This is a genomic window from Kluyvera sp. CHPC 1.251 (assembly GCF_036759945.1).
Lineage (GTDB): Bacteria > Pseudomonadota > Gammaproteobacteria > Enterobacterales > Enterobacteriaceae > Kluyvera > Kluyvera sichuanensis.
Genome location: NZ_JAPKIC010000004.1, coordinates 57,372 through 170,903, shown reverse-complemented (window position 1 = coordinate 170,903; position 113,532 = coordinate 57,372). Strand labels below are relative to the sequence as shown.

111 protein-coding genes and 2 tRNA genes (2 of these 113 running past the window's edge) are annotated in these 113,532 nt (G+C 56.1%); 62 read left to right on the top strand and 51 right to left on the bottom strand.

Annotated elements, in window-relative coordinates; genetic code table 11:
- Positions 1–1,143, bottom strand: the 5' portion of a protein-coding gene (locus V6940_RS09975; RefSeq protein ID WP_333495730.1) for an ABC transporter substrate-binding protein. It extends 480 nt beyond the left edge of the window; only the first 1,143 of its 1,623 coding nucleotides appear in the window; it begins with the start codon at positions 1,141–1,143; its stop codon lies beyond the left edge, outside the window.
- Between the two features lie 234 nt (positions 1,144–1,377).
- Here V6940_RS09975 and V6940_RS09970 point away from each other — a divergent pair, with 234 nt between their 5' ends.
- Entirely contained in the window at positions 1,378–2,736 is a 1,359-nt protein-coding gene (locus V6940_RS09970; protein WP_333495729.1) for an LLM class flavin-dependent oxidoreductase, read from the top strand.
- A gap of 13 nt (positions 2,737–2,749) precedes the next feature.
- On the opposite strand, the gene V6940_RS09965 is transcribed toward V6940_RS09970, so the two are convergent.
- The 14 genes from V6940_RS09965 to V6940_RS09900 all read right to left on the bottom strand — a co-directional run bounded on the left by V6940_RS09965 (position 2,750) and on the right by V6940_RS09900 (position 15,475).
- Positions 2,750–4,345 (bottom strand): EAL domain-containing protein, encoded by a 1,596-nt coding sequence (locus V6940_RS09965; RefSeq protein WP_333495728.1) that lies wholly within the window; start codon positions 4,343–4,345, stop codon positions 2,750–2,752.
- Between the two features lie 223 nt (positions 4,346–4,568).
- Positions 4,569–4,898 carry a DMT family transporter gene (locus V6940_RS09960; RefSeq protein ID WP_333495727.1) on the bottom strand — a complete coding sequence of 110 codons (330 nt, stop codon included), beginning with the start codon at positions 4,896–4,898 and terminating at the stop codon, positions 4,569–4,571.
- Between the two features lie 17 nt (positions 4,899–4,915).
- Positions 4,916–5,329 (bottom strand): DMT family transporter, encoded by a 414-nt coding sequence (locus tag V6940_RS09955; protein ID WP_220439849.1) that lies wholly within the window; start codon positions 5,327–5,329, stop codon positions 4,916–4,918.
- 34 nt (positions 5,330–5,363) lie between these two features.
- Positions 5,364–6,026: a hypothetical protein gene (locus tag V6940_RS09950; protein ID WP_333495726.1), complete on the bottom strand. Its 663-nt coding sequence runs from the start codon at positions 6,024–6,026 to the stop codon at positions 5,364–5,366.
- Between the two features lie 11 nt (positions 6,027–6,037).
- Positions 6,038–6,658: a phosphate propanoyltransferase gene (locus V6940_RS09945; protein WP_333495725.1), complete on the bottom strand. Its 621-nt coding sequence runs from the start codon at positions 6,656–6,658 to the stop codon at positions 6,038–6,040.
- On the bottom strand, positions 6,655–7,071 hold the full coding sequence (locus tag V6940_RS09940; protein WP_333495724.1) for a BMC domain-containing protein: 417 nt from the start codon (positions 7,069–7,071) through the stop codon (positions 6,655–6,657). The genes V6940_RS09945 and V6940_RS09940 overlap by 4 nt, the downstream gene beginning before the upstream one ends.
- Before the next feature lie 11 nt (positions 7,072–7,082).
- The gene (gene cutD / locus V6940_RS09935; RefSeq protein ID WP_333495914.1) at positions 7,083–8,030 is read right to left on the bottom strand and encodes a choline TMA-lyase-activating enzyme; all 948 of its coding nucleotides are present in this window, start codon (positions 8,028–8,030) and stop codon (positions 7,083–7,085) included.
- 54 nt (positions 8,031–8,084) lie between these two features.
- Positions 8,085–11,471 carry a choline trimethylamine-lyase gene (cutC, locus tag V6940_RS09930; protein WP_333495723.1) on the bottom strand — a complete coding sequence of 1,129 codons (3,387 nt, stop codon included), beginning with the start codon at positions 11,469–11,471 and terminating at the stop codon, positions 8,085–8,087.
- 22 nt (positions 11,472–11,493) lie between these two features.
- Complete coding sequence (locus tag V6940_RS09925; protein WP_333495722.1) at positions 11,494–12,651, bottom strand: 1-propanol dehydrogenase PduQ; 1,158 nt, start codon at positions 12,649–12,651, stop codon at positions 11,494–11,496.
- Positions 12,652–12,666: 15 nt separating this feature from the next.
- A complete protein-coding gene (locus V6940_RS09920) occupies positions 12,667–12,924 on the bottom strand; it encodes a EutN/CcmL family microcompartment protein (RefSeq protein WP_185666480.1) in 258 nt (85 codons plus the stop codon).
- Positions 12,925–12,950: 26 nt separating this feature from the next.
- Positions 12,951–14,549: an acetaldehyde dehydrogenase (acetylating) gene (locus V6940_RS09915; RefSeq protein ID WP_333495721.1), complete on the bottom strand. Its 1,599-nt coding sequence runs from the start codon at positions 14,547–14,549 to the stop codon at positions 12,951–12,953.
- Positions 14,550–14,602: 53 nt separating this feature from the next.
- Positions 14,603–14,881: a BMC domain-containing protein gene (locus tag V6940_RS09910; protein WP_015585230.1), complete on the bottom strand. Its 279-nt coding sequence runs from the start codon at positions 14,879–14,881 to the stop codon at positions 14,603–14,605.
- Positions 14,882–14,895: 14 nt separating this feature from the next.
- Entirely contained in the window at positions 14,896–15,180 is a 285-nt protein-coding gene (locus V6940_RS09905) for a BMC domain-containing protein (RefSeq protein WP_115074640.1), read from the bottom strand.
- 16 nt (positions 15,181–15,196) lie between these two features.
- Entirely contained in the window at positions 15,197–15,475 is a 279-nt protein-coding gene (locus V6940_RS09900; protein ID WP_001540796.1) for a BMC domain-containing protein, read from the bottom strand.
- Between the two features lie 464 nt (positions 15,476–15,939).
- Here V6940_RS09900 and V6940_RS09895 point away from each other — a divergent pair, with 464 nt between their 5' ends.
- A complete protein-coding gene (locus V6940_RS09895) occupies positions 15,940–16,368 on the top strand; it encodes a FosA family fosfomycin resistance glutathione transferase (protein WP_333495913.1) in 429 nt (142 codons plus the stop codon).
- On the opposite strand, the gene V6940_RS09890 is transcribed toward V6940_RS09895, so the two are convergent.
- The 5 genes from V6940_RS09890 to V6940_RS09870 all read right to left on the bottom strand — a co-directional run bounded on the left by V6940_RS09890 (position 16,365) and on the right by V6940_RS09870 (position 19,140).
- Positions 16,365–16,883: a FidL-like protein gene (locus V6940_RS09890; RefSeq protein ID WP_333495720.1), complete on the bottom strand. Its 519-nt coding sequence runs from the start codon at positions 16,881–16,883 to the stop codon at positions 16,365–16,367. The genes V6940_RS09895 and V6940_RS09890 overlap by 4 nt on opposite strands.
- On the bottom strand, positions 16,883–17,683 hold the full coding sequence (locus tag V6940_RS09885; protein WP_333495719.1) for a winged helix-turn-helix domain-containing protein: 801 nt from the start codon (positions 17,681–17,683) through the stop codon (positions 16,883–16,885). The genes V6940_RS09890 and V6940_RS09885 overlap by 1 nt, the downstream gene beginning before the upstream one ends.
- Before the next feature lie 21 nt (positions 17,684–17,704).
- The gene (locus V6940_RS09880) at positions 17,705–18,283 is read right to left on the bottom strand and encodes a TetR/AcrR family transcriptional regulator (RefSeq protein WP_333495718.1); all 579 of its coding nucleotides are present in this window, start codon (positions 18,281–18,283) and stop codon (positions 17,705–17,707) included.
- Positions 18,284–18,472: 189 nt separating this feature from the next.
- Positions 18,473–18,724, bottom strand: coding sequence for a late histone H1 (locus V6940_RS09875; protein ID WP_333495717.1), 252 nt, complete (start codon positions 18,722–18,724; stop codon positions 18,473–18,475).
- 5 nt (positions 18,725–18,729) lie between these two features.
- Positions 18,730–19,140, bottom strand: a complete 411-nt coding sequence (locus V6940_RS09870; protein WP_185666471.1) for a Spy/CpxP family protein refolding chaperone — start codon at positions 19,138–19,140, stop codon at positions 18,730–18,732.
- Positions 19,141–19,565: 425 nt separating this feature from the next.
- Here V6940_RS09870 and V6940_RS09865 point away from each other — a divergent pair, with 425 nt between their 5' ends.
- The 4 genes from V6940_RS09865 to V6940_RS09850 are packed head-to-tail and all read left to right on the top strand — an operon-like array spanning position 19,566 to position 22,671.
- Positions 19,566–20,393 (top strand): ABC transporter substrate-binding protein, encoded by an 828-nt coding sequence (locus V6940_RS09865; protein WP_333495716.1) that lies wholly within the window; start codon positions 19,566–19,568, stop codon positions 20,391–20,393.
- A 1-nt stretch (position 20,394) separates the two neighbouring features.
- Positions 20,395–21,213: an amino acid ABC transporter ATP-binding protein gene (locus V6940_RS09860; protein WP_333495715.1), complete on the top strand. Its 819-nt coding sequence runs from the start codon at positions 20,395–20,397 to the stop codon at positions 21,211–21,213.
- Complete coding sequence (locus tag V6940_RS09855; RefSeq protein WP_333495912.1) at positions 21,213–21,998, top strand: amino acid ABC transporter permease; 786 nt, start codon at positions 21,213–21,215, stop codon at positions 21,996–21,998. The genes V6940_RS09860 and V6940_RS09855 overlap by 1 nt, the downstream gene beginning before the upstream one ends.
- The gene (locus V6940_RS09850; protein WP_333495714.1) at positions 21,988–22,671 is read left to right on the top strand and encodes an amino acid ABC transporter permease; all 684 of its coding nucleotides are present in this window, start codon (positions 21,988–21,990) and stop codon (positions 22,669–22,671) included. Before V6940_RS09855 ends, V6940_RS09850 begins: the two co-directional genes overlap by 11 nt.
- A gap of 95 nt (positions 22,672–22,766) precedes the next feature.
- Here V6940_RS09850 and V6940_RS09845 read toward each other — a convergent pair whose 3' ends face one another.
- The gene (locus V6940_RS09845; RefSeq protein ID WP_185666467.1) at positions 22,767–22,994 is read right to left on the bottom strand and encodes a YccJ family protein; all 228 of its coding nucleotides are present in this window, start codon (positions 22,992–22,994) and stop codon (positions 22,767–22,769) included.
- A gap of 20 nt (positions 22,995–23,014) precedes the next feature.
- Positions 23,015–23,620, bottom strand: coding sequence for an NAD(P)H:quinone oxidoreductase (gene wrbA, locus V6940_RS09840; RefSeq protein ID WP_333495713.1), 606 nt, complete (start codon positions 23,618–23,620; stop codon positions 23,015–23,017).
- 370 nt (positions 23,621–23,990) lie between these two features.
- On the opposite strand from wrbA, the gene V6940_RS09835 reads away from it, so the two are divergent.
- Complete coding sequence (locus V6940_RS09835; RefSeq protein WP_185666466.1) at positions 23,991–24,167, top strand: general stress protein; 177 nt, start codon at positions 23,991–23,993, stop codon at positions 24,165–24,167.
- Positions 24,168–24,280: 113 nt separating this feature from the next.
- Positions 24,281–24,919, top strand: a complete 639-nt coding sequence (gene rutR / locus V6940_RS09830; protein WP_185666465.1) for an HTH-type transcriptional regulator RutR — start codon at positions 24,281–24,283, stop codon at positions 24,917–24,919.
- Here rutR and V6940_RS09825 read toward each other — a convergent pair.
- Positions 24,916–25,311 carry a lysozyme inhibitor LprI family protein gene (locus V6940_RS09825; protein WP_333495712.1) on the bottom strand — a complete coding sequence of 132 codons (396 nt, stop codon included), beginning with the start codon at positions 25,309–25,311 and terminating at the stop codon, positions 24,916–24,918. The genes rutR and V6940_RS09825 overlap by 4 nt on opposite strands.
- Positions 25,312–25,491: 180 nt before the next feature.
- Between V6940_RS09825 and V6940_RS09820 the strand changes: the two genes are divergently transcribed.
- Positions 25,492–26,841, top strand: coding sequence for an MATE family efflux transporter (locus tag V6940_RS09820; protein ID WP_333495711.1), 1,350 nt, complete (start codon positions 25,492–25,494; stop codon positions 26,839–26,841).
- 81 nt (positions 26,842–26,922) lie between these two features.
- Here the strand turns inward: V6940_RS09820 and putA are convergent, their stop codons facing one another.
- Entirely contained in the window at positions 26,923–30,885 is a 3,963-nt protein-coding gene (gene putA / locus V6940_RS09815; protein WP_333495710.1) for a trifunctional transcriptional regulator/proline dehydrogenase/L-glutamate gamma-semialdehyde dehydrogenase, read from the bottom strand.
- 409 nt (positions 30,886–31,294) lie between these two features.
- On the opposite strand from putA, the gene putP reads away from it, so the two are divergent.
- The 9 genes from putP to V6940_RS09770 all read left to right on the top strand — a co-directional run bounded on the left by putP (position 31,295) and on the right by V6940_RS09770 (position 41,840).
- On the top strand, positions 31,295–32,815 hold the full coding sequence (gene putP, locus V6940_RS09810) for a sodium/proline symporter PutP (protein WP_333495709.1): 1,521 nt from the start codon (positions 31,295–31,297) through the stop codon (positions 32,813–32,815).
- 287 nt (positions 32,816–33,102) lie between these two features.
- Positions 33,103–33,936 carry an iron uptake transporter permease EfeU gene (gene efeU / locus V6940_RS09805; protein ID WP_185666461.1) on the top strand — a complete coding sequence of 278 codons (834 nt, stop codon included), beginning with the start codon at positions 33,103–33,105 and terminating at the stop codon, positions 33,934–33,936.
- 49 nt (positions 33,937–33,985) lie between these two features.
- On the top strand, positions 33,986–35,113 hold the full coding sequence (gene efeO / locus V6940_RS09800; RefSeq protein WP_333495708.1) for an iron uptake system protein EfeO: 1,128 nt from the start codon (positions 33,986–33,988) through the stop codon (positions 35,111–35,113).
- 5 nt (positions 35,114–35,118) lie between these two features.
- The gene (gene efeB, locus V6940_RS09795) at positions 35,119–36,393 is read left to right on the top strand and encodes an iron uptake transporter deferrochelatase/peroxidase subunit (protein WP_333495707.1); all 1,275 of its coding nucleotides are present in this window, start codon (positions 35,119–35,121) and stop codon (positions 36,391–36,393) included.
- 669 nt (positions 36,394–37,062) lie between these two features.
- Positions 37,063–37,854, top strand: coding sequence for a phosphate starvation-inducible protein PhoH (gene phoH / locus V6940_RS09790; RefSeq protein ID WP_185666458.1), 792 nt, complete (start codon positions 37,063–37,065; stop codon positions 37,852–37,854).
- Between the two features lie 285 nt (positions 37,855–38,139).
- Positions 38,140–39,363: an SfnB family sulfur acquisition oxidoreductase gene (locus tag V6940_RS09785; protein ID WP_333495706.1), complete on the top strand. Its 1,224-nt coding sequence runs from the start codon at positions 38,140–38,142 to the stop codon at positions 39,361–39,363.
- Between the two features lie 9 nt (positions 39,364–39,372).
- Entirely contained in the window at positions 39,373–40,038 is a 666-nt protein-coding gene (locus V6940_RS09780; RefSeq protein WP_185666456.1) for a methionine ABC transporter permease, read from the top strand.
- 21 nt (positions 40,039–40,059) lie between these two features.
- Entirely contained in the window at positions 40,060–40,833 is a 774-nt protein-coding gene (locus V6940_RS09775; RefSeq protein WP_333495911.1) for a MetQ/NlpA family ABC transporter substrate-binding protein, read from the top strand.
- An 11-nt stretch (positions 40,834–40,844) separates the two neighbouring features.
- Positions 40,845–41,840, top strand: coding sequence for a methionine ABC transporter ATP-binding protein (locus V6940_RS09770; RefSeq protein ID WP_333495705.1), 996 nt, complete (start codon positions 40,845–40,847; stop codon positions 41,838–41,840).
- A 190-nt stretch (positions 41,841–42,030) separates the two neighbouring features.
- Here the strand turns inward: V6940_RS09770 and V6940_RS09765 are convergent.
- The 3 genes from V6940_RS09765 to V6940_RS09755 all read right to left on the bottom strand — a co-directional run bounded on the left by V6940_RS09765 (position 42,031) and on the right by V6940_RS09755 (position 43,821).
- Positions 42,031–42,118: transfer RNA gene (locus V6940_RS09765), tRNA-Ser, on the bottom strand.
- Between the two features lie 145 nt (positions 42,119–42,263).
- Positions 42,264–42,941: an isochorismatase family protein gene (locus V6940_RS09760; protein WP_333495704.1), complete on the bottom strand. Its 678-nt coding sequence runs from the start codon at positions 42,939–42,941 to the stop codon at positions 42,264–42,266.
- A gap of 19 nt (positions 42,942–42,960) precedes the next feature.
- Positions 42,961–43,821: a pirin family protein gene (locus V6940_RS09755; protein ID WP_333495703.1), complete on the bottom strand. Its 861-nt coding sequence runs from the start codon at positions 43,819–43,821 to the stop codon at positions 42,961–42,963.
- A 108-nt stretch (positions 43,822–43,929) separates the two neighbouring features.
- Here V6940_RS09755 and V6940_RS09750 point away from each other — a divergent pair, with 108 nt between their 5' ends.
- The 3 genes from V6940_RS09750 (at position 43,930) to V6940_RS09740 (ending at position 47,427) form a co-directional block, all read left to right on the top strand.
- Positions 43,930–44,841, top strand: a complete 912-nt coding sequence (locus V6940_RS09750; RefSeq protein ID WP_333495702.1) for a LysR family transcriptional regulator — start codon at positions 43,930–43,932, stop codon at positions 44,839–44,841.
- Between the two features lie 90 nt (positions 44,842–44,931).
- Positions 44,932–45,762 (top strand): arylamine N-acetyltransferase family protein, encoded by an 831-nt coding sequence (locus V6940_RS09745; RefSeq protein ID WP_333495701.1) that lies wholly within the window; start codon positions 44,932–44,934, stop codon positions 45,760–45,762.
- Positions 45,763–45,999: 237 nt separating this feature from the next.
- Positions 46,000–47,427 carry a glycosyltransferase family 39 protein gene (locus tag V6940_RS09740; protein WP_333495700.1) on the top strand — a complete coding sequence of 476 codons (1,428 nt, stop codon included), beginning with the start codon at positions 46,000–46,002 and terminating at the stop codon, positions 47,425–47,427.
- Positions 47,428–47,610: 183 nt separating this feature from the next.
- Here V6940_RS09740 and V6940_RS09735 read toward each other — a convergent pair.
- Positions 47,611–47,698: transfer RNA gene (locus V6940_RS09735), tRNA-Ser, on the bottom strand.
- A 259-nt stretch (positions 47,699–47,957) separates the two neighbouring features.
- On the opposite strand from V6940_RS09735, the gene ghrA reads away from it, so the two are divergent.
- The 4 genes from ghrA (at position 47,958) to V6940_RS09715 (ending at position 50,853) form a co-directional block, all read left to right on the top strand.
- Positions 47,958–48,896 carry a glyoxylate/hydroxypyruvate reductase GhrA gene (gene ghrA, locus V6940_RS09730; RefSeq protein WP_333495699.1) on the top strand — a complete coding sequence of 313 codons (939 nt, stop codon included), beginning with the start codon at positions 47,958–47,960 and terminating at the stop codon, positions 48,894–48,896.
- A gap of 66 nt (positions 48,897–48,962) precedes the next feature.
- Positions 48,963–49,700 carry a phosphatase gene (locus V6940_RS09725; protein WP_333495698.1) on the top strand — a complete coding sequence of 246 codons (738 nt, stop codon included), beginning with the start codon at positions 48,963–48,965 and terminating at the stop codon, positions 49,698–49,700.
- Between the two features lie 19 nt (positions 49,701–49,719).
- Positions 49,720–50,274, top strand: coding sequence for a TorD/DmsD family molecular chaperone (locus V6940_RS09720; protein ID WP_333012625.1), 555 nt, complete (start codon positions 49,720–49,722; stop codon positions 50,272–50,274).
- Between the two features lie 96 nt (positions 50,275–50,370).
- The gene (locus V6940_RS09715) at positions 50,371–50,853 is read left to right on the top strand and encodes a DUF1097 domain-containing protein (protein WP_333495910.1); all 483 of its coding nucleotides are present in this window, start codon (positions 50,371–50,373) and stop codon (positions 50,851–50,853) included.
- A 73-nt stretch (positions 50,854–50,926) separates the two neighbouring features.
- On the opposite strand, the gene csgD is transcribed toward V6940_RS09715, so the two are convergent.
- Both csgD and V6940_RS09705 read right to left on the bottom strand, forming a co-directional pair.
- Positions 50,927–51,577 (bottom strand): biofilm master transcriptional regulator CsgD, encoded by a 651-nt coding sequence (gene csgD / locus V6940_RS09710; protein WP_442910806.1) that lies wholly within the window; start codon positions 51,575–51,577, stop codon positions 50,927–50,929.
- Between the two features lie 1,015 nt (positions 51,578–52,592).
- Positions 52,593–53,873, bottom strand: a complete 1,281-nt coding sequence (locus V6940_RS09705; protein ID WP_333495696.1) for a hypothetical protein — start codon at positions 53,871–53,873, stop codon at positions 52,593–52,595.
- A 509-nt stretch (positions 53,874–54,382) separates the two neighbouring features.
- Here V6940_RS09705 and V6940_RS09700 point away from each other — a divergent pair.
- Together V6940_RS09700 and ymdB are read left to right on the top strand one after the other, a co-directional pair.
- Entirely contained in the window at positions 54,383–54,694 is a 312-nt protein-coding gene (locus V6940_RS09700) for a hypothetical protein (protein WP_333495695.1), read from the top strand.
- Between the two features lie 71 nt (positions 54,695–54,765).
- Entirely contained in the window at positions 54,766–55,323 is a 558-nt protein-coding gene (gene ymdB, locus V6940_RS09695) for an O-acetyl-ADP-ribose deacetylase (RefSeq protein ID WP_333495694.1), read from the top strand.
- On the opposite strand, the gene mdoC is transcribed toward ymdB, so the two are convergent.
- Positions 55,320–56,480, bottom strand: coding sequence for a glucans biosynthesis protein MdoC (mdoC, locus tag V6940_RS09690; protein WP_333495693.1), 1,161 nt, complete (start codon positions 56,478–56,480; stop codon positions 55,320–55,322). The two genes, ymdB and mdoC, sit on opposite strands and share 4 nt — an antisense overlap.
- A gap of 254 nt (positions 56,481–56,734) precedes the next feature.
- On the opposite strand from mdoC, the gene mdoG reads away from it, so the two are divergent.
- The 3 genes from mdoG to V6940_RS09675 all read left to right on the top strand — a co-directional run bounded on the left by mdoG (position 56,735) and on the right by V6940_RS09675 (position 61,205).
- Positions 56,735–58,288: a glucans biosynthesis protein MdoG gene (mdoG, locus tag V6940_RS09685; RefSeq protein WP_333495692.1), complete on the top strand. Its 1,554-nt coding sequence runs from the start codon at positions 56,735–56,737 to the stop codon at positions 58,286–58,288.
- Positions 58,281–60,809, top strand: coding sequence for a glucans biosynthesis glucosyltransferase MdoH (mdoH, locus tag V6940_RS09680; RefSeq protein ID WP_333495691.1), 2,529 nt, complete (start codon positions 58,281–58,283; stop codon positions 60,807–60,809). The genes mdoG and mdoH overlap by 8 nt, the downstream gene beginning before the upstream one ends.
- Before the next feature lie 174 nt (positions 60,810–60,983).
- Positions 60,984–61,205 carry a YceK/YidQ family lipoprotein gene (locus tag V6940_RS09675; RefSeq protein WP_191091979.1) on the top strand — a complete coding sequence of 74 codons (222 nt, stop codon included), beginning with the start codon at positions 60,984–60,986 and terminating at the stop codon, positions 61,203–61,205.
- Here the strand turns inward: V6940_RS09675 and V6940_RS09670 are convergent, their stop codons facing one another.
- From V6940_RS09670 to V6940_RS09660, 3 genes are all read right to left on the bottom strand, one after another.
- Positions 61,206–61,580, bottom strand: a complete 375-nt coding sequence (locus V6940_RS09670; protein WP_185666439.1) for a MysB family protein — start codon at positions 61,578–61,580, stop codon at positions 61,206–61,208.
- Positions 61,581–61,685: 105 nt separating this feature from the next.
- On the bottom strand, positions 61,686–62,903 hold the full coding sequence (mdtG, locus tag V6940_RS09665) for a multidrug efflux MFS transporter MdtG (protein WP_333495690.1): 1,218 nt from the start codon (positions 62,901–62,903) through the stop codon (positions 61,686–61,688).
- Between the two features lie 140 nt (positions 62,904–63,043).
- Positions 63,044–63,964, bottom strand: coding sequence for a Kdo(2)-lipid IV(A) acyltransferase (locus V6940_RS09660; RefSeq protein ID WP_333495689.1), 921 nt, complete (start codon positions 63,962–63,964; stop codon positions 63,044–63,046).
- 223 nt (positions 63,965–64,187) lie between these two features.
- On the opposite strand from V6940_RS09660, the gene trhO reads away from it, so the two are divergent.
- Positions 64,188–65,249 carry an oxygen-dependent tRNA uridine(34) hydroxylase TrhO gene (gene trhO / locus V6940_RS09655; RefSeq protein ID WP_333495688.1) on the top strand — a complete coding sequence of 354 codons (1,062 nt, stop codon included), beginning with the start codon at positions 64,188–64,190 and terminating at the stop codon, positions 65,247–65,249.
- Here the strand turns inward: trhO and V6940_RS09650 are convergent.
- The 7 genes from V6940_RS09650 to tatA all read right to left on the bottom strand — a co-directional run bounded on the left by V6940_RS09650 (position 65,246) and on the right by tatA (position 69,700).
- A complete protein-coding gene (locus tag V6940_RS09650) occupies positions 65,246–65,359 on the bottom strand; it encodes a DUF2770 family protein (RefSeq protein WP_185666435.1) in 114 nt (37 codons plus the stop codon). The genes trhO and V6940_RS09650 overlap by 4 nt on opposite strands.
- 55 nt (positions 65,360–65,414) lie before the next feature.
- Positions 65,415–66,533, bottom strand: a complete 1,119-nt coding sequence (gene solA / locus V6940_RS09645) for an N-methyl-L-tryptophan oxidase (protein ID WP_333495687.1) — start codon at positions 66,531–66,533, stop codon at positions 65,415–65,417.
- Between the two features lie 137 nt (positions 66,534–66,670).
- The gene (gene bssS, locus V6940_RS09640) at positions 66,671–66,925 is read right to left on the bottom strand and encodes a biofilm formation regulator BssS (protein WP_035896892.1); all 255 of its coding nucleotides are present in this window, start codon (positions 66,923–66,925) and stop codon (positions 66,671–66,673) included.
- A gap of 281 nt (positions 66,926–67,206) precedes the next feature.
- Entirely contained in the window at positions 67,207–67,452 is a 246-nt protein-coding gene (gene dinI / locus V6940_RS09635) for a DNA damage-inducible protein I (RefSeq protein WP_270501927.1), read from the bottom strand.
- 71 nt (positions 67,453–67,523) lie between these two features.
- Complete coding sequence (gene pyrC, locus V6940_RS09630) at positions 67,524–68,570, bottom strand: dihydroorotase (protein WP_333495686.1); 1,047 nt, start codon at positions 68,568–68,570, stop codon at positions 67,524–67,526.
- Between the two features lie 156 nt (positions 68,571–68,726).
- Positions 68,727–69,287, bottom strand: coding sequence for a lipoprotein (locus V6940_RS09625; protein WP_035896888.1), 561 nt, complete (start codon positions 69,285–69,287; stop codon positions 68,727–68,729).
- Positions 69,288–69,472: 185 nt separating this feature from the next.
- A complete protein-coding gene (gene tatA, locus V6940_RS09620) occupies positions 69,473–69,700 on the bottom strand; it encodes a Sec-independent protein translocase subunit TatA (RefSeq protein ID WP_333495685.1) in 228 nt (75 codons plus the stop codon).
- Positions 69,701–70,053: 353 nt separating this feature from the next.
- Between tatA and rimJ the strand changes: the two genes are divergently transcribed.
- The 4 genes from rimJ to murJ all read left to right on the top strand — a co-directional run bounded on the left by rimJ (position 70,054) and on the right by murJ (position 73,932).
- Positions 70,054–70,638 carry a ribosomal protein S5-alanine N-acetyltransferase gene (gene rimJ, locus V6940_RS09615; RefSeq protein WP_035896479.1) on the top strand — a complete coding sequence of 195 codons (585 nt, stop codon included), beginning with the start codon at positions 70,054–70,056 and terminating at the stop codon, positions 70,636–70,638.
- A gap of 10 nt (positions 70,639–70,648) precedes the next feature.
- Positions 70,649–71,299, top strand: a complete 651-nt coding sequence (locus V6940_RS09610; protein ID WP_333495684.1) for a YceH family protein — start codon at positions 70,649–70,651, stop codon at positions 71,297–71,299.
- Positions 71,300–71,313: 14 nt separating this feature from the next.
- Positions 71,314–72,228: a Gfo/Idh/MocA family protein gene (locus V6940_RS09605; RefSeq protein WP_333495909.1), complete on the top strand. Its 915-nt coding sequence runs from the start codon at positions 71,314–71,316 to the stop codon at positions 72,226–72,228.
- Between the two features lie 168 nt (positions 72,229–72,396).
- Positions 72,397–73,932 (top strand): murein biosynthesis integral membrane protein MurJ, encoded by a 1,536-nt coding sequence (murJ, locus tag V6940_RS09600; protein ID WP_333495683.1) that lies wholly within the window; start codon positions 72,397–72,399, stop codon positions 73,930–73,932.
- A 44-nt stretch (positions 73,933–73,976) separates the two neighbouring features.
- Here murJ and flgN read toward each other — a convergent pair whose 3' ends face one another.
- The 3 genes from flgN to flgA all read right to left on the bottom strand — a co-directional run bounded on the left by flgN (position 73,977) and on the right by flgA (position 75,457).
- Positions 73,977–74,405: a flagella biosynthesis chaperone FlgN gene (gene flgN / locus V6940_RS09595; RefSeq protein ID WP_333495682.1), complete on the bottom strand. Its 429-nt coding sequence runs from the start codon at positions 74,403–74,405 to the stop codon at positions 73,977–73,979.
- 3 nt (positions 74,406–74,408) lie between these two features.
- Positions 74,409–74,702, bottom strand: a complete 294-nt coding sequence (gene flgM / locus V6940_RS09590) for a flagellar biosynthesis anti-sigma factor FlgM (protein ID WP_035896484.1) — start codon at positions 74,700–74,702, stop codon at positions 74,409–74,411.
- Positions 74,703–74,797: 95 nt separating this feature from the next.
- The gene (gene flgA, locus V6940_RS09585; protein ID WP_185666429.1) at positions 74,798–75,457 is read right to left on the bottom strand and encodes a flagellar basal body P-ring formation chaperone FlgA; all 660 of its coding nucleotides are present in this window, start codon (positions 75,455–75,457) and stop codon (positions 74,798–74,800) included.
- A 156-nt stretch (positions 75,458–75,613) separates the two neighbouring features.
- On the opposite strand from flgA, the gene flgB reads away from it, so the two are divergent.
- The 11 genes from flgB to flgL all read left to right on the top strand — a co-directional run bounded on the left by flgB (position 75,614) and on the right by flgL (position 85,535).
- Positions 75,614–76,027, top strand: coding sequence for a flagellar basal body rod protein FlgB (gene flgB / locus V6940_RS09580; RefSeq protein WP_185666428.1), 414 nt, complete (start codon positions 75,614–75,616; stop codon positions 76,025–76,027).
- Between the two features lie 3 nt (positions 76,028–76,030).
- Positions 76,031–76,435 carry a flagellar basal body rod protein FlgC gene (gene flgC, locus V6940_RS09575; protein WP_163448115.1) on the top strand — a complete coding sequence of 135 codons (405 nt, stop codon included), beginning with the start codon at positions 76,031–76,033 and terminating at the stop codon, positions 76,433–76,435.
- 12 nt (positions 76,436–76,447) lie between these two features.
- Complete coding sequence (gene flgD / locus V6940_RS09570) at positions 76,448–77,146, top strand: flagellar hook assembly protein FlgD (protein ID WP_185666427.1); 699 nt, start codon at positions 76,448–76,450, stop codon at positions 77,144–77,146.
- 27 nt (positions 77,147–77,173) lie between these two features.
- A complete protein-coding gene (flgE, locus tag V6940_RS09565; RefSeq protein ID WP_333495681.1) occupies positions 77,174–78,451 on the top strand; it encodes a flagellar hook protein FlgE in 1,278 nt (425 codons plus the stop codon).
- A 20-nt stretch (positions 78,452–78,471) separates the two neighbouring features.
- Positions 78,472–79,227, top strand: a complete 756-nt coding sequence (locus tag V6940_RS09560; RefSeq protein WP_185666425.1) for a flagellar basal body rod protein FlgF — start codon at positions 78,472–78,474, stop codon at positions 79,225–79,227.
- A gap of 8 nt (positions 79,228–79,235) precedes the next feature.
- Positions 79,236–80,018 carry a flagellar basal-body rod protein FlgG gene (gene flgG, locus V6940_RS09555; RefSeq protein WP_185666424.1) on the top strand — a complete coding sequence of 261 codons (783 nt, stop codon included), beginning with the start codon at positions 79,236–79,238 and terminating at the stop codon, positions 80,016–80,018.
- Between the two features lie 90 nt (positions 80,019–80,108).
- The gene (gene flgH, locus V6940_RS09550; RefSeq protein ID WP_333495680.1) at positions 80,109–80,807 is read left to right on the top strand and encodes a flagellar basal body L-ring protein FlgH; all 699 of its coding nucleotides are present in this window, start codon (positions 80,109–80,111) and stop codon (positions 80,805–80,807) included.
- Positions 80,808–80,818: 11 nt separating this feature from the next.
- Positions 80,819–81,916: a flagellar basal body P-ring protein FlgI gene (locus tag V6940_RS09545; protein WP_333495679.1), complete on the top strand. Its 1,098-nt coding sequence runs from the start codon at positions 80,819–80,821 to the stop codon at positions 81,914–81,916.
- Positions 81,916–82,866: a flagellar assembly peptidoglycan hydrolase FlgJ gene (gene flgJ / locus V6940_RS09540; protein WP_185666421.1), complete on the top strand. Its 951-nt coding sequence runs from the start codon at positions 81,916–81,918 to the stop codon at positions 82,864–82,866. The genes V6940_RS09545 and flgJ overlap by 1 nt, the downstream gene beginning before the upstream one ends.
- A gap of 63 nt (positions 82,867–82,929) precedes the next feature.
- Positions 82,930–84,585, top strand: coding sequence for a flagellar hook-associated protein FlgK (gene flgK, locus V6940_RS09535; protein WP_333495678.1), 1,656 nt, complete (start codon positions 82,930–82,932; stop codon positions 84,583–84,585).
- Positions 84,586–84,599: 14 nt separating this feature from the next.
- Positions 84,600–85,535: a flagellar hook-associated protein FlgL gene (flgL, locus tag V6940_RS09530; protein WP_333495677.1), complete on the top strand. Its 936-nt coding sequence runs from the start codon at positions 84,600–84,602 to the stop codon at positions 85,533–85,535.
- 84 nt (positions 85,536–85,619) lie between these two features.
- Here flgL and V6940_RS09525 read toward each other — a convergent pair whose 3' ends face one another.
- On the bottom strand, positions 85,620–87,002 hold the full coding sequence (locus V6940_RS09525) for an MFS transporter (protein WP_442910792.1): 1,383 nt from the start codon (positions 87,000–87,002) through the stop codon (positions 85,620–85,622).
- Here V6940_RS09525 and V6940_RS09520 point away from each other — a divergent pair.
- Entirely contained in the window at positions 86,947–87,882 is a 936-nt protein-coding gene (locus V6940_RS09520; RefSeq protein WP_333495675.1) for a LysR family transcriptional regulator, read from the top strand. The genes V6940_RS09525 and V6940_RS09520 overlap by 56 nt on opposite strands.
- A gap of 45 nt (positions 87,883–87,927) precedes the next feature.
- Here the strand turns inward: V6940_RS09520 and rne are convergent, their stop codons facing one another.
- Positions 87,928–91,194: a ribonuclease E gene (gene rne, locus V6940_RS09515; protein WP_333495674.1), complete on the bottom strand. Its 3,267-nt coding sequence runs from the start codon at positions 91,192–91,194 to the stop codon at positions 87,928–87,930.
- A 656-nt stretch (positions 91,195–91,850) separates the two neighbouring features.
- Here rne and rluC point away from each other — a divergent pair.
- On the top strand, positions 91,851–92,813 hold the full coding sequence (gene rluC / locus V6940_RS09510) for a 23S rRNA pseudouridine(955/2504/2580) synthase RluC (protein ID WP_333495673.1): 963 nt from the start codon (positions 91,851–91,853) through the stop codon (positions 92,811–92,813).
- 45 nt (positions 92,814–92,858) lie between these two features.
- On the opposite strand, the gene V6940_RS09505 is transcribed toward rluC, so the two are convergent.
- From V6940_RS09505 to V6940_RS09495, 3 genes are all read right to left on the bottom strand, one after another.
- On the bottom strand, positions 92,859–94,094 hold the full coding sequence (locus V6940_RS09505; protein ID WP_333495672.1) for an MFS transporter: 1,236 nt from the start codon (positions 94,092–94,094) through the stop codon (positions 92,859–92,861).
- Positions 94,095–94,199: 105 nt separating this feature from the next.
- The gene (locus tag V6940_RS09500) at positions 94,200–95,324 is read right to left on the bottom strand and encodes a dienelactone hydrolase family protein (RefSeq protein ID WP_442910805.1); all 1,125 of its coding nucleotides are present in this window, start codon (positions 95,322–95,324) and stop codon (positions 94,200–94,202) included.
- 147 nt (positions 95,325–95,471) lie between these two features.
- On the bottom strand, positions 95,472–96,056 hold the full coding sequence (locus tag V6940_RS09495) for a Maf family protein (RefSeq protein ID WP_333495671.1): 585 nt from the start codon (positions 96,054–96,056) through the stop codon (positions 95,472–95,474).
- A 142-nt stretch (positions 96,057–96,198) separates the two neighbouring features.
- Here V6940_RS09495 and yceD point away from each other — a divergent pair, with 142 nt between their 5' ends.
- From yceD to ptsG, 14 genes are all read left to right on the top strand, one after another.
- The gene (yceD, locus tag V6940_RS09490; RefSeq protein ID WP_333495670.1) at positions 96,199–96,720 is read left to right on the top strand and encodes a 23S rRNA accumulation protein YceD; all 522 of its coding nucleotides are present in this window, start codon (positions 96,199–96,201) and stop codon (positions 96,718–96,720) included.
- Positions 96,721–96,736: 16 nt separating this feature from the next.
- The gene (gene rpmF / locus V6940_RS09485) at positions 96,737–96,910 is read left to right on the top strand and encodes a 50S ribosomal protein L32 (RefSeq protein ID WP_003036242.1); all 174 of its coding nucleotides are present in this window, start codon (positions 96,737–96,739) and stop codon (positions 96,908–96,910) included.
- A gap of 79 nt (positions 96,911–96,989) precedes the next feature.
- The gene (gene plsX, locus V6940_RS09480) at positions 96,990–98,048 is read left to right on the top strand and encodes a phosphate acyltransferase PlsX (RefSeq protein ID WP_333495669.1); all 1,059 of its coding nucleotides are present in this window, start codon (positions 96,990–96,992) and stop codon (positions 98,046–98,048) included.
- Positions 98,049–98,107: 59 nt separating this feature from the next.
- Positions 98,108–99,061, top strand: a complete 954-nt coding sequence (locus V6940_RS09475) for a beta-ketoacyl-ACP synthase III (protein WP_185666411.1) — start codon at positions 98,108–98,110, stop codon at positions 99,059–99,061.
- A 17-nt stretch (positions 99,062–99,078) separates the two neighbouring features.
- On the top strand, positions 99,079–100,008 hold the full coding sequence (gene fabD, locus V6940_RS09470; RefSeq protein ID WP_333495668.1) for an ACP S-malonyltransferase: 930 nt from the start codon (positions 99,079–99,081) through the stop codon (positions 100,006–100,008).
- A gap of 10 nt (positions 100,009–100,018) precedes the next feature.
- On the top strand, positions 100,019–100,753 hold the full coding sequence (gene fabG / locus V6940_RS09465; protein WP_035894171.1) for a 3-oxoacyl-ACP reductase FabG: 735 nt from the start codon (positions 100,019–100,021) through the stop codon (positions 100,751–100,753).
- A 209-nt stretch (positions 100,754–100,962) separates the two neighbouring features.
- Positions 100,963–101,199 carry an acyl carrier protein gene (gene acpP / locus V6940_RS09460; protein WP_000103754.1) on the top strand — a complete coding sequence of 79 codons (237 nt, stop codon included), beginning with the start codon at positions 100,963–100,965 and terminating at the stop codon, positions 101,197–101,199.
- 88 nt (positions 101,200–101,287) lie between these two features.
- Positions 101,288–102,529 carry a beta-ketoacyl-ACP synthase II gene (fabF, locus tag V6940_RS09455; protein WP_035894170.1) on the top strand — a complete coding sequence of 414 codons (1,242 nt, stop codon included), beginning with the start codon at positions 101,288–101,290 and terminating at the stop codon, positions 102,527–102,529.
- Positions 102,530–102,670: 141 nt separating this feature from the next.
- Entirely contained in the window at positions 102,671–103,480 is an 810-nt protein-coding gene (gene pabC / locus V6940_RS09450; protein WP_333495667.1) for an aminodeoxychorismate lyase, read from the top strand.
- Position 103,481: 1 nt separating this feature from the next.
- The gene (yceG, locus tag V6940_RS09445) at positions 103,482–104,504 is read left to right on the top strand and encodes a cell division protein YceG (protein WP_333495666.1); all 1,023 of its coding nucleotides are present in this window, start codon (positions 103,482–103,484) and stop codon (positions 104,502–104,504) included.
- Entirely contained in the window at positions 104,494–105,135 is a 642-nt protein-coding gene (gene tmk / locus V6940_RS09440) for a dTMP kinase (protein WP_333495665.1), read from the top strand. The genes yceG and tmk overlap by 11 nt, the downstream gene beginning before the upstream one ends.
- Positions 105,132–106,136, top strand: a complete 1,005-nt coding sequence (holB, locus tag V6940_RS09435) for a DNA polymerase III subunit delta' (RefSeq protein WP_333495664.1) — start codon at positions 105,132–105,134, stop codon at positions 106,134–106,136. The genes tmk and holB overlap by 4 nt, the downstream gene beginning before the upstream one ends.
- A 10-nt stretch (positions 106,137–106,146) precedes the next feature.
- Entirely contained in the window at positions 106,147–106,941 is a 795-nt protein-coding gene (locus V6940_RS09430; RefSeq protein ID WP_185666404.1) for a metal-dependent hydrolase, read from the top strand.
- Positions 106,942–107,260: 319 nt separating this feature from the next.
- Entirely contained in the window at positions 107,261–108,694 is a 1,434-nt protein-coding gene (gene ptsG, locus V6940_RS09425) for a PTS glucose transporter subunit IIBC (RefSeq protein ID WP_220440298.1), read from the top strand.
- A gap of 167 nt (positions 108,695–108,861) precedes the next feature.
- Here ptsG and fhuE read toward each other — a convergent pair whose 3' ends face one another.
- Together fhuE and mfd are read right to left on the bottom strand one after the other, a co-directional pair.
- Entirely contained in the window at positions 108,862–111,033 is a 2,172-nt protein-coding gene (gene fhuE, locus V6940_RS09420; protein WP_333495663.1) for a ferric-rhodotorulic acid/ferric-coprogen receptor FhuE, read from the bottom strand.
- Positions 111,034–111,286: 253 nt separating this feature from the next.
- Positions 111,287–113,532: the 3' portion of a transcription-repair coupling factor gene (mfd, locus tag V6940_RS09415; RefSeq protein ID WP_333495662.1), read on the bottom strand. The gene runs 1,201 nt beyond the window's last position; 2,246 of the gene's 3,447 nt are visible here — the last part of the coding sequence; the start codon falls outside the window, past its right edge; it ends in the stop codon at positions 111,287–111,289.

The following is a 113,532-nucleotide window of genomic DNA, read 5'->3' as shown; positions in this document are numbered from 1 at the left end:
GAACCCCGCATCGGCCAGCAGCTTTCTGGCCCCTTCCGGGTCGTAAGCGTAGTCTTGTTGCGATGCCAGGAACGCTTCGTTGGAGCGGTTGAGAATGCTGTAGCTCGCTACCGCGTGGCCGTTCAACAGCGATTTCACGAGTTCCTCACGGTTGATGGCTTTAATCACCGCCTGACGCACTGCCAGCTGGCTAGTGTACTTATTGGCGAAGTTCCAGCCGAGGAATAGCTGGTTGGCTTCGGTACTGTCATGCACCGTGTAGCCGCTTTGCGACAGCAGATCGACGGCGTCGGTTGGCGTGCGGGAGAGAATATCGACCTGGCCCGATTGCAGGGCGCTCACGCCGGTGCTGCCGTCGAGGATAGGGCGGAAAATCAGCCGTTCCATATAGGGTTTTTTGCCCCACCAGTCGTCATTGCGCACCAGTTCGGTACGGTCGTTACGCACCCGCAACACAAAGCGGTAAGGCCCGGTACCGGTAGGGTGATCTGCCAGTCCGTCCTGTCCCCATTTTTGGAGGGCCGTGGGGCTGAAGATGCCGGACACCCAGTTGCCCTGCGGCAGTAAACGCAGGAAATCCGGGAACGGTTGGTTAAAGGTGTAGCGCACGGTGAGCGGGTCAACGACCTCAATGGCCTTCAGGTCGTGATAAACCTGCGCCATGGTGGCCTGCGAACGGGCGTCGAAGTACTCAAACTGCGGATCGGTAAAACGACGGACGTTAAAACGTACCGCTTCGGCGTCAAACGCGGTGCCGTCGTGGAATTTCACCCCTTCGCGTAAACGGAAGGTAAAGACCGTCGCATCGTCATTAATTTCCCAGCGAGTGGCCAGACCGGGAATAATCGGCGGTGTGCCTTTTGCCGCCGGGACGGATAAATCTTCCGCGACCAGCGATTCATAAATATGTTTATCCACCCGATAGGTTTCGTAAGAATACTGGCGGTTGGGATCGTAAATAGTGGGTTCCAGTGCCTGGCCAATAATTAACGTCTTGCCATAGCGTGACTTTTCATCCGCCTCATCCGCAAATGACAACACAGGAATACCTAATCCCATCACTAACGTGGTAGAAACGGCCGTGAGCTGTAATAACTTACGGCGGGATAGCGATATCCCGGCGATAATTTCGTTTTTTTTCATAGCAATGTCCGATGTGCAAAGCAGGTGTTTTTTATATTTAGCCAGTCATTTTTTATGTTGGTATCAAGACTGAAGGGCGATACTAGCATCGGTTAAAAAAGAGAATAAATGCGCATTTCTTATTTTGTTTTCTCTTTTTTTGATTTGCGTTTTTTAACTTTGATATGCCGGATTTAATCATTGTCGATGCACCGGGTTTTATTTATGGTCAGTTTTTTTATTTCGGTAAATAAAATGCGTAAGAATATTATTCTCAGTGGATTTACCATGGCGGCGGTCTCGCATATTAACTATGGGATGTGGCGCGACCCGCAGGACAACAGCCATCGCTATACCGATATCGCGTATTGGGTGGAGCTGGCAAAACTGCTGGAAGAGCAGGGGTTTGACTGCCTGTTTATCGCTGATGCGCTGGGGCTGATTGATAGCTGGCAGGGAAGTCCGGCGGCGTCGCTGACCCAGGGGATCCAGTCTCCGCTTATCGACCCGCTGTTGCTGGTCTCGGCAATGGCGGCGCAAACCTCACGGCTAGGTTTTGGCGTGACGGTATCCACCACCTACGAACAGCCCTACCTGCTGGCACGAAAATTTACCACGCTCGACCACCTGACGAAGGGGCGTATTGCCTGGAACGTGGTGACCTCGCAGCTGGAAAGCGCCGCGCGTAACCTTGGGCTGGAAAAGCAGATAGATCATGACGAACGCTATGAGCGCGCCGATGAGTTTCTCAACGTCAGCTATAAGCTATGGCAGCATTCGTGGGAACGGGCGGCGCTGAAGCGCGATAAGGCGGCCGGGGTCTATACGGACCCGCAGCGCGTTCATCCGGTGGCCCACAAAGGACGCTGGTTTACGGTGCCCGATGCCCATCTTTCCGAACCCAGCCCGCAGCGCACGCCGGTGATTTTTCAGGCCGGAGGGTCGCCGAGCGGTATTGATTTTGCCGCGCGACATGCAGAGGTGGTGTTTGTCGCCGGGCTGGATGCCAGCGGCGTAAAAAAACAGGTCGCGGCGGTTAAAGCGCGGGCGGCGGAACACGGACGGGCGCCGGGGGCGATAAAGTTTATCAGCGCGGTGACGGTGATAACCGGCGCAACGGAAGAAGGGGCACAGGCGAGCTTTGCCAGACGCCGCGCGCGCTACGATCTGCAGGGAGCGTTGATTCACTACGGTGCCAGCACCGGGGTCGATCTCTCCGGTCATTCGCTGGATGCGCCGCTGGAATGGCAGCAGACCAACTCTAATCGCTCCATGCTCAAAATGGTGACCGGTGAAGATGGGCAGCCGCGCAAAACGCTGCGAGAAGTGTTTCATCCCGAGGAGGGGTTGGGGCGGCAAAAGACGTTTGTTGGCAGCGGCGAAAGCGTGGCGGCGCAGCTTGAAGCCTGGCTCGACGCTAGCGATACCGACGGTATTAATCTGGCGCAATGGCTGTCGCCGGGATGCTTTGAAGATTTTTCCCGCTGGGTGATACCGGCGCTGAAACAGCGCGGCCTGTTGAGCGAGAAACCCGCGGGTCCGACGCTGCGCCAGCGGCTATTTCCGTTGGGCATCGCTGAACCGGCAAGCGATCATCCTGCTCAGCAAAAATAGGGATGTAGAGCGCTTAAGAATGTGGGCGCGGCGGGGTAAGACTTGCCTCTCTGCTTTCCAGTGGGCCCTTCTCCAGCGCCCACTGGATAAACGCTTTTTTCGGCAGTGCTTTGCTGTAAAGCCAGCCCTGTCCGGCTGGGACGCCGTGGGTGTACAGCCAATCTCGCTGATGTTCGGTCTCAATCCCTTCCGCAATCATGCTCAGGTTCAGCGATTTAGCGATTTCAATGATATGACCGGTAACCACTTTGTGCTCGAGCGCATCGACAAAGGCTTTGTCGATTTTCAGCGTATCGACCTCCAGCTCCTGGAGATAGCTGAGGCTGGAATAGCCGACGCCAAAATCATCGATGTAGACTTTGTGGCCCATTTCCCGGTAGGCCTGTAGCACCGGGCGCGCGGTTTGCGGCGCGATCAGGTCACGCTCGGTCAGCTCCAGCGCAATCTGCGTCGGTGCCACGTTCCACTGCTGGATTTGCTGACGCAGTAGGTCGGGCAGGGTGGGGGAACTGAGATCGGCGGCGGTGATATTAATCGACATCGTGACCTCAGGATGCTGCGAGAGCCAGTGGCCCAGATCGTTAAAGACGCAGCGCACAATATGCTCGGTCAACTGGCAAATCACTCCGGTTTGCTCCGCCACAGCAATAAAAAGATCCGGCGGCAGCCAGCGACCATCGGCCTGCTGCCAGCGGGCCAACGCTTCGGCACCGATCAGCCGTCCGTCCTCGAGCGACACCACCGGCTGATAGTGCACGGTGATCTCTTTGGCTTTGATTGCCGCCAGTACGCGGAAGTGGGAGGACTGCAGGCGGCGCAAAATGCGCAGGATTAAGAAAGAGGCCAGCCCGCTAATCAGCAGCCCCAGCGGCAGCCAGAGCATCAGTTGGCGATGCCAGTTGGTCGATAGCGGTTTCACCGAGGACCAGGTCAGCAGGATCGCCCCAACGTCCGGCAGCACGCGCTGACGGTACACCGTCTGGTCATACTCCATGACCGGCTGATAGGCCTGCAGATGATGCTCCCAGATATTCGGATCGAGGGGATGATTGCTGGCGACGATGCGGTGGCTTTGGGTGTTGATAAGCGCGGCGTGAATCGGATAGGTCGGGTTCGGCAGCACGTCAATCAATGAGTCAGGGTCAACCATCACCATATATTTACCGTGGCTAACCGCCAGCATTGGGGCATCGGTCTGCAGGTCATGGCGTGAGGTGAGAAAGACCGTATAGCCCGCAGGGGTGGTGAATTCGGTGCCGGGGACCTTTTCCGACAGCGTGTTGCTCAGTAGATCGCACGCGCCGTTATGGTGCTCAAGGTAGAACACGCTCTGAATGTACTGATGGATATAGGAGATTTTCTGTATCTCGCGCAGGTGAGCCAGTGTACAGGGCTTACCCTGAAAACGGTTCACTTCCTCAAGCGCGGTTTTGGCCTGCAGCTTCACGCGTTGGGTACGTGCCAGTACGCGCTCGGTGTAGCTGCTCATCTCCTGATTAAACAGTTCGTTGGCCTGACGGTTTGCCAGCCACAGGCTAAGGGCAATGGGCAGGAAAATAGCGATAATCAGCACGCCTGTGATCAGGCTCACCAGACGTTGCGTGGTCATTATTTTTCCTTTGTTGAGGTCAGAGGGTGTAATAGATTCGCGCGCTAATGATATCGCTGCTGAAGCGGTTCAGGCTAGCACAAAGGTCGGATAATACCGATTATCAGGAATTATGCGTATGGTTACGTGGAAAAATACCACATCAGTAGTAGGGGAAACGCGCGGGTGAACCGCTCGCCCAACCCTCTCCCGGAAAGGGAGAGGGAGATGACCATTTTTGCCGTTACATGTTAGAGAAGACATTCATGATCACGCCGCCGGAGATGATCAGCACCATCGCCAGAATAGCGGGCAGATCCGGCTTTTGCTTATAGAGGATCATCGAGAAGATGGTCACGCCGACGATACCAAAACCGCACCACAGCGAATAGGCGACGCCAACCGGGATGGTGCTCATAGCGCGGGTCAGCGCGAAGTAGCACAGGCTGTAGGCACATACTACCAGTATCGAAGGTGCCAGCTTGCTGAAGCCGTTGGTCTTTTTGATCATTGAGGTGCCGGTGATTTCGGAGCCGATAGACAGCGCCAGCCATAAAAATCCGAGATTAAACATAGTGAATTCCTTTTGCGTTAGTTGGCGACGTTTTTGTCCAGGGTAGAAGCAGCAGGCTTGGCGGGCGTCTCTTCGCTCTCCTCACTGCCCATTTTGGAAAACAGGTTCATGATGACGATGCCGCTAGCGATGATCACCATACCGATGATGGCGGCGGTGTCCGGGTGCTGGCCGTAGAAGGCCATACCCAGCGTGGATACCACCAGGATGCCGGTGCCGGACCAGGTCGCATAGGCCAGGCCCACCGGGATATCTTTTACCGCACGGGAGAGCGAGTAGTAGCAGGTGCAATAGAGTACCACCAGCAGGGCGAGCAGCAGCATTTTGGTGGTGCCTTCGCTGCTACCGAACATTTTCAGGGTTGAGGTGGCCGAGGTTTCTGACACGATAACCAGCAGCATCCATAGCCAGCATTTTGTTTTTGACGACATCTTCTACACTCCAGGTTTTATTATCGAGGTAAGGTTATTTTTTCTTCGTTTTGACATAGTCGACGGCGGCATCGGTCAGCACGACGTCAGGTCTTCCGGCCAACGACGGATTATTGACGATATCTGTGACAGTCAGATAACGACGGCTTGTCGCCAACGGTGTGGGCGCAGGTGCTGTGACGCCTGTCGCCAGTTGCTCCAGCAGTTCGTTCATGGTGCACAGCGTCACCCCGCACGTTGCCAGACGGGCGAGAGTCGCGTCGATATGCGCAGTATAGGCGCTGTCGACGACCGCGCCGCGCAGCTGGTTTAGCTCGCTGTGCGGACAGCAGTGGTAGCGCAGCGCCAGCACCGGAATGCCCGCCAGCAGCGCATCGTGCAGCCGACGCGCCACCGGGCTTTGCAGCGTGCCGTTGACCAGATCTGCCGCCTGGGGATAGTCGAGAAACGGTAGCAGCAGCGCCTTATAGCCTACCGGCGGCTCGCCTGACAGCGGCAGAACCTCCCCAAGCTGATGCCACGCCGCGGCATCCTCAAGGGTTTCGTCCATCGCCAGCACCAGCCGCTGCCCACAGGCTGCCAGCCGTTGGCGGATAGCCTGACGATAGCCGTCGGCGGCGGTGACCATCACCAGCACCGGCGGTTGTAAACGCTGGAGGATCTGCGCCACCAGACGGTCGATCTGTTGCTCGCTCATCAGTCGCTCCTTTAGCCTATTAGCGTGACCGGCGCGCCGTTCTTCAGCCCGGCGGCGTTGGCCTCTTCGGTATCGATATGGAACTCAAGGGCGAAATCGTCACGCACGCGCACCACCACTTCATCGAAGGTGAGCTGTCGTTCGCCGTGGCTGCGAACGCTAACCTTCTGGCCGTTGCGAACGTTAAGCGCACGGGCATCCTGCGGCGACATATGAATATGCCGCCAGGCGCAGATCACCTGTGAGTGCAGCTCGACGTGACCTTTCGGCCCCACCAGCAGCGCATCACCCGCGTTCTCCAACTGGCCGGATTCTCGCACCGGGGCTTTGATACCCAGTGCGAAGCAGTCGGCGCGGGAGACTTCCAGCTGCGTGGTCGGGCGGGTAGGGCCAAGTACGCGAACCTGAGTCAGCGAGCCTTTTGGCCCGACCACGGTGACGCACTCTTCGGCGGCGAACTGCCCTGGCTGACGCAGTGGTTTGAACGGCGTTAGGGCATAGCCTTTGCCGAACAGCGCTTCGACGTCCTGCTGCGACAGATGAACGTGGCGGTTAGAGATGCCTACCGGGATGGCGGGCGTAGCCTCGTGCAGTCGGGCGCTGATTTTTTCCTGTAGCAGGGTGTCAATCATGCCTTTTTCCCTTTCTTATGCGCGGCGTTTTTCTCTTCCACGAGGGGGGCCTGCGGCACAGCGGGTTCAATCGGTGCGACAGCCTCTTCGTGGGCGGGCTCAACCGGTGCGGCAGGTTGTGCTTTGGCCCGTGGTGGATGCCCCTTGAGGGTGCTTAGCGCTTCAACAATGCAGCGTTCCGGGCGGGCAATCACCAGCGAATTGACCGGCAGATTAATTGCTTTAACCACCGCCACACCACGTTCGATAGCGGTGTGAATGGCGCTGATCTCCCCTTCAAAGCAGACGCTCACCAGCCCCGAACCCACCTTGCGATAGCCGATACAGGTGACGCCTGCGGCTTTACAGGCGGCGTCGACGGCCTGGATTGCGGCGACCCATCCTCGTGTTTCAATGACGCCTAAACTTTTCATTCTCGGCTCCTTTAGTGACGTACTAAGCGAATATCAAAATCAAATCCGGCGAAAAAGGCTTCCAGCTGGTTCAGCTCTTCCACGCTGTACGACGGGTCCTGAAGAATCGGGTAGGGCATCTCCAGACGTTCGTATTTTTTGCGTCCCAGCTGGTGGTACGGCAGCATGTCGATGCGACGGATGTTGCCGCGCTTCGCCAGTTTCTGTACGTAATCGATAGCACCGGTGATCGCTTCCCACGAATCGTTGTAGCCGCGCACCAGCGGCATGCGAATAATCACGTTAGCGCCGGAATCGACCAGCCATTCCAGATTGCGGCGTACCCCTTCGTTACCGATGCCGAACAGCGTTTTGTGGTGATCGCTGTCGATCTGCTTGATATCGAATAAGAAGGTGTCGGTGACCGGCGCCAGCTTCTGGTAGTTCGTCAGCGGGGTAGTGCCCTGGGTTTCGACGGCGGTGTTGAGCATCATCTTTTTGCATTCGCTAAACAGGGCGACGGCAAAATCGGTCTGCAGGCTCATCTCGCCGCCGCCGATGGTCACGCCGCCGCCGGAGGAGATATAGAAGTCGTAGTCCTGCATGATGACCTCCATCAGCTCGCTGACGGTGACATCTTTGCCCATGATATCCAGCGCGTTCTGGGTGCAAATTTCTTCGCATTTACGGCAACCGATACAGTCTTTATTGCGGTTGACGAAGTGCTTCATTTCGCCGTTTTCTTCCGCGCGGTAGTGGATGCCCGCCGGGCAGACGTTCACGCAGTCGCCGCAGTTAATGCACTTGTCCTGAGAGAACATCACCTGAAACTGGCTGCTTAGCCCTTCCGGGTTGGCGCACCACGGGCAGCGAATGTTGCAACCCTTAAAAAACACCAGCGTGCGAATGCCGTCTCCGTCGTAGATCGAATACTTCTGAATATTAAAAATTCGACCCGTTAATTCCTGCGTATTGCCCATCACGCTTGCCTCCTGAAAATTCTGGACGTCCTTGTCCTCATGCGTTCCGTCAGATCAGAACTTCTCAATCACCGTACGGCTGATGATCTCGTCCTGTACCTCTTTGCACAGCTCAACGAAGTAGGCGCTGTAGCCTGCCACGCGCACGATCAGGTCGCGGTATTTTTCCGGCTCCAGCTGGGCTTTCTTCAGCACTTCGTTATCGACGTAGCTGAACTGCATCTGGCCGTTGCCGAGAATCGACGCGGTGCGCAGCAGAGTGATAAGCCCGTGGCGGCCTTCCGGGGTATCGAGCAGCCCTTTGAGGAACTTGAAGTTGTGCACCATGCCGATATTCATGGTTTCCACGTTCATCTTGCTGACTGACTTGATGATGGCGGTGGGGCCATGCTTGTCCGCGCCCTGGGTCGGGCTGATGCCGTCGGAGAGCGGCATCCACGCCAGACGCCCGTTCGGCGTGGCGTTGGTCAGCTCGCCGATTGGCGTGTTGTTAGAGATAGAGAGTGTGCCGTGGCTCAGGGTGGAGTAGAGCATTTTGTACTTGCGGCACTCGCGCTCGGTCCACTCGGTGATGTCCAGCGCATACTGGTCAACGTAGTTATCGTCGTTGCCGTACTTCGGTGCGTTCAGACAGTCGCGGCGCAGCCCTTCAAAGCCTTCAAAGTTAGCCAGCATCGCATCGCGCATCTGCTCGAGGGTGTATTTCTTATCTTCGAACACCAGCTTGCGAATAGCGGCCATCGAGTCGACGTAGGTTGCCAGACCGGAGAAAATCAGCCCCGGTCCGTGGTTGACCATTGCGCCACCAGCGGCCACGTCTTTACCTTTTTCCATGCAGCCTTCCACCAGCAGCGACATCAGCGGCTTCGGCGCTACGTCGCGGTGCACGCGCTGGCTGATCACCGTACCAATCGCCGACAGGCGCACGATGTGGGCAATCTGCTGTTTTACCGCCGCGTCGAACGCCTCGAAGGTGTGCAGGTCGCGCAGATCGCCGGTATCCAGCCCCTGATAGCTGTCGAACAGCACCATGCGGCCACGGTTTAAGACGAACTCGATGGCGATCGGCCACTGGGTGTAGCCGGTGGAGGTCCACTGGTAGATGCGGCCGGATTTCTGCGGCTCGACGCAGCCCATCAGGCAGTAGTCGCGGGCGTCTTCAAAGTCGAAGCCTTTACGCAGCATCATCTTGATGTGGGAGTCATCAAAGTGACAGGCCGGGAAGCCCATGCCCGCTTTCACCACGTCGACGATTTTTTCCATGTACTTCTGCGGCGACTGGTTGTGAATACGGCAGGCCAGCGATGGCTGGTAAACCTTCACAAAGCGCACGGCGTCCATGATCAGATAGGTCAGGTCGTTACAGGCATCGCCGCCGGAACGCTTCTGGCCGCCAACGGTCAGGTTGATGAACGGCTGGTAGCCCGCGAAGTACTTCGCCCCCAGTTCGCTGGACATCCACATCAGTTCGGCGCATTTGATGATAAATGCCTGCAGCAATTCCAACGCGGCGTCATGGGTCAGACGGCCTTCGCGGATATCGGCTTCGAACATCGGGTAGCAGTACTGGTCAACGCGGCCCAGCGACAGCCCGGTCTGGTTCTCTTCGATTTCAAACAGCGATTCGACGGTCCAGATACTTTGCAGTGCTTCCTGCAGGGTTTTCGGCGGGTTTGCCGGCACGTTCTGGTTTACTTCAGCGATGGTCAGCAGTTCAGCGCGACGCTGGGCGTTCTGCTCAACGGCGGCCAGTTCGCGGGCGCGAGCAGCGATACGGTGGGCGTAGCTCACCACCCCTTCGCAGGTTTCAATTGCCGCTTTGTAGTAGTAAATACGGTCGATGTCTTCCGGGTTCTCCATGCTCAGCGTCGCCAGGTTTGCCTCGGCGTCGGCTTTGATGCCGTTCATCCCTTTGGTGAACAGCAACACGTCGTAGCCCGGACAGGTGTCGCCGCCACCGTTGATCTGGTGGTAGGAGAGGTCGCTGACGAAGGTTTCGCCGCTGAAGGACCAGACGCCCGCCTCGCGGTACTGTGCTTCGCAGATCTCATCAAGAGAACGGCCTTCCCAGAACGGCACGATCTCTTCGCGGATGGTCTTTTTATCTGCTTCGCTGATCTCGAACGGATCCTGCGGGCGGGTGCTCATGGTGTCGAGCTCGTCGCGCACCCAGCGCCAGGCGATGTCCGGCGAGAAGGCACCAGCGCGCGGTTTGCCGCACGGGTGACCGACGATCAGTTCATCGTCCTGAATCAGAATCGGCGCGGTTTCGCAGGCGTGGCGGAACGCTTTGGCGCGCAGCAGAATGGTCGGCATCCCAGGGTTGGCTTTCACCACTTCGGTAAAGGCCAGCGCGCGGTAGATGGAAACGCTTGGGCGCACGGTCAGGTAGTGGTTGCGCAGGCGCTGCATGCGCGGGGTCAGCCCTTCTGCCGTCGTGGTTTCACTGCAGTTGGCGAACGGTGCAGCTGAAATGGACTGCTTGCCGCTGAACAGACGCACCGGCAGATGCAGCGCGCTGAGGTTGTGCTGGGCACTCAGGAACATCTCAGACAGGGCGTTGATGTTCGCGTTTTCAAGGCTCGCGCCGTGCAGCAGAGCATCGAACATCGGATAGCCGTCAATCGCGCTGGCGGCGCGGACTTCGCTTAATTCCGCGAGCTTAAACCACAGTGACTCAACGATTTCGTAAGCCTGAGCTTCGGTCAGTGTGCCGTTGGCAATATCGTGCTGGTAGTACGGCAGCAGCGCTTTGTCGGCGCCTTCCGGGTTCACCGCGTAGCTGCCGTTATCGAGCTGCAGCGCCAGCTGGAACAGATAAAACGCCTGGCAGGCCTCTTTAAAACTGCGCGCCGGATGGGCCGGAACGTGGTGCAGAATCGCGACGCTGTCTAACAGCTCGGCTTTGCGGTACGCGTTGGTTTCAGCGGCGGCCAACTGCTCGGCGCTGCGGGCGAGATTTTGCGCCAGCGCCATTAACCCATCGCAGGCGTAAATCGCGGCGCGGCAGCCGTTCACTTCGTCCATGCCGCTGCGGCTGACGGCGCTGCCGAGCGTACGGGTTTTCTCTTCCAACTGGTGTTTAATTGCCAGCACGCCTTTCTCAACCACCAGCTTGTAGTCTGGGGAGTCGAGGTTGCTGTTCAGATTAAGGAACTGGAACGCCGAAGGGCGGCGTGCGGCGGCTTCATCATGGAAGATCGCGCCGTGCGGCTTGCGGGTCTGGTTGCCGACGATAAGCTCATCGGCGCTGATGGTGAGCGGCAGCTGGCGCATCAGTTCATAGAAGCGGCGCGCCGGTTTGACGGCGGCGGGAACGCCAGCGATATCGCCGTCCAGCCCGCTCAGTACGGTCGCGTGTTCGGTGCACAGGGTGCTGGCGTTGGCCAGTAAACGTTCAGCCAGCACTTTGACGCGCGGCGTTAAGCTGTAGTGTGCCATAGGTAAGATCCTCTCGTTCTTGTTATCCGTGGCGCTGAACGGCGCTGCCGCTCCATGCCTGGCGATAAAGTTCGGTTAATGCCTGCGCGTCCGGCGTGCGCGGGTTGGTGGGGGTGCAGCTGTCACGCAGCGCCTGACCGACCATTTCCGCTAAGCGATGCTCAAACGCCTCGCCGTCCACGCCGGTGCCGTGAATGCCGGTGGGCAGGGTCATTTCATCTTTCAGTGCTTCAATGGCGACCAGCAGGCTGGTGACGCCTTCGCGGGCGGTATTCGCAGGCAGGTCCAGCAGGTGGGCCAGACGCGCATATTTGTGCGCGGCCTCGCTATCGCACTGCCCCTGATAGTCAGCGTTCCATGCCACTACGTGCGCCATCAGCAGGGCGTTGGCGCGGCCATGCGGGACGCGAAAGACGCCGCCGAGCGCGTGGGCCAGACTGTGGGTGATGCCGAGCGAAGCGTTGGTAAAGGCCATGCCCGCCATGCACGAGGCGTTGTGCATCTTCTCTCGAGCCTGCAAATCCTGGCCGTTGCGCCAGCAGGTTGGCAGATAGCGGAAGACCTGCTGCACCACCTTCTCGGCCAGCGCATCGGAAAAGTCGCTGGCGGCGCGAGAGACGTAAGCCTCCAGCGCGTGGCACAACACGTCCATCCCGGTATCCGCGGTGATGGATGGCGGCACCGACGCCACCAGCGTAGGGTCGAGAATGGCGATATCCGGCAGCAGCGACGGGTCGACCAGCACCAGCTTTTCGGCATGAGCTTTCACCACCGAAAAGCTGGTGACTTCCGAGCCGGTACCGCTGGTGGTGGGGATGGCCACGAAGCAAGGGCGCTGGCGACCGGCGTCCGGGCGGGTTTGCGCCAGGGCGAAAATAACCGCTTTGGCGGCGTCAATCACCGAACCGCCGCCCAGGGCGACCACCAGATCCGGATAGCGGCTGTCCATCAACTTCATGCCGCGTACCACGGTGGTAATGTCCGGGTCAGCCACCACGTCATCCCAGATCTGCAGCGCGATACCGCGCTCGCCGAGGATCTCCGTCACCCTTGCGGCGAGGCCAAACTTGACCATCGCCTGGTCGGTGACCAGTAGCGCCTGGTGGGCACTGACGTCACGCAGGGCTGACAGCGCGTCCTGGCCGAAGCAGATCCGGGGTTTCAGCAAAAATTCACTCATTGGGTTATTCACTCCTTAAGCGTCCCGAAACACGTTCTCGACAATGGCTACCACCGCCATCGCTTTATAGCGGTCTTTGTTGAGCGCGAAGTACTCCTCGGCCAACACGATGTCGTGCATCCCCGCGCCGACGCTATCGACGGCGACCCAGGAGCGGTCTTTCATCGGCTGCTGGTTGTCATCCAGTTGAGTGATCAGCAGCAGGTTGCTGCCCCGTAGCTCATCGCTCTTTTGTGTGGCCACGACATGTCCGGTAACCTTTGCGAGAATCATTGTTTTTATCGCCTTATATCAATGCGTTACTTGCCTAAACGCTCAAGCACCTGACGGATCACACGCTCCACGTTCTGCTCGCTGATTTCACCTTCTGCCTCTGCGGTGGCAGCCGTCGCGAAACGGTTATCGCCGTGGGTACTGAGGGTGGCGGCTGGAGCTGGGGAGGTGAAGCGCGCGTCATCAACGATGCTGCGGCGCGGGTCAACCGGCTGGCTGGTGATGGTCGGCTGTGGTTCCACGCGGCTGCTCGGTGCGCGTAGCTCGTCGATAGAACGCACGCCGTAGCCCACTTTGCGGATATTGAGCAGGTTCATCGGGCCGACGTTATCGGAGCTGGAACCACCGCCCACCGCACCGCAGCCTAAGGTCAGCGCCGGGGTGATGTTAGTGGTCGCGCCGATGCCGCCTAGCGCCGCGGGCGTGTTAATCAGAATGCGGTTAACCGGTTTTTCAAGGCAGAACTGACGGATAACGTCCTGGTTACGGGTGTGGATCACCAGCGTATGACCAAGGCCTTCGTTGGTCAGCAGTTCCACCACGCGATGGCAGGCGGCTTTCCAGTCCTCTTCCACGTACAGGCCAAGTACCGGGCACAGTTTTTCGCGTGAGTAAGGGTTTTTTGATGAGACGGTGGTCTGTTCGGCAATGAGTACGCGGGTGCTGGCCGGTACGCAGAAGCCCGCCATCTGGCTCAAATAGAGCGCCGTTTTGCCCACCACTTTCGGGTTGATGGTGCCGTTCGGACGCAGCAGCAGGGCCGCCATTTTCGCCGCTTCGCCTTCGTTCATAAAGTACGCGCCCTGGGCTTCCAGCTCGCGATGTACCTCATCGTAAATACAGCCTTCGACGATGATTGACTGCTCAGAAGCGCAGATAACGCCGTTATCGAAGGTTTTGCTGGTGATGATGTCTTTCACCGCGTGAGGAATATCGGCGCTGCGCTCGATAAACGCCGGGCCGTTACCCGGGCCACCGCTGATGGTTGGCGTACCGGAAGCGTAGGCTGCGCGTACCATGCCTTCGCCGCCGGTCGCCAGGATCAACGACACGTCTTTGCTGTGCATCAGCTCAGAGGTGGCTTCCAGCGTCAGTTCGGTCACGCCGTCAACGATGCCGGCCGGTGCGCCCGCTGCTTCTGCCGCGCGTTTGACAATCTCAATCGCTTTCCAGCTGCACTGCCGTGCGCCCGGATGCGGCGAGAAAATAATCGCGTTACCGGCTTTGAGAGCAATCAGCGTTTTGTAGATGACCGTTGAGGTCGGGTTGGTGGAAGGAACCAGCGCGCAGATAACGCCCAGCGGCACGCCCACGTCCATCACTTTTTTCTGTTGATCGTCATGAATGATGCCGACGGTCTTCATATCTTTGATGGCGTCGTAAACGCGCAGCGAGGCAAAACGGTTCTTCAGGACTTTATCCTGCCAGTTGCCGAAGCCGGTCTCTTCCGCGGCCATTTTCGCGAGCGCTTCGGCATGGTGCGCCGCTTCCTGGGCCACGTTTTTCACGATGGCGTCGATTTGCTGCTGCGAAAAGGTGGCCATTACCGCTTGCGCTTTTTTGGCGTTGCGCACCAGTTCTCGCGCGTTCTGGCGAGAGAGCAAATCGGTATCCAGTTCAATCATGAGTCTATCCTTCATCAGACGAAAAGAGTGCAGACGGGGCGTGCCCGGTCAGGTCATGCTTTATGCTGCGATGCGATTTTTTCGATGTCGTTATGCGGGCGGGCAATGACGCGGGAGGTCACCACTTCGCCGATGCGTTTTGCCGCTTCCACGCCGGAGTCCACCGCCGCGTTAACCGCGCCGACGTCGCCTTTCACCATCGCGGTGACGAGGCCGGAGCCGACGTTTTCATAGCCGATAAGCTCGACGTTGGCGGCTTTGCACATCGCATCTGCCGCTTCGATACAGGCCACCAGACCTTTGGTTTCAATCAGACCAAGCGCTTCTTTCATCATTTTCTCTCCGGTTATTCGCTAATTTTGTAGTGCGAGACAATCTTGTTGATGTCGTTATGTGGACGCGCGATAACCAGCGAGGTCACCACTTCACCAATGCGCTGCGCCGACTCCACGCCGGAATCCACCGCCGCTTTCACCGCACCGACGTCGCCTTTCACCATCGCGGTGACCAGGCCGGAGCCGACGTTTTCGTAGCCGATAAGCTCGACGTTGGCGGCTTTACACATGGCATCTGCCGCTTCGATACAGGCCACCAGACCTTTGGTTTCAATCAGACCTAATGCATCACCCATTTGCGTTCTCCCGGCCTTAAGCCTTGTGTTTAATGACAATTTTGTTGATGTCGTTATGTGGACGCGCAATCACCAGCGACGTCACCACCTCCCCAATGCGCTGCGCCGATTCCACGCCGGAATCCACCGCCGCTTTCACCGCGCCGACATCGCCTTTCACCATCGCGGTGACGAGGCCGGAGCCGACGTTTTCATAGCCAATCAGTTCAACGTTGGCGGCTTTACACATCGCATCCGCGGCTTCAATGCAGGCCACCAGACCTTTGGTTTCGATAAGCCCTAATGCATCACCCATTGCTTCACTCCTCAAAACAGGTTGTGTGATTTCAGGAAAACCGTCCGTGTCACGGCGTTAACCCACGGCAGCGGCGTTCGGGATTCACTATAGGGGCTAGCGGTTGTGGTGGAATTTAAATCTGGTAGTGAGTCTGATTTAGATAAAAACTCTGAAATTTAGCCTTTTATGGCCGCTGATTTATCTCTTTATTCTGTAGGGCGGGGCGGGATTTTGACGAAAGTAAGGTGCTTTTTTCAGCGCTCATGTCGTCAGCCATAAATGTTATGAAATTGCTAAATTTATACAGAAGTCGGGTAACATAGCGCAGGGGCAACTGTGGTGAGGTTCAAATTCTGGCGGTGAGGCTAAACGCAAAAGATGCGCTTTTTCGTGAGAGGTAAGCGGCAGGCGAAAGCGCGTGCGCGATGGATCACAGTTTGCCGCCGGTGCGCCTGAACATCGTTCATTTTTCAGAGGGGATTATGCTGAGTGGATTTAACCATCTGACCCTGGCGGTCAGCGACCTGACGCCAAGCGTCGCTTTTTATCACCAGTTGCTGGGGATGCGCCTGCACGCCCGCTGGGATGGCGGGGCATATTTGTCGTGTGGAGATTTGTGGCTTTGCCTGTCGCTGGACCACCAGTGTCGCAAAACGCCGCCCGAGGAGAGTGATTATACCCACTATGCCTTTAGCGTGGCGGAAGCTGATTTTGCAACGTTGGCCGAACGGTTGTCGCAGGCCGGAACGGTGGTGTGGAAGGATAACCGTAGCGAAGGGGCGTCTTACTATTTTCTCGACCCGGACGGGCATAAACTGGAACTGCACGTGGGGAGTCTTGCCCAGCGGCTGGCCGCCTGCCGCGAGCGTCCCTATCAAGGCATGGTCTTTTATGAGGACGGTGAGGTTTAGTTCAGCGCGCTACCGGATTTCAGCGTACAGATCCACAGCGGTGAGTTGATGGAGCTCAGCAGGATCGCCTTGTCGTTAAGCTTCTGGGCGTTGAGAAATAGCCCGTCGTGGCTGTCGGACATCTCGCGCATAAAGTAGGCGAAAATCACGTCCGGCGACTCATCAATTGACGAGGCGCTCGACTCCCACTGGTTAATACGGTAGTGGCGTTCCGTCGCTGAAATGCGTTTGCTGCTGTAGCTGAATTTAACGTAGCGCTGCAGATAGAGCCAGCCGGCGGCCGAATCGGTATAGCCCTCGACCACCATTGAGCCCTTGCCGTGGCTGCCAAAGTTGAAGTGAATGTTACCGTTCACGTTCTCTTTTTCCATATTTTCAAAACGCATGATCCCTTTTGTGGAGCAGCTCATCACCCCGGCGTTTTCATCGGGCAGCAGGCGCCAGGCGCTAAACCCGGCGACCACGATAAACATGAGCAGAGAAAGGGCAAAGAACGTACGCGGCGCGAGTTTCATCACGGCTTCCAGGAGTAGTAAAAGTAATTGTCGCAGTAGCTAAACGGGTTATCTTCATGCATGGCACAGTGGGCGAGGAACACACGCCCCAGACCGTTGGTCTCCAGCCTGTCGCCGTAGAAGAAGAGGAAGCGTTCGCCGGGTTTGCACTCGACTTTCAGTCGCTCACGCACCTCATCGAAATTTTTCACGTAGGCGTCGGCGCTGACCGAACGCAGCATCTCATCGCTGGCCAGCAGTTCGCACTGGCTATGGGTGATTTGACTCAGGGTGATGAGGCGCGACTCTCGCACCCCTACCAGGCTAAGAATAAGTAGCAGCAGCGCAATGGTTAGCAGGCAGGCACCCGCGATATACCAGCAGGTACCGCGCGCATGCGCCCTGGCGGGTGGGGTTTCCAGCGGTGTCTCTGGCGCGATTTCGTCGACGATGACCGGAGGTTCTGGCGTGGGGGCGGGCGGCGGGGTGTCATCCAGCGCCTCAATGACCACGTCCGGGTTGAGCTGCAAGTAGCCGCGCGACACGGTGACGATAATGTTATCGATTCCGTAATGGCGGAAGGTTTTGCGCAGCATGCTCAGATATTGATTCAGGTTGCTGTTCGACGAGGTTAAGCCGTTGTCATCCCAGACTTTTTTCAGCACCTCTTCCCGGCTGACGATGCCGGTGTGATGCAAAAAGAAGAACAGCAGGGCGCTGGCGGTGATAGACAGCTGGCTGTCCGGCTCATCGCTTTGCGGCAGCGTTATCGTGCCATCCGTTGCGTCATAAATAAAACGGGCATTGATGTTGTAGCGCATCGCGGCCTCAGCCTGTGTGCTTCACGCGGGAAGCGTCATCTTATTAAGAGATTCGACCAACGTTCGTCGGTGCTCGGCGCACATGGTGATCCCTTCCGTGAGTTCAGATAACCAGATGCCGTCCGCCGCGTAGCGCACCAGCGTACCGGTGGGGCTATTATCCAGCGCGTCGCCATGCGCAAGGTGATCCAGCATCCAGTCGCGCCAGCATTTTCGCAGCACCGGTTCATCCGGCATGGCCAGCGACAGCACCATCAACTGGCGGCTTTCGTGCGTATCCGTCAGGTCGGCAAGGTAGTTCAGATAGGCGCGGGTAAAGCGGCCATAGCTGACGCCATCCTGTTGCATCAACGCGACAATCGCCTCTTCCATAATCGCCAGCAGCCGGGTAAACAGCGCGTAAATCAGCGCCTGTTTATTGGGAAAATGGTGGATTAACCCGCCTTTACTGACGCCAGCTTCCCGGGCGACAGCGTTCAGCGACAGCGCGGCGATGCCGTCTCGTCCGGCAATCATCGCCGCCGACTCCAGCAGCAGCTGATATAAACGGACCGGATCTTTCTTGCGGTGTTGGGCTTCCATATTCATGGCCCGAATCATACCGACCAGACGGTATGATTATTTTTGACAGCGATCAAAGCGAAGGGAATGTCCGCATAGGGATTGTGGGTAATGCGTGAGAGGTCACAATTCGTGGTAGAAATCAGCCTTTTACCATGGGCTTTACCTGTTAGGTATGTAAAAACGCGGAGAGTAGTCCCTCCGCGTTATTTATTTCACTACCTTCGCTTACTTCTGCACAGCGCTTTTGGCTTTCGCTTTAGCGTTATCGCAGGCCGTCTGGTTTTTCGCACAGGCGTCTTTTGCGGCTTTAGCTTCTTTCTGCGCATTCGCTTTCGCCGTGCTTTTTGCCTGAGCGCACTGAGTTGGATTGTTCTGGCAGGCGGTTTTTGCGTTGGCGACGGCCTGACCGTTGGCCGCATTCGCCGCACCCATTGCCAGCAGTGCGCAGGCGCCTAACATCATTGCGATTTTTTTCATGTTGCTTACTCCGCTGCTGCCTGAGCCAGATCGTTTTGGACCTGCTTGCGCTGTTCAGCGGTCAGCACCTGGCTTAAGTCAAAGTAGTATTTCACTTTGTAGTAGCGAACCTGCTGGTCAACCTTGCTGAACGCCGCCAGCTGTTTGTTCACGCCCGCTTCATCCCATTTGCCGGACTGGATCATGTCGATGATCATGCCGTCTTTAACATCCTTCATGGAGATAGCCTGAACGTTTTTCTCCAGCTGCTGGTGCAGGGTTTTCATTTTGGACACCTGAGCATCGGTTAGCTTCAGATGCTGAACGATAGGGTCCTGAGCTGGCGCTGGGGCAGCGGTGGTATCAGCAGCCTGAGCGGCGAAGGTCGCGCCAGCAAGGGTGGCAACCAGTAAAGCGGTGCGGGTAAATTTTTTCATTGTAGTCATCCATAAAGCATTCAAATTGACGCCGAAGCGCCAGGCAACGGAGGAGAAACCCCCTGATTTTTGTCGGGGTAATGATAGGTTGCCAGTCAGCCTTGATGCTCGCGGATTGTTGTGTCTGTTGGTAACGATGGGAAACAATGACTCTATGAAATCATAACTGTTTACGTATTAAGACCTTCTTAATGTTGCGGTTTTTTTTCCGACCATTTCAGCAGTGAAACCACGCCAATGGAAAGATGAAATTATGCAAAGCATTTGCGATATCTGGCGTTACTCATCAAATTTTACCTTTAGATAACAATTACTTTCGCCAAATGATATTTGGTTATAAAGCATAGCGAATCGTTATTTGTTCCGCTGAGGGCAGTGTGGGAGCGTAAAAAGACAATACAAAAACAGGGGTATCCAGAAAGATTATGGCAAAGACAAAACAGACAGTTGCACAGCTCGCACTTATCACTGGCCTGGTGGCTACCGGCTTGACCACTTTCACCGCGCAGGCCGATCAGTTGGCGGATATCAAAGCGAAAGGCGTGGTCAAAGTGGCGACCTTTGATGCCAACCCGCCGTTTGGTTCCGTGGATGCAAAAACGCACGAACTGGTGGGCTACGATGTGGATTTCGCCAAAGCGCTGGCCAAATCGCTGGGCGTAAAGCTGGAACTGGTGGCGACCAACCCGGCTAACCGAATTCCACTTCTGCAATCCGGCAAGGCGGATTTGATTGTCGCTGACATCACCATTACTCCAGAACGCGCACAGGTTATCGACTTCTCTACCCCATACTTCGTTACCGGCCAGCAGTTCCTGGTGCCAGCGACCGGCGGCGATAAGCTCGACGATTACAGCAAAGCGCGCATCGGCGCGGTGAAAGGCACTACCGGCGAGCAGACGCTGCATCAGCGCTTCCCGCAGGCGCGCGTGCTCTCCTATGATGATATTCCGCTGGCGCTGACCGCATTGCGTAACGGCAACGTGCAGGCGATTACCCAGGACAGCACCATTCTGGCAGGCCTGCTAGGTGAAGCGCCGGATAAAGCCAAATTCAAAATCCTGCCGGACTTGCTCAGTAAAGAAGAGATCGGCGTGGGTGTGAAAAAAGGTGAACCGGCGCTGCTGAAAGCGGTGAACGATGAGCTGGTGGCGCTGGAGAAATCGGGCGATGCGGCAAAAATCTACGATGTCTGGTTTGGCCCTTCCACCAAAGCGCCGCAGCCGCGTTCCTTCACCATAGAAGCAAAATAATATGTTGTCGGCTTTACTTTCTCGTTCCGCGGCGAAGTCCGCGGATTTTTCACATCTGCAGAATGCCAGCGTGACGTTCCGACAGGCAGTGAAAGAATATGGCAGTCATCGGGTGCTGAACGGCATCGATTTGACGATTAATCCCGGCGAAGTGGTGGCGATTCTTGGGCCTTCGGGTTCGGGGAAATCAACGCTGATTCGCCTGATAAACCAGCTGGAAAGTCTCAGCGGCGGTGAAATCCTGATTGACGATAAGCCAACCAGCCAGCTAAGCGGCCGGGCGCTGCGCCAGCTGCGCAGCCGAATCGGCTTCGTCTTCCAGCAGTTCAATCTTTATGCCCATCTGACGGCGGCGCAAAACATTATGCTAGCGCTGGAGTCGGTTCACGGCTGGAAGCGTAACGAGGCCCAGCAGCGCGCGCTGGAGTTGCTGCAAAAGGTTGGGCTTGCGGAAAAGGCAGATGCAATGCCTTCACAGCTCTCCGGCGGCCAACAGCAACGCGTGGCGATTGCCCGTGCGCTGGCCTCCTCGCCGCAAATCATCCTGTTTGACGAACCGACCTCGGCGCTGGATCCGGAGATGATCGGCGAAGTGCTGCACGTCATGCAGTCGCTGGCGCACAGCGGGATCACCATGATTGTGGTGACCCACGAAATGCAGTTTGCCCGCGAAATTGCTGACCGGGTGGTGTTTATCGACGGCGGTGATGTGCTGGAGGTGGCGCCTCCGGCGGCGTTCTTTGGTCGCCCACAGCATCCGCGTGCACGACGTTTTCTGCAGAAGGTGCTGGACCCGCTGCATCAGGAGCAGACGGCGTGATGGTGAATTTTGACTGGCAGGGGGTGCTCAGCGGGCAGCCTCTGCAATGGATTATCTCGGGCTTTCTCACCACGCTGTGGGTATCGCTTGCCGGAATTGTGCTGGCAAGCGCGCTGGCGGCGCTGTTCTTATTGCTGCGCCTCGCCGGAGGGCGTCTGGGGCAGGGGATCACCGCCTGCTGGGTGTCGCTGTTTCGCAATACGCCGCTGCTGGTGCAGTTGCTGTTCTGGTACTTTGCGGCGTGGAACTTTCTGCCGCAGGGGCTGCGGGATTTTGTCAACGACCCGCACGACTGGTCGATTCTCCCCGGTAACGTCTGGTGGCTGACGCCGGAGTTTCTGTGCTCGGCCTGGGGTCTTGGCGTCTTTACTTCGGCATTTTTAATTGAGGAAGTGGCGGCGGGGCTGCAAAGCGTGCCGAACGGTCAGCGTGAAGCGGCGCTGGCTCAGGGGTTTTCCACCGCTGGATTGCTGCGACATATTTTGCTGCCGCAGGGGCTGGCTAACGCCTGGCAGCCGGTGGTGGGGCAGTATCTGAACCTGATGAAGCTCTCGTCGCTGGCGAGCGGCATTGGTTTTGCCGAGCTGACTTACCAGGTGCGGCAAATCGAAAGCTATAACGCCCATGCGCTGGAAGCTTTTGCGGTGGGCACCGTGCTCTATCTGCTGACCGGCGTGGCGCTGGGGCTAGCGTTGAGCCGTCTGGGACCCAAACCGGTAGGGCAGCCTAAGCGCGTGCGGAAAACGGCGGCGGGCGTCACGGGAGGGGTAGCAAATGAACGCTAATCTGGCGGTAATTTACGACAACCTCGACTATCTATTGTGGGGGCGGCTGGCCGACGGTGAACCCGGTGGCGTAGCGCTGACGCTGATGATGGCGATAGGCGCCGGCGCGCTGGCGTTGCCAGGCGGTATTCTGCTGGCCTGCGCGGCGTGGCGATTCTCCGGCATGACCCGGCGTTTGCTTTACCTGTGGGCGGAGGTGATACGTGGTATTCCGCTGATCTTCGTTATCTTCTGGCTGTGGTATCTGCTGCCCATGCTGACCGGGAGCGACCTGCCGGGCGCGGTGACGGTGACCCTGGCGCTGGCGTGGTTTACCGCCGCTTCGGTCATGCATTCGGTGCTGGCCGGGCTGCGCGCGCTGCCTGGCGGGCAGTATGAAGCGGCGCTGACCCAGGGCTTTAGCGCCGGACAGAGCCTGCGGTTGATTCTGCTGCCGCAGACGCTGCGTAACGTGCTGCCTTCTCTGGTGGGGATCTTTATCAGCCTGCTCAAGGACACCTCGCTGGCGTTTATCGTTAACGTGCCTGAGCTAACCACGGTGGCGGGTCAGGTAAATAACCGCGTACAGATCTACCCGACGGCGATATTTGTCTTTATCGGCGTGGTCTATTATCTGCTGTGCTTTGGACTGGAAAGGGTGGCGAAACGCTGGCAGCGGCGGGTGGCGATATAAAAAACAAACCCGGCGTCGCGATGCTCGGCCGGGCTACGAATGACAGGGTGTGGTAGCCCGGCCGAGGCATTTATGCCAACGCCGGGTTTAGCACATCACACGTTTTTACGTTCGATGGTTTGTTCGCCCCAGAAGAGCGCGTCTTTGTCCGTTTTGCTGAAGGCCAGTTCGAGAACGGCATCGCTGCCTTCTTCCCAGATTTTTTCTGCCGTCTTTTCATCATATTTCGCCAGCTCAAAAATCGCTTCGGCGATTTCGGGCGACGTGTTGCGCAGACTGGCCCATTCACCAATATGATGAGCCTTGCCTTCTTGTGTCGGCATATCGCTTCTCCCTTAAATCATTAGCCTTTCATTTTGACGGCCAGGCCTGCCACGTATTCACCCTGATAACGGGCGATGGACAGCTCTTCCTGGCTTGGCTGGCGTGAACCGTCTCCGCCAGCGATAGTGGTCGCACCGTATGGCGTGCCGCCGCGAACCTGAGAAACATCAAACAGCTCCTGGGCTGCGTAGCCAATCGGCACAATTAACATACCGTGGTGGGCGAGGGTCGTCCAGGTTGAGGTAATGGTCTGTTCCTGACCGCCGCCGGTGCCGGTTGAGCTAAAGACGCTGGCCAGTTTGCCGTACAGCGCGCCGGACGCCCATAGGCCGCCGGTCTGGTCGAGGAAGGTGCGCATTTGCCCGGCCATATTGCCGAATCGGGTAGGGGTACCGAAGATAATGGCGTCGTAATCAGCCAGTTCTTGTGGGGTGGCGACAGGAACCGCCTGCGCTTTGCCGCCTGCTTTGGCAAAGGCTTCTGCTTGCATTGTTTCTGGTACGCGCTTGATGGTGACGTCAACGCCGTCGACCTTATTGGCGCCTTCGGCTACCGCTTTAGCCATTGTTTCGATGTGTCCGTACATAGAATAATAGAGCACCAGAACACTTGCATTTCCACTCATCTTAACTCTCCTGTGTCAAATTCGTCGGTTACCTAACAAGCATGTTTAAGCATAGTCGCTAATGACGGATTCGCTGCAACGATTCGGCAATTTATCCGCGCCTTTGTGGCATGATTTTTTGCCGCCTCTGCGCGCTTTGACGTACGCTGACACACTTTTATCTGACCGGCTTTCCTCCACCATAAGAGTCAATTACGCAACCGTAAGACGTCCGCCCGGCAAAAACGGCAGGCAGATATGACAAAATGTGACCAATTCGCCTGCGCTGCCGCTGCGACGGCTAACCTTATTACTACCCGTGCAGTACGGCGGGTGAACGCGCTTTGAATTACGTAATGCACTATGTCGTTCTCTCAACCGGAGGTCAGTAATGGCAAACCATCGTGGCGGTTCCGGCAATTTTGCCGAAGACCGTGAAAGAGCATCAGAAGCAGGTCGTAAGGGCGGCCAACACAGCGGCGGGAACTTCAAGAACGATCCCCAACGCGCCTCGGAAGCGGGCAAAAAAGGCGGGAAAAACAGCCATGGCAGCCACCGCAACAGCTAGCGGTGCGTGAAATGTCTGCCTCTCTCCTAACCGCCGGATAATCCGGCGGTTTCTTTTTCTGGCCGTAACCCGCAAAATAGGCATTGATGCCGTAAATAACAAGGAGAGGGCGCATGGCTCAGGATGCAGTAAAGAAAGGTGGCAAACGTTCGCAGGCCGTGAGTGCGAAAAAGCAGGCCATCCTTACCGCCGCGCTAAATACCTTTTCACAATACGGGATCCACGGCACGCGCCTTGAACAGGTTGCGGAGCTGGCCGGGGTGTCGAAAACCAATCTGCTTTACTACTTCCCATCAAAAGAGGCGCTTTACGTGGCCGTGATGCAGCAGATCCTCGATATCTGGCTGGCGCCGCTGAAGGCATTTCGTGAAGATCTGGCGCCGCTGGTGGCGATTAAAGAGTATATCCGCCTCAAGCTGGAAGTCTCGCGCGACTACCCGCAGGCCTCTAAGCTGTTTTGTCTGGAGATGCTGCAAGGTGCGCCGCTGGTGATGGATGAGCTGACCGGTGACCTGAAAGCGCTGGTCGCGGATAAATCGGCGATTATTGCTGCCTGGGTTCAGGCTGGGAAGCTCGCGCCTATCGACCCGCATCATCTGATCTTTATGATCTGGGCGACGACCCAACACTACGCCGATTTCGCCACCCAGGTGGAAGCGGTGACCGGAAAAACCCTGCGCGATGAAACCTTCTTTCAGCAGACCGTCGATAACGTCCAGCGGATCATCATCGACGGTATTCGTGTGCGTTAGCTGGCGGGCGGTAGAGGGCAGCTCAGGTCGCCCTCTTCACACTGTAACAGCGACGAGAGAAACGCTTCGCGCTCGTTGGTTTTGTCGGTCAGGCACTGGCTGTTCACCATCGGTTGCGCGCTGCCGCCGTGGCTACTCGAGCTGATAAACGCGCAGTCTGCGTCCCGCAGCGTAATCCACGCCGACTGGGCTTTCTTCAGTAAATCTCGCTGCGCGGGCTCCGCGCGCTTTAGTACATCCTGCCAGGTTTGATTGAGCTTTTTATCGGCCGCCTGATACTGCGCGGCGGAGCAGGTATTCAAATCCGCCTGCGTGGTGGCATCGGCACATTCGTCCGCCAGGGCATAACCGCTGGTCAGCAGCAGGGCGAAGGCGGGTAAGAGACGTTTCATCGGTTGACTCTCCAGATTATTCATACGGCGCTTAGGCTCAGGATATAACACGATTTTACCCCCGAATCTCCTCCAACCACCGTTCGTTTTTCCGAATTTGAAAGGTGGCGCAACGATCGACTGGACGCCTTTGGTGTAGAAGGTTGATGATCGCGCATTCGCATGGGAGAGGAAAGGGAGATGACAGTGATGTCCGGCACCAACGTTCAGCCTCGGTTGAAGCTTTTCACGCTGGCGTGGCCGATTTTTGTGGAGCAACTGTTACGGCTGATGCTTGGATACGTTAGCGTTTTTATGCTGGGGCACTATTCCGACGAAGCCGTTGCCGCCACCGGGGTCGCCAACCAGATACTGGCGATTTCGGTTATCTTTTACGGTTTTTTGACCGTCGGCGTGCAGATTGTGGTAGCGCAACTGATTGGCGCGAAGCGGTTTAAGCGCGTTGAGCGGGTGATCACTAACGGGCTGGTGGTGGCTTTTCTCATTGGCGTGGCGATGAGCCTTATCTTTATCCTGTTCGGCGATGCGTTTCTGCGCATGCTGGGGCTCAGCGAGGCGCTGGTGGTCGTGGGGTCGCCGTTTATCCGCATTATTGGCGGTATTTCGGTGGTTATCGCCCTCTATTCGTCCATTTTGCCGATTCTGCGCACCCACGGCTATGTCCGCCAGGCGATGCTGGTGCCGATCACGGTCAGCGTAATTAACGTGGTGTTCAACTATCTCTTCCTCTACGGCAAGCTGAGCTTTCTCGACCTTGGGGTCACCGGCGTGGGGATTGCGGTGTGTATTGCCAACGTTATCGGCATGCTGATGTCGGCGTGGATGCTGAAAAAATACATCGGCTATGTATTCCGTTGGCAGAAGCTGAAGCAGTGCTCGCGTAAGATGCTAGGGGCCATTTTACGCTATGGCCTGCCGTCGGCGGGGGAGAACCTCTCCTACGCGGGGTCGCAGCTGGTGGTAACGGCGATTATCGCCTTTCTGGGCACCGAGGCGCTGACGACCAAGGTGTATGCCTCAACGATCAGCCAATTTGTTGCGCTGTTTGCCATGTCCATCGGCCAGGCCTCGCAGATTATTATCGGCCGCGCGGTGGGGGCGAGAGAGATAGACGCGGCGTACCGCCAGGGGATTAAAAGCTGGCGGCTGGGGCTGATGGTGGCCTTGTCCATCAGCGTGGTTATCTACCTGCTTGCCGAGCCGATTATGCAGCTCTTTACCCCTAATCAGGAGATTATCGCCCTGACCAAAAAGCTGTTTATGCTGTCGATTTTGCTCGAACTGGGGCGCGCGACCAATATCATCGTTATCAGCAGCCTGAACGCGACCGGCGACGTTCGCTTTCCGTTTATCTGCGGGATTATCGTGATGTGGATTGTCAGCCTGCCGTTTTCCTACCTGCTGGGTATTTCGTTCGGGATGGGGCTGGTGGGGGTTTGGGTGGCGTACATCATAGATGAAGGGCTGCGGGCGATGCTGATGTACCGGCGCTGGCGTAGTCGGGTGTGGACGACGAAATCTGTTTTTTAGTCGGTGGACTCCCCGGCGGGCGTATGCAACCCCGGGGCGGCACCCAAAGAAAAAACCCGGCAATCGCCGGGTTTGAACCTCTTAACCAATCGTCATCAGGCTAGCGTTCCCGCCCGCTGCGGCGGTGTTCACGCTGAGCGAACGCTCATGGTACAACCGCTCCAGCAGCAGATTGGTTTCGCCGCGGGCAAAGCCCTGCACCGAAACAATCGCCCCGTCGCGCGCCGCCACCTGCTCGCAGAGTTCGCGCAGCTGGTCGGAATCACCGTGGTAAATCACCGCATCGAAGAACGCGTTCATCAGCGTTTCCGGTTTCGCAAAGTGGATACGCTCGCTCACCGCTTTCGGCAGCGATTTCACCAGTTCACGCTGGAGCGGCGCATCCTGCCACAGCACTTCGCTGCCGACCGCCATCACCGCCGAGAGCTGCGTCAGCAGATCCGACTCATTATCGGCCACGCACAGCACCCGCTCACGCGGCACCAGCGTCCAGGTGTTGCGCTCGCCGGTTGGTCCCGGCAGTACGCGCTGGGTACCAGCCTGCGCCAGTTCACTATATCGCTTGCTCTGCGCCAGCTGTTCCGGACGACCAGCCATCCAGCTTTGCAGCTCGGTGAGCGGTTTTTCCAGCAGCGTTTTCAACTGAGTATCGACGACCTGACCGGCATCCTGACGCGCCAGCGTTTTCGCCAGCGCCGTTTCCGGGCGGCTTGCCAGCAGACGGTACAGGTACATCGGGCCGCCCGCTTTCGGACCGGTGCCGGAGAGGCCTTCACCGCCGAACGGCTGTACGCCCACGACCGCGCCGACCATATTACGGTTGACGTACAGGTTGCCGACCTTCGCACTGCCAGTCACCTGAGCGATGGTTTCATCAATACGGGTATGCACGCCGAGGGTCAGACCGTAGCCGGAGGCATTAATCTGTTCGACCAGCGAATCCAGCTGGTTACGGCTGTAGCGCACTACGTGCAGCACCGGGCCGAAGACCTCTTTTTTCAGTTCGTCAAAGCTGTCTAGCTCTATCAGCGTTGGCGGAATAAAGGTGCCGCTCTGCCATTCGCGGCTGTCTTCGGCGTTCTCGTGTGCGGCCTGGAAGACGGTACGGCCTTTGGCGCGCAGGGTCTGGATATGGTGTTCGATACCGGCTTTCGCTTCGGCATCAATCACCGGCCCGATATCGGTGGTCAGACGGCCAGGGTTGCCCATCCGGCACTCTGCCATGGCGCCGCGCAGCATGGTCAGCGTGTGGTCGGCGATATCGTCCTGCAGGCAGAGAACACGCAGCGCCGAGCAGCGCTGGCCCGCGCTATCGAAGGCCGAGGCCACCACGTCAACCACCACCTGCTCGGTGAGCGCGGAGGAGTCGACAATCATCGCGTTCATGCCGCCGGTTTCGGCGACCAGCGGCGTTGGGCGGCCCTGAGCATCAAGACGGGTGGCGATATTGCGTTGCAGCAGGGTCGCAACATCGGTAGACCCGGTAAACATTACGCCGCGCACGCGAGCATCACCGGTCAGCTGTGCGCCGACGGTTTCACCGCGGCCCGGCAGCAACTGCACCACGCCTGCCGGAACGCCCGCTTCCAGCAGCAGGGCGATACCCTGTGCGGCAATCAGCGGGGTCTGCTCGGCCGGTTTGGCCAGCACGCTGTTACCGGCAGCAAGGGCGGCGGCAACCTGACCCATAAAGATAGCCAGCGGGAAGTTCCACGGGCTGATACAAACTACCGGGCCCAGTGGGCGGTGGGTTTCGTTATCGAAATCGTCACGAACCTGACCGGCGTAGTAGTGGAGGAAGTCGACCGCTTCACGCACTTCGGCAATGGCATTGCTGAAGGTTTTCCCGGCTTCACGCACCAGGATCCCCATCAGCGGCTGCATCTGATCTTCCATCAGCACAGCGGCGCGTTCCAGAATCGCGGCACGTTCCTGCGGTGGGGTGGCGAACCAGATTGGCGCATTGTTCATCGCGCTGTCCAGCGCCTGTTCCACTTCGCTGGACGTCGCTTCACGGACATAGCCCACCACGTCTTTTGGCTCAGCCGGGTTAACCACCGGCACCATATCGCCATCGGCAACTGGATGCTCCAGCATCGGCTTCGCCGTCCACTTATGCAGCGCGCTGTTGAGCAGCGACGAGGAGAGGGAGGCCAGACGGTGTTCGTTGGCGATATCCAGACCGGCGGAGTTGACGCGGCCTTTACCATAGAGGTCACGCGGCAGTGGGATCTTCGGATGCGGCAGGCCGGATGCGCCTTCCTGCAGCGCCATCTTCTCAACCGCCAGCACCGGGTCGGCAACCAGCTCATCCAGCGGCAGGCTGCTGTCGGCGATACGGTTAACGAACGAGGTGTTGGCGCCGTTTTCCAGCAGACGACGCACCAGATAGGCCAGCAGCGTTTCGTGGGTGCCTACCGGCGCATAAATACGGCAAGGACGGTTTAGCTTGCCTTCCGCCACTTTACCTACCACCTGCTCGTACAGCGGTTCGCCCATGCCGTGCAGGCACTGGAACTCATATTGGCCCGGGTAGTAGTTATTGCCTGCCAGTTGATAAATCGCCGCCAGGGTGTGGGCGTTGTGGGTGGCGAACTGTGGGTAGATCAGGTTCGGCACACCGAGCAGTTTTTTCGCGCAGGCAAGATAAGAGACGTCGGTGTACACCTTGCGGGTGTACACCGGATAGCCTTCGAGGCCGTCCATCTGCGCGCGTTTGATTTCGCTATCCCAGTAGGCGCCTTTCACCAGACGGATCATCAGGCGGCGACGGCTGCGGGTGGCGAGGTCAATCAGGTAGTCGATAACGAACGGGCAGCGCTTCTGGTAGGCCTGAATCACGAAGCCAATCCCGTTCCAGCCCGCCAGCTCTGGCTCAAAGCACAGTTTTTCCAGCAGATCGAGGGAGATCTCTAAACGATCGGCCTCTTCGGCGTCGATGTTAATGCCGATGTCGTACTGGCGCGCCAGCAGGGTCAGTGATTTCAGGCGCGGATAGAGTTCGTCCATCACGCGGTCGTACTGCGCGCGGCTGTAGCGCGGGTGCAGGGCAGAGAGCTTGATGGAGATCCCCGGGCCTTCATAAATGCCGCGCCCGTTGGAGGCTTTGCCAATGGCGTGAATCGCCTGCTGATAAGAGACCATATAGGCCTGCGCATCGGCGGCGGTCAGCGCGGCTTCGCCGAGCATATCGTAGGAGTAGCGGAAGCCTTTTTCTTCGAGCTTACGGGCGTTGGCCAGCGCTTCGGCGATGGTTTCGCCGGTGACGAACTGCTCGCCCATCAGGCGCATCGCCATGTCCACGCCTTTACGCACCAGCGGCTCACCGCTCTTACCGATAATGCGGTTCAGCGAGCGCGACAGGCTGGTTTCATTGTGGGTAGAGACCAGTTTGCCGGTAAACAGCAGCCCCCAGGTGGCGGCGTTGACGAACAGTGACGGGCTGCGGCCAATGTGCGACTGCCAGTTACCGTTGCTGATTTTGTCGCGGATAAGGGCATCGCGGGTAGCTTTATCAGGAATACGCAGCAGCGCTTCCGCGAGGCACATCAGCGCCACGCCTTCCTGAGAAGAGAGGGAAAACTCCTGCAGCAGGCTCTGTACCATACCGGCACGGCCGCTGGCGGTTTTCTGGTTGCGCAGCTTTTCCGCCAGCTTCCAGGCCAGTTGATGCGCCTGTTCAGCAATCGGCTGCGGCAGGCGGGCCTGCTCCATCAGCATCGGCACGGCGTCGGTTTCGCTGCGGCGCCAGGCGGCGGTGATCGCCGCACGGGTTACGGATTGCGGCAGGATCTGCTCGGCGAATTCGAGGAACGGCTGGTGGATCTCTTCCGCTGGCTGGGCTGATTCATCGCTCTCGTTCGCGGCACCCGACAGCAGCGCAGGCAGCTCAGGCAGGACTTCATCGTTTTCCAGCTTTTCCAGATAGTTAAAAATCGCCTGCTTTATGAGCCAGTGAGGGGTGCGGTCGATCCGTGTCGCCGCACTCTTAATGCGCTCACGCGTTGCGTCATCCAGCTTAACCCCCATGGTGGTGGTGCCCATGCCATCTACTCCTGTTGCTCGGTTATCATCGTAATTGCGTAACAGGAATATCTATCATGTTGCAACTTTGTGCAACCGTGTTAAATGTGATGTCCGTTGCAGGCTTAAAAATGAATTAATTGTTAATGGTAAAACTTATGGTAAGCGGCCTGGAAAATGGCTATCGCGAGCTGATTTTATGCGCCACTTAACAGTTATTATCGGTGCAACCGTAAAAAGCGTGAGGGAGTGCAACCTATAGGAAAATGCTATCAGCGGGCTAATGCATTCAATGTAAATGCAGTGTTAAATCGTTTGTGAAAAAATTCCGCTTCCGTCAGGATACGGTCGCTTCAAATGATTGCCCCGTTCCGGCAATAATAAAGACGGCAAATTGGGATGTTGCCGACGTATAATTCTGGAGAATTTAATGACTATTAGCACCCCAATGCTGGTGACCTTTCTTGTCTATATTTTGGGCATGATATTCATTGGCTTTATGGCATGGCGCAACACCAAAAACTTCGACGACTATATTCTCGGCGGCCGCAGCCTGGGCCCGTTCGTGACCGCACTTTCTGCCGGCGCCTCTGATATGAGCGGCTGGTTGCTGATGGGCCTACCGGGCGCCATCTTCATCTCCGGTATCTCGGAAAGCTGGATCGCCATCGGCCTGACCGTCGGCGCATGGATCAACTGGAAGCTGGTAGCCGGGCGTTTACGCGTGCACACCGAGGCCAATAATAACGCCTTAACGCTGCCGGACTACTTCACCGGGCGCTTTGAAGATAACAGCCGCGTGCTGCGTATTATCTCCGCGCTGGTTATCCTGCTGTTCTTCACCATCTACTGTGCTTCCGGGATTGTTGCCGGTGCACGTCTGTTCGAAAGCACCTTCGGCATGAGCTACGAAACCGCACTGTGGGCGGGGGCGGCGGCGACCATCCTCTACACCTTTATCGGCGGTTTCCTTGCGGTGAGTTGGACCGATACCGTACAGGCCAGCCTGATGATTTTCGCGCTGATTCTTACCCCTGTGATCGTGATTTTCGCGGTGGGCGGGCTAGGCGATTCGCTGGAAGTTATCAAGCAGAAGAGCATTGAAAACATTGATATGCTCAAAGGGCTGAACTTCGTCGCCATCATTTCACTGATGGGCTGGGGTCTGGGCTACTTTGGTCAGCCGCATATTCTGGCGCGCTTTATGGCCGCCGACTCACACCACAGCATTGTGCACGCCCGCCGTATCAGCATGACCTGGATGATCCTGTGTCTGGCCGGTGCGGTTGCCGTGGGCTTCTTTGGCATTGCCTACTTCCAGAACAACCCGTCAGTCGCCGGGCCGGTAAGTCAGAACGCCGAGCGTGTGTTTATCGAGCTGGCACAAATTCTGTTTAACCCGTGGATTGCCGGGATCCTGCTGTCGGCGATTCTGGCGGCGGTGATGTCAACCCTGAGCTGCCAGCTGCTGGTCTGCTCAAGTGCGATTACCGAAGATTTGTACAAAGCGTTCCTGCGTAAAAACGCCAGCCAGAAAGAGCTGGTGTGGGTAGGGCGCTTTATGGTGCTGGTGGTGGCGCTGGTGGCTATCGCGCTGGCGGCAAATCCTGAAAACCGCGTGCTGGGTCTGGTGAGCTACGCGTGGGCAGGCTTCGGCGCCGCGTTTGGCCCGGTAGTACTGTTCTCGGTGATGTGGTCGCGTATGACCCGTAACGGCGCGTTGGCGGGGATGATTATCGGTGCTGTAACCGTGATCGTCTGGAAACAGTTCGGCTGGTTGGGGCTGTACGAAATCATCCCTGGCTTTATCTTTGGCAGTGCGGGTATCGTCCTGTTCAGCCTGCTGGATAAAGTACCGTCAGCCAGCATGCAGGAACGCTTTGCGAAAGCGGATGCGCATTATCACTCTGCACCCCCGTCCCGCTTAAGTAGCCCGGACGAGGTTCGGTAGGCCGGATAAGGCGTTACGCCGCCATCCGGCAATATGCACCGAACTGCCTGATGGCGCTACGCTTATCAGACCTACATAAACCCGCGGCTTCGCGGGTTTTTTTATGCCCATTGCCATCACGCCCTGGTGATAATCAACGCAACTATATCGTCGCTATTCTTTTACATCTCGTCATTATTTCCCTCACATTTCGCTTGTGTTTATTTTTGGCTTAATGATAATCACTATCACTCACATTTACCTGTCTTTGCAAAAGTTGACGGCGTTACACATTTAAGGATGTCCACATGTTTGTGCCTTTTCTCATTATGCTGCGCGAAGGGTTGGAAGCAGCGCTGATTGTCAGCCTGATTGCCAGCTATCTGAAGCGCACGCAGCGCGGCCGCTGGATTGGCGTCATGTGGATTGGCGTGATTCTGGCCGCCGCGCTGTGCTTAGGTTTGGGCATCTTTATCAACGAAACCACCGGTGAGTTCCCGCAAAAAGAGCAGGAGCTGTTTGAAGGGCTGGTGGCCGTGGTGGCGGTGGTTATTCTGACGTGGATGGTGTTCTGGATGCGTAAGGTGTCCCGCAACGTCAAGCAACAGCTCGAGCAAGCGGTGGATAACGCGCTGCAAAAGGGCAATAACCACGGCTGGGCGCTGATTATGATGGTCTTTTTCGCCGTGGCGCGTGAAGGGCTGGAGTCGGTCTTCTTCCTGCTGGCAGCATTCCAGCAGGATCTCGGTATCTGGCCGCCGCTGGGGGCGATATTGGGTTTGGCAACGGCTGTCGTGCTGGGCTTCCTGCTTTACTGGGGCGGCATTCGCCTCAACCTCGGCGTGTTCTTCCGCTGGACGAGCCTGTTTATTCTGCTGGTCGCGGCTGGGCTGGCGGCCGGGGCGATTCGCGCCTTCCACGAAGCGGGCCTGTGGAACGCTTTCCAGGATGTGGCCTTCGACCTGAGCGGCACGCTGACCACACATTCGCTTTTCGGCACGCTGCTGGAAGGCATCTTTGGTTATCAGGAAGCGCCGAGCGTTAGCGAAGTGGCGGTCTATTTCCTGTATCTGATTCCCGCACTGGCGCTGTTCTTCTGGCCGCCACGCGCCGCTACATCAACATCACGTATCGCCCCATAAGGCAGAAAACGGCTGTTTAGTGACTACTACTTATTGAAAGGGATGGACCATGACCAAGAACTTCCGCCGCAGCGCGTTGCAGACGGGCATCGCTGCACTCTTCTCTACGGCGTTTATGGCACATGCTGCCGATATTCCGCAGGTTAAAGTGACGGTAAACGACAAACAGTGTGAACCGATGTCCATCACTGTGAACGCCGGTAAAACCCAGTTTATCATCCAGAACCACAGCCAGAAGGCGCTGGAGTGGGAGATCCTGAAAGGGGTGATGGTAGTGGAAGAGCGTGAAAACATCGCGCCTGGCTTCACCCAGAAGATGACCGCTAACCTGCAGCCGGGCGAATACGACATGACCTGCGGCCTGCTGACCAACCCGAAAGGCAAGTTGATCGTCAAAGGCGAAGCGACCAAAGACGCGGCGAAAGCCAACGCGCTGCTGGGCCTGAACGATGCGATTACCGCCTATAAAGCGTATGTAACCGCTGAAACGGCAGAGCTGGTGAAAGGCACCAAAGCCTTTACCGATGCGGTGAAAGCGGGCGATATCGCTAAAGCGAAATCCCTGTATGCCTCTACCCGTCAGCACTACGAGCGTATTGAGCCGATTGCCGAGCTGTTCTCCGACCTCGACGGCAGCATCGATGCTCGTGAAGACGACTACGAACAGAAAGCGGCGGATCCGAAATTCACCGGCTTCCACCGTCTGGAAAAAGCGCTGTTTGGCGACAACAGCGTCAAAGGTATGGAGCACTACGCTGACCAGCTGAACACCGACGTGCTGGAGCTGCAAAAACGTATCTCCGAGCTGGCCTTCCCACCGTCTAAAGTGGTGGGTGGCGCCGCGGGTCTGATTGAAGAAGTGGCGGCGAGCAAAATCAGCGGCGAAGAAGATCGTTACAGCCACACTGACCTGTGGGACTTCCAGGCTAACATTGACGGCGCGCAAAAAATTGTAGACCTGCTGCGTCCTCAGCTGCAGAAAGAGAACAGCGCGCTGCTGGCGAAGGTTGACGCTAACTTCAAGAAAGTGGACACCATTCTCAGCAAATACCGCACCAAAGACGGCTACGAAACTTATGACAAGCTGACCGATGCGGACCGCAATGCGTTGAAAGGGCCGATCACCACTCTGGCGGAAGATCTGGCGCAGCTTCGTGGGATCCTGGGTCTGGACTAAGCAAGATGGCAAAGCAGCACTCTGACGACCTGAACGAACCGTCACGTCGTCGTTTATTAAAAGGGATCGGCGCGCTGGGAGGCGCGCTGGCAATTTCCGGCGGTTGCCCGGTGGCCCACGCGGCGAAAGCCAGCGAGACGCCGACGGCGAACAGTCGGATGGAAACCCAGCCGTTTTACGGCGAGCATCAGGCAGGCGTCCTGACGCCGCAGCAGGCCGCGATGATGCTAGTGGCATTTGACGTGCTGGCGGCGGATAAAGCAGACCTTGAGCGTCTGTTCCGTCTGCTGACCGACCGCATTGCCTTTCTCACCAAGGGCGGCCCGGCGCCGGATACACCGAATCCACGCTTGCCGCCGATGGACTCGGGCATTCTGGGGGCGTTTATCGCCCCGGATAATCTGACGATGACGGTATCGGTCGGCCAGTCGCTGTTCGACAGCCGTTTTGGCCTGACGGATAAAGCGCCGAAAAAGCTACAGAAGATGACGCGCTTTCCGAATGATGCACTGGACGCGGCCCTGTGCCACGGCGATCTGCTGTTGCAGATTTGCGCCAACACGCAGGACACGGTGATCCACGCGCTGCGCGATATTATCAAGCACACGCCGGACTTGCTCAGCGTGCGCTGGAAGCGGGAAGGGTTTATCTCTGACCACGCGGCGCGCAGCAAGGGGAAAGAGACGCCAATTAACCTGCTCGGTTTTAAAGACGGCACCGCCAACCCGGACGGCAGCGATAAACCGCTGATGGACGAGGTGGTGTGGGTGACCGGCGATCAGGGGGAACCGGCGTGGACGAAGGGCGGTTCGTATCAGGCCGTGCGTATTATTCAGTTCCACGTTGAGTCCTGGGATCGTACGCCGCTCAAGGAGCAGCAGACGATTTTCGGGCGCGACAAGCACAGCGGCGCGCCGCTGGGAATGAAGAACGAGCACGATGCGCCGGACTACACCCGCGACCCGAACGGCGACGTGATTGCGCTGGATAGCCACATTCGTCTGGCAAACCCGCGGACCAAAGAGACGCAGTCGAGCCTGATGATGCGCCGGGGATACAGCTACTCGCTGGGCATTTCCAACTCTGGTCAGCTCGATATGGGGCTGCTGTTTGTTTGTTATCAGCACGACCTTGAAAAAGGGTTCCTGACGGTGCAAAAGCGCCTGAACGGTGAAGCGCTGGAGGAGTACGTGAAGCCGATTGGCGGCGGGTATTTCTTTGTGCTGCCGGGGGTGGCATCGGATAAGCACTATCTGGGGAGTACGCTACTCAGTGCGTGATATTCCCTCGCCCCTTTGGGGAGAGGGCTAGGGTGAGGGGACAAACAATGCGATATCCATTGATGTGAGCCAAACCGTTTTTAGCTTTTGTACATCAACCCTCACCCCAACCCTCTCCCTTGAAAAGGGAGAGGGGGCTGTCCGTACCCCTGTTTTGTAGCCCGGGCGAGCGCAAGCGACCCCGGGATTTCTCCCAAATGCCAGAATATCGCCAAAAATCAGTCCTTTTTTTTCATTTCCCCCCTGATTGATATAAAACTGTCACATAAATGTCAGATGCTATCTCTGTAAGATATCGTTATGTTTATGTAAAAATTATGTTGCATCTTTTGTTGATTTGGATGTAATAATAAATATAGCGGTAGTTTCCGTTTCACTATGGAGATCGCGAATGGTAGCGTCCTTGACTGGACTAAGCAGAATCTCAACCCGCACCATCCAGCGCGGAGGCCCTCTCTCCGGCAGCGATTTCGTCACCTCAATTTTTCATCCAATTCGAATTCAACCCGTTGTTCCCGACGTATTGCGCGGTGCGCGTAGCCGCGCGTATTCGTCATTTCGACAGGCAGTTGCTATGGCTTACAAGGAAGCCAAACCTCAGACGTTCGTGCGCATAATCGTGCTGATATCAGCGCGTGTGATGTAAACCTACAACTCAAGGTGCTATCCATGGGAAGACAGAAAGCAGTGATCAAAGCTCATCGCGAAGCAAAACGTGTGCTGAGACGTGACTCACGCAGCCACAAACAACGTGAAGAAGAATCGGTCACCTCGCTTGTGCAAATGAGTGGTGGAGTGGAAGCAATTGGTATGGCGCGCGACAGTCGCGACACCTCGCCGATTGCCGCCCGCAATGACGCTCAGGCCCACTACCTGCATGCTATCGAGAGTAAGCAGCTGATCTTCGCCACCGGCGAAGCGGGCTGCGGCAAGACCTGGATCAGCGCAGCGAAAGCTGCGGAGGCGCTCATTCATAAGGATGTGAATAAGATTATTGTGACGCGTCCCGTCCTTCAGGCCGATGAAGACCTGGGGTTCCTGCCCGGAGACATTTCGGAGAAATTCGCCCCTTACTTCCGCCCCGTCTATGACGTGCTGGTGAAACGACTGGGCGCCTCCTTTATGCAATATTGCCTGCGCCCGGAAATTGGTAAGGTAGAGATCGCGCCGTTCGCCTACATGCGCGGACGTACATTTGAAAATGCGGTGGTGATTCTTGATGAGGCTCAGAACGTCACCGCGGCGCAGATGAAGATGTTTTTAACTCGCCTCGGGGAGAACGTCACGGTTATCGTGAACGGGGACATCACTCAGTGTGACCTGCCGCGCGGTGTTCAGTCCGGGCTTAGCGATGCGCTGGCTCGCTTTGAAGAAGATGAAATGATAGGTATTGTGCGCTTCACTAAAGATGACTGCGTACGCTCGGCGCTCTGCCAGCGCACGCTGAAAGCCTACTACTAACCGCTGTAACGTCTGCAAAGCCCGGGAAACCGGGCTTTGTTATTTGTGTCTGTTGCAAATACAACACCTGCAGCAACGGCGTGTTGCAAATCCCACTCTCTGGTATCCATGGTTAAGCATAATTGCCTGAAATACGGGGCTGTTAAAGCTGGCATAAACATTGGTATCAACACATATAACCTAAAAGGTAAAAGATGTAATCATTCATTCCTTAATGGGATATGTATGAATATCAATTAGATATTGCATTTTTACCGTGCTGATAACACCACCCGAGACCATGCTATGCCAGAGACTCAAGCAACCCCCGACTACACCCGCGCGGCACCCCATGCGCACGTGATTACCCGCGATGAAGAGGCGATTAGCATCGCTCACGAGATTGCCGCCTTCCTGCAACCCGGCGCGTCCGAGCGCGACCTCAGCGGCGTGGTGCCACCGGAGGTGGTTAATGTCTATTCAAACAGCGGACTGTGGGGCATTACCGTGCCGCGCCGTTTTGGCGGGGCGGAAGTGTCGGCCGCGACGCTCGCGGCGGTGATTGCCATTATTTCCGCCGCTGACCCGGCGCTGGGGCAAATTCCGCAGAACCACTACTGCCTGCTTGAGGATATTCGCCTGCAGGGGGATGAAGAGCAGCAGCGCTATTTCTTTGACCTGGCGCTGAAGGGCTATCGCTTTGCCAACGCGCTGTCAGAGACCGGTGGCAAAACGGTGCAGGACATCCAGACGCGGATTAGCCATACCGCCGATGGCTTGCGTATCAACGGCCGTAAAGGTTATTGCACCGGCTCGCTGTACGCCCATTGGCTCGGGGTGCTAGCGCTGGACGATGACGGACACGCGCAGCTGGCTTTTGTGCCGCGCGGAACAAAGGGGCTGACGGTGGTGAACGACTGGGCGTGCCTGGGGCAACGTACCACCTCAAGCGGTACGGTGCTGGCTGAAAACCTTCGCGTGGAGCCGTTTAACCTGATACCGACCTGGAAATCCTACGACACGCCAACGCTCGCTGGGCCGTTTGCGCAGCTGACCACCGCAGCGATAGATACCGGGATCGCCCGCGCGGCGTTGAACGATACCGTCAGTTTTGTGAATCAGTTTGCCCGACCGTGGATTGATGCTGGCGTCGAACGGGCTGGGGATGACCCGCTGACCGTCTACCAGATTGGTGCGCTCGATAGCCGTCTGGCCGCCGCCGATGCGCTGCTGGAGCAGGCCGGTAAGGTGCTGGATCGCTATAAACACGATCTTTCGGAGGAGACGGTGGCGCTGGCATCGATTGCCGTGGCGCGTGCCAAGATTTTCACCACCGAAGCCGCGATTGAGGCCGCCTCGCGGCTGTTTGAACTGGGAGGTACCCGCTCAACGCACCCTCGCTACAACTACGACCGCCACTGGCGTAACGGACGCGTGCATACGCTGCATGACCCGGTGCGCTGGAAGTATCACCTGCTGGGCAACTGGGTGTTGAACGGCAAACGCCCCGCGCGTCACGACTGGAACTGAGGAGAGAGCATGCTCGCTTTTCTGGCCGGAATTGACTGGAACGATGTAGCGCAGGCGGGGCTGGATACGCTGGTGATGCTCGCCTGCGCGCTGGGATTTACGGTGCTGATTGGGCTGCCGCTGGGCGTCATCCTCTATCTGACCGGGCAGCCCCGACTGCTCTACGCACCGCTGCTGCACCGCGTGTTGTCGCTGCTGGTGAACGTAATGCGTTCGCTGCCGTTCATCATTCTGCTGATTGTGATGATCCCGCTGACCACGTTAATTACCGGTACTTCGCTGGGCGTGCAGGGCACTATTCCGCCGCTGGTGGCGGGCTGTGCGCCGTTCTTTGCTCGTCTGGTCGAGACGTCGCTGCGTGAAGTGGACCACGGGCTGGTGGAGGCCAGTTGGGCGATGGGTGGCAATACCTGGCAGCTTATCTGGCACACCCTGCTGCCGGAGTCGCGCGGCGGGTTAATAGCAGCGGTAACGGTAACCGCCATTGTACTGGTCGATTACACCTCGATGGCCGGGGTAATTGGCGGTGGTGGTTTAGGCGACCTGGCGATTCGCTTTGGTTACCAGCGTTTTCAGACCGACGTGATGGCGGTGACGGTCGTACTGCTGATTGCGCTGGTACAAATTCTTCAAATGAGCGGCGACCGCCTGGTGCGCCGCATGAGCCGTAAATAAGATAATAGACAGGATGAAATGATGAAAAAAACCGTGATAGCCGGGCTGATGGCGCTGTTCTCTTTATCTGCGGCGGCCAATGAAACCCTGGTGGTGGGCGCGACGCCGGTGCCGCATGCTGAAATTCTGAATTTTGTGAAGCCGCAGCTGGAAAAAGAAGGGGTGGACCTGAAGATTAAAGTCTTTAATGATTTTATTCAGCCAAACCAGCAGCTTGCTGAAAAGAATCTGGATGCGAACTACTACCAGTATCGCCCGTTCCTCGATGATTACAACAAGACGCGCCATACCAATCTGCTGCCGGTGGTGGGCGTGCATATCGAGCCATTTGGTGCGTACTCGACCAAATACAGCAGCATTAAGGATCTGCCTGATGGCGCGAGCATCGCTATCCCTAACGATCCGGTGAATACCGGCAGGGCACTGGTGCTGCTCAGCGAGGCTGGGCTTATTACGCTCAAGAACCCGGAAGATCCTCAGTCGACGGAGAAAGATATCACCGCCAACCCGCACCATTTCAAAATTCGTCCGCTGGAAGGGGCGATGCTGGCGCGGGCGGTAAGCCAGGTGGATCTGGCGTTTATCTTTGCTAACTATGCGCTGGAGGCGGGTATTGATACCGATAAAGCGCTGATTGTGGAAAAGGGCAAAAGTCTGTACGTCGAATATCTGGTCGCTCGCCCGGATAACATCAACGATCCCGGTATTCAGAAACTGGCGAAGGCGCTGAATTCCGACGCGGTGCGCCAGTTTATCCTGACCCGGTACAAAGGAAAAATCGCGCCTGGATTTTAGGAGTGACGGCCATGACACAACATATCCGCCTGCGCGGGATGAGCAAGGTATACCCGAACGGGGTGCAGGCGCTTGACGATATCAACCTGGAGATTCAGGCCGGGGAGATCTTTGGCATTATCGGGCGCAGCGGCGCGGGGAAATCGACGTTGCTGCGGCTGTTTAACCGCCTGGAGAACGCCGACCGGGGGGAGATGACGATAAGCGGTGTGCCCATTGGTGAAGGCGCACGCGGGCAACTGCGGGATTTGCGTCGCCGGGTGGCGATGATTTTTCAGCACTTCAATCTTCACGCTACCAAAACGGTGGCGGAGAACGTTGAATTGCCGCTGCGTATGGCGGGTATCCCTACTGCCGAACGTCGGCGCCGCGTTGACGAGATGCTTCGGCTGGTGGGGCTGGAGCCGCTGCGCGATAGCTTCCCCGGCCAGCTTTCCGGTGGGCAAAAGCAGCGCACCGGGATAGCGAGGGCGCTGGTCACGCAGCCGGAGATTTTGCTGTGCGATGAGGCGACCTCGGCGCTCGACCCGGAAAACACGCTGGCGGTACTTAGCCTGCTCAAAGAGATTAATCAACGGCTGGGGCTGACGATTATCCTGATTACCCACGAGATGGATGTGATTCGTACGCTCTGCGATCGGGTCGCGGTACTGGAAAAGGGACGGATCATTGAGCAGGGCGAAGTGTGGCAGGTTTTTGGTGACCCGCAGCATGAAGTGACGCGCGGGATGTTAGGCACGTTGCATCATGGGCGCGAGGAAAATCGCTGTCTGTTAGCCGAAGGAGAGCAACTGATCACGCTGCATTTTAACGGCGTTAACGGGCGAGAGCCGGATTTACAGCAGATTGCGCGGGCGCTCGGCGGCAACCCGCAACTGGTGTACAGCAGCTGCGAGCCGATTCAGGGGCGGATTGTTGGGCAGCTACGGATTCGCGTCGATTCGCCGTTGACGGCGGAGTCTTTGCGGCTGGCGGCGCAGGTGGCGGATAGGGTGGCGGTGAGGTAGAGCGAGCGATTCCCGGCGGCGCTGCGCTTGCCCGGGCTACAACCTGCATAACCCGTAGCCCGGGCGAGGCGTTTACGCCGACCCTGGGGAAACAGGTAGCTTTGGTGCTGGATGGGCGAGGGAGCAGAATCCCCCAAGTGCAATAGACGAAAAAAAAGCCCGTACTTTCGTACGAGCTCTTTCTTAAAGATGGCGGTGAGGCGGGGATTCGAACCCCGGATACGTTGCCGTATACACACTTTCCAGGCGTGCTCCTTCAGCCACTCGGACACCTCACCATATTGTTTTGCTGCTCACCGTAGGTGGTCAACGGGGCGCTACTATAGGGAGTTGACCTGAAACGGTCAAGCATAAATTCAGATTTATTTATCGTTCGGTTAAGCAATGAACACCGCCCCGCCGAAAAGCGGCAGGGCGGGTGGGTTAACGCTGAGAATCAAGCTGTTCGTTGTTTTTCACGACGTCCTGCGCCTTTGCGTAGCTTTCGATCAGCAACTGGTACGCCGGGAAGATTTTGGTATACACCTCGGCCCATTCGGCGGCATCCGGGCGGTTCCAGGTACGCTGCAGTTCAGAGGCTACCGCAGCGGTATCCATTGGCACCACGCCTGCCTGCGTTACGCGGGCCAGCGTCACTTCCTGCGCCATCTTGCTGTAGGTGCCGGAAGCATCAATGACTGCAAACACTTTATAACCATCGGCGACGGCGGCAATGGCTGGGAAGGCCATGCAGACGCTGGTGATCGTCCCGGCGATAATTAACGTTTTGCGACCCGTGGCCTTCACCGCAGCCACGAACTCCGGGTTATCCCAGGCGTTAATCTCGCCTTTACGCGCAATATAGTGCGCATGCGGTGCATTTTCGTGAATCTCCGGGATCAGCGGACCGTTCGGACCTTGCGGCACTGAGGCGGTGGTGATCACTGGCAGACCGGCAAGCGTCGCCATTTTCGCCAGTGCCGCAGCGCGAGCGCGCAGCTCTGGCATCGGCATATCGCCCACCGTCTGGAACAGACCGCTTTGATGGTCGATTAACAGCATCACCGCATCGTTAACATCAATCACTGGACGTGCGCCGTTGAAATTTGCTGGAGTAGACATGTTATTCACCTCTGTAGTGTCAGATCTGACCAAAGCGGCCGGAGTTAAAATCGCGAATGGCTTCGTCGATTTCGGTTTTACTGTTCATCACGAAGGGGCCATAGCCCACAATCGGTTCGTTGAGCGGCGCGCCTGCCAGCACCAGCACTTTGGCGTCGCTGCCGGCGTGCAGATGAACGCGCTTACCTTCCTGGCTGAGTACCACTAGCTGCGCTTCCTGGGCGTGGGTTTCGCCGTTTACCGTGACGCTACCTTCCAGCACCACCAGGGCGGTGCTCCAGCCGTCAGGCTGCTCGAAAGAGACCTCTTTACCTTCCTGAAGCTGCATATCCCAGACGTTCAGCGGTGAGAAGGTGCTGGCTGGGCCCGTCGCCTCCTGGTAGTGACCGGCAATCACCCGCAGCGACCCGCTGTTATCCGGCAGTTCCACCGTTGGGATAGCTGCCGCCTCAATACTCTGGTAGCCCGGTGCGGTCATCTTGTCCTTCGCTGGCAGATTGACCCACAGCTGGATCATCTTCAGTTCGCCGCCGCGACGGGCAAACTCTGCCGAGTGAAACTCCTGGTGCAGAATGCCGGAACCTGCGGTCATCCACTGCACATCCCCCGGGCCAATCACACCGCCTTTACCGGTGGAATCCCGATGTTCTACTTCCCCGGCGTAGACGATAGTGACTGTCTCAAACCCACGGTGTGGATGTTCACCCACCCCGCGCTTCGCGCCGTCTGCCGGGAAGCTGTATGGCCCGGCATAGTCGAGCAGCAGGAAAGGGCTCAGGCTTTCACCGTGTGACTGATAGGAAAATAACGAACGAACCGGGAAGCCATCACCCACCCAGTGCGGACGTGGCGCGGTATAAACACCCGTAATCTGTTTCATTTGTTTCTCCTGTGTAGTGAGCTTTGATGTGGATTAGCTTATATTTTGATGTAATGGTCCGGTAGATAGTGAAAATGACCTACACTGTTGCAAAAATAGAACGATGAGGTGGTGATGCAGGATCTCAATGACTTCGCGTGGTTTGTTCACGTGGTGGATAACGGCGGTTTTGCCGCGGCGGGACGTGCGCTGGACATTCCAAAGTCAAAGCTCAGCCGACGCATTGCGCAGCTGGAAGAGCAGCTTGGGGTGCGGTTGATTCATCGCACCACCCGGCAGTTCACGGTGACGGAAGTCGGGCAGACGTTTTATCAACACTGTAAGGCGATGCTGATTGAGGCGGAGGCGGCGCAGGAGGCGATTGCCGTGCTCCAGGCAGAGCCGCGAGGCTGCGTGAAGCTGACCTGTCCGGTCACGCTGTTGCATGTGCACGTTGGGCCAATGCTGGCGCGCTTTATGGTGCGTTATCCGGGCGTGCAGATTCAGCTTGAAGCCACCAATCGGCGAGTGGATTTGGTGGCGGAGGGGATTGATGTGGCGATTCGTGTCAGACCGCGTCCTTTTGATGACAGCGACCTGGTGATGCGCGTACTGGCGGATCGCGGTCATTGTCTCGTCGCCAGTCCGTCGCTGGTGGCGAAGATGGGCAAGCCGCAGGTGCCGGATGAACTTAGCCGCTGGCCGGGGTTAAGCATGTCGGCAGGCAAGCATGTCCATCGTTGGTCGCTAAATGGCCCGGATGGCGCAAAGGCGGAGGTGCACTTTACGCCACGGCTGATAACTAGCGATATGCTGGCGCTGCGTGAGGCGGCGGTGGCGGGTGTCGGGGTGGTGCAGCTGCCGATCCTGATGGCGAGAGAACAGTTGGTCGACGGATCGCTGGTGCGTGTGCTCGATGAGTGGGAGCCGAAGCGGGAGGTGATTCACGCTGTCTTCCCCTCACGTCGAGGGCTGCTGCCTGCGGTGCGCGCGCTGGTGGATTTTCTCAGCGAGGAGTATGCGTTGATGATCGAGGAGTGAGTTTACATTTCATTTACAATTGCGTGCGGGTTGTGCTATTGATGCTCCGTTGCTCTTTTTCGACGGTCTGAGACACGCCGCAGGTAAATGATGAATTCGCATAATATTCCTATGGATATCCCGCCAGCGCTTGCCGAACAGGCGCTTGAAAAAATGGGTTTTCGCGCTTATCCCGCGGTCAGTGAGTCTGGGTTGGGGCAGGTTTACCAGGCATGGTGCCGTTCCGTACCGTTCGACAATATTCGTAAGCGAATTCAGGTCGCTCAGGGTATTCAGGGCGACCTGCCGGGCTTTACGCCGGAGGATTTTTTTTCGCACTGGCTGCGATTTGGCACTGGCGGCACCTGCTGGGCGAGCCACGGCGCGCTATATGCGCTGCTGAAAGCTGTAGGGTTCCCCGTGCAGTTTGGCCTGTCAACGATGCGCTCGCCGCGCCCGGTTAGTACGGAATCCCCTGGGCACGGCACGTTGTTTGTTCGTCTGGGCGATGTCCTTTTTATTGTCGACACTACAATGCTTCACGGTCAGCCGTTACCGTTGCAGGCCTGGCACTCCACGCACCCGGTATGGGGGACACGGGTGCACCGTGATGAAGGCTTCTGGTGTGTGAACTGGAAACCGCTGGGCCGTTCACGCGTAGACTGCCAACTGCTGGAGATGGATGCCGCCGCAACGGAATATCCGCTGCGACATGAACGCAGTCGCCACAGCAGCCGCTTTGACGGTGCGTTGTTGATTCGTCTGGCGGGGCATGATTCGATTACCGGGATAGTAAAAGGTGAAAAGGTTTTCAGAGAAGCCAGAGGCAAGGAGACGTTCGAGACGTTGTCGCACCGTCAGCAAAAGGCTCTGCTGGTGGAGCGGTTTGGTATTGCGGAAGAGATTGCGGCACAGGTACCGGCGGATGAGGTGCCGCGGTAACCAGGACGCGGAAAATATTAAAAGAGATATTCGACGTTATTCTGTTTGTACTATTACATCTAACAAATTGTGACTAATTATTTTGATGATATATTTTAAAATGTGTCATCCGGATAACGTTGTTATTTTTACTATTTCAGTGGGTCATAAATAAGCATCTCATTGAATCTCTGTTTATACTTTTTTATGAGGGATAACTCTAAGCTCGATAGGTTGAATATCTGCCCGGTAAACATAATGAATTTACGGTTGGTTATAATCTGGGCATCGCTGTATGCCGTACTGTGGACTATCGCGACGGTAGCGCTCGACCCTGCGGTTCCCTATGATGCCGTAGAGGCGTTAAATTGGGCGCGAAACGCCGAATGGGGCTCGCCAAAAAATCCGTGGCTGGTCGGTTTGGTCATGCGGCCTGCACTCCATCTACCCGCGCATATTTACTGGTATGCTGCGCATTTTTTCGCTATCGCAATAGGTATGGTCGGCAGTTGGGTATTTGCACACAGGCTTACTGGCAGCGAAAAGCTGGCCTGGGTGGCATTGTTAACCCTTAATTTATCAGGGTTAATTAACTTTGATATCATTAGCTACAACGATAATTATCTGTTGGTGATGCTATGGCCGTGGATGATGTATTGCTATCTACAGGCTATTAGTCGAAGCCTGTATTGGTGGCTTGCCTTTGCTCTGTTGGCCGGGCTGGCAACCATGTCAAAATATTCCACGTTGATTCTGGTCGGGTCTGTTTTTCTCTCAACGCTTGTCGTGGCGGATATTCGTCGCTGCTATCGACATGTTGTCTGGTATTGTGCGCTAGCATTAGGCGTACTGTTAATTACCCCTAATATCCTGTGGCTACAGGAGCATAACTTTGCCGCGCTACATTGGGTAAATTCAGAAATGCACCCAGGTATTAATCCGGGGCTTTTTACCTGCTTGATCTCCATTTTTTATCCACTGCTTATTTCTGGCGCTTTTCTCTATTTTTGTGGCGTGCGCTTACGCTGGCCTGTGTCATGGGAAGGTCGGGTAGTGCTGGGAGTCTACTTGATTCCGCTGATAGCGCTTTGCTGTTGGTTTTTCTTCTTCAACAGCGGCAGATTAACTGAATGGCTGCAGCCTTTTTTCATTCTGGCACCGGCGCTGATGGTTAGCTGCGTCAACCAAACTTCCGTCATCGTTCCACGCGCCGCGTTTGTGACCTTATTCAGTGCTGCACTGCTGGTCCTCGTGGGTTACTGTGGTGTGATGTACGCCAACGTGGCTAATGCGGGGCAGAAGATGAGCGGTGTTATCCCGTTCAGCGATACGGTAAACCGCCTCTGGTTTCAACGCTACGGTACTCCGCTGAAGTATGTCGGTGGGGAGCGTCTGGCAGAATGGTTAACGTTTTACGTTCCTTCCCGGCCCAAAATCATCACTAAATGGAATAACACCACGCAGCCAAATATCTACAGTGCGGATATTCGTCGCGAGCAGCTGTTGCATGATGGTGTTGCGCTGATTGGTCGCGTGGGGGGCTCATGTTCCACGGAACATTTTGGTACGGCTCTACAGGAATGGCCGCATATGCAAATTGATATGAAGAGACCGATCGGTTTTCAGACGGACCCGTCTCATGGCGTTCAGAGTGTTTGTATTGCCTTTGTGCGTCCGGTGAGGTGATGAACGATTCCCGGCAGCGCTGCGCTTGGCCGGGCTACGATTTGAATGTAGCCCGGGCGAGGCGTTTACCCCGACCCCGGGAAACAGGTAGTTTTGGTGCTGGATGGGGGAGGAAGCAGAATCCCCCCAAGTGCAACAGGCGAAAAAAAAGCCCGTACTTTCGTACGAGCTCTTTCTTAAATATGGCGGTGAGGCGGGGATTCGAACCCCGGATACGTTGCCGTATACACACTTTCCAGGCGTGCTCCTTCAGCCACTCGGACACCTCACCATATTGTTGTCCCGTGTTGCTGGGACGAGCGCTAATGTAGGGGAAAGGCTCTTCACCGTCAATAAACTTTTTTAAAAAATCGTGCGTTTACACAAACTTCAACCAACATGCTTCTTAAACAGACATAAATCGTCTTTTTTGCGATCGCCTCCGCATTTTCCGGGACAGGCAAAAGAAATTTGTTATTCTGTTAAACCACAAAAATAATCAAAAACAGCGCCGATCCGTTCCGGTAACGGTGCACTAAGCAGGAGTCATTATGGAGATCATCTTTTATCACCCCACGTTTGATACCCCTTATTGGATTGCCGAGCTAAGCAAATTGCTGCCGAATGCCCGTATTCGCGGCTGGCAGCGTGGCGATGATGCGCCTGCCGACTACGCGTTGGTGTGGCATCCGCCGGTGGAAATGCTGCAAGGCCGCAGTCTTAAAGCCGTGTTCGCTCTGGGGGCTGGCGTTGACTCGATCCTCAGCAAGCTTAAGGCGCATCCGGAAATGCTGCCGGAATCTATCCCGCTCTTCCGCCTGGAAGATACCGGTATGGGCATTCAAATGCAGGAGTACGCGGTTAGCCAGGTGCTGCACTGGTTCCGTCGCTTTGATGACTATCAGGCGCTGCAGCGTCAGTCCAGCTGGCAGCCATTGCCGGATTACACCCACGACGAATTTACCGTCGGTATTATGGGCGCGGGCGTGCTGGGTTCAAAAGTCGCTGAGAGCCTGCTGGCGTGGGGCTTTCCGGTACGCTGCTGGAGCCGTAGCCGTAAGGAATGGCCGCAGGTGACGAGCTTTGCCGGGGAAGCCGAGCTGAATGCCTTTTTACAAGGGACGCGGGTGCTGATTAATCTGCTGCCTAACACTGCGGAGACGGTGGGGATTATTAACCGTCAGAATCTGTCCCAACTCCCGGATAATAGCTATGTGCTGAACCTGGCGCGCGGCGTTCACGTTGTGGAAGAGGATCTGCTGGCAGCGCTCGACAGCGGCAAGCTGAAGGCTGCAATGCTGGACGTCTTTAGCCGTGAACCGCTGCCGCAGGAAAGCCCGCTCTGGCAGCACCCGCGTGTGACGATGACGCCTCATGTTGCCGCCGTGACTCGCCCTAAAGAGGCGATTGCCTATATTGCCCGGACTATCACGCAGCTTGAGCACGGGGAACAGCCTGGCGGGCAGGTCGATCGCGTGCGTGGCTATTGATGCCTGAGGCTAATAAATACGAGGGTTTCCTGCTATCCTTGGCTTACCACGACAAAGGAGAATGTGATGTATCCTGTTGACCTGCATATGCACACCGTTGCCAGCACGCATGCCTATAGTACGCTGCACGACTATATCGCCGAGGCGAAGCGCAAGGGGATTAAACTCTTCGCCATCACCGATCACGGCCCGGATATGGCTGATGCCCCGCACTACTGGCACTTCGTGAACATGCGCATCTGGCCGCGCATTGTTGATGGGGTCGGGATCCTTCGCGGTATCGAGTCGAATATCAAAAACACGGCGGGCGAGATCGACTGCACCGGACCGATGCTGACATCGTTGGATTTTATCATTGCTGGTTTTCATGAGCCGGTTTTTGCGCCGCAGGATCAAGCGACGCATACCGAGGCGATGATTGCGGCAATGGCCAGCGGCCATGTTCATATGATTAGCCACCCGGGTAACCCGAAATTCCCGGTTGATATTCCGGCTATCGCAGCAGCAGCGGCGAAGTATCATGTGGCGCTAGAAATCAATAACTCTTCCTTTGTGAGCTCGCGCATCGGCAGTGAGAGCAACTGCCGTGCTATTGCTGCGGCCGTGCGCGATGCGGGTGGGTGGCTGGCGTTGGGCTCTGATTCACACACCGCCTTTACGCTGGGTGAATTTACCGAATGCCAGAAGATCCTCGATGCCGTGGAATTCCCACAGGATAGGATCCTTAATGTCACCCCACGACGTTTCCTGAATTTCCTTGAATCGCGCGGTATGCCACCGATTCCTGAATTTGCTGAATTTTAATGACTGAATGGATTAACCAATGAACGAGTTTTCAATCATCTGCCGCGTGCTTGGCTCGCTGTACTATCGTCAACCGCAGGACCCACTGCTAGTGCCGCTGTTTACCGTGATTCGTGACGGTAAACTGGCCGCGGACTGGCCACTGGAGCAGAATGAACTGCTGGCTCGTCTGCAAAAAAGCTGTGATATCCAGCAGATTGCCGCTGACTATAATGCGCTGTTCGTGGGGGATGACTGCAGCGTTTCACCGTGCCGTAGCGCGTGGGTAGAAGGGGCTACGGAAGCGGAAGTTCGCGCTTTTCTGACCGAGTGGGGAATGCCATTAGGGGACAGCCCAGCTGACCAGATCGGTACGTTGCTGCTGGCGGCTTCCTGGCTGGAAGATAAAGCGGAAGATGACGATACCGAAGCACTGGAAACCTTGTTTGGTGAGTTTATTCTGCCGTGGTTTGAAAGTTTCCTTGGCAAGGTTGAAGCCCACGCCACCACCGCGTTCTGGCGTACGATGGCACCGCTAACGCGTGAAGCCATTGCTGCGATGTGGGACGAACTGCAGGAAAGTGAAGAAGAGTGATTTAGATCACATATTCTATGCAACTGAAATAAAGATCATGAGCAATGTGTGCTCATGATCTCATCAAAAAGCCAGGCATCTGCTAAGATGCTAGCCATGAACGTTATCTTCGCTATTGCAATCACAACAGGCATTCTCTCCGGTCTTTGGGGATGGGTTGCCGTGTCTCTGGGTTTACTGAGCTGGGCTGGATTCTTAGGCTGTACGGCTTATTTCGCCTGCCCGCATGATGGGCTGAAAGCGTTGGCTATTTCTGCCTGTACGACAATGAGCGGTGTCATCTGGGCACTGGTTATTATCTATGGCAGCGCGTTGGCTCCCCATCTGGAAATTTTGGGTTACGTCGTGACGGGTATTGTCGCGTTCCTGATGTGTATCCAGGCGAAGCAGCTGCTGCTCTCGTTTGTTCCGGGTACTTTTATTGGTGCCTGTGCCACTTTCGCGGGGCAGGGGAACTGGCGTCTGGTCGTTTCGTCACTGGCTGTGGGTTTGATCTTCGGCTATGCGATGAAAAACAGCGGGCTGTGGCTGGCGAATCGTAAAGCTAAAGCGGAACCGTCGAAAGAATCGGCGCTGTAGTAGGCCTATCACATGTGAAAAGCGGCGGCAGGGGAATATCCTGTCGCCGCTTTTTTATTGCTGTGGTAGTGCATTAGTTCTTAAAATTATCATTCGCCCAGGACACTGCCTGGGTACGGTTCTTGACCGAGATCTTCTTAAATAGATGATATAGATGTGTTTTCACCGTGCTTTCGCTAATAAATAGCGACTGTGCAATTTCGATGTTGGAAGCGCCAATGCGCAGCTTGTTCAGGATCTCTTTCTCCCGGAATGTCAGGATCGTACTCTCCTGATTATCGTAACGATAATTACCGGAATGCATAATCAGGTAGCTCGCAAGCTTACGCGAAAAGTAGCATTCTCCCTCCATCACTTTCTGTAACCCTTTGACCAGAAAATGTTCTTCATCATGCGCATAAAAGATGCCGTTAATATGCGGCCAGCTTTCAATCTCCTGAAAAGCATAATCTTCTGGGGTATTGAAAAGTAAGAGCTTTATACCGCTATTAATTTTACAGAGTTCTTCCTGCCAGGCCTTCACCAGCTTTTTATCGATTTCGATCATGTCAAAAAGCACGATACCATCCGATAAATTATCCAGGCTAACCATATGAATATTAATGATTTTACTATTCATCCTTAACGTCTTTTTCAGGCTCTGAGACAGGGCACAGGACTGAAGTGACGGCCTGGTGATGAGTGAAAGAGTCTGGTTCGTTAAAGTGAGCTCTTTTTGCATGATGAGACCCCTAATATTTTTACAGCAGGCAAAATTATAAAGGTATCTTGTTAAGCATTACTGAAATGTGGCTGCTGTTTTGACAAATGTTAAGAATTAATAATTAAAAGACATGTCTGCTTAATTTAAAATTTAGACGCTACCAATTCTAAAGCAAGAAATAATCGTGAAACAAGATGTAAAAATAAATTGCAAAATGTAAATTTAACGTATTTCTTAAGCTTTTAACATCATATCTTAATGATCATACATAATCTCTTTGTTTGTTCTTAATTTGCTGTTATTTAAGGTTTTTATGTCTTATTGAAATTGTCTATCAGCCTTCTCTTATCAATATTGTATGATGAATTTCCGTGATATTTGTCGTTTTTAACACTTTCGTTGTGCCCGCGATTTTTTAACGCTTTGTTTTCTGGTTAAGTTATCCGAATGCAGGTGATAGTGAGCTGTTAATACTAAAGGTTGATACTATGAAAATTAAATCAAACTTTATTATGAGATCCTCATGCTTATCAAATATGCATACTCATCCATATAGCATCGAGACCAGCATTATATCGATGTAAGAACTTTACATATTTCTATGACGATACCATTGACATGGTGAGGCGGTATATCTTCACGATATTTTATAGAGCGACACATCCCGTCTAAATGCAGAATAACGAACCCGCAAGTAATTGTGATAATTACTCATGGCTCTGACACTGGCATTTATTAATAAACACAATCTTTTTGATTGTTTGTGGATGGCTGTTTGTTTTATTCGCCCGCATGTCGTTTGTTTTTCATTATGTTTGCAACCTCTTGATTAAATGATCATTCGACTTCTTGAATGTTGATTTCTATCGCCTGGAAAATTTGTAATTTATGAACGGGTGTCGTGATGAATACCGACCTGAATTTATTGATTAGCGAGCGATCGGTTATTACGGCAATAGCACACAGCAACTAATAACGCGTGAAAGGGCTTATCATGAAAATGAAGCAAATCGCCATAATAGTGGCGCTCACCGTTTTATACCCGGCAACCACAATATATGCCGTAGCGGCGAATGGTAACGGCGGTGGTAATAGCGGTCAGAGCGGTAACGGCAACGGTAACAACGGCAATGGAAATGGCAATGGAGGCGGTGGCAACGGAAGCGGGAATAATGGTAACGGGAACGCGAATGGCAACGGTGGCGGCGGCGATAACGGTGGCAGTGGTCACGGTAACGGCGGCGGCAACGGCGGTGGTAACGGCGGTGGCAACGGAGGCGGTAACGGCGGTGGCAACGGAGGCGGCAACGGCGGCGGTAACGGAGGCGGCAACGGAGGCGGTAACGGAGGCGGCAACGGAGGCGGCAACGGAGGCGGCAACGGCGGTGGTAACGGAGGCGGCAGCGGAGGCGGTAACGGAGGCGGTAACGGCGGTGGCAACGGAGGCGGTAACGGCGGTGGTAACAGCGGCGGTGGCAGCGGAGGCGGCAACGGCGGTGGCAGCGGAGGCGGTAACGGCGGTGGCAGCGGAGGCGGTAACGGCGGCGGCAGCGGAGGCGGCAACGGCGGTGGCAGCGGAGGCGGCAACGGAGGCGGTAGCGGCGGTGGCAGCGGAGGCGGTAACGGCGGTGGCAGCGGAGGCGGTAGCGGCGGTGGCAGCGGAGGCGGTAACAGCGGCGGCCACGGCGGTGGCATTGGTGGCGGTATCGGCGGTGGCATTGGTGGCGGTATCGGTGGTGGTATTGGTGGCGGCATCGGCGGTGGTCACGGTGGTGGCATAGGCGGCGGTGTCGGTGGTGGTATTGGTGGCGGCATCGGCGGTGGTCACGGTGGTGGCATAGGTGGCGGTGTCGGTGGTGGTATTGGTGGCGGCAACGGCGGTGGTCACGGTGGTGGCATAGGCGGCGGTGTCGGTGGTGGTATTGGCGGTGGTCACGGTGGCGGTGTCGGTGGTGGTATTGGCGGTGGTCACGGTGGTGGTATTGGTGGCGGCAATGGCGGTGGTCACGGTGGTGGCATAGGCGGCGGCAACGGCGGTGGTCACGGTGGTGGCATGGGCGGCGGTAACGGCGGCGATCACGGTGGCGGCATGGGCGGCGGTATCGGCGGCGGTCACGGAGGTGGCATGGGCGGCGGTAACGGCGGCGGTCACGGTGGTGGCATGGGCGGCGGTAACGGCGGCGGTCACGGAGGTGGCATGGGCGGCGGTAACGGCGGCGGTCATGGTGGTGGCATAGGCGGCGGTAACGGCGGCGGTGAAGGTGGCGGACACGGTGGTCACGGTCACGGGCATGGAGGCGGTAACGGCGGCGGCCATGGTGGTGGCATAGGCGGCGGCAATGGCGGTGGCAATGGCGGTGGCAATGGCGGTGGTAACGGCGGTGGTAACGGCGGCGGCAATGGCGGCGGCAACGTAGGTGGCAACGGTGGTGGCAATGGAGGCGGCAACGGCGGTGGCAATGGAGGCGGTCGGACAAGCGGAAGTCCTGGCGCAACGACAGGTTCATCAGATAGCTTTGTGAGCCTGAGTTCGACAGTAACGCCTTGTAACCAACCGGGTCCATACGGTTGTAATTACCGTTAACGAAAAGTTTATGGGGCCGCAACGTTATCCGTTGCGGCCTTTTTATGTTTCTTTTCCACTACTAGAGTAGGGGATTGCTGATAGTATTATTTCTAAACATACAAAATATCTATATAAAAGATGCTTGAAATCAACGAGTAAGGACACTAATGTTAGTGTAATGTTTACAAAATGTGTATTCAGCGCGGATTTCAGATCAGGAAGTATTGATTCACGGACGATCTTGAATGAGGGGCGTTGTCATGCAAACATTCGGTCACTATTTCAGCCTATCTCTTCCGCTGCTGACTCTGCTGTGCAGCGTTCAATCACATGCGGCGTCTGACGGCATCATCCATTTCACTGGACAAATTGTCGAGTCTCCTTGTGACTACCAGGCCAATGCTCGGCAGGTCAGCGTAAGCTGTTTTGAAGCAGGAAAGTCGCGCGTAGAGACAATAAATGTCAAAGATTTATTTCAAGGTCGTAAAATGACCAATGCGAAAACAACCGCCAGCTTACGTTGGGTGAACCCTGAAAAAAATCTGGCAATATTGACAGTAGAGTATCAATAACCTGAAACGAAGTTGCGGTCAGCGTTGTCTATGGTAGACAATATTTTCGTTTTAGTCAGAGGATAGTTAGCATGACCGTACGAATTCAGGTGCAGCAAGGAGATATTACCCACCTCGAGGTGGATGTTATCGTCAATGCCGCCAATCCCTCATTAATGGGCGGTGGTGGCGTAGATGGCGCCATCCATCGTGCTGCGGGCCCAACGTTGCAGGAAGCCTGCGCGGTTGTCCGTCAGCAGCAGGGAACCTGTCCACCAGGGCATGCGGTAATCACCCATGCGGGAAACCTGAAGGCAAAAGCGGTGATTCATACCGTAGGTCCGGTCTGGCAGGGCGGGGGAGAACACGAAGCCTCATTGTTACAAGAGGCTTACCGCAATAGCCTTCAGCTGGCGCTGGATAATGGTTATCGCACTATCGCTTTCCCGGCTATCTCAACGGGAGCCTACGGATATCCAGCAGAAGCGGCGGCTGACATTGCCGTTAGTACGGTGGCGGCATTTCTAACCCGTCGCAGCCTGCCGGAAATTGTCTATTTTGTCTGTTTTGATGCAGCAACAACACATTTGTATCAGCACTTACTCAGCCAGACCCGGATCCCAGGCCTGGCTAATGATGCCAACACTTAGTGACTGGCCACCTGTGTTTTCGCTGCTTTTTGCTGCGACTTCCCGGAAAAGAGGAAACGCAGCAGGGGGATCCGCAGGTGGATCTCGTAGAGAATTAACGCGCAGCCCACCACGAATACCAGGCCGGTCAGGAAGCCCAACGTATTTGAGCTAATGGTCGGCATGATCCAGGCACCGAAGAACAGCGTCAGTGGGTGGTGCACCAGGTAGATAAATAAAGAAGCATTGACGAAATAGGTCACGCGGGCGGACTGGAAGTTCAACATACGATGCCCAAACGAAAACACTACGTTGACCATCCATACTCCCAGCACCATCGTAATCACATATTCCGTTTCATACATCCATGCATCACCGGAGCCAAAGTGCTGGTTCAGGCGGTAGGCAATAAACCCGAACAGCGCCGCGACAATGCACCATGGTGATGGGGTAGTAAACAGCGTTTTCAGCTTCGGATGAATAAAGGCCAGCGCCCCAAGAATAAAGAAAGGCACATAAAACAGCGTCTGCATGACTACAAAGTTGAATAAGCCATCGCTGAGAATCGGTGGGTAAAGCAGGAAGATAGTCCGGCGAATGGCACCATAAACAATCCCCAATGCTAAAAACATCAGAGTAAGCTTCGCCATCGACATATTATCAAACAGGTCTTCACGCCGGCGGATCTGACGCCGACGCATCAGGCGAAACGCCAGAATGCCGAGGGATGTCAGCACCACCAGAACTAATAGGAACCATAGATGCGACACCAGCTCCCACGCCAACGTATTATATTTGTCGTAGAAAGAGAGCGTATGCCAGCTTTCCGTCTTACCCTTAACGTACTGCAGCATTAGAAATTGCGGTAACGTCAGAAGAGGGATGGCGGTGAGCATCGGAATACCGACGCGCTCCACGCGTACTTTCCACCATTTTTTGATCGGATAACGCAAATACAGCATATAGGAAAAGTAGCCGGAGATAACAAAGAACACCTGCATGCGGAAAGCATGAACAAAATCATTGAATAACGTCAACCACCAGGAGGGGGTAGCGCTGTTCATATGCCAGGTGTGGCTGGAGTAGAGTAGGGAGATGTGAAAGGGTATCCCCAGGAGCATCAGCCAGGCTCGAATGGAGTCGAGGAAATATTCACGCTGTGCGGGTTTGTTATTCATAGGGTTAGGTACGATTCTCAGACTAATCGCCTTACCGGATAAGACGATAAAGTTTACATTCGTTGGCAACCCTACACTAACTCTGGTTACCTGTCTCCAGGATAAGCACTCAAAGTGCAAGCAGCGGTTAACAGTTGTTTACTCCATAAGCCACTGCGCTGAAGAATACGGGGATTATGTTGTCGGATTGCTTGAATTTCCAGTAAAATGGATCGGATCGATTTAAGCACACAAAGGGGGAAGTGCTTAGTTATATGAAACATAAACCACAGATGATGAAACTGCGCTGGTTAGGCGCAGCCGTAATGTTGTCCCTGTGTACTTCATCTGCATGGGCATTCACTATTGATGACGTTGCAAAGCAGGCAAAATCGCTGGCTGATAAGAGCTATGAAGCACCAAAAAGCAACCTGCCTTCCGTCTTCCGCGATATGAAATATGCGGACTACCAGCAAATCCAGTTTAACCACGATAAGGCGTACTGGAATAAGATAAAGACCCCATTCAAGCTCGAGTTCTACCATCAGGGTATGTACTTCGACACGCCGGTGACCATTAACGAAGTCACGGCGACTTCCGTGCGTAAAATTAAGTACAGCCCGGATTACTTCACCTTCGGTGACGTTCAGCACGACAAAGACACCGTGAAGGATCTGGGTTTCGCTGGTTTTAAAGTGCTGTACCCAATTAACAGCAAAGATAAAAACGACGAAATCGTCAGTATGCTGGGTGCCAGCTATTTCCGTGTTCTGGGTCAGGGCCAGGTTTATGGTCTGTCCGCTCGCGGTCTGGCCATCGATACCGCATTGCCGTCCGGTGAGGAGTTCCCTCGCTTCCGTGAATACTGGATTGAGCGTCCAAAAGCCACCGACAAACGTCTGACTATCTATGCGCTGCTGGATTCTCCACGTGCAACCGGGGCTTATCGCTTCGTTATTATGCCAGGCCGTGACACCGTGGTTGACGTGCAGACCAAAATTTACCTGCGCGATAAAGTGGGTAAGTTGGGCGTGGCGCCGTTGACTAGTATGTTCCTGTTCGGGCCAAACCAGCCATCCGCGACGACCAACTATCGTCCAGAACTGCATGACTCCAACGGTCTGTCTATTCACGCCGGTAATGACGAATGGATCTGGCGTCCGCTGAACAATCCTAAGCACCTTGCCGTCAGCAGCTTCGCGACCGAAAACCCACAGGGCTTTGGTCTGCTGCAGCGTGGCCGCCAGTTCTCTCACTTTGAAGATCTGGACGACCGCTACGATCTGCGCCCAAGCGCGTGGATCACGCCGAAAGGTGACTGGGGTAAAGGGACCGTTGAGCTGGTTGAAATTCCGACCAACGACGAAACCAACGATAACATCGTCGCTTACTGGACGCCGGACAAGCTGCCGGAAGCTGGTAAAGAGATGAACTACAAGTACACCATCACCTTTACCCGTGACGAAGAGAAATTGCACCCGACCGATAACGCGTACGTGATGCAGACTCGCCGCTCTACCGGTGATGTGAAGCAGTCCAACCTGATTCGTCAGCCGGACGGCACGCTGGCCTTCGTGGTTGATTTTACCGGCGCAGATATGCGCAAGATGCCGCAGGATACGCCAGTTACGGCGCAAACCAGCATTGGTGACAACGGTGAAATCGTCGAAAACAGCGTACGTTACAACCCGGTAACGAAAGGCTGGCGTCTGATGCTGCGCGTGAAGGTGAAAGATCCGAAGAAAACCACTGAAATGCGCGCTGCGCTGGTCAACGCTGACCAGACGCTGAGTGAAACCTGGAGCTATCAGCTGCCTGCAAATGAATAACACAACGAAGTATATCGACGCATTGTCGCTTACGGATGCAGAAAAAGCGGCGCTCCCGAACAGTTCGCTTCGTGCCGTGCACGAAGCGCTGGACGATGAGCACCAGGCATTTGCCCGTGATGATGACACGCCGCTGGCCTCGGTCAAGGCGCGTCTTGAAGAGAGCTGGCCAGATTCTCTGGGCGGCGATCAGCTCATCAAAGACGATGAAGGGCGCACCCAGCTGCAGGCCATGCCGAAGGCGACGCGCTCCTCAATGTTCCCGGATCCGTGGCGTACCAACCCGGTAGGCCGCTTCTGGGATCGTCTGCGTGGCCGCGACGTCACGCCGCGCTACCTGTCTCGTCTGACGAAAGAAGAGCAGGAGCGCGAACAGAAATGGCGTATGGTGGGCTCGCTTCGCCGCTATACCCTGCTGATTCTGACGATTGCGCAGACCGTCGTGGCGACCTGGTACATGAAGACTATTCTGCCGTATCAGGGCTGGGCGCTGATCAACCCGGCAGATATGGTAGGGCAGAACCTGTGGGTCTCCTTTATGCAGCTGTTACCATACCTGCTGCAAACCGGGATCCTGATTCTGTTTGCCGTGCTCTTCTGTTGGGTCTCAGCCGGTTTCTGGACGGCCTTAATGGGCTTCCTGCAACTGCTGATTGGCCGCGACAAGTACAGCATTTCGGCCTCAACGGTCGGTGATGAGCCGCTGAACCCGGAGCACCGGACGGCGCTGATTATGCCTATCTGTAACGAAGACGTGTCTCGCGTATTCGCCGGTCTGCGTGCCACCTGGGAGTCGGTGAAAGCCACCGGCCAACAGAAGCACTTTGACGTTTACATCCTGAGTGACAGCTACAACCCGGATATCTGCGTGGCAGAGCAAAAAGCCTGGATGGAACTGATTGCTGAGGTGCAGGGCGAAGGGCAGATCTTCTACCGTCGTCGTCGTCGTCGTATGAAGCGTAAAAGCGGTAACATCGATGACTTCTGCCGTCGTTGGGGTAATCAGTACAGCTACATGGTCGTACTGGATGCCGACTCCGTCATGTCCGGCGACTGCCTGACCAACCTGGTGCGTCTGATGGAAGCGAACCCGAACGCGGGTATCATTCAGTCTTCCCCACGCGCTTCCGGGATGGACACGCTGTACGCACGCTGCCAGCAGTTTGCCACACGCGTTTACGGGCCGCTGTTTACCGCGGGGCTGCACTTCTGGCAGTTGGGTGAATCCCACTACTGGGGTCACAACGCCATTATCCGCGTGAAGCCGTTTATTGAGCACTGTGCGCTGGCACCGCTGCCGGGCGAAGGTAACTTTGCCGGCTCGATCCTGTCGCACGACTTCGTAGAAGCGGCGTTGATGCGTCGTGCAGGGTGGGGCGTCTGGATTGCCTACGACCTGCCGGGTTCTTATGAAGAGCTGCCGCCGAACCTGCTGGATGAGCTAAAACGTGACCGTCGCTGGTGTCAGGGTAACCTGATGAACTTCCGCCTGTTCCTGGTGAAAGGGATGCACCCTGTTCACCGTGCGGTGTTCCTGACTGGCGTCATGTCCTACCTCTCCGCGCCGCTGTGGTTTATGTTCCTGGCCCTGTCGACCGCACTGCAGGTGGTACACGCATTGACCGAGCCTCAGTACTTCCTGCAGCCGCGTCAGCTGTTCCCGGTCTGGCCGCAGTGGCGTCCTGAGCTAGCGATTGCGCTGTTCGCCTCGACGATGGTACTGCTGTTCCTGCCGAAACTGCTGAGCATCATTCTGGTGTGGTGCAAAGGGTCGAAAGAGTACGGCGGTTTTGTCCGCGTAACGCTCTCCCTGCTGCTGGAAGTACTGTTCTCCGTGCTGCTGGCACCGGTTCGTATGCTGTTCCATACCGTTTTCGTGGTCAGTGCGTTCCTGGGCTGGGAAGTCGTATGGAACTCGCCGCAACGTGACGATGACTCCACGCCGTGGAGCGAAGCCTTTATGCGCCATGGTTCCCAGCTGCTGTTGGGTCTGGTGTGGGCAGTAGGTATGGCATGGCTCGACCTGCGCTTCCTGTTCTGGCTGGCGCCGATCGTCTTCTCGCTGATCTTGTCACCGTTCGTTTCGGTGGTCTCCAGCCGTTCAACTAACGGCCTGCGTACCAAGCGCTGGAAGCTGTTCCTGATCCCGGAAGAGTACAACACGCCGAAGGTGCTGGCCGATACCGAAACGTATCTGGAGCAGAACCGCGCTCGCGTGCTGGACGATGGCTTTATGCATGCGGTATTTAACCCATCGTTGAATGCTCTGGCAACGGCAATGGCTACCGCGCGTCACCGTGCGAGCCACGTGCTGGAGATTGCGCGCGATCGTCACGTCGAGCAGGCGCTGAACGAAACGCCGGACAAGCTGAACCGCGATCGTCGTCTGGTGCTGTTGAGCGACCCGGTAACGTTGTCGCGCATGCACTATCGCGTGTGGGCGGCTCCGGAGAAATACTCGTCGTGGGTAGCAGAGTACGATAAGCTGCAGCTAAACCCGCTGGCGCTGAAAGCCAAATAGTGCGGTGCGTCCCCGGCGGCGCTTCGCTTGGCCGGGCTACGTAACCTGTAGCCCGGACGAGGTGCGAAGCACCGACTCCGGGGAAATCTCAGCACCAATATTTGCCGTAAGGAAATACCGGCCATCAAGCCGGTATTTTTTTGTCTGTTTAATGAGGTAAACGACGTGATAAGAATGATACTGGTCGCCGCCATGGCGATAATGCTTACCGGATGCGGCAGCATTATCAGCCGGACGATCCCGGGCCAGGGCCACGGAAATCAGTACTATTCGGGTGTGAAGTGGGATCTGCGCGACTCTGCCTGGCGCTACGTCACCATTCTCGATCTACCGTTCTCGCTGGTCTTCGACACGCTGCTGCTGCCGATTGACGCGAGCCATGGTCCTTACGAATAATTAACGCTCGTCCCACTCATCGGCGGCGGTCTGGCCCTCTTCGGTATCCTGCGAGGGCTCAAGCTGATATTCCCCTTCATCCCATTCGTGCAGCGTATTTTCTTCCAGCCATTCCTGACGCAGTTCTATCTCGTCAAAATCACCGTCAAATACGCTTTGTGCTGCCTCACCGCTGAGCATCGGCACGCACTCGCCTTCTTCATCCTCTTCAGCGAAGAACTCGGCCTGCCACATGATGTCACCATCCTGTAGTATGTACTTTTGCATATTGAACTGCTCTACGTCCGCTTCATCTTCCTCAAGTCCGGGGTTATCGGCGAGGAACGTTTCACGTGCCGCATCAATAGCTTCTTCGAGCGTGGCGTATAAAGTCATCTCAACTCCCTGCAATGTGATGAGGTATTCAGGGAAATAATAGCTGAACTTTTGAGTTGTACACGCCCGGCGATTTGATTTAACGCAAACCGCCGGACGATACGTTTAAGATCGAGAAGGGACAGGGCTGCGACGCAGGCTAAAACCGGTGTAAATGGCGTTGAACAGCACGACGGCGGCGGTTACGCAGAAGACCGCGCGGAAGCCGTAGTTTGCCGATACCGCAGCGCCGATCAGCGGCCCGGTGACGTTACCAATATCGCGGAACGACTGGTTATAGCTGAAAATACGGCCAGCAATCTGGTTGCTGGAGTTATAGACCAGCAGCGTTTGCAACGCAGGCAGCAGCGCGCCGTCGGCGGCACCCAGCAGGAAGCGCAGGATACCGAGCTGCAGTGGGTTCTGCACAAACGACATCGGGATCAGCAGCAGCACGGAGACTACCAGCGCCACGATAAGAATTTTTTCCGGGCCAATACGGTCACCGAGCTTACCTAAACGCGGCGCACAAATTAGCGCCGCCACGCCGGGCACCGAGGCTATCATACCGCTGACAAAGGCAATATTGCTGATATTCCCGGCAAGGTCGCGTACATAGAGCGTCAGAATAGGGGCAATAGAGCCGGTGGCGACCTGGATAATCAGCGTGGTGACGAACAGGCTCAGCACCAGTTCGCGGTTTTTCAGCGAGCCAAACACCTCTTTGACGTGCAGCATCTCTTTTTTCGATACCGGCGTGAACTGCTCGCGGATAAAGAACAGCGTCATCACGAAGCAGACAAACAGCACCGCGGCGGTCATAAAGAACACCGGACGCAGGCCGTAGTTATCGGCAAGAAAACCGCCAGCAAGCGGCCCCAGCAGCGCGCCGCTCACGGCACCAGTCGACAGCGTGCCCAGCGCCCAACCGCTCTTGTGACGCGGAATTTGGGTGGCAATCAGCGCGTTGGCGTTAGGAATAAATCCCCCCAGCAGCCCAAGCAGTGCGCGCAGAATCAGAAACTGCCAGATATTCTGCGCCAGCCCCATGAACAGCATGACGATTGCCATACCTAGCGCCGAGCGCAGCAGCATGATTTTACGCCCTTTGCGGTCGGCCAGGCCGCCCCATAGCGGTGACGCGATGGCAGAGAACAGGAAGGTGATACTGAAGACCAGACCGGACCACATATTCAGCGAGCTGTGGCCGGTGACGCCGAGCGATTCAACGTAAAGCGGCAGGAAAGGCATGACCAGGCTGAATGCCGCACCGGTTAAAAAACAGCCGAGCCAAACGACAGCGAGGTTACGCTTCCAGTTAATGGGGGCTTCTGAGGGTTGCATAGGGTTCCGCAGGCGAAATGTCGCCAAAAGAGAATGTATTTATAAGCCTGCTAATTATGCTCCTGTGTTCATATCACTGCAATGTGGTCCGCTTTTAAAGCTTAAACAAAAACGCGCAGCCGGCGCTGCGCGTGAAAACATTAGTACAGTGAAGGTGCCCCTTCCGGGCGCGTTTTAAAGCGCCGATGCAGCCACATGTATTGCTCTGGGGCCATCATGATGCATTTTTCGACGATGGTGTTCATCCACGCGGCGGTGGCTTCGGCATTTTCCAGCGGCGGGTCGCATTCCGGTTCGAGGATAATCAGTTCGTAGCCTTTGCCGTTCGGTTTACGGCGCGGTACAAAGGGGACCACGCACGCTTTTGACATTTTTGCCAGCATCCAGGTGCCGGAAGTCGTGGCGGCATCTTTCACGGCGAACAGCGGTGCGAAGACGCTGGCGCGCGGGCCGTAGTCGTGGTCTGGCGCATACCAGATAATTTCGCCGTTTTTCAGTGCGCGGACCATGCCTTTCAGGTCTTTACGGTCAATCATATCTTTGTTTGACCGCATACGACCCCAGGTTTGCAGCCAGTCGATAACCGGATTATCGTTAGGCCGGTAGACGCCAATTCCCGGGTTATGAATACCGAACATGCGGGCGCCCATTTCCAGCGTCAGGAAGTGAATGCCGATCAGCAAAACGCCGCGGCCGGAATCCTGCACGGCGCGGATATGCTCAAGGCCGCTGGCATCCATCCAGCGGTTGACGCGCTTAGTCGGCCAGAACCAGGCGATCCCGGTCTCCATCACGCCCATCCCTACCGACTCAAAATTCTTAACCACCATCTGATGGCGTTCAGCTTCGCTCTTTTCCGGGAAGCAGAGCTCAAGATTGCGGTACGCAATTTGGGCTCGACGCTTCATCAGTCGCAGGGCCAGTCGGCCGATAGCGTTCCCGAGGCGATAAATAACCGGATACGGCAGTTGAACAACTAACCAGAGCACACCGACACCCAGCCAGGACGGCCAGTAGCGGGGGTGCAGCAACGCTGTGGTGAATTTAGGTAACTGGGTCATGTCTTTCCTGTTATTACGAGCAACTGGCTCTATTGTCGCACTATTTTTCCGTCAGCCAAAACGACCACGTCACGACTGTTGTCTATTCATACAACTATTTTGCAGAGCATTAGTAATGGTGAAGAGAATGTAGCGCAAAATGTGGGGATGTAAATTAACGATGATTGCTATATCATGCGCCCCGATTATTCCCATCCATTCTATTTTGCAGGATAAGAACACCATGCCAGTGTTACATAACCGCATTTCGAATGAGACGCTGAAAGCGAAGATGCTGGCAGAAACTGAGCCACGCACCACCATCTCATTCTATAAGTACTTCACCATTGTTGATCCAAAAGCGACGCGTGATGCGCTGTATGTCGCGCTTTCCGCGCTAAATGTCTTTGGTCGCGTTTACCTGGCTCGCGAGGGGATTAACGCGCAGATTAGCGTACCGGAGAGCCAGGTTGAGGCGCTGCGTGACTGCCTGAACCGCTTTGACCCGGCGCTAAAAGACCTGCGTCTGAACATTGCGCTTGATGATGACGGGAAATCGTTCTGGGTGCTGCGCATGAAAGTTCGTGAGCGTATCGTGGCCGATGGGATCGACGATCCGACGTTTGATGCCAGCAACGTGGGTGAGTACCTGAAAGCGGCGGAAGTGAACGCCATGCTCGATGACCCCGACACGCTGTTTATCGATATGCGTAACCACTACGAGTACGAAGTAGGACATTTTGAACAGGCGATGGAGATCCCGGCCGACACTTTCCGCGAGCAGTTGCCGAAAGCGGTTGAGATGATGCAGGAGCATAAAGACAAGAAAATTGTCATGTACTGCACCGGCGGCATTCGCTGTGAAAAAGCCAGTGCCTGGATGAAGCACAACGGCTTTAATCAGGTCTGGCATATCGAAGGCGGCATTATTGAGTACGCCCGTCGCGCTCGCGAACAGGGGTTACCGGTACGCTTTGTGGGTAAAAACTTCGTCTTTGACGAGCGCATGGGCGAACGGATTTCCGACGATATCATTGCCCACTGCCATCAGTGCGGTACGCCGTGCGATAGCCACACCAACTGTCTGAACGATGGCTGCCACCTGCTGTTTATTCAGTGCCCGACCTGTGCGGAGAAATACGAAGGCTGCTGTAGTGAAAGCTGCCAGGAAGAGCACAAGCTTCCTGAAGAGGAGCAGCGTCTGCGTCGTGCCGGGCGTGAAAACGGCAATAAGATCTTTAATAAATCGCGCGGTCGCCTGAATACCCATTTAGGTATCCCGGATCCGCAGACCCAGAACGATTAATTGAAGTAGAGCCAGGCGATGTCGAGCAGCGCTAGCAGCAGCCAGAGCATCAGATACAGCATCAGGTGTTCGCGGACGTTGTTGAGCAGAAAGTAGAACAGGCGACGCATAGCATTCTCGATATAACGGCCCTGATGATTCAGGGCCGTTTTTTTTAGGCTTTCGTTAGCCGTTAAAGCGGGACAGCGCAAACGGCGATAAATCATATTCCGGCGTTTTCTGCTGTGCGAACTGCGCGGCAATTTCCCCCAGAACGGTGGCGAACTTAAAGCCGTGACCGCTCAGGCCACCGATAAACAGCACATCGGGCTGGCCGGGCAGGGTGTCGATAATAAAATCTTCATCCGGCGTGTTGTCATAGGTACAGGCCGCGCCGTACAGACAGCCGCCAATGCCTGGCAGTATCTGCCGTAGGAAACTGAACGCTTCGGAACCGTCGGTGGCGACGCTCCCAAACGCTTTACGCTCTTCCGGGCTGTTGATGACCTGACCGCCGTTGTGTTTACCGATCTTCAGCTCATTCTCCACCGCCGGGAAACCGTAGAACTGGTCGCCGTTTGGCAGCTCGCCGGTAAACGCCGGGAAGTTGTTTTTGCGGCTGTAGCGACCGTCGGCCTGGAACCAGGCAAACACTTTGCGCACTGGTTGGATAGGCAGGTCAGGATAGAGTTGTTTGACCCAGGTTCCTGCCGTCAGCAGCAGTTTTTTGCCGCGCCAGCTTCCCTCGGAGGTCTCAATGGTTACGCCGTTCTCATCGCGATGAATAGCGGTAACCGGGCAGTTGAAAAGCTGCGCGCAGCCAGCGTCTTTCGCCATTGCAATCAGCGTTTTCACCGCCAGTTCGCTTTTCAGCACCCCTGAGCCAGGCTCAAAGATGGCCCGGTAGTCTGCGGGGACGCGAATTTCGGGCCAGCGGGACATGACCGCCGCGGCATCAAGATGTTCAACGGGCAGAGAGAACTGTTCAGCGCTCTGGGCGACGGTGTTCAGAAAGGTGGAGTTAGCGGGGCCAAGGTTAACGACGCCGCTCTGTTCAAACAGCGCTTCGCCGCTGGTTGCGGCAAGTTCGTCCCATAGCGCCTGGGCGCGAAGGACCAGCGGGACGTATTTCTCACCTTCACCGTAGGCGTGGCGCATCAGACGGGTATCGCCGTGATGACTTCCTTGCTGATGAGGTGGCATATGGGCATCGGTCATCAGTACATTTAAACCCGCTTTACGGGCGTAATAACCTGCCGCAGCGCCTACGGAGCCGCTGCCAATAATAATAAGATCGTATTCCATAGTGATTCCCGACACGATGATAAAGCGCGAAGCCAGAGACTGGTAGAGTAATTAACCGACAGTTGTTATACAAGGGTGAAAATAATTAAGGCACCCGTAGGTGCCTGTTGGTCGTTAATACGACGAAAGTATCAGCGTTAATGCCTGCGATACTCATTGACCTGGTAATCGCCAGACTCAATCTTGGCAATCCCGGCTTCCAGTATGGAAATAAACTGACGTGCGACATCGGTGGTTAGCCACAGGGTCTGGCCAACTTCAGCTTCTTTATTGCTCGATTGATTGGGGTCTTGGTAGTGCAGGCGCAGCATCATGGCATCGTAGCTATCAACGGTGCTGATGTCCCATCCGACGAGGGGATGGGTCTGGATGACTTCATTATTCTTTTCCATCATAACCCCTTCTTCATGTGTTAAAAGGCAACAACTCTCGAGGTTCAATGCAATTTTTTGTGAAGCTTTATCAGTATACAACAATTCAATAAATACTCGAGAATTGAAATCAAAAGCAACATAAATTCCTGAATAGACCGGTCGTTCGCGCAATAAACAACCATATTGTTCATTGTTTTTGCGGCTAATCTAAAAGATGGGGATAAATGAGGAAATAACAAGCAGAAAAGAACGAAAAAAAGCCGGGGCGACCCGGCAAAAACACAATGAGGGAGCAAATCTTAATCGGTGATGAACCAGTCGTCCGCGCTCTCCCAGGTTTCCTGGAGGATCTCGCTGATGCGGTCTTTATCTTCTTTAATGCCGCCGATGACGGAGAGGTTGTTGTTGGCCGCGTAGCGCACGCTGACGGTGCCTCCGCTGTCCGGGAATTGGTCGTTAATACGGCGGGAAAGTTCGTCTGCCAGCGCGTCTAGCGCCCCTGCAGGCAGTGCAGTGGTTTTTGCAACGGTAACTTCAATACGCATAATTGCCCCCTGTGTAATATACTGTATATTTATACAGTTACCTTGCGAGTTTTACAACAGGGGGCGCGAAATTATTTTTTCACCGTCCAGCGCAGCGTTTCACCGGCCAGGAATGGCACCAGCGTATCGTCGCTGAGCGCGATGGTTTCGGCAACCTGGCTCTCTTCGCGTACCAGTTCGACAAAATCCTCGTTTACTGGCAGGCCGTAGAAGCGCGGGCCGTTCAGAGAGCAGAAGGCTTCAAAGTGCTGCAGCGCGTTCATCTCTTCAAATACGGTCGCGTAGCTTCCCAGCGCCGTCGGGGCGTTGAAGCAGCCTGCGCAGCCGCAGCTTGCCTCTTTGCGGTGACGTGCGTGTGGGGCGGAATCGGTGCCGAGGAAGGCGCGGGTAAAACCGCTGGCAACCAGTTCACGCAGCGCCTGCTGGTGGATATTGCGCTTAAGGATTGGCAGGCAGTAAAGGTGAGGGCGTACGCCGCCTACCAGCATATGGTTACGGTTGAACATCAGGTGCTGAGGGGTAATGGTGGCGGCAATCAGTTCGTTGCCGTCGCGCACGTACTCCGCGGCATCTTTGGTGGTGATGTGCTCGAAGACGACCTTCAGGCCCGGCAGGCGTTGGCGCAGCGGCTCCATCACGGTGTCAATAAATCGCGCTTCGCGGTCGAAAATATCAATATCTGCGTGGGTGACTTCACCGTGCACCAGCAGCGGCATTCCCAGTTTTTCCATGCGCTCAAGCACTGGCATAATCGCATCGGTGCTGGTGACGCCGTGGCTGGAGTTGGTGGTGGCATTCGCCGGATACAGTTTCGCTGCGGTGAATACGCCTTCGTTAAAACCGCGCTCCAGCTCGTTCGGATCGAGGGTGTCGGTTAAGTAGCAGGTCATCAGTGGCGTGAAGTTGTGCCCGGCCGGCACAGCGTCAAGGATGCGCTGGCGGTAGGCGATAGCTGCATCCACAGTCGTAATTGGCGGAACCAGGTTCGGCATGATAATTGCGCGGCCATACAGTTCACTGGTATACGGGACAACCGTTTTTAGCATCTCGCCATCGCGAAGATGGATATGCCAGTCGTCTGGGCGGCGAATTTTCAGAACTTGCGGTAATGCGGTCATTTGAGGCTCCGGCTGGTGGGATATCAGTCATTTTTTGCCGGGCACTAAGGATAAGCGGAAACGTTTTCCTTTGCATCCTTTTCCGTGAAATTTGTTTGCAAAAGAAGAAAACCCTCTCCTTGAGGGGAGAGGGTTTAAAGGGGGCGTTCCGGGAAATTAGTCCGTGAACGGGATAATGATCTCGCCCGGTTTCACCTCAATACCCTTGGCAAATTTCTTCGCCAACGCTTCACCCTGGCTGGCATCTTCTTTCAGCACGTAGGCCGGCTGTTTGTTGAAGTAGGTGCGCAGCGACTGGTTGAGGTAAGGGATCAGCGTCTGTACCACCGTCTGCATCTTCTCCGGCGTTACTTTTGCATCCTGGATCTCCATCTCCTGAAGGTAGATGGCGCCTTGCTCTTTGTTGAACACCGGCAGCGCTTTCAGCGTCAGGGCGATATTCGCTTTCTGGCTGCCAAAGAGGGAGTTCATATCCAGTTTGGCATCGCCGCTCAGTGTCACTTTGTTCGGCTCTTCACGACCAATTGCGCTGGAGAGGTTGCTCAGGACGATATGGGCATCGGCGACGCCGGGCACCCCAATATCTTTCGAGAAATTATTCCGCTTCTGTAACGCCTGGTTAATCTCCTGCTCGCTAACGGAGTATTGCGTGAGTTGATTACAGCCAACTACCAGGCCGCTAACGATCAGTGCGGCAATAACAAACAATTTTTTCATGAGGTTCCTCAAGGTAAAGCGTTCGGTGCATCCTGACATAAAGCAGCATACCCTGTTAGTAGAACTCTGACAGCGGAAAATGCTGAAAGTGCCGTAGCGAAGGCGCTGGAGGCCATGCCATGGGCGGATTTTACGACGGAACGTTTACCTGTAGTTTCATTCAGCGGTCTTTATGCGGTGCAATATCAGCCTCGTTTTTGTTTGGTGTCAGTGGCCTCAGCATTGCCCTGTGTGGTTTTCTCATTGAGAAAATCGGCATCATTTTCAGCATGATTGTCATCGTTCATCGCTTTTTTAAACCCTTTCAGCGCCGCACCAAAATCGGAGCCCAAAGAGGCAAGTTTTTTGGTACCGAATAACAGAACAACAAGAACGACAATCACTAACAGTTTGGTGACGCTAATTTCGCCCATCATGGCACCTTAAATAGAAAAAGCAGAGAGAATAACCGTCGGCGTAATGAACAGGCCGCCTGAGTATTTGGGATGCGAATTTTCGCAAATCCGAGATTAATTTATTTGTCTCTTAATGGCATTGATTTCGCAACGTTCGTCTTTATGCATGAGGGCGCGTAATGTCACGGCTCGTGATAAAGAGAGAAGCGCGGTAACATCTTCATTTTGCCGGACTATCTCACTTTTTCACGTATTGCCAGCGATGGGGCTTTTTTATCACAATGCATCATGACAGATTGTTGTTTTCATTGACCGCCGTGGGCAGGTAGAGTGAGACGACCAGGGTATATGTTGGGTACAGGAGTAGTGAGATGTTTGGCTATCGCAGTAATGTGCCGAAAGTTAGGTTGACCACCGACCGGTTGGTGGTGCGTCTGATTCACGACCGGGACGCCTGGCGTCTGGCCGACTATTACGCCGAGAATCGGCAATTTTTAAAGCCCTGGGAACCGATTCGTGACGACAGTCATTGCTATCCTTCCGGCTGGCAGGCGCGTTTGTCGATGATTAATGAGTTTCATAAGCAGGGAACGGCGTTCTATTTCGCGTTGCTTGACCCGGAAGAGAAAGAGATTATCGGCGTGGCGAACTTCTCCAACGTAGTGCGCGGCTCGTTTCATGCCTGTTATCTCGGCTACTCCATCGGCCAGAAATGGCAGGGGCAGGGGATGATGTATGAAGCGCTGACCAGCGCGATTCGCTATATGCAGCGCACTCAACATATTCACCGTATTATGGCCAACTACATGCCGCATAATAAGCGCAGCGGCGACCTGCTAGCGCGACTGGGCTTTGAAAAAGAAGGCTACGCAAAAGACTATCTACTGATTGACGGTGAATGGCGCGATCACGTGCTGACGGCGTTGACCACCCCACAATGGACTGCAGGTCGATAAGGAGACCCGAATGAAATATCAACTGAGCCCGCTGGAAGCCCGCGTCATTGGCTGTTTACTGGAAAAGCAGGTCACGACGCCGGAGCAATATCCGCTATCGATAAACGGCGTGGTCACGGCCTGTAATCAAAAAACTAACCGCGAGCCGGTGATGACCCTCAGCGAAGCGGAAGTGCAGGATCAGCTGGATACGCTGGTGAAGCGTCATTACCTGCGCACGGTGAGCGGGTTTGGCAACCGCGTCACTAAGTACGAGCAGCGCTTCTGCAACTCCGAATTTGGCGATCTGAAGCTGTCGACGGCGGAAGTGGCGCTGGTCACCACGCTCTTGCTGCGCGGTGACCAGACGCCTGGCGAGCTGCGCGGTCGTGCGCAGCGCATGCATGAATTTGCTGATATGGCGGAAGTGGAGAATACGCTGGAACGTCTGGCAAACCGCGAAGATGGCCCATTTGTGGTGCGTCTGCCGCGTGAGCCGGGTAAGCGGGAAAGCCGCTATATGCATCTGTTCAGCGGTGAGGTTGATCTTCAGGCGGTAGCGACCGAGAGCGATGCGCCAGCGGCGGACGATAGCCTGCTGGCCCGCGTCGAGATGCTCGAAGGGGAAGTTGCCGAACTTAAACAGCGTCTGGATTCACTGCTGGCGCACCTCGGGGAGTAAGTCTTATGGCGAAGATTCGCATTGGTGTGGTGGGGCTTGGCGGTATTGCGCAGAAAGCCTGGCTGCCGGTATTAAGCGCCGCCACGGACTGGACGCTGCAGGCTGCGTGGTCACCGGGTAAAGAGAAAGCGCTGAAGGTGTGCGAAACCTATCGCCTGCCTTATGCCGACTCATTGAGCGCATTAGCCGCCCAGTGCGATGCGGTCTTCGTGCACAGTTCTACTGCATCGCACTATGCGGTGGTGAGTGAGCTGCTGAACGCTGGCGTCCACGTCTGCGTGGATAAACCGCTGGCCGATAAGCTTGACGACGCGGAACGGCTGGTGGCGCTGGCTGCGCGGAAAAACCTGACGCTGATGGTCGGCTTCAATCGCCGCTTTGCCCCGCTTTACCGCGAGCTGAAAAAGCGCGCCGCAGAGATGTCGTCGTTACGGATGGATAAACACCGTGCCGACAGCGTTGGCCCGCACGACCTGCGCTTTACGCTGCTCGACGATTATCTGCACGTGGTCGATACCGCACTGTGGCTGGCGGACGGGAAAGCGACGCTGCGCGATGGGGTACTGCAAACCACTGACGAAGGGCATATGTTTTATGCCGAGCACCATTTCAGCCAGCCGGGGCTGCAAATTACCACCAGCATGCACCGCCGGGCAGGCAGCCAGCGCGAGTGGGTGCAGGCGGTGGCCGACGGCGGGCTGTTTGAGGTGTCGGATATGCGCGAGTGGCGCGAGGAACGCGGGTCCGGCATTGTAACCCGGCCGATTCCTGGCTGGCAGACGACCCTTGAACAGCGCGGCTTTACCGGCTGTGCGCATCATTTTATTCAGTGCGTGCAGAATCAGACGGTTCCAGAGACGGCGGGAGAGCAGGCGATAGCGGCGCAGCGGGTAGTTGAAGGACTGTGGCGTGAGGCGATCCGCGAATAGGTCACGCATAATGCCGGATGGCGCTGCGCTTATCCGGCCTACGGCTTCCCAGAGCAACCTGCTGTAACATCTGGCAGTAGCAATTCATCCCGAACCCGGTAGACTAACGCCACTTTTTTAGCGCTCATCCATCGGGCGCTTTGATCCGGGTTGTGGAATCACAAGTTAATGAATCTATTAAAATCGCTGGCTGCCGTCAGCTCGATGACGATGTTTTCGCGCGTACTGGGATTTGCGCGTGACGCTCTGGTAGCGCGAGTCTTTGGTGCCGGGATGGCGACCGATGCCTTTTTTGTGGCCTTTAAGCTGCCGAACCTGCTGCGCCGTATCTTTGCCGAAGGCGCGTTTTCGCAGGCGTTCGTGCCGATTCTGGCCGAATACAAAAGCAAGCAGGGCGAAGAAGCGACGCGCGTCTTCGTCTCTTACGTCTCGGGCCTGCTGACGCTGGTATTGGCGCTGGTTACCGTTCTGGGCATGTTGGCGGCGCCGTGGGTGATCACCATTACCGCACCGGGTTTTGCCGACACCGCAGATAAATTTGCGCTGACGACCCAGCTGCTGCGCATTACCTTCCCCTATATTCTGCTGATTTCCCTGGCCTCGCTGGTCGGAGCGATTCTCAACACCTGGAACCGTTTCTCGGTGCCAGCGTTTGCGCCGACGTTCCTTAACGTCAGCATGATTGGCTTTGCGCTGTTTGCCGCGCCGCACTTCCATCCGCCGGTTCTGGCGCTGGCGTGGGCGGTAACCGTCGGCGGCGTGCTGCAGCTGGCTTATCAGCTGCCGCACCTGAAAAAAATTGGCATGCTGGTGCTGCCGCGCGTCAATTTCAAAGATGCTGGCGCGGTACGTGTGGTGAAACAGATGGGCCCGGCGATTCTTGGCGTTTCCGTTAGCCAGGTCTCGATGATCATCAACACCATTTTTGCCTCCTTCCTCGCTTCCGGTTCTGTGTCGTGGATGTACTATGCCGACCGTCTGATGGAGTTCCCATCCGGCGTACTGGGCGTGGCGCTGGGGACCATTCTGCTGCCGTCGCTGTCGAAAAGCTTTGCCAACGGCAACCACGATGAATACTGCCGTCTGATGGACTGGGGTCTGCGCCTGTGCTTCCTGCTGGCGCTACCGAGCGCCGTTGCGCTGGGTATTCTGGCCAAGCCGCTGACCGTCGCGCTGTTCCAGTACGGTAAATTCACCGCCTTTGATGCCGCCATGACCCAGCGTGCGCTGGTGGCCTACTCTGCGGGGCTTATCGGCCTGATTATCGTGAAGGTGCTGGCACCGGGCTTCTATTCGCGTCAGGACATTAAAACGCCGGTCAAGATTGCTATCGTTACCCTGATTATGACTCAGCTGATGAACCTCGCGTTTATCGGCCCGCTGAAGCATGCGGGGCTGTCGCTGTCGATTGGTCTGGCGGCCTGCCTGAACGCCGCGCTGCTCTACTGGCAGCTGCGTAAACAAAAAATCTTTACCCCACAGCCGGGCTGGAGATCGTTCCTGATCCGTCTGATTTTTGCCGTGCTGGTGATGGCAGGGGCGCTGCTTGGCCTGCTGCACGTAATGCCGGAATGGTCACAGGGCGGGATGCCAATTCGCCTGCTGCGTCTTATGGGAGTGGTTGTGGTCGGTATCGTTGCTTACTTCGCCGCGCTGGCGCTGGTAGGCTTTAAGATTAAAGAGTTTGCACGCCGTACGGCGTAATAGAAAGGCACTGCGCGGGGCACATTCTGTGGCCCCGCCGCAATTCAGACGGAATATTTCTTCGCGCTGCGCGCCACCGGGGCACCCGCTGCCTGACCATCCTTGCCGTAAAGTCCGGTTTCCTGGAAAGGCTTAAGCACATCAATCGCCTGCTGGTTACGAAGGATCTGTCCTTCCAGCAGCCAGCCGTTATGCTGATTAAGACGACGCAGATGCTGCGTGGTCTCGGTAATCACCTGCCAGCGGTCGCTATATGTTTCGCGCGTTTCACGCTGGGCGTCCTGTTCGACGCGACGCTGCTTCTCCAGATAGTCTAACGTTGCCAGCAGAGAGCTTTTCTCTTCGGTGATGCTGGCAAGCTGCAGGCCGTTAACGCTGCCTGCGGAGAGCTGCAGTTGTTCAGCATCCATCACCGCTTTCAGCGAGTTCAGAATGCTGGTCATTTGGTCCAGTATGGCTGACAAACCGCTCATCTCTTATTTACTCTGCAGATAATCTTGTGTGTCCTGGATCAGCGCGTCGGCGATTTTGCCGGTGTCCATTTTTAACTCGCCGTTGCGAATAGCCGTTTTCAACTCTTCAACGCGCGCCATATTAATATCGCCGGCAGAGGAGCGGGTTAACGCCGTCTGGGCGTTACTTAACGTGACGCTGGCGCTGGTTGCCGTCGCCGTTTTTTCCGCACGCACTTTCGGAGCGCTGGTCTCAGGGGTTTCGCGTTGCTGGACGCTGGTCACCGCTTTCAGAGAAGATGTACGATCGATGCTCATGGTTCTTTCCTCATTGAGGCTCTTGTATGGCGCAGGCGCCGACTCTCTTAAATGTTAATTATCTATCGGCAAGCGACACATATTCTTTATAACGTTTATAGATTAATCAGAATATTCCCATCAGTATCGACCTGACCGCTCACAACCTGACCTGACGGCATGCGCACCCGCGCGTTCTGCGTGACGGCGGCGTTGTTTAATGCCTGACCTTCACCATTGATGCTAAAACCTTCACCCTGGGCAATCACCATCACCTTCTGTCCGGCCTTGACGCGCCACGACTGGCGCACCATCGACAGCTGCAGCGGCTGGCCGATGGCGACATCGCGCAGGCTCACGGCATCCTGCGCCTGTGACAGGTTGAGCATGGTCCGCGGCGGCAGCTGATCGAGTCTCCCGCGCTTTAATGTCACGTTCTGCGCCGCAATGGGCGTGCCGCGCACGATAGGCGCGGCGGCAACCACATAGTCGCCAATTGCCTGCACGTTGACCTGTAAATACTGTTTTGCGTTCCCGCACTGCGCCACCACCGTCAGATTTCCCCACAGTCGCGAATTGCCCGGCGTACTCAGCGCAGGTGCGTCGCAGGCAAGCTGAAGGTTTTGCGTGTTCCGTAACTTCACGCTGACCTCATTGCTAAAGCCGGTCAGACGCTGGGTGAAAAAATCGGTGAGCTGTGCCTGGAGATCGGCTGCCAGAGCCAATGGGCTAAAGACCAGTGCCGCAGCGGTGAGAGGGGCAATGAGCTGACGCATGGAACGCTCCAGTGAGTAAAGAATGCATGCATTTTACCCATCTTGTCGCGACATCAACGCAATAAATAGCGACGCATATTGCGTTTATTCCGGCGATGACGCGCGCGTAAGGGGATTTAAGCTGTCGGCTGAAACTTTGTCATTAGCGGAGGAGACATGCTCGACAAACTCGACGCCGCCTTACGTTTTCAGCAAGAAGCGCTCAACCTGCGCGCAGAACGTCAGGAAATTCTGGCGGCCAATATCGCGAATGCGGATACCCCCGGGTTTCAGGCGCGCGATATTGATTTTGCCAGTGAACTCAAAAAAGTGATGGCGCGCGGGCGGCCGGAAAGCAGCGGCGTATCGCTGACGCTGACCTCCGAACGTCATATTCCCGCCCAGACGCTCTCTACGCCAGAGACCGATCTGCTGTACCGCATTCCCGATCAGCCTGCGATGGATGGCAACACCGTCGATATGGACCGGGAACGCACGCAGTTCGCCGATAACAGCCTCCAGTACCAGACCGGTCTTACGGTTCTGGGTGGACAAATCAAGGGCATGATGAGTGTCCTGCAGGGGAACTAATCCATGGCATTACTCAATATCTTCGACGTTGCCGGGTCGGCGCTGACCGCGCAGTCCAAACGTCTCAACGTCGCGGCCAGTAACCTCGCCAACGCCGACAGCGTCGCCGGGCCGGATGGTCAGCCTTATCGCGCCAAGCAGGTGGTGTTTCAGGTGGATGCGCCGATGGGCGCGGCGACCGGCGGCGTAAAGGTGGCCGACGTGGTGGAAAGTCAGGAGCCGGACAAACTGGTCTATCAGCCGGGTAACCCGCTGGCGGATGCCAAAGGGTATGTCCGCATGCCTAACGTGGACGTGGTTGGCGAGATGGTGAACACCATGTCGGCATCGCGCAGCTATCAGGCCAACGTCGAAGTACTGAACACCGTCAAAAGCATGATGCTGAAAACGTTGACGCTTGGACAATAAGGGAGATAACCGATGTCTGTCGTATCCAATATTAATGATACCTCCAGCAGCAGCTCCGCCTCTTCGGCGCTGAGCAGCACCGGGACCAACAGTTCATCTGACCTGCAGAGCAGCTTTCTGACGCTGCTCGTGGCTCAGCTGAAAAACCAGGACCCGACCAATCCGCTGCAAAACAACGAATTAACCTCACAGCTGGCGCAGATCAGCACCCTGAGCGGCATTGAGAAACTCAATACCACGCTCGGTTCCATCTCCGGACAGATTGACAGCAGCCAGTCGTTGCAGGCCAGTTCGCTGGTCGGCCACGGTGTGATGATCCCCGGCAGCACCATTCTGGCGGGGAAAAGTGCGGGCAGCGAAAACGAGAGCGTGGACACCACGCCATTCGGCATTGAGCTGACGCAGGCGGCCGATAAGGTCACCGCGACCATCACCGATGGGAACGGCAAAGTGATCCGGACATTAAATATGGGCGCACAGACCGCGGGCGTTCATACCTTTACCTGGGACGGCAAGCTGGACGATGGCACGGCAGCACCGGACGGTGCTTACAACATCAGCTTTGCAGCCAGTCAGGGCACCACGCAGTTGGTGGTTCAACCGCTGCAGTTTGCGCTGGTACAGGGCGTTACCTTGGGCAAAGACGGCAACAAACTGGATTTGGGAACCTACGGCACCACCACGATGGACCAGGTTCGCCAGATTATCTAAGCCTTTAACAATTTCAGGAGAGACGTTATGGCCTTTTCACAAGCGGTCAGCGGTTTAAACGCGGCTGCCACCAACCTCGATGTTATCGGCAACAACATCGCCAACTCCGCCACCTACGGGTTTAAATCCGGGTCGGCTTCGTTTGCTGATATGTTCGCTGGTTCCAAAGTCGGGCTGGGCGTTAAAGTTGCGGGGATCACCCAGGACTTTACCGACGGCACCACCACCAGTACCGGCCGCGCGCTTGACGTGGCGATTAGCCAGAACGGCTTCTTCCGTCTGGTCGATACCAATGGTGCGGTCTACTACAGCCGTAACGGTCAGTTCTCACTCGATGAGAACCGCAACCTGGTGAACTCGCAGGGGCTGAACCTGACGGGCTATCCGGCAAGCGGCACGCCGCCGACCATCCAGCAGGGGGCAAACCCGGTAGCGCTGTCGATTCCGAACACGCTGATGTCAGCGAAAGCGTCGACTACTGGCACCATGCAGATGAACCTGAACTCGACGGATACGGCGATTCCGACGACTAAAACGTTCAACCCAAGCGATCCGGATACCTATAACAAAAAGGGTACCGTCACCGTTTATGACAGCCTGGGCAACTCGCACGATCTGAACGTTTACTACGTAAAAACGGCGCCGAACAAGTGGGATGTCTGGACACAGGATACTAGCGTCAGTGGTGCCACCCCGGTGAAAGCGGCGCAGATGGCGTTCACCGATAACGGTACTCTGGATACCGTGACAAATTACACCCTAAATGCCGGCAATAATCCGGCAACCTGGGATCTCAATGCTACAGAGAATGCAACGCCTGAAATCGCTATTCAGGTTGCCTCACTGAATGGCTCACTGGCAGGGACCTTCAACCTCAGCTTCCTCAACTCCATGCAGCAAAACACCGGCTCCAGCGATGTGGTGGCCACCACCCAGAACGGCTATGCGCCGGGCAGCCTGGTGAGCTATCAGGTCAACGATGATGGCTCGGTAGTGGGTAACTACTCCAACCGTCAAAGCCAACTGCTGGGGCAGATTGTGCTCGCTAACTTCTCCAACACCGGCGGCCTGCAATCTGAAGGCGATAACGTCTGGTCTGCGACCCAGTCTTCTGGCGTCGCGCTGCTGGGTACGGCGGGGACCGGTAACTTTGGCTCGCTGACCAACGGCGCGCTGGAAGCTTCCAACGTCGACCTGAGTAAAGAGCTGGTGAATATGATCGTGGCGCAGCGTAACTATCAGTCGAATGCCCAGACCATTAAAACCCAGGATCAGATCCTCAACACGCTGGTTAACCTGCGTTAATCGTCTAATAGGGTGACCTCATGGATCACGCGATATATACGGCAATGGGCGCCGCCAGTCAGACCATGCAGCAGCAGGCGGTCACGGCGAGCAACCTTGCCAATACATCAACGCCGGGCTTTCGTGCCCAGCTCACCGCCATGCGTGCGGTGCCGGTCGTGGGGCCGTCCGTTGAGACGCGTACTCTGGTGGCTGCCACCACGCCGGGCGCGGATATGACGCCAGGCCAACTGGACTACACCGCGCGTCCGCTGGACGTGGCGATTCAGCAGGACGGTTGGCTGGCAGTACAGTCGGCGGACGGGAGCGAAGGCTATACCCGTAACGGTAATATCCAGGTCAGCTCCACCGGGCAACTCACGATTCAGGGCAACCCGGTGATCGGTGAGACCGGGCCGCTGAGCGTGCCGGAAGGTTCGCAGGTGACTATCGCTTCGGACGGCACCATTTCCGCACTGACGCCGGGGGATCCGCCAAACACGGTTTCCCCGGTCGGTAAGCTGAAGGTCGTCAAAGCCACGGCAACGGAAGTGGCGCGCGGCGATGATGGACTGTTCCACCTCACGCCGTCGGCGGTGGCGACGCGTGGGCCAACCTTACAGGCTGACCCAACGCTGCGCCTGCAGTCCGGCGTGCTGGAAGGCAGCAACGTAAAACCCGTGGCGGCAATGGCGGACATGATAGCCAGCTCGCGCCGCTTTGAAATGCAGATGAAGGTTATCAGCAGCGTGGATGAAAACACGCAGAAAGCTAACCAGTTGCTGTCAATGAGCTAAGGAAAACTATGATCAGTTCATTATGGATCGCGAAAACCGGTCTCGACGCGCAGCAAACCAATATGGACGTTATCGCCAACAACCTGGCGAACGTCAGTACCAATGGTTTTAAGCGCCAGCGCGCGGTATTTGAAGACTTGCTCTATCAAACCGTTCGCCAGCCGGGTGCACAGTCATCCGAACAAACGACGCTGCCGTCAGGCCTGCAGATCGGTACCGGGGTGCGTCCCGTGGCGACCGAGCGTCTGCACAGCCAGGGCAACCTGTCGCAAACCAACAACAGTAAAGACGTGGCGATCAAAGGCGACGGGTTCTTCCAGATCCTGCTGCCGGACGGCTCCTCGGCCTATACCCGTGACGGTTCGTTCCAGGTTGACCAGAACGGTCAACTGGTGACTGCCAGCGGCTATCAGGTGCAGCCGGCGATCACCATTCCGGCGAACGCCATCAGCATCACCATCGGCCGTGACGGTATCGTCAGCGTGACCCAGCAGGGGCAGACGAACCCGGTGCAGGTGGGGCAGTTGAATCTGTCGACTTTTATGAACGACACCGGGCTCGAAAGTATTGGTGAAAACCTGTACATCGAAACCCAGGCTTCCGGGGCGCCAAACGACACCACGCCGGGTCTGAACGGTGCGGGTCTGCTGTATCAGGGCTATGTCGAAACCTCTAACGTCAACGTGGCGGAAGAGTTAGTCAACATGATTCAGGTGCAGCGCGCGTACGAAATCAACAGTAAAGCGGTATCGACGACCGACCAGATGCTGCAAAAACTGACGCAGCTGTAAGGCGTAGCCGGGTATTTCCCCGGACGAGGCGTTTTAACGCCGACTCCGGGATCTCTCGGGGCAAACATTGAGATTCAGAAGAAGAAAGCAATGCAAAAATCAGCAGCGTTTCGTTATCCGCTTTTAACCGTTGTCGCACTCAGCGTGGCAGGGTGCGCCCTCGTGCCGTCCAAGCCGCTGGTGGAAGGGGCGACAACCGCCCAGCCAATTCCCGGCCCGGTTCCGGTGGCGAATGGTTCTATTTTCCAGACCGCGCAGCCGATTAACTACGGCTATCAACCGCTGTTTGAAGACCGCCGTCCGCGCAATATTGGCGATACGCTGACTATCGTGCTGCAGGAAAACGTCAGCGCGAGCAAAAGCTCGTCGGCAAACGCCAGCCGCGATGGCAAAACGAATTTCGGCTTCGACACCGTGCCGCGCTACCTGCAGGGCCTGTTTGGCAATGCGCGCGCCGATGTGGACGCCTCCGGTGGCAACACCTTTAACGGCAAGGGCGGCGCTAACGCCAGCAACACCTTTAGCGGCACGCTGACGGTGACCGTCGATCAGGTGCTGGTCAACGGCAACCTGCACGTGGTGGGCGAAAAACAGATTGCCATCAACCAGGGCACCGAATTTATCCGCTTCTCTGGGGTGGTTAACCCGCGCACTATCAGCGGCAGCAACACCGTACCGTCCACCCAGGTGGCGGATGCGCGCATCGAATATGTCGGCAACGGCTATATCAACGAAGCGCAGAATATGGGCTGGCTGCAGCGTTTCTTCCTTAACTTATCGCCGATGTAACGAGGTGAACCATGTTTAAAACTCTGCTAACCCTGACGCTGGTGCTGATGACCAGCCTGGCGCACGCCGAACGCATCCGCGACCTCACCAGCGTGCAGGGGGTGAGGGAAAACTCGCTGATTGGCTATGGCCTGGTGGTGGGGCTTGATGGCACGGGTGACCAGACGACGCAAACGCCGTTTACCACCCAGAGCCTGAACAACATGCTCTCTCAGTTGGGTATCACCGTGCCAGCGGGCACCAATATGCAGCTGAAAAACGTGGCGGCGGTGATGGTTACCGCGCAGCTTCCGGCATTCGGTCGTCAGGGGCAGAACATCGACGTGGTGGTCTCCTCAATGGGTAACGCCAAAAGCCTGCGCGGCGGTACGCTGCTGATGACCCCGCTGAAAGGCGTGGACAGCCAGGTGTATGCGCTGGCGCAGGGCAACATTCTGGTGGGCGGTGCCGGTGCGGCCGCTGGTGGCAGTAGCGTGCAGGTGAACCAGCTGAACGGCGGGCGTATTACCGGCGGGGCGACCATCGAGCGTGAACTGCCAACGCAGTTTGGTGCAGGTAATACCATCAACCTGCAGTTGAACGATGATGACTTCACCATGGCTCAGCAGATTGCCGATACCATTAACCGTCGCAGCAGCCTCGGCAATGCTACCGCGCTGGATGCGCGTACCGTGCAGGTGCGTGCGCCGGTGGGCGGCAGTGGTCAGGTTCGTCTGTTGGCGGATATCCAGAACCTGGAAGTGGGTACCACGCCGCAGGACGCGAAGATCATTATCAACTCTCGTACCGGATCGGTGGTCATGAACCGTGAAGTGACGCTGGATAGCTGTGCCGTCGCGCAAGGTAACCTGTCCGTTACCGTTAACCGCTCCGCGCAGGTGAGCCAGCCGGATACGCCGTTTGCTGGCGGCCGTACCGTGGTCACGCCGCAAACGCAAATTGACCTTCGCCAGAGCGGCGGTTCGCTGCAGAGCATTCGCGCCAGCGCCAACCTCAACAACGTGGTGCGTGCATTGAATGCGCTGGGGGCAACGCCAATCGACCTGATGTCGATTATTCAGGCGATGCAGAGCGCAGGTTGCCTGCGCGCCAAGGTGGAGATTGTCTAATGCTGACCGACAGCAAATTACTGGCAAGCGCCGCCTGGGATGCGCAGTCACTGAATGAACTGAAAACCAAGGCCGGGCAGGACCCGCAGGCCAACCTGCGGCCGGTGGCGCGTCAGGTGGAAGGGATGTTCGTGCAGATGATGCTGAAAAGCATGCGTGAAACGCTGCCGAAAGACGGTCTTTTCAGCAGCGACCAGACGCGGCTCTACACCAGTATGTATGACCAGCAAATAGCCCAGCAGATGACCGCAGGAAAAGGTCTGGGCCTGGCGGAAGAGATGGTCAAACAGCTGTCGACGCAGCAGCAGGAACCGGCCGACAACGTCGGCCAGGTACCGATGAAGTTCGATATGCAGACGGTGACCAGCTACCAGAATGCCGCGCTGACGCAGATGGTGCGTAAGGCGCTGCCGAAGGCGCCGGACAGCAGCGATACGCCGCTCTCCGGCGACAGCAAAGACTTCCTCGCCCAGCTGTCGCTTCCGGCGCGGCTGGCGAGCGAACAGAGCGGTATTCCTCACCACCTGATTCTGGCGCAGGCCGCGCTGGAGTCCGGCTGGGGGCAGCGGCAGATCCGCCGGGAAAACGGCGAGCCAAGCTTTAACCTGTTCGGCGTGAAGGCGTCCGGTGACTGGAAGGGCAAGGTGACGGAAATCACCACCACTGAATTTGAAAACGGCGAAGCGAAGAAGGTGAAAGCCAAATTCCGCGTCTACAGCTCGTATCTGGAAGCGCTGTCGGACTACGTGAGTCTGCTAACTCGCAACCCGCGCTATGCGGCGGTGACCTCCGCATCTACGGCAGAGCAGGGCGCACAGGCGTTACAGAACGCTGGCTACGCCACCGACCCGCAGTATGCGCGCAAATTGACCAGCATGATTCAGCAACTAAAAGCGATGAGCGACAAGGTCAGCAATACCTACCGTAACGATATCGAAAATCTGTTCTGATGAGCCTCAAGTTTGCCGTCCGATATCCGATAAGTAATACCATGGTCTTAAGAAGGAGCGTTCATGTCCAGTTTAATTAACAGCGCGATGAGCGGGCTGAGCGCCGCACAGTCGGCGCTGAATACCACCAGTAACAACATCTCCAGCTATAACGTAGCGGGATACACCCGTCAGACGACGGTGCTGGCTTCTGCCAACAGCACGCTGGGCGCGGGCGGTTGGGTGGGCAATGGCGTTAATGTCTCCAGCATTCAACGTGAGTACAACGCGTTTATCACCAACCAGCTGCGTTCTGCACAAAATCAGAGCAGCGGTCTGGCGACGCGCTACGAGCAGGTTTCTAAGCTCGACAATATGTTCGCGAGCACGACCAATAATATCTCGACCACCCTGCAGGACTTCTTCAGCAGCCTGCAAACGCTGGTCAGCAACGCCGAAGATCCGGCGGCACGTCAGACCGTGCTCGGCAAAGCCGATGGCGTGGTTAACCAGTTCAAGGTTGCCGATCAGTATCTGCGCGATCAGGACAAACAGGTCAACCTGAGCATCACCTCGACCGTTGAGCAGATCAACAACTACACCTCGCAGATTGCCAGCCTGAACGACAAAATCTCACGTCTGACCGGCGTGGGGGCGGGGGCATCGCCGAACGACCTGCTGGATCAGCGCGATCAGTTGGTGAGCGATCTGAACAAACTCGTGGGCGTTGAGGTCAACGTCCAGGACGGCAGCACCTATAACATCACCATGGCCAACGGTTACACGCTGGTGGCGGGCACAAAGTCGAACCAACTTGCTGCGGTACCGAGCAGCGCCGATCCAACGCGCACTACTGTGGCGTATGTGGATAACGTCGCGGGCAACGTTGAGATTCCGGAAAAGCTGCTGACCACCGGCTCGCTGGGCGGTATGTTGACCTTCCGCTCCCAGGATCTGGACCAGACGCGCAACACCCTCAACCAGATGGCGATGTCATTTGCGAAAGCGTTTAATGATATCCACAGCCAGGGGTTCGATGCTAACGGCAACCCGGGCAGCAAGACCTTCTTCCAGGTGGGCAACCCAGCGGTGGTGAGTAACACCAATAACAAAGGTACATCGATCGTGAGCGCCACCATCGATACCCCATCGAAGGTGCAAGCAACCGACTACAAAGTGGCCTACGTCAACGGTGACTGGCAGGTGACGCGTACGTCGGACAATACCTCTGTGACGCTGGACAACACCAGCACCGCCACGAGCCTGCAATTTGACGGTCTGACCGTCAACATAGCGCCAGGAACGAAGCCGCTGACGGAAGGGGACAGCTTTATTGTCAAACCGGTGAGCGATGCGATCGTCAATATGGGCGTTGGGGTTACGAGCGAATCAGAGCTTGCGGTCGCAGGCGCGAAAGACGGTGGCGAGAGCGATAACCGCAACGGTCAAAAGCTGCTTGACCTGCAAAACAGCAAAGTGGTGGGCGGCTCGAAGACCTTCAACGATGCCTATGCCTCGCTGGTGAGTACTATCGGGACCAAAACCGCCACGCTGAAGAGCAGCAACACTACGCAGGCAAGCGTGGTGACCGAGTTAACTCAGCAGCAGCAGTCAATCTCCGGGGTTAACCTCGATGAAGAGTATGGCAACCTGCAGCTTTATCAACAGTATTACCTGGCCAATGCGCAGGTGCTGCAAACCGCAAGCACCATCTTCGACGCATTAATTAATATTCGCTAAGAAGAGGGACCATCATGCGCGTTAGTACCCTAATGATGTATCAGCAGAACATGAGAGGCATTACCGATTCTCAGTCTGCTTGGATGAAGTACGGTGAACAGATGTCGACCGGCAAGCGGGTTAACCGCGCGTCGGACGACCCGGTCGCCGCCTCTCAGGCCGTCGTGCTGTCGCAGGCGCAGGCGCAGAACAGTCAGTATGCGAGCGCGAGAACCTTTGCTACTCAGCGTGTAACGATTGAAGAGAAAACGCTGGCTCAGGTCACGACGGCTATCCAGTCGGCACAGGAGAAGATTGTCTACGCTGGGAACGGCACGCTGAGCGATGATGACCGCGCCTCTCTGGCTACCGATCTGCAGGGCATCCGCGATCAGATCCTCAACCTGGCCAACAGCACCGACGGTAACGGGCGCTATATTTTCGCCGGTTATAAAACGGATACGGCACCGTTTGACGATCAGGGCGTCTATAACGGCGGGACACTCAACGTTGAACAACAGGTTGATTCATCGCGCACCATGGTTATTGGTCATACCGGCAACCTCGTGTTTGACAGTGCGACCAGCAATGCTAAACCGGATGCGGATACGAATATCTTCACGGCGTTAGACACGGCGATTGCGGCGCTTAAAGCTCCGGTTGGTGACGACGACACCAAAAAAGACGCGGCGGCGGCGGTGATTGACCGCACCAACCGTAGCCTCAGCAACTCGCTGAACAACGTGTTGACCGTACGCGCCGAACTGGGTACCCAGCTTAACGAACTCGATAAGCTCGATTCGCTGGGCGATGACCGTGCGCTGGCGCAAACCCAGCAGATGAGCAACCTGGTCGACGTAGACTGGAACGAAACGATTTCGAATTACACCATGCAGCAAACCGCACTACAGGCAGCGTACAAAGCGTTTACGGATATGCAGGGAATGTCGCTGTTCCAACTGAATAAATAAAACATGTAAGTTTTGACATATCTGGAAACTGGATATGTTTTTATCGCCCGCGTCACTACCCCGTCGCGGGCTTTTTTTCATCGCTTACTGCGCGTTCAGCGCGGCGTTACGCAGACGCCAGGTCTCGCTGATGCGAATGGCGAGCGCCACCAGACCAGCAATCGTCGCCAGGACGACCACGCCTTCCCAACCGGCCATCGCATAAACCTGCGTACCCAGCACTGAACCCACGGACATCCCGATAAACACCCCGGTGAACAGCAGCGCGTTCAGGCGACCACGAGCCTGCGGCTCAAGGCTATAGACCAGGTTCTGATGCGCCACCAGGCTCGACTGCAGACCCAGATCGAAGCCCACGGCAGAAATGGCAATCAGCGCCAGCTGCGCCATCGGCGGCAGAACGGGGAGCAGCAGCATCAGGGCAAATGAGATGCTGACCAGCAAAGCGCCCAATTGAGTGACCTTTTCGGCACCGACTTTATCTGCCAGACCCCCTGCCAGCGGTGCGGCTAATGCCCCGGCGGCACCGGCGATACCGAACCCACCGGCAACGGCGCTGCCCATGTGGTAGTGCTCGGCCAGCATCACGGCAAGGGTAGACCAGAAGGCACTAAAGGCGATAGAGAGAAAACCCTGCGCCATGGCGGCACGACGCAGCGTCGGGTAGCGACGCCACAGGTGCGCCATTGAAGCCATCAGCGCCGGATAATGCAGCTCTGAGTGGGCGGTAAAATTCGGCAGCACGCGCCACAGCAGGGCACCAATCAGCGCAATGCTGACGGCGGCGGCCTGGTACATAATGCGCCAGCCAAATACTTCACCCACCACACCGCTCACGGTACGTGACAGCAGGATACCCAGCAGCAGGCCGGTCATCACCGTACCCACAATTTTTCCCTGCTTGCCAGCCGGAGCGAGGATCGCCGCCGCCGGGACAATATCCTGCGCCATGGTGGCTGCCATCCCGATAAGCAAACTCACCGCCAGCAGCGAGTGAAACTGCTGGGTCAGGCTGTAAACCAGCAGCAGTACCGCCAGCGACAGGCTTTTCAGCAGAATGAGCGTCCGGCGGTCGTAGCGGTCACCCAGCGGCAGCAGAAACAGAATCCCCAACGCGTAGCCGGCCTGGGTCAGGGTAGGAATCAGCCCCATGCCTTCCACGCTCAGGTTTAAGGTCGCGCCCATCAGCGGAAGCAGCGGCTGGGCGTAATAAATGGCGGCGACGCTAAACCCAGCACCCAGCGCCAGGATAAAAATAAGCAGGCCGTTTGCCTGTGTTGATGCGGCGTGATTGTTCATGATGTTGTTGTCCTCAACGGTGTATGAGGCGCATTTTCCGCGTCTTTTGGGTAGAGCGGTAGCCGGCAAGGTGGTAAAACAGTTATACGTTTGACGTATAGGCAAAACGATAATGAAAAGAAATGAGCGTATAGATCGCGTGGAGCTGATGCGAACCTTTATTCGCATTGTCGAGTCCGGCTCGCTCTCCGCTGCTGCTCGGCAGCTACAGACCACCCAGGCCACCGTCAGCCGCCGCCTGCAATCGCTGGAGGAGATGCTGGGCGCGAGGCTGCTGCAGCGCTCTACGCATGCCATGAAGCTGACGGACGACGGTGAGCGCTGCTATCAGCATGCCCGTCAGGTGGTGGAGTCCTGGCTGGCGCTGGAAGATGCCTTACAGTTTTCTGACGACCAGCCGGTCGGCACGCTGCGGGTACGCGCGCCGCATGCTTTTGGTCAGCAACAGCTGTTGACGCCGCTGGTGGGCTTTCTGGCGCGCTATCCGCAGCTGTCGGTGGAGTGGATGCTCCATGACAAAGCGGTGGACTTTATCAGCGATAATATTGATTGCGCGATCCGCGTGGGGGCCGATGTTGACCCGGCAACGGTATCCGTGCTGCTCGCGGAAGTGCCGCGCTGTATTGTGGCCTCGCCAGAACTGCTTGCGCGCTATCCGGCGGTGGACAGCCCTGAGTTGCTCTCCGCGCTGCCGTGGGTTGCTATCAGCACCTTCTATCAGCATGAGGTCTCGCTACGCCATACCGAGAGTGATGAGATGGTGAATGTCGCGGTGGCGGCACGGCTCAGCACTGACAGCCTGTACGTGGCGAAGAATGCAGCGCTGGCGCACGTGGGCGTGGCGATTGTTTCAAGCTGGACGGTGGAGGCGGAATTAGCGAGTGGGGAGCTAATTGAGCTATTGCCGCAGTGGCAGGCCGCACCGCTGCCGGTGCACCTGGTGTATCCGTGGGCGCGATACTACCCGACGCGGCTGCGCAAGTTTCTCGACCTGATGCGGGAAGTGATGCCGCAAATTGCCGGCATGCAGCAGCCAAAAAGAGGGTAAAAAAAATCGGCCACCAGGGCCGATTTTTTATTTTACGCGCGGCGGTTATTCAACCGGCTGCGGGCGGGTTGGACCTGAGGTCGCGGTATGCGTTGCGCTGTGACCACCGGCGGAACCTTTACCGTCGAAGTCAAAGGCAGGGCGAACCCAGTCGCTGTGACGCGGCGCTTCAGGCACGTAGGTTGGCGCAGGCGCGCGGGTCATTGGTGCCGTGGCATGGTGAGCGGCGGCAGGGGCTGGCTCGGCGACAACGGGCGCTTCGACAACCGGTGTCGGAGCAACCACTGGTGCTTCAACGACCGGAGCTGCTGCGACAACTGGCGCAACCACGTCAGGCGTTACTGCTACCGGAGCTTCAACCACTGGCTCTGCGGCAGCCGGTTCGGCTTCCACGTTGGCTTCTTCAACCGGCGCTGCGGTTTCGGCAACCGGCTGTACCGGCGCTTCTTCAACAACGACTGGCTCTTCAGCTACCGCTTCTGTAACGACCGGAGTAGGGGTCTCTTCCAGCGCAGGTGCCGCTGCTTCAGCAACGACCACAACAGGTTCAACGACAGCTTCTGGCTCAACCACTTCTGCAGGCTGTACCGGCGCTTCAACAGCTACTGGTGCAACTGGCTCAGCGGCAGCGATAGGCGCTACGGCTTGCTCAACGGTTTCTGCCACGATTGGCTGTGCAATCTCTTCCTGCTCAACCGGTGCATCAACGATAGCCTGATCCTGAACCTGTGCAACCGGGTAACGGATCCACACTTTACCGGATGCCAGTTCTGGCGACGCACAGGCGACGGTCAGCGGCATTGGTGACTGGGTCGGGTAACGCTCATCACGGTAGCGACGGCGACGCTGACCGCTGACGCGCAGGTGACGTGGAGAACGACGGGAGCGACGTGGCATACCGTTGTTATCACGACCTTCTGCGCTATCGTCCTGCTCGGCTTGCGCCGGAACATCAACGACGGCTGGCAGGTCAACTTTCGCCAGAGCGGTACGTGGTGCTTCTTCCTGCTGCGGTTCATCAGCAATCAGTTCACGTGCTGCGGTCTGCTCAGGGGTTTCGATACGCACTTTCTGCGACAGCTGGCGCGGCTTGCGACGCGGCATGTTCTGAACGCGCTCTTCCGCTGCGGTTTCCTCAGCAATGACCGGCTGCTCTTCGCGGCTCTGCGGCTTAGCTTCCTGCGGCTGCTGACGTTTTTCGTCGTTGCGGCGGCGGTTACGTTCGCGGCGGGACTGCTGCTGCTCGTCACGGGATTTCGCTTTCTCGCTGTCGTCTACGGCAGCGACCTGACGGTTTTCACGTGCTTCACCGGTCTGCTGTGGCTTCTCACGACGGTTGCGGCGGTTGTCCTCGCGGCCTTCACGGCTCTCGCGCGGCTCACGGCCTTCGGCGTTTTCACCACGGTCGTTACGTTCGTTACGCTCGTTGCGATCGCCACGGCGGTCGTTACGTTCGCCGCGGTCATTACGGTCGCGACGGTTGTTCTGACGCGGTTTGCGACGTTCCTGCTGACGTTCAGGCTTGGCTTCCTGCTTCTCAGGCTGAGCTTCAACTGGCGTTTCCGGGGTACCGGCAAACAGGTTTTTCAGTGCGCCGAAGAAACGGGAGATCAGGCCTGGTGCTGCAGGTGCGGCAGCAGCGGTCGCTGTAGCCTGTGGCGCAGCGGCAACAGCAGCAGTTTTGACAGCCGTAGGCTCTGGCACTTCAGGCATCACGAAGGTCGCCAGCGCTGGCTGTTCAGGCAGCTTACGCTCAACGAACTCTTCTTCTACCGGCAGCGCCATGGCTTCTTCATGCAGCTTCGGCAGCAGGTAGCTCAGGGTAGTGGTCTCTTCACCTTTACGCACGCGCAGTACGGAGTAGTGCGGGGTTTCCATCTGATCGTTTGGCACGATGATGCAGCGAACATCGCCCTGACGGGATTCGATGGCGCTGATAGCGGCGCGCTTTTCGTTCAGCAGGTAAGAGGCAATTGGCACTGGGACAATTGCATGAACTTCTTTGGTGTTCTCTTTCAGCGCTTCTTCTTCAATCAGACGCAGAATGGAGAGCGACAGCGATTCGTTGTCACGCACGGTACCGGTGCCGGAGCAGCGTGGGCAGACGTGGTGGCTGGATTCACCCAGTGATGGGCTCAGACGCTGACGGGACATCTCCAGCAGGCCGAAGCGAGAAATGTGGCTGATCTGAATACGCGCACGATCCTGACGCACCGCTTCACGCAGACGGTTTTCAACCGCGCGCTGGTGGCGTACCGGGGTCATGTCGATAAAGTCGATAACGATCAGGCCGCCGAGGTCACGCAGGCGGAGCTGACGGGCGATTTCATCGGCCGCTTCCAGGTTGGTATTGAATGCGGTTTCTTCGATATCGCCGCCGCGAGTGGCGCGTGCGGAGTTGATATCGATAGCGGTCAGCGCTTCGGTGCTATCGATAACGATAGAACCGCCTGACGGCAGACGGACTTCACGCTGGAAAGCGGATTCAATCTGCGATTCGATTTGGTAGTGGCTGAACAGCGGGATTTCACCGGTGTACAGTTTGATTTTGCTGCTGAAATCCGGACGACCCAGCGCAGAAATGTGCTGACGCGCCATCTCCATCACTTTCGGGTTATCGATCAGGATTTCGCCGATGTCCTGGCGCAGATAGTCGCGGAAGGCGCGAACAATCACGTTGCTTTCCTGGTGAATCAGGAACGGGGCAGGGCGGCTGTCTGCGGCTTTCTGGATAGCTTCCCAGTGCTTCAGACGGAAGCTTAAATCCCACTGCAGCGCTTCGGCGGATTTACCTACGCCAGCGGTACGTACGATTAAGCCCATGCCGTCCGGCAGCTCGAGGCTTGCCAGCGCTTCTTTCAGCTCGGTGCGATCGTCACCTTCGATGCGACGGGAGATACCGCCAGCACGTGGGTTATTCGGCATCAGCACCAGGTAGCTGCCCGCAAGACTGATAAAGGTGGTCAGCGCAGCGCCTTTGTTGCCGCGCTCTTCTTTATCAATCTGAACGATAACTTCCTGACCTTCGCGCAGTACGTCTTTGATGTTCGGACGACCATGAGCGTTGTAATTAGCAGGGAAGTATTCGCGAGCAATTTCTTTGAGGGGGAGGAAACCATGACGTTCGGCGCCGTAATCAACAAATGCGGCTTCGAGACTTGGTTCAATACGGGTAATTTTGCCTTTGTAGATGTTCGCTTTTTTCTGTTCGTGTCCTGGGCTTTCAATATCCAGATCGTACAGACGCTGCCCATCAACGAGGGCGACACGCAACTCTTCCTGCTGAGTTGCGTTGATTAACATTCTTTTCATCGTAACTTACTCATTATTCTTACATTGACGACTAAGCTGCGAGCAGAGTGTTGCCTTTCCGGGGTAAACCGATGGCCTCGTGACTATTCACGTCGCCAACCTCACGGTTGTCGCTCGCTTAAGAGGCGCAGAGTGTCGGTAGCCTGTGTTTCAAGCGGAAACACAGCGCAATTATTTGGGGAACAGCCTGGGATAACTCTCCAGAGAAGATTCCATTTATACTCGTTATCTTTCAGAAGGTAGAGGTCTGCACGGATGTTTCCCGTTGCGTTTTCTGTCTGCCATCTAAAATTCATACAGTATATGTACCGGTAAGGACTGCAACTCGCAGCCCGCTAACTGTCTGAACGATCAATACGTCTTACGCCATTGCTGCGTGGATGATCGGACGGACAAAACTGGTCATTCCGTAAATATCCTTGTTATTCCAGGTTCAACACGGAAAACAGATTCATTATTCCTTGCTAACCTGGTTATAGCAAGATGACTTTCACCTTTTATCACCCGGTTACTCACAGTTTTTTCACCAGTCCGATGAGATTGTTCTAATAACAAACAACTCATAGGGTGAAGCAACGTCAGAAATGGGTAATGATAAATATAAGCATAGAAAAATGAGTGGCGCTATTGAGCCGGGATATTTAGAATCGCGCACCATGAAAACTGAGACTCCGACCGTAAAAATGATTGCCATTAGCGCTGATGAAGCCGGGCAACGAATTGACAACTTTTTGCGCACCCAGCTGAAGGGCGTGCCGAAGAGCATGATTTACCGCATCCTGCGTAAGGGCGAAGTGCGGGTAAACAAAAAACGCATCAAACCAGAATATAAGCTGGAAGCCGGTGATGAAGTGCGTATCCCACCGGTGCGCGTCGCTGAGCGTGAAGAAGAGGCGGTGTCGCCGCATCTGCAAAAAGTAGCGGCGCTGAGCGATGTGATCCTCTATGAAGACGATCATATCCTTGTGCTGAATAAGCCTTCTGGTACCGCCGTGCACGGCGGCAGCGGCCTGAGCTTTGGCGTGATTGAAGGGCTGCGCGCCTTACGCCCGGAAGCCCGTTTCCTTGAACTGGTGCACCGCCTGGACCGCGATACCTCCGGCGTCCTGCTGGTGGCGAAGAAGCGCTCTGCGCTGCGTTCGCTGCACGAACAGCTGCGCGAAAAAGGGATGCAAAAAGATTACCTGGCGCTGGTGCGCGGTCAGTGGCAGTCCCACGTTAAAGTGGTGCAGGCACCGCTGCTGAAAAATATTCTCCAAAGCGGCGAGCGTATTGTGCGCGTGAGCCAGGAAGGGAAGCCGTCTGAAACCCGCTTTAAGGTGGAAGAGCGCTATATCCACGCCACGCTGGTGCGCTGCAGCCCAGTGACCGGGCGTACGCACCAGATCCGCGTACACACGCTGCATGCCGGTCACCCGATTGCCTTCGATGACCGCTATGGCGATCGCGAGTTTGATAAACAGCTCGCAGGCACTGGCCTGAACCGTCTGTTCCTGCATGCTGCGGCACTGAAGTTTACTCACCCGGGTACGGGTGAAGTGCTGCGCATTGAAGCGCCGCTGGACGACCAGCTCAAGCGCTGCCTGCAGGTGCTACGTCATCAAAGCAAGCAGCAGTAACAGGTTGGTATAAAGTGAAAAGCGGGCTCTGATAGCCCGCTTTTTTTACGCCATGTCGCTGACGCGAACGGCGACGCTTTTTTCTTTAATCGGTAGATTCACCAGCGCGGCCAGCAGCGCCAGCGCAATATCCGCGTACCACACCCACGTCAAACTTCCTTCGTACTGCATCGCCACGCCGCCCAGCCAGGCACCGAAAAAGGCCCCCATCTGATGGGTAAACAGCGTAAAACCAAACAGCGTTGCCAGATAGCGGGTACCAAAGAGCTTGCCGATGATGCCTGCCGTCGGCGGCACGGTGGCAAGCCAGGTAAAGCCGATTGCGCAGGCGAAGAGATAAAAGGCTGCTTCTGATTTCGAAGAAACCAGAAACAGCGCAATCATCACCGCGCGGGAGGCATACAGCACCGCCAGAATGTACTTCATCGGATAACGCTTGCCGAGAAAACCCGCCATGATGCTGCCCGCAATGTTGCATAAGCCAATCAGCGACAGGCTGATAGCCGGGACGGTGGCATCGTGTCCGCAGAGCGCGGCTTCAGATGGCAGATGGGTGGTCAGAAATGCGACGTGAAAACCGCAGGTGAGAAAGCCTGCGTGCAGCAACAGATAGCTTGGGTTACGAAAGGCGAGGGCGATCTGCTGCTTAAGTCCTGGGTCGGCCACCGATGAGGCAGGCGCATGTGTCAGCTGACGTTTATCGCCACGACACAGCATCCAGGATGGAAAGATGGTCGCAAGGGCGGCAATCGCCAGAAACACCAGCCCGGAGGCCATACCGCGCAGGCCGATAATCAACTGCACCAGTGGGGCAAAGATAAACTGCCCAACCGAACCACCGGCGTTGATCAGCCCGCTTGCCATGGAACCCTTATCGGTAGGCAGACGGCTGGCCACGACGCCAATCAGTACCGAGAAGCTGCCTGCAGCGGCACCTGCTGGGCTGAGCAGACCTTGCGCCAGGGTTAAGGGCAGAAACGACGCAGCCCACAGCGTGCCAATCTGACCCAGTGCAATCATCAGCGCGCCAAGCACCAGTACGCTGAACGCGCCGCGTTTATCAGCCCATGCGCCAAACAGCGGCTGGAAGGCTCCCCACATCAATTGGCCAATCGCCAGCGCCATGCTGATTTCGGCGATACTCATCGACGTTTCCATCACGATAGGGTGCACAAATAGCCCCACGGTCTGACGGATACCCATCGTGATCATCAGGATCACGCTGGCGAGAGTGATAGGAAGCCAAAGCGAGGCAGAAGGTTGTGAAGATGGGGCGCTCACGGAGCACTCCTTGGGTCAGGAAAAAGAGTGGCGAGAGAGTACTGAGTCCGACCAGAAAAAGCTATGCCCCCAAGCCCGTTATTGTGCCGGATTGAGGGCGAAGGGTTAAGGTTTAAGCCATTTATCCAGCCACGGGAAAACTTCCTCCTGCTGTTGCTGGTAAAAGACGTGACCTAACGCTGGCCAGGTTTTGGTGACCAGCATGTTGTCGGCTTTTTGCGAAGACCAGACGCGGTGCACTTTGGCAAAGGCATCGTTGACTGCGCTGGCGGGGAAAAGCTTGTCCTGTCCGCCGCTAAAAATCAGCATCGGTTTCGGTGCGGCAAGGCTGGCGATATCCGGAATATCCATTTTGGCCGCCATGCCCGGATGCAGCATGTAAAAGGCCGACTGGCCGCGAAGGACGTTGTTGCCCGGGGTCATCAGGCCGTTATAGGTACCGAACCAGGAGATAACCGCCGTCGCGGCGACCTTATTGGAGAGCGCTGCTAGCTGCCAGGCGCGATACCCGCCCATTGAGAAGCCGAGCACGCCGATACGCTGGCTATCGACCCCTTTCAGCGAGGCGAGGAAGTCTACGGTGCGCATATCTTCATACGCCACTTCACCTGCCAGCGAGCGGCCCAGATTAAAGTAATTGCTGGCCAGTGCCTGCTGCTGCTCATACACCATCGGCCCGCGGTCGCCCCAGCCGGGACTGTCGATAGCGATCACCACATAGCCACGCTTTGCCAGTTCATCGCCGATAAAACGCCCGGTGAAGAACTTATCGGCCCAGGCCTGGGCGCTGGCAAGTTGCTCGGCATTACCCCACGGGCGGATGAGTTTCTCTTTGCCGATATCGAATTTCGAACCGTGGTCGTGGAGCAGGACGATTGCTGGATGTGGGCCGGGGGATTTTGGCGTCAGCATCAGCGCGGCGATGCGGTTATCGTCGGTGATGTTAAGGGCCAGCTTTTCGGCAGTGTAACTGCCCCGGTCTTCGCGGGCGATGTGTTGTGCGTTGAAAGGTTTGGTCGAGTCAGGAGTGAGAAGCGACTGACGCAATAACTGACGGGCATGCTGCTGCCACGTTTTAAAATTGGAGTAGTGCCCGGAAAGCCATGAGTCCGGGTACTGCATCTGGCTTTTCATCTGTTGCCAGCTGGCGGGAAGATTACCCTCGACAATGCCCTGTTGCTGCCAGTCATCAACGGCATTAGCCTGCATTGTGGTCAGCATTGCCAGCATAAATAACAGTTTAGGTGTGCCACGCATCCTCTCTCCTTAAATTAAAACAATGTTTCAATGTGGAGTCTGGATTGTAGTGGCGATGAAAAAATAAACTGTGATCGCGGGTGGGATTTCCCGGCGTCGCTGTGCTCGGCCGGGGATGCACTAATCTGCCAGTGGGTTAAAGCTCTCCCGACGCAGCATTTTGCACAGGGCAATCAGCGGTAAACCAATCAACGTGTTCGGATCGCGCCCTTCAAGACGGTCAAATAATGCGATCCCTAACCCTTCGCTTTTAAAGCTACCGGCGCAGTTGAGTGGGTTTTCTTTACGGATATAGGCGTTGATTTCTTGCTCACTTAAATGGCGGAAATGGACGTCGAACGGTTCACATTCCGTTTGTAACTGACCATTCGCGGAGTTATACAACGCCAGCCCGGTATAAAACGTCACCACATTGCCACTGGCCTTTTTTAATTGCAGGCGAGCATTCTCTTCGGTGTGCGGTTTACCGGTGATTTCGCCATCAAGCAAACAGACCTGGTCGGAGCCAATAATCAGATGGTCAGGAAAACGTGTTGCCAGCGCCTGGGCCTTGGCCTGCGCCAGTCGCAGTACCAGGCTGCGTGGGGTTTCGCCAGGTAACGGCAGTTCGTCAACCTCGGGGGCGGCGCACTCGAAGGGCAGGCCGAGTTTCTCCAGAAGCTGTTTGCGATAGGGGGATGTCGAAGCAAGAATCAATTCAGGCATAATTTTTTAAATAGACGGTAGCGAATTAGATTCCGACATTTTAAACTATAGGCCGCAATGTGTGCGAATTATTGGCAAAAGGCAACCTGAGGCTGCCTTTTTCTTTGACTCTATGACGTTACAAAGTTAATATGCGCGCCCTATGCAAAAGGTAAAATTACCCCTGACTCTCGATCCGGTTCGTACGGCTCAAAAACGCCTTGATTACCAGGGTATCTATACCCCCGATCAAGCGGAGCGCGTCGCCGCGTCCGTAGTCAGTGTGGACAGTGATGTAGAATGCGAAATGTCCTTCGAGATCGATAACCAACGCCTCGCGGTTCTGACCGGTGATGTGAAGGTGACGGTATCGTTAGAATGTCAGCGTTGCGGGAAACCGTTTACTCATCGTGTCTACACAAAGTATTGTTTCAGTCCGGTCAAAAATGATGATCAGGTTGAGGCACTCCCGGAAGCGTATGAGCCGATTGAGGTTAACGAATTCGGTGAAATCGATCTGCTGGCGTTGGTTGAAGATGAAATCATCCTCGCCTTGCCGGTAGTTCCGGTGCATGATTCTGAACACTGTGAAGTGTCCGAGGCGGACATGGTCTTTGGTGAATTGCCTGAAGAGGCACAGAAGCCAAACCCATTTGCCGTATTAGCCAGCTTAAAGCAAAAGTAATTGAGGAGTAAGGTCCATGGCCGTACAACAGAATAAACCAACCCGTTCCAAACGTGGCATGCGTCGTTCCCATGACGCTCTGACCGCAGTCACCAGCCTGTCTGTAGACAAAACTTCTGGTGAACAACACCTGCGTCACCACATCACTGCCGACGGTTTCTACCGTGGCCGTAAGGTAATCGCTAAGTAATCACGCGAAAGCGTGATGAAGCTTAGTGAGGAATTTCCCCGTTAACGCGGGGAAACCCAAACCAAGCGGCGACGATACCTTGACACGTCTAACCCTGGCGTTAGATGTCATGGGGGGCGATTTTGGCCCTTCCGTGACAGTGCCTGCAGCATTGCAGGCACTGAGTTCTAATCCGCAACTCTCACTTCTTTTAGTCGGTAATCCCGACGACATTACGCCATTACTTGCCAAAGCTGACTTTGAACAACGTTCACGTTTGCAGATTATCCCTGCCCAGTCGGTTATTGCCAGTGATGAACGGCCCTCGCATGCTATCCGCCATAGCCGCGGTAGTTCAATGCGCGTGGCGCTTGAGATGGTGAAAGAAGGGCGGGCTGAAGCCTGCGTCAGCGCTGGAAACACCGGTGCGCTGATGGGGCTGGCAAAATTATTGATCAAGCCCATTCAGGGGATTGAGCGCCCAGCGCTGGTGACGGTTCTACCGCATCAGCAAAAGGGCAAAACGGTGGTGCTGGATCTCGGTGCCAACGTGGATTGCGACAGTAACATGCTGGTGCAGTTTGCCGTCATGGGTTCGGTCATGGCCGAAGACGTGCTGGGAATTGAAAACCCGCGCGTTGCGCTACTGAACATTGGTGAAGAAGAGATTAAGGGTCATGATAGTATTCGTGACGCCTCATTAGTGTTAAAAACAATCTCTTCCCTCAACTATATCGGCTATCTTGAAGCCAATGAACTGTTGACGGGTAAAACCGATGTGCTGGTTTGCGATGGCTTCACAGGTAACGTCACCTTAAAGACGATGGAAGGGGTTGTCAGAGTCTTCCTCTCGCTGCTGAAATCTCAGAGCGAAGGGAAAAAACGGTCGTGGTGGCTGCTTTTATTAAAGCGTTGGTTACAAAAAAGCCTGACAAGGCGATTCAGTCACCTCAACCCCGACCAGTATAATGGCGCCTGTCTGTTAGGATTGCGCGGCACGGTGATTAAGAGTCATGGTGCAGCCAATCAGCGAGCCTTTGCGATCGCTATAGAACAGGCAGTGCAGGCGGTGCAGCGACAAGTTCCTCAGCGAATTGCCGCTCGCCTGGAATCCGTATACCCCGCAGGATTCGACACTCTGGAAGCTGGCAACCGATAGTGCCAGCGCCCCGATGGTTGAATAGGGCGGCTATATTAGCGAAAAGTGACTGAGCGTACATGTATACGAAGATTATTGGTACCGGCAGCTATCTGCCTGAGCAAGTGCGGACTAACGCCGATCTGGAAAAAATGGTTGATACGTCTGACGAGTGGATTGTCACCCGTACAGGTATCCGTGAGCGCCGTATTGCTGGCCCTGATGAAAACGTGTCTACGCTGGGTTACGAAGCGGCAAAACGCGCGCTGGAAATGGCGGGTATTGAAGCCAGCGAACTGGGGCTGATTGTGGTTGCTACCACTTCTGCTACCCACGCTTTCCCAAGTGCAGCTTGTCAGATTCAGGAAATGCTGGGCGTAAAAGGCGCACCGGCATTCGACGTCGCGGCAGCGTGCGCAGGTTTCACCTACGCGCTGAGCGTGGCCGATCTGTACGTCAAAACTGGCGCAGTGAAATATGCGCTGGTGGTCGGTGCCGATACGCTGGCACGTACCTGCGATCCTACCGATCGCGGCACGATCATTATCTTCGGTGACGGCGCGGGTGCCGTGGTGCTTGGCGCATCTGAAGAGCCGGGCATTATCTCTACCCATCTGCATGCAGACGGGAGCTACGGTAAGCTGCTGACGCTGCCGAACGCCGATCGCGTTAACCCGGAAAACTCTATCCATCTGACGATGGCGGGTAACGAAGTCTTTAAAGTCGCGGTAACTGAACTGGCGCACATCGTTGATGAAACGCTGGCGGCCAATAACCTCGACCGTTCTGAACTGGACTGGCTGGTGCCGCACCAGGCGAACTTACGTATTATCAGCGCGACGGCGAAGAAGCTCGGCATGTCGATGGACAACGTCGTAGTCACTCTCGACCGTCACGGCAACACCTCCGCTGCTTCTGTGCCGTGTGCCTTTGACGAAGCGGTACGCGACGGTCGCATTAAACGCGGTCAACTGGTGCTGCTCGAAGCCTTCGGTGGCGGGTTCACCTGGGGTTCTGCGCTGGTTCGTTTCTAAGTATAAGGATTATAAACATGACGCAATTCGCTTTCGTGTTCCCGGGTCAGGGTTCACAGGCGGTAGGCATGCTGTCTGAGCTGGCAGCAACCTATCCGGTTATTGAAGAAACTTTTCATGAAGCTTCCGCAGCGCTGGGCTACGATTTATGGGCGCTGACCCAACAGGGTCCTGCTGAAGAACTGAACAAAACCTGGCAGACTCAGCCTGCGCTGCTGACCGCTTCCGTTGCCCTGTATCGTCTGTGGCAGCAGCAGGGCGGTAAAGCACCGACCCTGATGGCCGGTCACAGCCTGGGCGAATACTCTGCGCTGGTGTGCGCGGGCGTTATCGCTTTCGCTGACGCGGTGCGTCTGGTTGAACTGCGCGGCAAATTCATGCAGGAAGCGGTACCGGAAGGCACCGGCGGCATGTCCGCCATTATCGGTCTTGACGATGCGTCTATCGCCAAAGCGTGCGAAGAGTCTGCGGAAGGCCAGGTGGTTTCTCCGGTGAACTTCAACTCACCGGGCCAGGTGGTTATCGCCGGTCACAAAGAAGCGGTTGAACGTGCGGGCGCAGCCTGCAAAGCAGCGGGCGCTAAGCGTGCTCTGCCGCTGCCGGTCAGCGTGCCATCCCACTGTGCGCTGATGAAGCCTGCTGCCGAGAAACTGGCCGTAGAACTGCAGAAAATTACCTTTAACGCGCCGACCGTTCCGGTTGTGAACAACGTCGACGTGAAGTGCGAAACTGATGCCGACGCGATTCGTGACGCGCTGGTTCGTCAGCTGTACAGCCCGGTTCAGTGGACCAAAACCGTTGAGTTTATGGCATCCCAGGGTGTAGAGCATCTGTATGAAGTTGGTCCGGGTAAAGTCCTCACCGGTCTGACCAAACGTATTGTAGATACCCTGACTGCATCGGCCATTAACGAGCCGGTTGCCCTGTCTGCGGCACTTGCGCAATAAAGAGGATAGCATGAGCTTTGAAGGAAAAATTGCACTGGTAACGGGTGCAAGCCGCGGTATTGGCCGCGCAATCGCTGAAACTCTCGTCGCTCGCGGCGCGAAAGTTATCGGTACTGCGACCAGCGAAAGCGGCGCGCAGGCGATTAGCGATTATTTGGGTGCGAACGGTAAAGGTCTGCTGTTGAATGTGACCGATCCAGCATCTATTGAATCTGTTCTCGGAAATATCCGCGCGGAATTTGGCGAAGTCGACATTCTGGTCAATAATGCCGGGATTACTCGTGATAACCTGTTAATGCGCATGAAAGATGACGAGTGGAACGATATCATCGAAACCAACCTGTCATCTGTTTTCCGTCTGTCAAAAGCGGTAATGCGCGCTATGATGAAAAAGCGTCATGGGCGTATCATCACTATCGGTTCTGTGGTTGGTACCATGGGAAATGCGGGTCAGGCTAACTACGCTGCGGCGAAAGCGGGTCTGATCGGCTTCAGTAAATCACTGGCGCGTGAAGTTGCGTCACGCGGTATTACTGTGAACGTTGTTGCTCCGGGCTTTATTGAAACGGACATGACGCGTGCGCTGACCGATGAGCAGCGTGCGGGTACACTGGCGGCAGTTCCTGCGGGGCGCCTCGGCACTCCAAATGAAATCGCTAGTGCGGTTGCATTTTTGGCCTCCGACGAAGCAAGTTACATCACTGGTGAAACGTTGCACGTAAACGGCGGGATGTACATGGTCTGATTGCGTTTTGCACAAAGTGCTCAGACAACGGGCAATCTACGTATGTCTGAGTATGATTAGTGCAAAATCATTTGCGTTATGAGGGCAAACACCCGCAAAATAGCGTAAAATCGTGGTACGACCTGCCGGGATTTAGTTGCAAATTTTTCAACATTTTATACACTACGAAAACCATCGCGAAAGCGAGTTTTGATAGGAAATTTAAGAGTATGAGCACTATCGAAGAACGCGTTAAGAAAATCATCGGCGAACAGCTGGGCGTTAAGCAGGAAGAAGTGACCAACAATGCTTCCTTCGTTGAAGACCTGGGCGCAGATTCTCTTGACACCGTTGAGCTGGTAATGGCTCTGGAAGAAGAGTTTGATACTGAGATTCCGGACGAAGAAGCTGAGAAAATCACCACCGTTCAGGCTGCCATTGATTACATCAACGGTCACCAGGCGTAAGTGAACATCTCCAGGCGGTCATTCGACCGCCTGAGTTTTATCTTTTTGTCCCACAAGTATCTATTTTATCCCTCCCTGGAGGACAAACGTGTCTAAGCGTCGTGTAGTTGTGACCGGACTGGGCATGTTGTCTCCTGTCGGCAATACCGTAGAGTCTACCTGGAAAGCTCTCCTTGCCGGTCAGAGTGGCATCAGCCTGATCGACCATTTCGATACTAGCGCCTATGCAACCAAATTTGCTGGCTTAGTAAAGGATTTTAACTGTGATGACATTATCTCGCGCAAAGAACAGCGCAAGATGGATGCCTTCATTCAATATGGAATTGTCGCTGGCGTTCAGGCCATGCAGGATTCTGGCCTTGAAATTACGGAAGAGAACGCCCACCGTATTGGCGCCGCTATCGGCTCCGGTATTGGCGGTCTCGGTCTTATCGAAGAAAACCACACCTCTCTGGTGAATGGTGGTCCTCGTAAGATCAGCCCGTTCTTCGTTCCGTCGACGATTGTTAACATGGTGGCAGGTCACCTGACCATCATGTTCGGTTTGCGTGGGCCAAGCATCTCCATCGCGACCGCCTGTACTTCCGGTGTGCACAACATCGGTCAGGCCGCGCGTATCATCGCTTACGGCGATGCGGATGCGATGGTTGCCGGTGGCGCTGAAAAAGCCAGTACCCCTCTGGGTGTTGGTGGTTTCGGTGCGGCGCGTGCGCTGTCTACGCGTAACGATAACCCGCAGGCGGCGAGCCGTCCGTGGGATAAAGAGCGTGATGGCTTTGTGCTGGGTGACGGCGCAGGTATGGTCGTACTGGAAGAGTACGAGCACGCGAAAAAACGTGGCGCGAAAATCTATGCTGAAGTCGTTGGCTTCGGTATGAGCAGCGATGCGTACCATATGACTTCACCGCCGGAAAACGGCGCAGGTGCAGCATTGGCGATGGTTAACGCCATTCGCGACGCCGGCATCGACGTGGGTCAGATTGGCTACGTGAATGCCCACGGGACCTCTACGCCAGCAGGCGATAAAGCAGAAGCACAGGCCGTTAAGTCTGTCTTTGGCGACGCTGCTAGCCGCGTAATGGTCAGCTCCACCAAGTCTATGACCGGCCACCTGCTGGGTGCTGCAGGCGCAGTAGAATCTATCTACTCCATCCTGGCGCTGCGCGATCAGGCTGTTCCGCCAACCATCAACCTGGATAACCCGGATGAAGGTTGCGACCTGGACTTCGTGCCTCACGAAGCGCGTCAGGTCAGCGGTATGGAGTACACGCTGTGTAACTCCTTCGGCTTTGGTGGTACCAACGGTTCACTGATCTTCAAAAAGGTCTGAGCCTGATTGTCTGATAGCGACGCGCTATCAGACAACGCATCGATGAAGGCCCGCCTGTCGGGCCTTTTTTTATTCAGCTTTCTCTGCTTGTTCAACGCGTTTCATCCTGCGACACTACCCGACCATCAATAAGGAGCCGCTATGTTCTTGATTAATGGCCTCGAACAGAACACGCTCGCGGTGAACGATCGCGCTACTCAGTTTGGCGACGGTTGCTTTTCTACCGCCAGAGTGGTCAACGGCCGGGTGCAGCTTCTGCCTGCGCACATCGCCCGCCTGCAGTCCGCCTGTCAACGGCTGGCTATTCCCTTCGAATCATGGTCAACGCTCAGCGATGAGATGATGCTGCTGGCGCAGCGCCTGCAAAATGGGGTGCTCAAAATCATCCTTAGCCGTGGCGCAGGTGGCCGTGGCTATAGCGGCAGCGCCTGCCAGACGCCGACACGGATACTCTCGACATCGGCCGCACCAGCCCATTACGCACGCTGGAAAGAGGAGGGGATCACCCTTGCGCTCAGCCCGGTAACGCTTGGACGTAACCCGTATCTCGCAGGACTTAAACACCTCAATCGCCTCGAGCAGGTGCTGATTCGTTCTCATCTTGAGCAGACGACGGCCGATGAGGCCCTTGTCCTTGACAGCGACGGGTGGCTTACGGAATGCTGTGCCGCCAACCTGTTCTGGCGCTGCGGGCAGGATGTGTTTACCCCGCGCCTCGACCAGGCTGGAGTGGATGGAATTATGCGCCAGTTTATTATTGCGCAGCTGGCACGCTCGGCGTTTCGTGTTGTCGAAGTGAATGCGCCGCAGACGGCGATAGCGGATGCGGATGAAGTGCTTATTTGTAACGCGCTGATGCCGCTTATCCCCGTTAAGCGCTATGCGGAGCAGCAGTGGTCTGCCCGCGAACTTTACCAATTTCTAGCCCCACTTTGTGAGTCGCCTGATTAGCATGAAGAAAATGTTACGCGTAGTTTTGTTACTGTTGGTTATTCTGGGCATTGCCGCCGGTATTGGCGTGTGGAAAGTCCGACAGCTCGCCAGCAGTACGCTCCTGATTAAAGACGAGACCGTCTTTACGCTAAAAACCGGCACCGGGCGACTGGCGCTGGGCGACCAGCTTTACGCTGAGAAAGTGATCAACCGTCCACGGGTGTTCCAGTGGCTGCTGCGTCTTGAACCAGAACTTTCCCACTTTAAGGCAGGTACCTATCGTTTCACGCCGCAGATGACCGTGCGTGAAATGCTGCAGCTGTTGGGTAGCGGCAAAGAAGCGCAGTTCCCGCTGCGTTTTGTCGAAGGGATGCGCCTCAGCGACTATCTCAAGCAGCTACGTGAAGCGCCGTACATCAAACACACGCTGAGCGATGATAAATACGCCACGGTAGCCGAAGCGCTCAAGTTCGATAACCCGGAATGGGTTGAAGGCTGGTTCTGGCCTGACACCTGGATGTACACCGCCAATACCAGCGATGTGGCTATCCTCAAGCGCGCGCACCAGAAAATGGTCGCACAGGTCGATAAAGTCTGGGAAGGGCGGGCGGATAACCTGCCGTACAATGACAAAAACCAGCTGGTGACGATGGCTTCTATCATTGAGAAAGAGACCGCAGTACCAGAAGAGCGCGACCGCGTAGCGTCGGTGTTTATTAACCGCCTGCGCATCGGCATGCGTCTGCAAACCGATCCGACCGTTATCTACGGCATGGGTGAGAGCTACGACGGAAAGCTTTCCCGTAAAGATCTTGAGACCCCAACCGCGTATAATACCTACACGATTTCTGGCCTGCCGCCGGGCGCGATTGCCAGCCCTGGCGAAGCTTCGCTGAATGCCGCCGCGCATCCGGCAAAAACGCCGTACCTCTATTTTGTGGCCGACGGCAAAGGCGGGCATACGTTTAATACCAATCTTGCGAGCCATAACCGCTCGGTACAGGATTACCTGAAAGTGCTAAAGGATAAAAATGCGCAGTAATTACATCGTCATTGAAGGACTGGAAGGGGCGGGCAAAACCACCGCTCGCGACGTGGTTGTCGAAACGCTTCGCGACCTCGGCGTAAACGATCTGCTGTTCACCCGTGAACCCGGCGGTACCGTGCTGGCAGAAAAACTGCGCAGCCTGGTGCTGGACATCAAATCAGTCGGCGACGAAGTGATTACCGATAAAGCGGAAGTGCTGATGTTCTACGCCGCGCGCGTACAGCTGGTTGAAACGGTGATCAAACCGGCACTGGCGAGCGGGAAGTGGGTCATTGGCGACCGCCACGATCTCTCCACTCAGGCCTATCAGGGCGGCGGTCGCGGGATCAATAGAGAGATGCTGGCGACGCTGCGCAATACCGTGCTTGGCGATTTTCGTCCGAACCTGACTATTTATCTCGACGTGACTCCGGAAGTGGGCCTGAAGCGTGCCCGTGCGCGTGGTGACCTCGACCGCATTGAGCAGGAGTCGCTGAACTTCTTTAACCGCACCCGCGCCCGTTATCTGGAGCTGGCGGCGGAAGATAGCAGTATTATTACCGTTGATGCCACCCAGCCGCTGGACAACGTGATGAGCGATATCCGTGCGGCGGTCACCGCCTGGGTTGCGGAGCAGCAGGCATGAAATGGTATCCGTGGTTACGCCCACCGTTTGAGCAGCTTGTCGCAAGCTACCAGGCTGGACGGGGTCACCACGCGCTGTTGATTCAGGCGCGCGGCGGAATGGGGGCTGATTCACTGGCCTACGCCATCACCCGTTTTCTGATGTGCCAGACCCCTGACGGCCATAAAAGCTGCGGCCAGTGCCATAGCTGCCAGCTGATGCAGGCGGGGACGCACCCGGATTACTACGTGCTGCAGCCGGAGAAAGGCAAAAGCACGTTGGGCATCGACGCGGTGCGCGACACCAGCGAAAAGCTGTACGAACATTCACGCCTTGGCGGGGCGAAAGTGGTGTGGATTGCCGATGCGGCACTGCTGACTGAAGCCGCCGCCAACGCGCTGTTAAAAACGCTGGAAGAGCCACCGAAAAACACCTGGTTCTTCCTTGCTTGTGAAGAGCCCGCGCGCCTGCTGGCGACGCTCCGTAGTCGCTGTCGCGCATTCCATCTGGCGCCGCCGAGCGAAGCCTATGCGCTGGCGTGGCTGGAGCGAGAAATCAGCCAGCCGCGCGAGACGCTGCTCACCGCGCTGCGCCTGTGCGACCATGCACCGGCGGCCGCGCTGGATCTGCTGGCTCCAGAAAGTTGGGGCGCGCGCGAAAAACTCTGTCAGGCGCTGAGCGTCACCTTAACCAGCGGTGACTGGCTGGCGCTTTTGCCGACGCTGAACCATGATTCTGTCGTGGCGCGTCTGCACTGGTTCTCGTCGCTGCTGCTGGATGCGCTGAAGCATCAACAGCGCATTACGCGGCTGACCAATGCCGATAGCCTTGGCTTAGTGCATCAACTGGCGAGCACGCTATCCGCTTCACGCCTACAGGTGATAGCCGCCGATGCCTGCACCTGCCGTGAGCAGCTGCTGAGCGTGACGGGGCTGAACCGAGAATTGATCCTCACCGAGCGCCTGCTGCGCTGGGAACAGTATTTGCAACCTGGTGTGGTACTGCCAGTATCCCACCTCTAAGAGAGACACCATGTTTTTAGTCGACTCGCATTGCCATCTTGATGGCCTTAATTATGAATCCCTGCACAAAGACGTTGACGATGTGATGGCGAAAGCCGCCGCGCGCGACGTTCGTTTTGCCCTCGCGGTCGCCACCACCATACCTGGCTATCGCAGTATGCGTGAGCTGGTGGGCAATCGCCCGGAAGTGGTCTTCTCCTGCGGCGTTCACCCGCTGAATCAGGATGAGCCGTATGACGTTGAAGAGCTGCGTCGTCTGGCGGCGGAAGAGGGCGTGGTTGCGATGGGGGAAACCGGGCTGGACTACTTCTACACGCCGGAAACCAAAGCACAGCAGCAGCTCTCTTTTCGCCAGCACATTCAGATTGGCCGTGAGCTGAACAAGCCGGTCATCGTTCATACCCGCGACGCGCGTGCCGATACCCTGGCCATCCTGCAGGAAGAAAAGGTGACGGATTGCGGCGGTGTACTACACTGTTTCACTGAAGATAGAGAGACGGCGGGTAAGCTACTGGATATGGGCTTCTATATCTCGTTTTCCGGCATTGTCACTTTCCGTAATGCGGAGCAGCTTCGCGATGCCGCACGCTATGTACCGCTGGACAGGCTGCTGGTTGAGACCGATTCCCCGTACCTGGCTCCGGTACCGCATCGTGGTAAAGAGAACCAGCCAGCGATGGTACGAGACGTGGCAGAGTACATGGCGGTACTGAAGGGCGTAAGCCTTGAACAGCTTGCGCTGCAGACGACCGATAACTTCGCCCGCCTTTTCCACATCGCCCCTTCCCGCCTGCAATCTGCCTGATTTCATAGCTTATTTTATTGCTCGTAATTAATAGACAAAGCGAGTACAGTTCACCGCCATAAAAGTGGCGGTGAATGTTATTTCTGAAACATACAGACACGTTTTATGTAAAGAAGATTAAAATTTTGCGCCATAGCTCTTTGAAACGTGATAGCCGTCAAACAAAACCGGAGTGAATTATTTTACTCTGTGTAATAAATAAAAAGGGCACTTAGATGTCCTGTCCCTGGTGAGTCTCTCCCCTCTCACCAATGCGTGAAAACGTAGCTATACACAACGTGTATAACAAAAGTACAAATACTCAGGAGCACTCCTAATTATGTTTAAGAATGCATTTGCTAACCTGCAGAAGGTCGGTAAATCGCTGATGCTGCCGGTTTCCGTGCTGCCTATCGCAGGTATCCTGCTGGGCGTCGGTTCTGCAAACTTCAGCTGGCTGCCAGCCGTCGTCTCTCATGTTATGGCAGAAGCAGGCGGTTCTGTTTTTGCTAACATGCCGCTTATCTTCGCTATCGGTGTAGCATTAGGCTTCACCAATAACGATGGCGTATCCGCACTCGCCTCAGTCGTCGCTTATGGCATCATGGTGAAAACCATGGCTGTGGTTGCGCCGCTGGTACTGCATTTACCGGCTGAAGAAATCACCGCTAAACACCTGGCTGATACCGGTGTTCTGGGCGGTATTATCTCCGGTGCAATTGCTGCGTACATGTTCAACCGCTTCTACCGCATCAAGCTGCCAGAATACCTGGGCTTCTTTGCGGGCAAGCGCTTTGTTCCGATCATCTCAGGTCTGGCAGCTATCTTTACCGGTGTGATCCTGTCCTTCATCTGGCCACCAATCGGTACGGCTATCCAGACCTTCTCTCAGTGGGCTGCTTACCAGAACCCGGTTGTGGCGTTTGGTATCTACGGCTTCATCGAGCGCTGCCTGGTGCCGTTCGGTCTGCACCACATCTGGAACGTTCCATTCCAGATGCAGATTGGTGAATACACCAACGCCGCAGGCCAGGTATTCCACGGTGATATCCCTCGCTACATGGCAGGCGACCCGACTGCGGGCAAACTGTCCGGCGGCTTCCTGTTCAAAATGTACGGCCTGCCGGCTGCTGCGATTGCAATCTGGCACTCTGCTAAACCAGAGAACCGTGCAAAAGTGGGCGGTATCATGATCTCCGCAGCGCTGACCTCGTTCCTGACCGGTATTACCGAGCCGATCGAGTTCTCCTTCATGTTCGTTGCGCCGATTCTGTACATCATCCACGCGATTCTGGCTGGTCTGGCGTTCCCGATCTGTATCCTGCTGGGTATGCGTGACGGTACTTCCTTCTCTCACGGCCTGATCGACTTTATCGTACTGTCCGGTAACAGCAGCAAACTGTGGCTGTTCCCGATCGTCGGTATCTGCTATGCGATCGTTTACTATGTTGTCTTCCGCGTGCTGATTAAAGCACTGGACCTGAAAACGCCGGGTCGTGAAGATAACACTGAAGACACCAAAGCAACCGCAACCAGTGAAATGGCTCCGGCGCTGATTGCAGCCTTCGGCGGTAAAGAAAACATCACGAACCTTGATGCATGTATCACCCGTCTGCGCGTGAGCGTAGCCGACGTAGCGAAAGTTGATCAGGCTGGCCTGAAAAAACTGGGCGCTGCTGGCGTGGTGGTTGCAGGCTCCGGCGTTCAGGCGATTTTCGGTACTAAATCCGATAACCTGAAAACCGAGATGGACGACTATATTCGTAATCACTAATTGATTACGAGGTCGTAAAATTGGGGAGACTAAGGCAGCCGAATGGCTGCCTTTTTTACGTCTGTTGGATGGGCGTCAATCCCGGCAGCGCTTCGCTTGGCCGGGCTACAGGTTCTATGTAGCCCGGGGTCGGCGCATATGCGCCGATCCCGGGGAACCGGTTATCATCAGAAATCGTAGCTTGCCGAGATAGAGACGTTCATTGGCGCACCGTAGACCAGATACGAACCCACGTAGTCGTAGTACTTCTTATCAAACAGGTTATTGATGTTGGCCTGCAGGGCAAACTGCTTGGTTACCTGATAACGGCTAAACAGATTCACCAACCCGTAGCTGCCCTGTTCGATATAGTCAGCACCCTTCGGACCGTCACTGACGTTGTTCCAGATCTTATTCTGCCAGTTCACGCCGCCGCCAACCGTAAGCTCAGGCACCATTGGCAACTGGTAACGGGTGAACAACTTGAGCGTCGTGCGCGGCTGATCGGAGCTCACCGCTTTACCGTCTTTGTCTTCTGCAACATAGCGGGTGGCACCAAAGGTCAGTTGCCAGTTATCGGTCAGCGCGCCGTTCAGTTCGAATTCGACCCCTCGGCTGACCACGCCGTCCAGCGATTCGTAGATAGACTCGCCGCTTGGCAGCTGAGCGGAAGTGCTGCTTGCCACATGATCCTGTTCAATGCGGAATACCGCCAGTGAGGTGGTCAGGCGAGTATTAAACCAATCGGCTTTCACACCGGCTTCGTAGCTCTTCCCTGTGGTTGGATCAAGGTATCGACCGCTTGCATCGCGTTTATCCTGCGGTTGGAAAATGGTGGTATAGCTGGCGTAGGCCGACCAGGTGTCATTGATGTCATAAACCAGGCCTGCATAGGGTGTGACGTCACTCTTGGTGCTATCAAGAAACGTTGTGGGAGCACCAGCAGGGTTATACTTGATGTTGTAGTTGGTATAACGTGCGCCAAGGATCAGGTTCAGTGGGTCTGCCAGTGAAATACGCGTAGAGGTGTAGGCCGAAGACTGACGTATATCGTCTTTGCTGTAGAACTTCCACGGTGTCCACTGAGGGTCGGCAATGTTGCCGTTCCAGTTATTGAAGCTGCCCACGTCAACCATCGTACCTGCAGTGGCAGGCACGGAGTTATCGTAATGGTTTCGCTGGCGGCTGAAGCTACCGCCAAACATCAGTTCATGACGGCGACCAAACAGCTCGTAACCACCGCGCAGGAACGCATCCACTGCATCCTGTTTGCGCTCACCCCGGTTCCAACCACCGTAGCCGACCATGCCGTTGCCGGTATCTTTGTCGGGGTACCCGTACATGTACATCATTTTGGTATCGAAATTGGTTTCGGTGTGCATGCCATTGATATGGGCTTCCCAGCCGCTGTCGAAGCGTTGGGTAAAGTTGGCGAACACTTTTTTGCTGTCTTTGTCGGAATAAGCCCAGTTCGGCGCGACGGTGTCGCTGCGGTTATAGTGCGTTCTGCTGCCGTCGCTATACCAGGTCGGCAGGCCGCCCCAGGTCGGGTCGTCGGTAGTGCTCTCCTGATACTCGTAGCCTACCGACAGCGTGGTCATATCCGTCAGGTCGGCATCAACAACGCCATAGAGAAATTTTTTCTGATAGTGATAGTTGTCCATCCATGAGTCGTTGTCCTGGTAGCCCGCAATCATGCGCCCGCGCACGTTACCGGACTCAACCAGCGGGGCCTGTAGATCCAATACATAGCGCTGCTTATCCCAACTGCCGTAGGTGGCCGAAACGTTACCCTGAAACTCCCGGCTGTCGGCATGTTTGCGCACCATGTTGACATAGGCTGATGGGTTACCGGAGCCGCTCATCAGGCCGGTGGCACCGCGAACGACTTCGATACGGTCATAAATCGCGGTATCGGTGGTGGTGTCACCGAAGTTCCATACTTCGCTTATCGACGTCGGCAGGTCATCATAGGCATAGTTGCTGACGAAAAAACCACGAGAGTAGAACACGGTACGGTCGCTATCCTGTACCTGTGCGGTCACGCCGGTGGTATTGGTTAATACTTCACCAATTGAATTCAGGTTCTGATCTTTCATTCGCTGTTGGCTAACAACGCTGACGGACTGTGGAATATCGCGCGGTATCAGTAGTAGCTTGGTACCGGTGGTCGTGGTTTTGACGCTGTAATCCTGCTGCTGCGACTCCGGGCTGGTTTCATTACTGCCTTCTACGATGATGGTGTCATCTTTGTTATCCGTGGCGGCGTGCCCCAGATGAGGATAAAGCGCCAGCGCAATGCCGACAGCCACGAGAGAAGGAGCGATACGTCTATCCCGGGTAGTAAAAACAAGAGACATGGTAAACCCTTAATCTTACGAGTGTTGTTGTGATCCGCAGCTCTATGGCCACGATTGATAAAGCATGCCAATGCGCACTTGAAAACAAATGCAAATGAGAAATATACGCATTTTTATTCATATGTAAACAAAAGTAAGCCGGATAAGGGTAAGAAGTGAAACGCTTTTTCAGTTGAGTGTGAAGGGTGGTGAAGGAGAGGCGGGGGGAAATAGCCCGGCAGCGCTACGCTTACCGGGCCTGTAGCAATGACACTCAGGCGACCGCGTTCTCTTCAAGCTGGCGCATAAACTGGCGCACCCACTCCATGCGCGTTTTACGCTCGCTCAGGTCCTGGAAGAACTTGAGGCGCGTCGGGCCATCGAGGCGATAGTGCTGCGGTTGTTTTTGCAGTAAGCCAATCAGCCACGTCGGGTTAACGTGGTTCTTCTCGGCAAACTCAATCACGCCGCCTTTCTCATTACCTTCGAGCTTGCGGATCCCGAGCTTCTGCGCCTGCTGACGTAAACGGGCGATATCCAGCAGGTTGCGCGCGGCGTCCGGCAGCAGACCGAAGCGGTCAATCAGCTCAACCTTGATTTCATCAAGCTCGTTCTCGCCCTTGGCGCTGGCGATACGTTTGTAGAACGACAGGCGGGTGTTGACGTCAGGAATAAAATCATCCGGCAGCAGCGACGGCATGCGTAGTTCGACTTCGGTTTGCTGGCTGGTTAAATCCTCCAGCGATGGTTCGCGGCCCTCTTTGAGCGCATCGACGGCATTTTCCAGCAGCTCCATATACAGCGTGAAACCGATGGTCTCCATGGAGCCACTTTGATCTTCGCCGAGCAGCTCACCCGCACCGCGGATTTCGAGGTCGTGGGTGGCCAGCGCAAAGCCCGCGCCGAGGTCTTCCAGTGAAGCAATGGCTTCCAGACGTTTTTGCGCGTCGGTGGTCATCGCTTTCGGGTGTGGCGTCAGCAGCCAGGCGTAGGCCTGGTGATGCGAACGACCGACGCGACCGCGCAGCTGGTGCAACTGGGCCAGGCCGAAGTGGTCCGCCCGCTCAATGATAATGGTATTGGCGGTTGGAATGTCGATACCGGTTTCAATGATGGTGGTACACACCAGCACGTTGAAACGCTGGTGGTGGAAATCATTCATGACCCGTTCCAGCTCGCGCTCGCGCATCTGGCCGTGGCCGATGGCGATACGCGCTTCCGGCACCAGTTCCGCCAGCTTATCGGCGGCTTTCTGAATGTTTTCAACGTCGTTGAACAGGTAGTAGACCTGGCCACCGCGCAGCGTTTCACGCAGAATCGCTTCGCGCACCACCAGACTGTCATACTCGCGTACGAAGGTTTTCACCGCCAGACGGCGGGCCGGAGGGGTAGCAATGATCGACAGATCGCGCATGCCGCTCATCGCCATGTTCAGCGTACGCGGAATCGGGGTAGCGGTCAGGGTCAGAATATCGACGTCGGCGCGCATCGCCTTAATGCGCTCTTTATGGCGCACGCCAAAGCGGTGCTCTTCATCGACAATCAACAGGCCCAGGTCGCGCAGCTTAACGTCGCTTTGCAGTAGCTTGTGGGTACCGATCAGAATATCGATTTTACCCTCGGCGGCTTCGGCAAGAATTTGCGTCTGCTCTTTGGCGCTACGGAAGCGCGACAGCATCTCGATGCGCACCGGCCAGTTGGCGAAGCGGTCGCGGAAGTTGTCGTAGTGCTGCTGGGCAAGCAGGGTGGTCGGTACCAGCACCGCAACCTGCTTGTGGTTTTCGACGGCGAGGAAGGCAGCGCGCATGGCAACTTCGGTCTTACCGAAGCCCACGTCGCCGCACACCAGACGGTCCATCGCCAGCGGCTGGCACATGTCGCTCAGCACCGCGTTAATCGCCTGCGCCTGGTCTGGCGTGGTCTCAAACGGGAAGCTATCGCAGAACAGCTGATACTGTTCGCGGTCATGTTTGAAGGCAAAGCCCTCTTTGGCCGCGCGCTGGGCATAGATATCCAGCAGCTCGGCCGCCACGTCGCGCACCTTCTCGGCGGCTTTCTGCCGCGCGCGCGTCCAGGCGTCGCCGCCCAGCTTATGCAGCGGCGCGTTCTCTTCCGCACCGCCCGCGTAGCGGCTGATAAGGTGCAGCGAGGAGACCGGTACGTACAGTTTGGCATCGCTGGCGTAGGTGAGCATCAGATACTCGCCGGTAATACCGCCTGCTTCCAGCGTGGTCATCCCGGCATAGCGGCCGACGCCGTGCTCCAGGTGGACCACTGGCTGGCCAATATGCAGCTCCGCCAGGTTGCGGATAAGCGTGTCCGGGTTAATGGTGCGACGTGCATCCTGACGACGACGCGCCACGCGCTCGCCGAGCAGATCGCTTTCGCAGATTAACGCCAGGTTATTCTGGGTATCGATAAAACCATGCTCGGCGGCGCCAATCATCAGATAGCGGTTGTTGCCGGTGGCTTCATCCAGACGCTGGATGCGTTTTGGCGCAAGCTTAATGCGCGCCAGCA

Excerpts from the sequence above, each read along its gene's own strand:
- V6940_RS09970 (WP_333495729.1), top strand. The coding sequence starts at position 1,378 with ATGCGTAAGAATATTATTCTCAGTGGATTTACCATGGCGGCGGTCTCG.
- V6940_RS09965 (WP_333495728.1), bottom strand. The coding sequence starts at position 4,345 with ATGACCACGCAACGTCTGGTGAGCCTGATCACAGGCGTGCTGATTATC.
- V6940_RS09960 (WP_333495727.1), bottom strand. The coding sequence starts at position 4,898 with ATGTTTAATCTCGGATTTTTATGGCTGGCGCTGTCTATCGGCTCCGAA.
- V6940_RS09955 (WP_220439849.1), bottom strand. The coding sequence starts at position 5,329 with ATGTCGTCAAAAACAAAATGCTGGCTATGGATGCTGCTGGTTATCGTG.
- V6940_RS09950 (WP_333495726.1), bottom strand. The coding sequence starts at position 6,026 with ATGAGCGAGCAACAGATCGACCGTCTGGTGGCGCAGATCCTCCAGCGT.
- V6940_RS09945 (WP_333495725.1), bottom strand. The coding sequence starts at position 6,658 with ATGATTGACACCCTGCTACAGGAAAAAATCAGCGCCCGACTGCACGAG.
- V6940_RS09940 (WP_333495724.1), bottom strand. The coding sequence starts at position 7,071 with ATGAAAAGTTTAGGCGTCATTGAAACACGAGGATGGGTCGCCGCAATC.
- cutD (WP_333495914.1), bottom strand. The coding sequence starts at position 8,030 with ATGGGCAATACGCAGGAATTAACGGGTCGAATTTTTAATATTCAGAAG.
- cutC (WP_333495723.1), bottom strand. The coding sequence starts at position 11,471 with ATGGCACACTACAGCTTAACGCCGCGCGTCAAAGTGCTGGCTGAACGT.
- V6940_RS09925 (WP_333495722.1), bottom strand. The coding sequence starts at position 12,651 with ATGAGTGAATTTTTGCTGAAACCCCGGATCTGCTTCGGCCAGGACGCG.
- V6940_RS09920 (WP_185666480.1), bottom strand. The coding sequence starts at position 12,924 with ATGATTCTCGCAAAGGTTACCGGACATGTCGTGGCCACACAAAAGAGC.
- V6940_RS09915 (WP_333495721.1), bottom strand. The coding sequence starts at position 14,549 with ATGATTGAACTGGATACCGATTTGCTCTCTCGCCAGAACGCGCGAGAA.
- V6940_RS09910 (WP_015585230.1), bottom strand. The coding sequence starts at position 14,881 with ATGAAAGAAGCGCTTGGTCTGATTGAAACCAAAGGTCTGGTGGCCTGT.
- V6940_RS09905 (WP_115074640.1), bottom strand. The coding sequence starts at position 15,180 with ATGGGTGATGCATTAGGTCTGATTGAAACCAAAGGTCTGGTGGCCTGT.
- V6940_RS09900 (WP_001540796.1), bottom strand. The coding sequence starts at position 15,475 with ATGGGTGATGCATTAGGGCTTATCGAAACCAAAGGTCTGGTGGCCTGC.
- V6940_RS09895 (WP_333495913.1), top strand. The coding sequence starts at position 15,940 with ATGCTGAGTGGATTTAACCATCTGACCCTGGCGGTCAGCGACCTGACG.
- V6940_RS09890 (WP_333495720.1), bottom strand. The coding sequence starts at position 16,883 with ATGAAACTCGCGCCGCGTACGTTCTTTGCCCTTTCTCTGCTCATGTTT.
- V6940_RS09885 (WP_333495719.1), bottom strand. The coding sequence starts at position 17,683 with ATGCGCTACAACATCAATGCCCGTTTTATTTATGACGCAACGGATGGC.
- V6940_RS09880 (WP_333495718.1), bottom strand. The coding sequence starts at position 18,283 with ATGATTCGGGCCATGAATATGGAAGCCCAACACCGCAAGAAAGATCCG.
- V6940_RS09875 (WP_333495717.1), bottom strand. The coding sequence starts at position 18,724 with ATGAAAAAAATCGCAATGATGTTAGGCGCCTGCGCACTGCTGGCAATG.
- V6940_RS09870 (WP_185666471.1), bottom strand. The coding sequence starts at position 19,140 with ATGAAAAAATTTACCCGCACCGCTTTACTGGTTGCCACCCTTGCTGGC.
- V6940_RS09865 (WP_333495716.1), top strand. The coding sequence starts at position 19,566 with ATGGCAAAGACAAAACAGACAGTTGCACAGCTCGCACTTATCACTGGC.
- V6940_RS09860 (WP_333495715.1), top strand. The coding sequence starts at position 20,395 with ATGTTGTCGGCTTTACTTTCTCGTTCCGCGGCGAAGTCCGCGGATTTT.
- V6940_RS09855 (WP_333495912.1), top strand. The coding sequence starts at position 21,213 with ATGGTGAATTTTGACTGGCAGGGGGTGCTCAGCGGGCAGCCTCTGCAA.
- V6940_RS09850 (WP_333495714.1), top strand. The coding sequence starts at position 21,988 with ATGAACGCTAATCTGGCGGTAATTTACGACAACCTCGACTATCTATTG.
- V6940_RS09845 (WP_185666467.1), bottom strand. The coding sequence starts at position 22,994 with ATGCCGACACAAGAAGGCAAGGCTCATCATATTGGTGAATGGGCCAGT.
- wrbA (WP_333495713.1), bottom strand. The coding sequence starts at position 23,620 with ATGAGTGGAAATGCAAGTGTTCTGGTGCTCTATTATTCTATGTACGGA.
- V6940_RS09835 (WP_185666466.1), top strand. The coding sequence starts at position 23,991 with ATGGCAAACCATCGTGGCGGTTCCGGCAATTTTGCCGAAGACCGTGAA.
- rutR (WP_185666465.1), top strand. The coding sequence starts at position 24,281 with ATGGCTCAGGATGCAGTAAAGAAAGGTGGCAAACGTTCGCAGGCCGTG.
- V6940_RS09825 (WP_333495712.1), bottom strand. The coding sequence starts at position 25,311 with ATGAAACGTCTCTTACCCGCCTTCGCCCTGCTGCTGACCAGCGGTTAT.
- V6940_RS09820 (WP_333495711.1), top strand. The coding sequence starts at position 25,492 with ATGACAGTGATGTCCGGCACCAACGTTCAGCCTCGGTTGAAGCTTTTC.
- putA (WP_333495710.1), bottom strand. The coding sequence starts at position 30,885 with ATGGGCACCACCACCATGGGGGTTAAGCTGGATGACGCAACGCGTGAG.
- putP (WP_333495709.1), top strand. The coding sequence starts at position 31,295 with ATGACTATTAGCACCCCAATGCTGGTGACCTTTCTTGTCTATATTTTG.
- efeU (WP_185666461.1), top strand. The coding sequence starts at position 33,103 with ATGTTTGTGCCTTTTCTCATTATGCTGCGCGAAGGGTTGGAAGCAGCG.
- efeO (WP_333495708.1), top strand. The coding sequence starts at position 33,986 with ATGACCAAGAACTTCCGCCGCAGCGCGTTGCAGACGGGCATCGCTGCA.
- efeB (WP_333495707.1), top strand. The coding sequence starts at position 35,119 with ATGGCAAAGCAGCACTCTGACGACCTGAACGAACCGTCACGTCGTCGT.
- phoH (WP_185666458.1), top strand. The coding sequence starts at position 37,063 with ATGGGAAGACAGAAAGCAGTGATCAAAGCTCATCGCGAAGCAAAACGT.
- V6940_RS09785 (WP_333495706.1), top strand. The coding sequence starts at position 38,140 with ATGCCAGAGACTCAAGCAACCCCCGACTACACCCGCGCGGCACCCCAT.
- V6940_RS09780 (WP_185666456.1), top strand. The coding sequence starts at position 39,373 with ATGCTCGCTTTTCTGGCCGGAATTGACTGGAACGATGTAGCGCAGGCG.
- V6940_RS09775 (WP_333495911.1), top strand. The coding sequence starts at position 40,060 with ATGAAAAAAACCGTGATAGCCGGGCTGATGGCGCTGTTCTCTTTATCT.
- V6940_RS09770 (WP_333495705.1), top strand. The coding sequence starts at position 40,845 with ATGACACAACATATCCGCCTGCGCGGGATGAGCAAGGTATACCCGAAC.
- V6940_RS09760 (WP_333495704.1), bottom strand. The coding sequence starts at position 42,941 with ATGTCTACTCCAGCAAATTTCAACGGCGCACGTCCAGTGATTGATGTT.
- V6940_RS09755 (WP_333495703.1), bottom strand. The coding sequence starts at position 43,821 with ATGAAACAGATTACGGGTGTTTATACCGCGCCACGTCCGCACTGGGTG.
- V6940_RS09745 (WP_333495701.1), top strand. The coding sequence starts at position 44,932 with ATGAATTCGCATAATATTCCTATGGATATCCCGCCAGCGCTTGCCGAA.
- V6940_RS09740 (WP_333495700.1), top strand. The coding sequence starts at position 46,000 with ATGAATTTACGGTTGGTTATAATCTGGGCATCGCTGTATGCCGTACTG.
- ghrA (WP_333495699.1), top strand. The coding sequence starts at position 47,958 with ATGGAGATCATCTTTTATCACCCCACGTTTGATACCCCTTATTGGATT.
- V6940_RS09725 (WP_333495698.1), top strand. The coding sequence starts at position 48,963 with ATGTATCCTGTTGACCTGCATATGCACACCGTTGCCAGCACGCATGCC.
- V6940_RS09720 (WP_333012625.1), top strand. The coding sequence starts at position 49,720 with ATGAACGAGTTTTCAATCATCTGCCGCGTGCTTGGCTCGCTGTACTAT.
- V6940_RS09715 (WP_333495910.1), top strand. The coding sequence starts at position 50,371 with ATGAACGTTATCTTCGCTATTGCAATCACAACAGGCATTCTCTCCGGT.
- V6940_RS09705 (WP_333495696.1), bottom strand. The coding sequence starts at position 53,873 with ATGGCCGCCGCCGTTACCGCCTCCATGCCCGTGACCGTGACCACCGTG.
- V6940_RS09700 (WP_333495695.1), top strand. The coding sequence starts at position 54,383 with ATGCAAACATTCGGTCACTATTTCAGCCTATCTCTTCCGCTGCTGACT.
- ymdB (WP_333495694.1), top strand. The coding sequence starts at position 54,766 with ATGACCGTACGAATTCAGGTGCAGCAAGGAGATATTACCCACCTCGAG.
- mdoC (WP_333495693.1), bottom strand. The coding sequence starts at position 56,480 with ATGAATAACAAACCCGCACAGCGTGAATATTTCCTCGACTCCATTCGA.
- mdoG (WP_333495692.1), top strand. The coding sequence starts at position 56,735 with ATGAAACATAAACCACAGATGATGAAACTGCGCTGGTTAGGCGCAGCC.
- mdoH (WP_333495691.1), top strand. The coding sequence starts at position 58,281 with ATGAATAACACAACGAAGTATATCGACGCATTGTCGCTTACGGATGCA.
- V6940_RS09675 (WP_191091979.1), top strand. The coding sequence starts at position 60,984 with ATGATACTGGTCGCCGCCATGGCGATAATGCTTACCGGATGCGGCAGC.
- V6940_RS09670 (WP_185666439.1), bottom strand. The coding sequence starts at position 61,580 with ATGACTTTATACGCCACGCTCGAAGAAGCTATTGATGCGGCACGTGAA.
- mdtG (WP_333495690.1), bottom strand. The coding sequence starts at position 62,903 with ATGCAACCCTCAGAAGCCCCCATTAACTGGAAGCGTAACCTCGCTGTC.
- V6940_RS09660 (WP_333495689.1), bottom strand. The coding sequence starts at position 63,964 with ATGACCCAGTTACCTAAATTCACCACAGCGTTGCTGCACCCCCGCTAC.
- trhO (WP_333495688.1), top strand. The coding sequence starts at position 64,188 with ATGCCAGTGTTACATAACCGCATTTCGAATGAGACGCTGAAAGCGAAG.
- V6940_RS09650 (WP_185666435.1), bottom strand. The coding sequence starts at position 65,359 with ATGCGTCGCCTGTTCTACTTTCTGCTCAACAACGTCCGCGAACACCTG.
- solA (WP_333495687.1), bottom strand. The coding sequence starts at position 66,533 with ATGGAATACGATCTTATTATTATTGGCAGCGGCTCCGTAGGCGCTGCG.
- bssS (WP_035896892.1), bottom strand. The coding sequence starts at position 66,925 with ATGGAAAAGAATAATGAAGTCATCCAGACCCATCCCCTCGTCGGATGG.
- dinI (WP_270501927.1), bottom strand. The coding sequence starts at position 67,452 with ATGCGTATTGAAGTTACCGTTGCAAAAACCACTGCACTGCCTGCAGGG.
- pyrC (WP_333495686.1), bottom strand. The coding sequence starts at position 68,570 with ATGACCGCATTACCGCAAGTTCTGAAAATTCGCCGCCCAGACGACTGG.
- V6940_RS09625 (WP_035896888.1), bottom strand. The coding sequence starts at position 69,287 with ATGAAAAAATTGTTTGTTATTGCCGCACTGATCGTTAGCGGCCTGGTA.
- tatA (WP_333495685.1), bottom strand. The coding sequence starts at position 69,700 with ATGGGCGAAATTAGCGTCACCAAACTGTTAGTGATTGTCGTTCTTGTT.
- rimJ (WP_035896479.1), top strand. The coding sequence starts at position 70,054 with ATGTTTGGCTATCGCAGTAATGTGCCGAAAGTTAGGTTGACCACCGAC.
- V6940_RS09610 (WP_333495684.1), top strand. The coding sequence starts at position 70,649 with ATGAAATATCAACTGAGCCCGCTGGAAGCCCGCGTCATTGGCTGTTTA.
- murJ (WP_333495683.1), top strand. The coding sequence starts at position 72,397 with ATGAATCTATTAAAATCGCTGGCTGCCGTCAGCTCGATGACGATGTTT.
- flgN (WP_333495682.1), bottom strand. The coding sequence starts at position 74,405 with ATGAGCGGTTTGTCAGCCATACTGGACCAAATGACCAGCATTCTGAAC.
- flgM (WP_035896484.1), bottom strand. The coding sequence starts at position 74,702 with ATGAGCATCGATCGTACATCTTCTCTGAAAGCGGTGACCAGCGTCCAG.
- flgA (WP_185666429.1), bottom strand. The coding sequence starts at position 75,457 with ATGCGTCAGCTCATTGCCCCTCTCACCGCTGCGGCACTGGTCTTTAGC.
- flgB (WP_185666428.1), top strand. The coding sequence starts at position 75,614 with ATGCTCGACAAACTCGACGCCGCCTTACGTTTTCAGCAAGAAGCGCTC.
- flgC (WP_163448115.1), top strand. The coding sequence starts at position 76,031 with ATGGCATTACTCAATATCTTCGACGTTGCCGGGTCGGCGCTGACCGCG.
- flgD (WP_185666427.1), top strand. The coding sequence starts at position 76,448 with ATGTCTGTCGTATCCAATATTAATGATACCTCCAGCAGCAGCTCCGCC.
- flgE (WP_333495681.1), top strand. The coding sequence starts at position 77,174 with ATGGCCTTTTCACAAGCGGTCAGCGGTTTAAACGCGGCTGCCACCAAC.
- V6940_RS09560 (WP_185666425.1), top strand. The coding sequence starts at position 78,472 with ATGGATCACGCGATATATACGGCAATGGGCGCCGCCAGTCAGACCATG.
- flgG (WP_185666424.1), top strand. The coding sequence starts at position 79,236 with ATGATCAGTTCATTATGGATCGCGAAAACCGGTCTCGACGCGCAGCAA.
- flgH (WP_333495680.1), top strand. The coding sequence starts at position 80,109 with ATGCAAAAATCAGCAGCGTTTCGTTATCCGCTTTTAACCGTTGTCGCA.
- V6940_RS09545 (WP_333495679.1), top strand. The coding sequence starts at position 80,819 with ATGTTTAAAACTCTGCTAACCCTGACGCTGGTGCTGATGACCAGCCTG.
- flgJ (WP_185666421.1), top strand. The coding sequence starts at position 81,916 with ATGCTGACCGACAGCAAATTACTGGCAAGCGCCGCCTGGGATGCGCAG.
- flgK (WP_333495678.1), top strand. The coding sequence starts at position 82,930 with ATGTCCAGTTTAATTAACAGCGCGATGAGCGGGCTGAGCGCCGCACAG.
- flgL (WP_333495677.1), top strand. The coding sequence starts at position 84,600 with ATGCGCGTTAGTACCCTAATGATGTATCAGCAGAACATGAGAGGCATT.
- V6940_RS09520 (WP_333495675.1), top strand. The coding sequence starts at position 86,947 with ATGAAAAGAAATGAGCGTATAGATCGCGTGGAGCTGATGCGAACCTTT.
- V6940_RS09525 (WP_442910792.1), bottom strand. The coding sequence starts at position 87,002 with ATGCGAATAAAGGTTCGCATCAGCTCCACGCGATCTATACGCTCATTT.
- rne (WP_333495674.1), bottom strand. The coding sequence starts at position 91,194 with ATGAAAAGAATGTTAATCAACGCAACTCAGCAGGAAGAGTTGCGTGTC.
- rluC (WP_333495673.1), top strand. The coding sequence starts at position 91,851 with ATGAAAACTGAGACTCCGACCGTAAAAATGATTGCCATTAGCGCTGAT.
- V6940_RS09500 (WP_442910805.1), bottom strand. The coding sequence starts at position 95,324 with ATGCTGGCAATGCTGACCACAATGCAGGCTAATGCCGTTGATGACTGG.
- V6940_RS09495 (WP_333495671.1), bottom strand. The coding sequence starts at position 96,056 with ATGCCTGAATTGATTCTTGCTTCGACATCCCCCTATCGCAAACAGCTT.
- yceD (WP_333495670.1), top strand. The coding sequence starts at position 96,199 with ATGCAAAAGGTAAAATTACCCCTGACTCTCGATCCGGTTCGTACGGCT.
- rpmF (WP_003036242.1), top strand. The coding sequence starts at position 96,737 with ATGGCCGTACAACAGAATAAACCAACCCGTTCCAAACGTGGCATGCGT.
- V6940_RS09475 (WP_185666411.1), top strand. The coding sequence starts at position 98,108 with ATGTATACGAAGATTATTGGTACCGGCAGCTATCTGCCTGAGCAAGTG.
- fabD (WP_333495668.1), top strand. The coding sequence starts at position 99,079 with ATGACGCAATTCGCTTTCGTGTTCCCGGGTCAGGGTTCACAGGCGGTA.
- fabG (WP_035894171.1), top strand. The coding sequence starts at position 100,019 with ATGAGCTTTGAAGGAAAAATTGCACTGGTAACGGGTGCAAGCCGCGGT.
- acpP (WP_000103754.1), top strand. The coding sequence starts at position 100,963 with ATGAGCACTATCGAAGAACGCGTTAAGAAAATCATCGGCGAACAGCTG.
- pabC (WP_333495667.1), top strand. The coding sequence starts at position 102,671 with ATGTTCTTGATTAATGGCCTCGAACAGAACACGCTCGCGGTGAACGAT.
- yceG (WP_333495666.1), top strand. The coding sequence starts at position 103,482 with ATGAAGAAAATGTTACGCGTAGTTTTGTTACTGTTGGTTATTCTGGGC.
- tmk (WP_333495665.1), top strand. The coding sequence starts at position 104,494 with ATGCGCAGTAATTACATCGTCATTGAAGGACTGGAAGGGGCGGGCAAA.
- holB (WP_333495664.1), top strand. The coding sequence starts at position 105,132 with ATGAAATGGTATCCGTGGTTACGCCCACCGTTTGAGCAGCTTGTCGCA.
- V6940_RS09430 (WP_185666404.1), top strand. The coding sequence starts at position 106,147 with ATGTTTTTAGTCGACTCGCATTGCCATCTTGATGGCCTTAATTATGAA.
- ptsG (WP_220440298.1), top strand. The coding sequence starts at position 107,261 with ATGTTTAAGAATGCATTTGCTAACCTGCAGAAGGTCGGTAAATCGCTG.
- fhuE (WP_333495663.1), bottom strand. The coding sequence starts at position 111,033 with ATGTCTCTTGTTTTTACTACCCGGGATAGACGTATCGCTCCTTCTCTC.